Origin of the sequence: Corynebacterium sanguinis (genome assembly GCF_007641235.1) — a bacterium.
GTDB classification, from domain to species: Bacteria; Actinomycetota; Actinomycetes; order Mycobacteriales; family Mycobacteriaceae; genus Corynebacterium; species Corynebacterium sanguinis.
The window spans coordinates 1652569-1767911 of the sequence record NZ_CP038157.1 but is presented as its reverse complement, the minus strand read 5'-3'; the positions used below and the strand labels follow the sequence as shown (position 1 = coordinate 1767911).

Sequence of the window (115343 nt, the reverse complement as noted above, 5' to 3'; positions counted from 1 at the left end):
GTGCCCTCGGCGGACGAGAAGTTGAACAACAGCTCCTTGGTCTCTTCCACCAGCGTGGAATTGGGGATGCGGCTGATGATGACCGCGTAGAAGGCGATGCATTCGCCACCGGGGGTGTCGATGAGTGCGGGTAACATGTGGTGGGTGTGGGCAAGGTCAGCGCGCATGACAGGACCCAGGCGGGTCGTGCCGTCGCTGTCCGCGGGGTAGATCCCGACGATGACGGTAGATTCTTGGGGGTAGAAGCCGAAGATTCCCGGCAAGGCGGCGATGATGTCTTGTGGTCCGTTCAGTGTCCCTGGAGTCAGATCCATATTTACTAAGACTGCTCGCCCGTAGCACAGGTTCCATCGGGTGGATGTGCGCCTGTGGATAAGTCAGTGTTATCTACAGTTATCCACAGGACCCCGCCCCGACGTGGCGCTGGGGCGCCGCATCCGGCACAATGGAATGCTCGATATGGGAATGTTTTCGCCCGCCCCATCGTTGTTCCAAGCAATGAATAGATGGGCGAGAGTCGGCCCAGGGATGCAAAGGAGCACAGATGACGGACCAAGAACGTCACATGTATGAGCTGGAGTACCCCGCCCCCGCAGTTGGGGAAGGGCCAGCCGGACCAACCCTCATTATTGCCATGCAGGGCTACGCTGACGCGGGTCACGCCGTCGAGGGCGCTGCCGACCACCTCAAGGCTGCGTTCGAGTCGCGCACGGTGGCGACGTTTAACAACGACGAGCTGATTGATTACCGCTCGCGGCGGCCCATTGTCACCATGGCGCACAGCGAAATCACCAGCATGGAGGACCTCCAGCTGGACATGCGCGTGCTGCGCGACACCGAGGGCCAGTCATTCCTGCTGCTCTCCGGCCCGGAACCCGACCTGCGCTGGGAGGCGTTTAGTGAGGCCGTGGCGGACCTGGCGGATCGCTTCAACGTGGACAAGACCATCTGCCTCTACGCCGCGCCGATGGGCGCGCCGCACACCCGCCCCCTAGTCGTGTCCGCGCACGGCAACGACCGGGAGCTCGTGGGCACGATGTTCACCTTCGACGGCATGGTCACCGTGCCGGGCTCGGCCGCGATTATGATTGAGCGCGTGCTGCACGGCCGCGGCCGCAAGGTGGCGGGCTACACGGCGCACGTTCCGCACTACGTCTCGGCCTCTCCCTACCCCAGTGCGACGTACCAGCTGCTGCAGTCGGTCTCTGATGCCAGCAACCTGCAGTTCCCGCTGCGCTCGCTGGAGCACGACATGCAGCGCGTCTCGCGCCAGCTCGCCGAGCAGACGGCGTCGTCGCAGGAGATCTCCCAGGTGGTCGCTGCCCTGGAGCAGCACTACGATTCGGAGATGCAGGAGTACCGCGACCGCCACCCGAACGCGATGATGCCGGGTGAGTCGCAGATGCCCAGCGGCGAGGAGATCGGCGAGGCGTTCGAGAACTTCCTCTCGGCCATCGATGACCGCGACTACGACAGCTTCGGTGAGCGCGCCCTGCCCTTCGGCGAGGACGTGGACAGCCGGTTGGCGGACCACTACACCACCGACCTGAGCGAGCCGGACAGCGCCGAGCGTGACGACGATGACGACACCGGCGAGCAGGGCGCTCTGGACGACGACCAGTAGGAGGCCGCGTCGTCGTGTCGGGGCCCTCGGCTACGGTTGAGGGCGTGACTTTAGCCGACATGCTCCCCGACCTCGCCGACGTCCCGGAATCCCTCTTCGATGAGGTGGTGTGGGACGTGTTCAACTCCTGGACCCGCGAGCGTGGAATCACGCTATACCCCGCGCAGGAGGAGGCGTCGCTTGCCCTGCTGACCGGCGAGAACGTTATTCTGGCGACCCCGACCGGGTCGGGCAAGTCGATGGTGGCAAACGCGGCGCACTTCATCGCGCTCGCGCGCGGACAGCGCTCGTTCTACACCGCACCGATCAAGGCACTGGTCAGCGAGAAGTTCTTCGCGTTGTGCGAGATCTTCGGACCTGAGAATGTCGGGATGATGACGGGCGACGCCACCGTGAACGCGCACGCCCCGATCATCGCCGCGACCGCGGAGATCGTCGCCAACATCGCGCTGCGCGAAGGCGAGCGGGCCGCGATCGACCAGGTGGTCATGGACGAGTTCCACTACTACTCCGAGCCGGATCGCGGATGGGCGTGGCAGGTGCCCCTGCTTGAGCTGCCGAAGGCCCAGTTCCTGCTCATGTCGGCGACCCTCGGCAACACCGCGTGGCTCGAGGAGGACCTGACCAAGCGCACGGGCCGCCCCACCACCTATGTCGGTGGTTCGCAGCGGCCCGTGCCGCTGGACTTCCACTACGTGTTCACCCCGGTCCACGAGACGCTCGAAGAGCTTCTCGACGCCGGCAAGGCCCCCATCTACGTCGTCCATTTCTCCCAGCGCGAGGCCACCGAGCGCGCCCAGGCGCTCACGAGCATGAACATCGTCACCGCGGAGGAGAAGAAGCGCATCGCGGAGGAGATCGGCGATTTCCGCTTCACCACCACCTTCGGCAAGACGCTGTCGTCGCTGCTGCGTCGCGGGATCGGCGTGCACCACGCGGGGATGCTGCCGAAGTACCGCAGGCTCGTCGAAAAGCTGTCGCAAACTGGGCTGTTGAAGATCATCTGCGGCACGGACACCCTCGGTGTGGGTATCAACGTGCCGATTCGAACCGTGCTGATGACAGGGTTGGCGAAGTACGACGGCACCCGCCAGCGCGTTTTGAAGTCGCGCGAGTTCCACCAGATCGCGGGCCGGGCGGGGCGCGCGGGGTTTGACACGGAGGGCACCGTCGTCGTCGAGGCCCCGGAGCACGAGATCGAGAACGTCAAGCTGCGCCGCAAGGCGGGCGACGACCCGAAGAAGCTGAAGAAGATTCGCAAGAAATCCGCCCGCGACGGCGAGGTGTCCTGGTCGGAGAAGACGTTCGAGCGGCTCACCACTGCCGAGCCGGAGGAGCTGACGAGCCAGTTCCGGGTGTCCAACTCGATGCTGCTGAACGTCGTGGCTCGCCCCGGCGACGGGTACGCGCACATGATGCGCCTGTTGCGCGACAACCACGACACGCGGGCCAAGCAAAACCGTGACATCCTCACCGCCGTCGAACTTTTCCGCGGGCTCGTCAACGCGCAGGTGGTCGAGCGCACCCCGGATTCGCCCGCGATGCGCCCGTACACGCTCACCCGGGAGTTGGACCGCGATTTCGCGTTGAACCAGCCGCTCTCCCCCTTCGCGCTGGCGTTTTTGACCGTCCTCGACCCGGAGTCGGAGACTTACGCCCTGGATGTCATCTCCACGTTCGAGGCGATCCTGGATGATCCACGCCAGCTTCTCCAGGCGCAGCAATCCGCGGCGCGCGGCGAGGAGATTGCCGCGCTGAAGGCCGATGGCGTGGACTACACCGAGCGCATGGCGCTGATCGAGGACGTGACCTACCCCAAGCCGCTTGAAGAGGAGCTGGAAGCGGCCTACGAGACGTTCACGCAGGGCAACCCTTGGGCCAAGGAGTTCCAGCTCTCGCCCAAGTCGGTCGTGCGCGACATGATCGAGCACGCGATGACGTTTTCGGACCTCATCGCCACCTACGGCCTCGCGCGCTCGGAGGGTGTGATCCTGCGCTACCTCACCGACGCCTGGCGCACTCTATCGCACTCCATCCCCGAGGCCTTCCTCAACGACGAGCTGGGCGATATCATCGCCTGGCTCGGCGAGCTCGTCCGCCAGGTCGACTCCTCGCTCATCGACGAGTGGGCGCACATGGCCGACGAGGATTCCCCGATCTCGCAAGAAGCGCTCGAGCGTGAGCTCGCGTTCGGCGTCGAGGACCCCTCGGCCCTGACGGCCAACCGCCGCGCGTTCCGCGTAATGGTGCGCAACTACTTCTTCCGTCTCGTCGAGCTCTTCGCCTTCGAAAAGGAAGACCAGCTCGCCGAGATGCTCGCCTACCTCGACGACCCCGACGGCGACGCTGAGGCCGCCGGCCCCGCCGCGCCCGACTGGCCCGCGGAGATGGACGACTACTTCGACGAGTACGACGATGTCGTGCTCGACGCCGACGCGCGCGGGCCGGAGTACTTCCGCATCGAGAGCGAGAGCGGCCGGCAGTGGCCGGTTGTGCAGGTGCTCAAGGACCCGGCGGGCGAAAAGTCCTTCCAGCTCCACGGCGTGGTGGACCTGGATGCCTCGGACCAGGCAGGGGAAGTGCGCCTGAGTCAGCTGGTGATGAAAAAAGTTTGATCTAACTAAGCAAACGGGAACTTTCGTACCGTAAACTCATAGGCATGAGCAATAAAGAGTACCGCCCGACCCTCGCTCAGCTGCGGACCTTCGTCACCATCGCCGAGAACAAGCACTTCGGCGCTGCTGCTGCCAAGCTCAACATCTCCCAGCCGTCGCTGTCGCAAGCCCTCGTCGCGTTGGAAACCGGACTGGGTATCCAGCTCATCGAGCGCTCCACGCGGAAGGTGATTGTCTCCCCGGTCGGTGAGGAACTGCTCCCCCTTGCTCGCGCCACCCTCGAGGCGGCGGATGCCTTTGTCACCCGTTCGCGCGGCGCACTCGGTGTGCTCTCGGGCCCGCTCACGCTCGGGATTATCCCGACGCTGACCCCGTATATCCTCCCCGACTTTCTCAAGGAATCGGGCAAGCACTACGCGGACCTGAAACCCCAGATCGTCGAGGAGCAAACTCCCGCGCTTCTTGATCAGCTCCGCGACGGCTCCGTCGACGTCGCCATCTTGGCCGTGCCGGCGGGCCACCCCGGAATGCGCGAGTCCGTGCTGTTCCGCGAGCGCTTCGTCGTTGTCACACCCGAGGGCCACCCGCTCGCGGGCCGCCGCGACCTCACCCTCGACGACCTGCGCGAGCTCGAGTTGCTGCTGCTTGACGACGGCCACTGCCTACGAGACCAGATCATCGACCTATGCCGGATCGCCCAGATGAGCAACCCGGGCAACGGGGAGTACTCCACGCGCGCCTCCTCGCTGACCACCATCATGCAGCTCGTCGTGGCGGGGCTGGGCTGCACGCTGGTTCCGGAATCCGCGGTGGCGACCGAGTGCACGCGGTCGGGTTTGGGGCTCGCCGCTTTCGCCCCGTCGGTTGCGGCGGAGCGCACGATCGGTCTGGTCAGCAGGCCGTCGTCGGCACGCGCGGTCGAGCACCAAGCGCTCGGCGAGCTGATCACGCGGGCCCACGCCAAGGTGATCCAACGAAGCAGGAGCATCATCGACGGCTAGAATCGTTCGACAGATATGAACGATTCCTCCCACCCCTCCCGCGGCGAGCTCCTCTCCCGCCTCGATAGCCTGCCGCTTGCCGAGGTGCGGCGGTTTCGCCGTCGCCTGGACAAGGCCCGCGCGCCGCAGGCGCTTCGCGCCATCGCCGACGACCTCGACGCCGCAGCCGCCACCGTTGCGGCGCGCGATGCCGCGGTGCCCGACATCACCTACCCCGAGCAGTTGCCCGTCTCTGCGCGGCGCGATGACATCATGGAGCTCATGCGCAACCACCAGGTGGTGGTCATCGCGGGTGAGACGGGTTCGGGCAAGACCACCCAGATCCCGAAGATGCTGCTCGAGCTGGGGCGCGGCCGCCGGGGTTTGATCGGCCACACCCAGCCGCGCCGGCTCGCGGCACGCACCGTCGCGGAGCGCATCGCGGACGAGCTCGGCCAGAGCGTCGGCGAGACCGTGGGCTACGCCATCCGCTTCGACGACCGCGTCTCCCCCACCACGGCGGTCAAACTGATGACCGACGGCATCCTGCTCGCCGAAATGCAGCGCGACCGCTTCCTCAACGCCTACGACACGATCATCATCGACGAGGCCCACGAGCGCTCGCTTAACATCGACTTCCTCCTCGGCTATCTCAAGCAGCTCCTGCCCCGGCGCCCTGACCTGAAGGTGATCATCACCTCTGCGACGATCGATCCGCAGCGCTTCGCCGAGCACTTCTGCGACGCCGACGGCACCCCGGCCCCGATCATCGAGGTCTCCGGGCGCACCTACCCCGTCGAGATCCGCTATCGCCCTCTGGTGGAAACCGTTGGCGGCAAAGAGACCGACGTGGACATGATCGACGGCGTCGTCGCGGCCATCGAGGAGCTGATGCGCGAGGGCGAAGGCGACATCTTGTGCTTCTTCGCCTCCGAGCGCGACATCCGAGACTGCATGGAGGCCCTGGAAAAGAAGCACTGGCGCTCCGTGGAGGTCACCCCGCTGTTCGGGCGGCTGTCCAACGCCGAGCAGCACCGCGTGTTCTCCCCGCACTCCGGCCGGCGCATTGTGCTGTCGACCAATATCGCCGAGACGTCGCTGACGGTCCCGGGGATTCACTACGTGGTGGATACCGGCCTGGCGCGCATCTCGCGCTACTCCACACGCACGAAGGTGCAGCGACTGCCCATCGAGGAGATTTCCCAGGCCTCGGCCAACCAGCGCTCCGGGCGCTCGGGCCGCGTTGCCGACGGCATTGCCATCAGGCTCTACTCCGAAGAAAACTTCAACGCCCGGGCCGAGTTCACTGACCCGGAAATCCTGCGCACCAACCTTGCCAGCGTGATTCTGCAGATGATCTCGTTGCGTCTCGGCGACATCAGCGAGTTCCCCTTTCTACAGCCCCCGGACCCGAAGTCGGTGCGCGATGGTCTGGCCGTGCTCCACGAGCTCGGCGCCACCAGCGACAAGGAGCGTAACGGCGCGCCCGTGCTCACCGCGATCGGCCGCGACATCGCCCGCATCCCGGTCGACCCGAAGATGGCCCGCATGCTCGTCGAGGCCAACCGCCTCGGCGTGCTTGACGACGTCACCGTCATCGTCGCCTACATGACCATCCAGGACGTGCGCGAGCGCCCGCTCGAGTTTCAGGCCCAGGCGGATCAGGCGCACGCGCGCTTCAAAGACAAGACCTCCGACTTTCTCTCCGCGCTCAAGCTGTGGGACTACATCGGCGAATCGCGCGACGAGCTGTCCGGCAACGCGTTTCGCAAGCGGATGAAGCGCGAATTTCTGCACTACATGCGCATCCGCGAGTGGTATGACCTGGTGCGCCAGCTGCGCGACGTCGAAAAGCAGCTGGGCTTCTCGCGCGCTGAGAACGTTGCCAACGAGCGCGACTCGGACGCGATCCATAAGTCGCTGCTCACGGGGTTGCTGTCCAACATCGGGGCGCGCGAGGGCAATTCGAAGGAGTTCCAGGGCACCCGTGGCACGAAGTTCATGGTCTTTCCGGGATCGGTGCTGGCGAAGAAGCCGCCGGAGTTTCTCATGGCGGCCGAGCTGGTTGAGACCTCGCGGCTGTGGGCGCGCGACGTCGCGCGCATCCAGCCCGAATGGGTGGAAACGGCCGCGGGTGGGCTGCTGAAGCACAGCTATTCGGAGCCGGTGTGGTCGCGCAAGCGCTCGGCCGCGATGGTGCACCAAACGTCGCTGTTGTACGGCCTGCCGATCGTGCGCGACCGGCTCGTGCCCTACCACCGCGTTGACGCCGAGGGCGCGCGCACGATGTTTATCCGCCACGCGCTGATCGGCGGCGATTGGAACCGACACCACACATTCATCGACCACAACGAAGCGATGCTTGCCGACGCCGCAGCGGTCGAGGACAAGGTCCGCCGCCGCGGCATCGTGGTCGACGAGGACGCTTTGTACGACTTCTACGACTCGCGCCTGCCCGCCGACGTGACCACCGCGCGCCACTTCGACTCGTGGTGGAAGAAGAAGCGCCACGAGGACGCCAGCTACCTCAACTTCAACCCGAACGACCTGGTCAACGACGATGTCGATGCCTCCGACTCCGACTTCCCCACCGCGTGGCGCCAGGGGTCGATCGACTACGCGCTGCGCTACACCTTTGAGCCCGGCGACCCGCTTGACGGTGTGACGGTGGAGGTCCCCGTGCCGCTGTTGGCCGGCTTCGAGGCCACCGGCTTCGATTGGCTCGTCCCCGGTCTGCGCGCAGAGCTGGTTACCGAGCTGATCCGCACACTGCCCAAAGCTTTACGACGTTCCGTCGTCCCCGCCCCGGACTTCGCAGCCATGGCGCTGCCGAAGCTCACGCCGCGGGAGCAGCCGCTGACCGACGACCTCGCCGAAGTCCTGCGCTCTATCGGCGGCGCGGGGATCAACGGCAGCGATTTCCGGCCCGCCGCCCTGCCGCCGCACTTGAAGATCACGTTCGCGGCGATTGACAAGCGCGGGGAAATCATCGACCACGACAAGGACCTCACGGCGCTTAAAAGCCGCCAATCAGGCAAGATCCGCTCCTCGGTGTCCAAGGCGAGCCGCACCGCCGAGACGGCCAGCGCACCCAAGTGGACTGCCCACACGCTTGGCGAGGTCCCCGAGACCGTCACCACCACGATCGACGGCAACCAGGTCGACGCCTACCCTGCGCTGGAGGCAACGGCCAACGGCGTCAAGGTCACGGTTCACCCGACGAAGGCGGCCGCCGACGCGTCCATGCTCACGGCGACGCTGACGCTTCTGCTGCGCGAGATCAACGTCAACGTCTCCCAGATGACCAAGGGGCTGCCGCTGCGCCAGAAGGTTGCGATAGACAACTACCCGCACGGTGGTGCGGCGGGGCTTGTCGACGACGCCCGCGTCGCCACGCTGCGCGACCTGATGGTCGCCGCCGGTGGCCCGGTCCGCTCCCCGGAGGAGTTCGACGCGCTGGTGCGTGAAATCAAGCCGAAGGTCAGCGCCGAGGTGCGGCAGAAGGTGGTTGCGCTCGCGCCCGTGCTTGTGGAGTACTCCGCGATCTCGCAGGAGCTGGAGAAGTGGACCGGCCCGGCGATCGACGACATGCGCGGGCAGCTCGCATTCTTCCTCCCCGCCCACGCGATCACCGTCCACGGGATGGCGTACCTTCGGCACGTCCCGCGCTACATCGACGCGATGCGGATTCGCTTGGAGGACATGGCGATAGACCCCGACCGCGACGCTGACCGCCAGGACGTTGTCGCGGCAACCCACGCCTACCTCAAGGCGAAGCTGCGCACGCTGCCCGCCGGGCGGGAGAAGACGAAGGACGTCAAGGACATTCTGTGGCGCATCCAGGAGCTGCGGGTGAGCTTGTTTGCCCAGCGCCTGGGCACCCCGAAGCCGGTTAGCCAGCGTCGCATCGAAAAGCTTATCGACGCCGTCCGCTAGCGCCCGGGGTGGGTAATCCGAGCAGCCGGAGACATACACAAGCATATTTTCCTGAGAGGCGATGCAATCTGCGGAAACGCGATGATGCGGTGTTCTATCAGTCGATCTGCGGACACGGCGAACACCCGACATCCCCCGGTGCGAGACCTCTAGAAGTCCTCGCGGTCACGGCGGCGCATCAGGCGGATTTCGGATTCGAAGTCGTCGGCGGATTCGAAGGACTTGTACACGGAAGCGAAGCGCAGGTATGCGACCTCGTCGAGGGCGCGCAGTGGCTCGAGCACCGCGAGGCCGACGTCGTTGGCGTCGACCTGGGAGCTGCCGTGGCTGCGCACGGTCTCCTCTACTTGTTGGGCGAGTCGCTTGAGAGCGTCGTCGGACACGTCACGGCCCTGGCACGCGCGCCGCACGCCGCTGATCAACTTGTCGCGGTCAAAGGGCTCGCTGACGCCGTTGCGCTTGACCACCATGAGGATGGCCTTTTCCACGGTGGTGAAGCGCCCTGCGCAGTCCGAGCACTCTCGGCGGCGGCGAATTGCAGATCCGCCGTCGATCACGCGGGAGTCAAGCACCCTGGACTGTTCGTGGTGGCAAAACGGGCAGTGCATGCGCTCGATTCTACCGCGCGCGTCCTCCCCCGCCGCGGCCACTGCAGCGCGGGATCTAGCGCACGGATGCTGCGGTGACCCCCGAGGTCGCGTCTGCAACCTGATCCGAAGAATCGCCGGCGAAGGCACCGCCCGCCGCAGACCCGAGAATCAGGGCAAGACCGAGGGCCGCACCCATGAGCAGGCTAGCCCGATTTTCGTGGCGAGTTTCGAACATGTCGGAATTTTGCGCACCTGCGCGAACAGCGCCGGCGTTCACGCGGTCAGAGTTTCGATGCACCGGGCTAAGCGTTCGAACATGGCGCGCGCCCCTCGAGATACTTTCCGCCTCGGGGAGATCCCACACCGCGGCGGGAAGCGTCGGCGCGGTAGCGGAATTGGACGAAGTATGTGCAGCGTGAGGGCGGTCGATTTGAATGGTCATGGTGTTCTCCTTTGTTGTCTGACTTCAGTGTAATTTCAAGCCGGACATCATCGAACATTTAACCCGCTCGTATGTTCGAGTACGTCTATATGTTCGATTTATAGCACGGGGGTCCGACTTTGTCCACACCATGGCCTAAAATGTCGAACAAATTTGCCACTTCTGGTACTTTTGCAAGCAGGCCACGTTTTTCGCCGACCCACACGAACTCTCAGGAGCAGCCATGCCACGCAAGAAGGACGACCCGAACAACCTCGACATGAGCGTTCTGTCTGATCGCCAACGTCGCATTCTCGAAGTAATCCAGGACGCCGTTGTTCTACGCGGTTACCCGCCAAGCATCCGCGAGATCGGCGATGCCGCCGGCCTGCAATCCACCTCTTCTGTCGCCTACCAGCTCAAAGAGCTGGAGAAGAAGGGCTTTTTGCGCCGCGACCCGAACAAGCCGCGCGCCGTGGACCTGCGCCACCTCCCCGACTCGCAGAAGAATTCGCGCAAGGCCAAGCCGAAGGCCGCCCCGACCCCCGAGGACGCGTCCGCGCCCCGCTACATCCCAGTCGTTGGACAGATCGCCGCTGGCTCCCCGATTCTCGCCGAGGAGAACGTGGACAACTACTTCCCGCTTCCCCAGGAGCTGCTCGGCGACGGCGAGCTCTACATGCTCCGCGTCGTCGGCGAGTCCATGCGTGACGCCGGCATTCTCGACGGCGACTGGGTCGTGGTGCGCTCCCAGCCCGTGGCGGAGGAAGGCGAGTTCGTCGCAGCGCTTCTCGACGGCGAAGCGACCGTGAAGGAGTTCCACAAGGACGCCACCGGCGTCTGGCTCCTCCCCCACAATGACGCGTTCTCCCCGATCAAGGGCGACGAGGCGGAAATCATGGGGCGTGTCGTGTCCGTTTTCCGCACCCTCTAACGCGCGTCTGCGCCCGACTGCTACCCCCACTTGAGGGCTTTCGGGCGCAATCCCACTTAAGCGGGCAGCCTTCTTTTGCAACAATGGCGTGCGTCACTTGTTCACCGCACATCCAACCTGAGGATTGTCCGCCCATGTACGCAGAGGAACGCAGACGACAGATCGCGTCGTTGACCGCCATTGAGGGCCGCGTCAACGTCACCGAGCTGGCAGACAAGTTTGACGTTACTGCGGAAACAATCCGGCGCGACCTAGCCGTCCTCAACCGTGAGGGCCTGATCCACCGCGTTCACGGGGGCGCGGTCGCCAGCCAGACGTTTTCCACCACCGAGTTCTCACTCGACGCGCGCTCGCGGTCGGCATCGACCGCGAAATCCGCCATCGCCCGCAATGCACTGCAGTACTTGCCGGAGCAATCCGAGGGCGGGATCTTCCTCGACTCGGGGACGTCGATTAGCGCCTTTTCCACCCTGCTGGCCTCGGACCCGCGCGCGGCGTCCTGGCCGATTGTGACCAACTCGCTGCCCATCGCGCTCGAGTTGTCCACCGCGGGCCTGCCGCACGTGCAGTTGCTCGGCGGCTCGGTTCGCGCGATTACGCAGGCTGTCGTCGGCGCGATGGCGCTGCGCTCGCTCGCCCTGATGCGCGCCGACGTCGCCTTCATCGGCACCAACGCGCTCAGCGTCGACCACGGACTGTCCACGGCCGATGCCCAGGAGGCCGCGATTAAGACGGCGATGGTCACCAACGCCCGCACCGTTGTTGTGCTGTGCGATTCGACCAAGCTCGGCAACGACTACCTGGTCAGCTTCGCCTCGCTGGACGAGATCGACGTCCTCATCACCGATTCCGGCGCACCGGAGTCGATCGTCAGCGAGCTGTCACAGCACGGCATTGAGGTAGTCCTCGCCGAGGCGTAGCGTCCGTCACAGCCGCCGCGCCCGCATTGACCGTTCGGGTACGCCCGGACATACTTGGAAGTTAAAACTGGGAGGAGCCCGCAGAAGTGATCATCACATTCACGCCCAACCCAAGTATCGATGCCACTCTCGAGCTCGACTCCCTCGAACGCGGCGGCGTCAACCGCACCATCACCGCGCATAGAGAAGCCGGCGGCAAGGGAATCAACGTCTCCCACGCCTGCACCAACGCGGGCCGCGACACCCTCGCCATCGCCCCCTGCGGGCCGAGCGACCCGTTCACCCTCATTTGCCGCAACGCTGGCATCCCGCTGAAGGGCATCCCGATTTCCGGCGCGATCCGCACGAACACCACGCTCACCGAGCGCGACGGCTCCACCACCAAGGTCAACGAAACGGGCCCGCTTTTGCGTGACGACGACGTCACCCGCATCACTGACGTCCTCATCTCCACCGTCGCCGAAACCCGCGCCGACGCCGTCGTCATGGCCGGCTCCCTGCCCCCGGGCGCGCCGCCGTCGTGGTACGCCACGCTCGCCCAGGCCGTGCGCATGGCCTGCCCGGGCGCCGTTGTCGCCATCGACACCTCCGACGCGCCGCTGGCGGAGCTCGGGAAGAATCTGGCAGACGCCAAACCGGATGTGATCAAACCCAACGCGTTCGAGCTCGCCCAGCTCACCGGCGCCGACGGTGACGCCTTGGAGCGCCAGGCCGCGTCGGGCGACTACCGCAGCATCGTCGTCCACGCTCGCAAGCTGATCAGCGACGGCGTGAAAGAGGTGCTGGTCACCCTCGGCTCGGCCGGGGCGTGCCTGGTCACGGCCACGGGCGCGTGGGCGGCCACCGCTCCCCCGATGACGACCCGCTCGACGGTTGGCGCGGGCGATAGTGCGCTGGCCGGCTACATCATGGCCCGCGTCGAGGGCGCCGACCCCTGCGAGTGCCTGCGCCGGGGCGTGGCCTACGGCTCGGCCGCGGCCGCGAAACCGGGCACCGGCATCCCCTCTCCCGACGAGGTGGACACGGTCAATACCCACGTGGTTGCACTTGAGACGGAGCCGAGGTAGCCGGTGGATAGTCCGGACCTCATCAGGCTCGAGCTCGTCGCCCTCGACGTCGACGCCGGCGGGCACCCCCGCGAGGTCATCGCGCACCTCGCGGGCCTGGTCGAATCCGCCGGCCGCACCAACGACTCCGCGCAGCTCATCGCCGACGTCACCGCGCGCGAAGGTAAGGCCCCGACGGGCGTGGCGGGGCGCATCGCCATCCCGCACGCCCGCTCGTCCGCCGTGAGCGTGCCCACGCTCGCCTTCGCGCGGCTTCGCCACCCGGTCGACTTCTCCGGCCCCGACGGCCCCGCCGACCTCGTGTTCCTCATCGCCGCCCCCGCGGACGGTAGCAAGGCGCACCTGTCAATCCTGTCGACGCTCGCCCGGGCGCTGGTGCGTGAGCAGTTCGTCGAGAAGCTGCGCGCGGCCACTGACCCGCAGGCCGCTGTCGAGGCCATTGCCGCGCAGCTCAACCACAAGAAGAAGCGCCGACGCATCGCGGTTGTCACGGCGTGCCCCACCGGTGTGGCGCACACGTACATGGCCGCTGACGCGCTCACCCGCGCCGCCGCATCGCGTGACGACGTCGAGCTGCGCGTCGAGGCCCAGGGCGCCACCGGCACCCAACCGCTCGACCCCGACTTCATACGCGGCGCCGACGCCGTGATCCTCGCCCACGACGTCGCGGTACGCGGCGCCGAGCGATTCGAGGGCAAGCCGCTCGTCGACGTGCCCGTGCGCCGCGCAATCAACGAGCCCGCGCAGCTTATCGACGCCGCCCTCAACGCCACCGAAACCTCCACCGAGCCCAGCACACCCGCGCGCATCTACCGCGCCGTGATGACAGGGGTTTCCTTCATGGTGCCCTTCCTCGCCGCCAGCGGGCTCCTGCTCGCGCTGGGCACGCTGATCGGCGGCACGGACGTCTGGGCCGAGGTCGCCCGCGGCTTCTCCCTCGCTGACCCGCACGGGGGTCTCGATCGCTCCGGCTGGCTGCCCTACCTCGCGGCGGTGCTAATAGTCACCGGGCAAGCAGGAATAAACCTGGCCGTATCCGCCCTTTCCGGCTACATCGGATTCGCGCTCGCCGGCCGCGCGGGCATCGCGCCTGGGTTCATCGGCGGCGCGGTCTCGGTCATGCTCGGCGCGGGTTCTCTCGGCGCGGTGGTCACCGGCATCGTCGCGGGCGGGGTCGCGCTGTGGATCCGCGGGATCAACGCGCGTGCCCTGGAGTCGTTGAAAACCACTGTGGTCAGCCCGCTGGTGGCAACGCTCGCGGTGCTATTCCTGATGGTCGGCGTTATCGGCCGCCCGCTCGCCGCCCTCTCGGCGGCGGTTCAGGGCTGGCTCGGCGAGATGGGAAGCACCTCGGCGATCCTGCTCGGGGTGGTCGTCGGCGCGATGATGTGTGTCGACCTTGGCGGGCCGGTGAACAAGGTCGCTTACGCCTTCGGGGCGGCGGGGCTGACCGCGGGCACCCAGGCCAGCTACGTCATCATGGCCGCGGTCATGGTCTCCGGGATGGTGCCGCCGCTGGCCCTGTCGCTGGCGACGCTGCTGCGCGCCAGCGCGTTTACCCCGGCGGAGCGCGCCGCCGGGCGAACCATCTGGCTGCCCGGCCTGGCGTTTGTCACCGAGGGCGCCATCCCGTTTGCGGCCGCCGATCCCGCGCGCGTCATCACACCACTAATGCTCGGCGGGGCAACCGCGGGAGCGGTGTCCATGGCGCTTGGCACGGGGGTGAGCGCGCCGCACGGCGGGATCTTCGTCATCTTTGCTTTTAGCCCGTGGTGGGGCGTGTGCGTGGCATTAGCTTCGGGCGTTGCGGTGGGTGCGTTGGCTGTGGTCGTCGCTAAGCAGGCAGCTCTCGGGCGCCGGAAAGTTTCCACGTAGAATTGAGACCAACTCAACGAAAGGATTTTCACATGGCTTCTAAGACAGTAAAGGTCGGCTCCACCGTGGGCCTGCACGCACGCCCGGCAACCGTCATCGCGGATGCCGCTGGCGAGTACGACGACGAAATCGTGCTCACCCTGGCGGGCGGCGACGAGGACGACGAGACGGATGCCGCATCCTCTCTCATGATCATGGCCATGGGTGCGGAATTCGGCGACGAGGTGACCGTGACTTCCGACAACGCCGAGGCCGTAGACAAGATCGCGGCGCTTATCCAGCAGAACCTCGACGAAGCTTAGGCGGGGAATAGACGGGCGGCAGCCTAGGTGTTGTACGTGCCTTCGCCCAGCGTGGCGAAGGCCTTTTTCATGATCGGGTAGGCAACGATGATCCCGACTGAGCCCAGTGCAATGCCCTTGAGCTCCACCGGGCCGAGCGTGAGCGAAAGATCGCCGATGCCGACGATGAGGGCCACCGCGGCGGTCATCAGGTTGACTGGGTTGTTAAAGTCCACCCGGTTGTCCTGCCAGATGCGCACGCCGAGCATGCCGATCAACCCGTAGAGCACGAGGGTGGCACCGCCCAGCACCCCGACCGGGAGTGTGCCGACGATCGCGCCGAACTTCGGGATGAACGCCAGCGCAATCGCGACCACCGCAGCCACCCAGTACGCGGCCGTGGAGTACACCTTGGTCGCGGCCATCACCCCGATGTTCTCGGCGTAGGTTGTCGTGCCCGAGCCGCCGAAACCTCCGGCGAGGGTCGTCGATAAGCCGTCGCCGATGAGAGCGCGGCCCTGGTAGGCGTCCAGGTCGCGGCCGGTCATCTCGCCGACTGCTTTGACGTGGCCGACGTTTTCGGCGATGAGGACCACCAGCACCGGCAAGGTCACCAGGACAGCAGAGAGGTGAAACTCAGGCGAGTGGAAACGCGGCACGCCCACCCAATCGGCGGCGGCGACCGCGCCCAGCGCCTCGGGGCTAACCCCCTTGCTCACCCAGGCGGTGAACCACCCCACGATGACGCCGATCAGGATCGACAGGCGCGAGGCCATGTCGCGGGTGGCGACGGCCACAACCAGGATCGTTGCCAGCGTAACCGCGCCGACCAGCGGCTGCTCCTGGAAGTTGCCCACCGCTACCGGAGCCAGGTTGAATCCGATCAGCGCAACGATGGCGCCGGTGACCACGGGCGGCATGACGGCGTCGATAAGCCTCGTTCCCGCCGCCTGCACGAGCGCGCCCACCGCAATCAGCGCGAGGCCCGTGACCACCACACCGCCGAGCTGCGCGCCGACGCCGTACTGCTGCGAGGCCGCCAGCGGCGCGATGAAGGCAAACGACGATCCGAGGTAGCTCGGCAGCTTGTTGCGGGTAATCAGCAGGAAGATGATCGTGCCGAGTCCCGAGAACAGCAACGTCGTATTCACGGGAAAACCCGTGAGGGTTGGGACCAGCAGGGTCGCACCGAACATGGCGACGACGTGCTGCGCGCCGATGGCCGCGGTGCGCGGCCAAGTCAGCCTCTCATCAGGGGCGACGACCTCGCCGGGTTGAATGTGGCGACCGTCGCCGTGAAGGGTCCATCCGAATGTAGAAGTCACGGATGAACATTGTTGTCGCTCGGGCTAGCTCACAACAAACTCCGAGTACTGTTCGGCGATGACGTGGGGCAGGCGGACGTCGATAAGCGTGCCGCCCTCCTCGTAGGACTCGCTGCGCACGGTGCCCTGCTCGTGGACGCGGCTGACCACGTCGCCGCGGGTGAACGGCACGAGCATCTGCACGTGCGCCTCCACGCTGTTGAGGTGCATCTCAATCTTGCCCTCGAGCTCCGCGATGCCCTCGCCCGTGTGCGCGGAGACGAACACCACGTCGTGGCCGGAGTTGTCGAACGCGTGGCGCAGCTCCGCCAACACCACCGGATCGGCCTGATCAATCTTGTTCACCACAACGATCTCAGGGGGAACGGTCTCGCCGGACTCGCGCGTGACGTCAGAGAGCACCTTGTTCACCGCCTCGATCTGCTTCAGCGGAAACGCGTCCGAGCCGTCGACGACGTGCAGCATCAGGTCCGCGCCCGTGACCTCCTCCAGCGTCGACTTGAACGCCTCGACGAGCTGGGTCGGCAGGTGGCGCACGAAACCGACGGTGTCCGTGAGCACGACGTTACGCCCGTCCGCCAGCTGCGCCTTGCGTGTCGACGGATCCAGGGTCGCGAACAGAGCATCCTCCACCAGCACGCCGGCGTTGGTCATCGCGTTGATCAACGAGGACTTGCCGGCGTTGGTGTAGCCGGCGATCGCGATCTTCGGAATCGTCGAACGCTGCCGTCGGGCGCGCTTGACCTCGCGCGCGGTCTTCATCCCGCGCAGCTCGTGGCGCAGCTTCGCCATGTCCGTGCGCAGGCGGCGGCGATCCGCCTCAATCCGCGTTTCACCGGGACCGCGCAGGCCCACGCCGCCGTTGGAGCCGGCGCGACCGCCGGCCTGACGCGACAGGTTGCCACCCCAACCACGGGTGCGCGTGTAGAGGTACTCCATCTGCGCCAGGCTGACCTGCGCCTTACCTTCCTTGCTCTTCGCGTGCTGGGCGAAGATGTCGAGGATGAGCATGGTTCGGTCGATCACCTTGATCTTCAGCGCTTCCTCGAGCGCGACCATCTGGCCCGGGGAGAGCTCGCCGTCGAACACGACGGTGTCGGCGCCGGTGGACTCGACGATGTCGCGCAGCTCCTTGACCTTGCCCGAGCCGATGTAGGTGCCCGGGTCCGGCTTGTCGCGCTTTTGGTACAAAAGCTCCTCGACATCCGCGCCGGCTGTCTCCGCGAGCGCGGCAAGCTCGAGCATGTTGGCTTCCATCTCGGCGGTGGTCCCCTCGATCCACGCACCGACGAGGATGACCTGTTCGAGGCGCAGCTTGCGGTACTCGACCTCGAAGCCCTCGGCCTGGTCCTCGGAGCGCAGCTCCGTCTCGACCGTCACTCGGCGAAACGCGTTTCGTTCTTCCAGGTCCAGCGAACCGACTGTGGGCTCCCCGTTAGCGGTGGGTTGCGGCGCGTTGTGGCGAAACGCGCGGGCGAGAAGTTCATCGTGGTTGAGCTCTAGCGGCTCGGTCATCGTTGGTTTTGTCATTGAGTCCTTAGTTTAACGGGTTCTGCTTGTCAGGTGTGCATTATCTAACGCCGCGCGCCCCGGATTTCTTCCCGGCGCCGGGCCTGTGGTGCTGTCAGCGCACCCCGGTGAGCCCACCGCACAAACCGGAATGAACCCGCGGGGTAGTATGTGCCACTATGAGCGATACGAAGACCCGGGATTTGTCCAGCATCGGCTTGGGATTTGCCCAGTGGCAGGATGCCGTGGAGGCCGCGATCGCATCCGGCCGTTTACAGGTCACGGGCGAGGTCCGGGGTGGTCAGTTGATCCAATACTCCGACGCATCGGGCGCGCAGCTGAACATCCTCGCCGTCGAGCCGTTCGCCACGTTCGCCGGGTTCGCCGCCGACACCCGCACCTTCACGCACGTGACCATGCTCAACGATGTCGTCGCGCTCGCCGACATCGTCGACCCGCACGGCAGCAACATCGCCTCGGTCACTGTCAACTTGGCCCAGGGGCCGCTGCTTGTCGACGCCCCCACCCTGACCTGGCAGGAGCTCGCCGTCACCGCACTGGGGCTCGATTTTGAGGTCTTTGCGGACGTGGACGCCTTCCACGCCGCCAATCCTGGTGACATCGTGGGCGAGATCCTCTCCCCCGGCGCCGAGGCCGTCGCCTCGACAGCCGCGTCCGCCCCGGATGCCGCGGCGCGCCTGGCGGCCCGCGTCCTCGAGGCCGAGTACCGCGTCAGCGAGCTCACCGGTGAGCGCTTCATCCACGTTTCAGTCGACGGCGCCTTCCCGTTTGAGGTGTGCCTGCCCGACGGTGAGCTGCCCCAGCGCAACAACATCATCGCGGGCACCGCGGTGTTGGTGGGCACCATCCCGACCCCGGCCGGCGGAGGCTGCGGCGGGTGCGGCGACTCCTGCGGCTGCGGCGGGCATTAGAGGTTTATCGGGGGGCAACCCATGTCATCAGCGCGACGGGATTTCTGGCAGGCGATCGGGATGGGTCTGCTCATCGCCGCCTTCGCGCTGCTGGTGCTGTGGCTCAAGGTGGCCGGGCTGCTCCTCGCGCTCGCAATCCTCGGGGCACTCATCGTGCTCATGCAGCGCTACGACACCACTCCCGAGGTGGCGTCGCTGCGCGCCTCGCTGGCAATCGCGCGCGACGACATCGCGGAGACGCTCGCGCTATACGACGACCTCCTCACCGGCATGTCCGCCGAGGCGATCGCCGATCGCACCCTGCATGTCCCCGCGCTAGCAGATCGGGGTACGACCAACCCCGTGATCCAGGATTTCCACCTGCGCGCGGACGCGGCACGCCGCTTCCTGCAGCGTGTCGACGGTCTTTTGGCAAGCACCGACCTCGACCGGCCGCAGCTGGAACGGCTCATCGCCGTGGCCGACGAGCGCGCGGAAAACCTCGCCGCCTCCTGGCAGGACGCGCGCCGCGCCGCCCGCGAGATCGGGCCTGGGTAGCGTTACAGAAGCACCGTCCCGCGCGCGACAATCTTCGACGGGCCCGTCATCAGCGCTTCGCCGTCGCTCAGTTCCACTTCGATGGCGCCGCCGGGAACGTTGACGGTGACAGTGCCGTTTTCCACCCCGGCGTCGGCAAGTGCGGCGCGGGCGGCAGCAACAGTTCCTGTGCCGCACGAGCGGGTCTCTCCCACTCCGCGCTCCCACACGCGCATATGGACGTGCCCGTCGTTTAGCTCGGTGAGCACCTCGACATTGACCCCCTCAGGGAAAAAGGAGTGGTCGAAGGCGGGTTGTGCAAACTGCATCGCCTCCAGCTCCGCGGCGGTGAGGCCGGGGATCACCGCCGCCAGGTGCGGGTTGCCCACGTCGACGCCGAGGCCGGCGAAGTCGAAGTTTCCCATGCGGGCAGTCGAGACGCCGGTAACCTCCACGCGGCCCATGCCCACCGTGACCGTCGCGTCCGTCGAGTCTGCCTGCAGCACCTCGATATGTTTGAGACCGGCGCGGGTGTCCACGTCGAATTCGCGCTGGGTGACCAACCCCTCGGCGACGAGCACGTGGGCGAAGACGCGGACCCCGTTTCCGCACATCTCGGCAATGGAGCCGTCCGCGTTGCGGTAGTCCATGAACCAGCGCCCGTCGCGATTGACCACACGTAGCAAACCGTCGCCGCCGATGCCGGCGCGGCGGTCGCACAGCGCGGCAACCTCCGCTTCACTCAACGTCAGGGCGTCTGCCGGGTCCGGAATGACCACGAAGTCGTTCTCAGTGCCGTGTCCTTTGAGAAACTCGATATTCACCCCAGCGAGTCTAGCGCCGCTTCAACCACAGCCTCGTCGGCCGCGTCCAGCCACGTGATGCGGGGGTCACGGTTGAACCAGGAGCGCTGCCGTCGCACGTAGCGCCGCGTCCCGGTGATCGTCTTCTCCAGCGCCTCCGCCTCGTCCATCTCCCCGGCCAGCAGGCCCAGCACCTGCGCATACCCGATGGCGCGGCCCGCGGTGGAGTCTGCGACCAGACCGTCACCGACCAGCCCGCGTACCTCGTCGACAAAGCCGTTGTCGAACATCAGCTGCGCGCGCAGTGCGATGCGGGGATTGAGCCAGTCCGGATCTGTGCGCAGCCCCAGGATGCGGGTGCCCCAGCGCGGCGGGGCGTCCTTCGGCGGCTGGGAGGCGGCGAAGGGTTTGCCCGTGAGCTCGATGACCTCGAGCGCGCGCACGGTGCGCCGCGGGTCCTTGTCCTCGATGGTCGCTGCCGCCGCCGGATCCACCTGGGCAAGCTCTGTGTGCAGTGCGTCGACTCCGATCTCGGCAAGCCGGGCCTCGTACTTCGCGCGGACGGCGGGGTCGGTCGGGGGGAACGCCCAGGCGTCGATAAGCGACTGCACGTAGAGCATCGAGCCGCCGACGAGCACGGGGACCTTGCCGCGCGCCATGATGTCCTCCACCGTGGCGACCGCGAGGGACTGGTACTCGGCGACGGAGGCCGTCTTGGTCACCGGCCAGATATCGAGCAGGTGGTGCGGGATGCCTCCGCGCTCAGCGGGTGGGAGCTTCGCCGTGCCGATGTCCATTCCCCGGTAGAGCTGCATGGAGTCGACGTTGACCACTTCCCCGCCGAGTTCCTGCGCCAGTGCGATACCAAGGGCGGATTTGCCCGAGGCGGTGGGGCCGACGACGGCGATGGGACGGATCACGCGTTCCACTCCGCCACGTACGCGCCCACGCCCAGCGAGTCATCGGAATCCAACAGGCGCTTTTCCGCCTCCAGCACGGCAAGCTCAAGCCACAGCTGCTTCTCGACGACCCCGTCCAACGACCCCGGAAACTCCCCGCCGTCGAGGAACCTCTCGAGCGCCTCGTGCGCCTCGCGCGCTCCCTCCACCAGTGCGAGCGGGGCGCGCTCGGTCAAACCCGCTGGCCCGTCAACGACAACGACCGTCAGCGCATCGGTGTCAATGGGCTGCAGGTGTTCGCGTGAGTCGGCAACGTCCAGATCCTCGAGCGCGTAGCGGGCGACGAGCTCCGGCAGGTAGTTGCCACCCTTGAGCGTGACCTGCGGGGCTCCCCACGCGCGGAAGGATCCGGTGTGCGCGGTGTACCAGCGCTCGTCCCGGCTGCCGACGATGTGGATTGGGCGCGGCGGGTAGCCCGCAACCGTGCGCCGGATGGTTTCCGCAAGGCGGCGCGAAGGGCCGTGCGCTGGGGAAAGCTCGCGCACGAGCGCCGGGGATCCGGGGATGATCAGGAGGTTGGGCGCTGTCACAGGCTCCACCTTAGCCACTGCCCCTCCGCCTAAAGTCACACGCCTGAAACCGCTCCGATTAGCCCCTAGAACCCCCGCAACTCTCACCGTTTTTAGGGGGAGGCGCGCCAAATCTGCCGGCGCGCATACGTCGCGAAATTTTTCGCTCCCGCCTTCTCCAGACTGGAGATGATGTCTTCCACGGTACGTGGCGGGTTAATCATGTCCTCCGCCTGCCCTCGAAGGACGTCCATGACTAGGCTCGCATTCAGGTCCAGCTGATTGAGAAGGAACTCGTCGGGGGTCTGTACCGAGAGTTGAAAACGCTTCAGTTCCCTCTCGGGGAAATCTTTCACGTTCGCAGTAACGATGATGTCAGCACGGCCGAGAATCGCTGCGGCGACAACATGGCGGTCATTTTCATCCGGAAGATCAATGGCTTGAACCAGAGGTTCCCAGCCGCGAACACAGGCATCCACAAATACCTCGTTCATCACGTTCACCCGCCGGCGAGCCGCGCCAGTCTCTTTCATATCCGGGTGGACTTTCTCCAAAGCTCTCCTGGTTTCTTCGAGAATGAGGGAATTCCAGATCGGCCGGTAGAGACCGGATTCCGCTAAGCGCAAGAGAGTGTCGGCCTGAGAAATGGGAACCATCGCGCACGCATCAAGCACCGCACTGAAGCGCGCCACCGCTATAGCTCCTCGTTGACTTTTTTGCGGACCTCCGCGAGAGCATCGCGGTAGGAATCCGCAGTCTCGTCGTATAAGCCCAGGGCCGCTGCCTCGGCGGTAAGGGCTCGCAGCGAGTTTCTACGCTGCACTTGTGTGCGCTCCTGATAGGTGAGCACGTCTGCGAGACGCACTTTGCGGTGTCTGCCTCCTGATGTCCTCTCATAGGGAATCTGTCCGTCTTCGAGAAGCTTGACCAGCGTAGGGCGGCTGATCCCCAGAAAGTTTGCGGCCTCTTGAGTGGTGAGGAGTTGATCAACCGGTGCCACGGTAATGGCTTTACCCGCTTGCATAGCATCAACCACCTCGCTCAGGATGTTAAAAACCTCCTCAGGCAGGGGCACTGTTTGCCCATCCGGTCCGAGCAGTGCTGCATCCTCTCTGATTATCGAGAGAAACTTTCTAAGATCGAGAAGCTCATCGAGCTGCGCAGGGGGCATAACTGTATGCGACTCTCGCCTGCGCGCCGAGCTGGCCATGAGATGGTCTTGTGCTGTAGTCATACACCCACCCTAGCGCGAGAAAACGAAAAATTCGCAAACTCCTCCGCGGAACATTCACCCCGCCCCCTTCCGCCTAAAACCGGACGGCTAACGTTGCACTGACCCAACCCCTGAAACACAGCACTTTTCGGCATCCGGTTTTAGGCGGAAACAACGGTACAACCCGCACACCACCCTTCCGATACCAGTAGACTCATCGGCAGCATCACAGGCAGCCGTGCCGCGCGGCGACACACGAGGCGAAAGGACCTTCCACGATGACGCAGAACTCCACCCCGGCACCGGGCCCCGGCATCCCCACCCCGGGCGTTCTTGCTCGCAAGAAAGTCAACCCCGCCCCGGCAACGCCCACCCCGACACCGTCGAAGGCTGATCCGTCGAAATTCGGCCGCGTGGCTGACGACGGCACCGTCTACCTCACCCGCGGCGGCACCGAGCGCGCCATCGCCAACTGGCAGGCCGGCACCCCCGAGGAGGGCCTCGCCCACTACGGCCAGCGCTTCGACGACCTGGTCACCGAGGTCGCGCTGCTGGAAACCCGCCTGTCGACCCACCCGGAGGACGCCGACTCCCTGAAAACGCAGGCCCAGAGCATCAAGGACACCCTCGACGAGCAGGCCGTGATCGGCGACCTGGATGCCGTGGACAAGCGACTCGACGCCATCATCGACAACTCCACCAAGGCCCGCGAGTCCGCCAACGAGGCGAAGCAGCAGCGCCGCGCCGAGGCGATTGCCCGCAAGGAGGCGCTCGCCGCGGAAGCCGAGGACCTTGCGGAGAACTCCACGGAATGGAAGGCCGCGGGCGACCGCATCCGCGCGATTCTCGATGAGTGGCGCACCATCCGCGGCATCGACCGCAAGACCGACGATGAGCTGTGGAAGCGCTACTCGCGTGCCCGGGACGGGTTCAACCGTCGCCGGGGCGCGCACTTCGCCGAGCTGGACCGCGGCAGGGCTGCAGCGAAGAAGGCAAAGGAGGACCTCGTCGCCCGCGCCGAGGCATTGAAGGATTCCACCGAGTGGAACGACACCGCGCGGGCCTACCGCGACCTGATGGACGAGTGGAAGGCCGCCGGCCGCGCCCCGCGCGATGTGGACGACAAGTTGTGGGCACAGTTCCGCGCCGCCCAGGACCACTTCTTCGGCGCCCGCGACGCCGTCAACGCCGAGCGCGACCGCGAGTTCGAGGCCAATGCCGCGGCGAAGGATGCGCTGATTGCGGAGTACGACTCCCAGATTGATCCGGCCAAGGGGCTCGGCGCGGCGAAGTCGAAGCTGCGCGAGTTGCAGGACAAGTGGGACGAGATCGGTTACGTCCCGCGCGGTAAGGTCCGCGAGTACGAGGACAAGATCGCCGCGATTGAGAAGCGCGTGGCCGATGCCGAGGAGTCGCGCTGGCGCGCCTCCGATCCTGCCGCCCAGGACAAGGTCAACCAGTTCCAGGTAAAGGCGGACGACCTGACCAAGCAGGCCGAGGAGGCCGCGGCGAAGGGCAATGAGAAAAAGGCTGAGCAGCTGCGTGAGCAGGCTGCGCAGTGGCAGGAGTTCGCGGACGTGGCCGCGAAGGCGGTCAGCAGCCAATAGTGCCTACCGCGCTCATCGTCGACTCCGGTGACACCGAGGCCATCAACGCCTACGTCTTCTCCTCCACCCTGGCCGCCCAGGACATCACGGGGTTGTCCACGTCGGGCGTTTCAGCGGCGCACGTGGCCAAACGCCTCGAGGGTTCGGCGGAGTCGCTGTCATACCTTTTCGCACTGACCACCCGCGAGGCCCCGCGCCCGCTTGGAGAACTCGGCTACCCCGCCCTTAGCCCCGACGATCTTCTCGACGTCGAGGCCTGGGTCTTCGCCTCGCTTCCCCGGTTGGAAGACACCCGCGTCCTCGAGGCCCACATCACCCTCGACGCCGCCATCGCGCCCCTGCCCGGCGAGAAAATCCCCGCTGCCCCCTGGGCCCACGCGCTTTCGCTTATCGACGCCCTCTCCAGCGCCCTTCACCGCCCCATCCGCCACGTGTGGGTGACGCACTCCCTAGGCGCCAATGAGCCTCCCGCCCTGCGCGAGCACGGTTACACCCCGGCGTTTTCGGAGGTACAGGCAACGCTGTCCCTGGAGGCAGTGCCCGCACCCGTGCACGCGGTGGATGTCGTCGCCGACATGGATTTCGCACCTGAGGACATCGACTCGTTCCTGCGCCTGCTCGCCTCCGCATCGGCGAATTTCCCGCGCGGCGAGCTCATCCTCGACACCGTTGACTGGACGCATCAACGCCTTATCGACGCCGGCGCACGCCTGCGCGACCGCGGCGGCACTCAGCTCACCGCGCTTGCCCGCTCCGAGTCCGGGGACGTCGTCGGCCTTGCTGAGGCCGTCACCTTCGACCACGACGTCGAATCCGTCTGTGAGCTCGGCCTGGTCTACGTTCTGCCCGAGCACCGTGGTCGGGGTCTCGGGTGCGATCTGGTAGCGGCGGTGCTGTGTGCTGCGCGCGAGCGGTGGGAGGACGCGGAGACGGCGTTCGCTTCCTACCCTGCGGGTGAGGTGGCCGCGGAGGCGCTCGGGCGGCGCTTCGGTGCGGAGGCGGTGTCGGCGACGACGGTGTGGCAGAAGGCTAAAGAATTGCTCCGTCTCGCTGTGCCCTAATAAGTGCCTCACGTAGTTCCGCATCCACTGCGTAAATGCCCATCCCCCTAACTCCTCGGGTCATAAGCACGTTGAGCTGATTTCGCAGCAGACTTTCGCTGACGTCCATCATGACTTTCTTACCGTTTACGACTTCGCCGCGCCGATTCCTTACATTCGGGTTCATGCTTGCTTCGGGGTCGAATTGAACTCGGCCGTTCCGATAAATCACGGAAGGGCCGAGAATTACCCCAGCAAAATTCAAATCGAAGCCCTGAATCGTAAAGATCGATCCAACTTCGTCTATCGAGTGCTCGCGTTCCGCCCACGATAGGCTACTGTTCTTCCTCCCCTTTTGCTGGTTATTCCAAGGGAGCCTGAAATCTCCAATGACAACATCCCAGGTCGCCCCGTCCTTTGGTTTCGTTTTTCCGTTTGAGAATTTCCAGTCGTAGGTGGCGATGAGACGAGACAGTCCTTTCTCGATCTGAGAATCACCCTCAGTTTTCGAACGAGCCTTAACTGCCTCATGCAATTCTTCTGGGGTTCCGAACACCTGAATTTGATACTTGTCGTTGGTTGGGATGGGGAGAACCTCATTGCCGTGGACGAAACGATGGATCCACTCTTCAGCCGGGCCTTCCGAGTCAATTCTCATTTGCTGGTCCAGTTGAAGACAATTTTCTTCTCCAGCGCGTTCCCGCAACGCTCGAAGGTCATCTTCATTCCAATACTGATTTCCCGCCAGAACCTGGTTCGGGTCGAAAACTGCGACAACGACGCGGGCTAGTTCCAGGATGTCTTTGAGTTGATTCTCTCCGCGGTAGGACTGTTTGCCTTGGGTCCAAAGGAGATGCGCCTCGTCGACAAGCACCACGTCAGCAATCTGATCACCCGCTTGGTGCGAATTGATAAATCTGGTGGGCTTCATCACCCTCGGATTTTTGATGGCGCTGAGCCCCAGGCGTTCGGCGATCTGCGTATAAACCGTGATCTGCTCGTCATGGTTGACCAACATATAGACATCCAAGGTTGACTCTTGAGTTGGGGAATCAGGGTCAACGGGCAGATGAGCGAGATCGTAGAAAACGCTGCTCAATAAGACTGTTTTTCCTGTACCAGCACCACCTTGGACAAGGATGAGTTGAGACTGGTCGGACTTCGGCCCCTCGGCATCCTTGATCGCAGCTTCAACCGAATCTAAGATCGCGAGTTTTGCGCCGACTTGTTGTGCGTTCAACTGATGGAACGGAGATGCTTTGAACAGCGCCGAATCGCGTACGAGCTGTTCGATCGGGAATAGTTCAGGCTCGCGTTCTCTTAGGCGCATCCAGATGTTGGTGAAAGCGTCGTCGACATAGTCGCGAGTGAAGTACTCAGTTTGAACATTTCGGCGCGCATTGTTGAGAAATACGCGACGCTTCTCCGCAGATACCACATCATCGATCGCCGCCAAGTAGAGCATCAGTCGGTCCTCCACCTCCAAAGTCATTGACTTGTTGAAGAGGGAGTGGCCAATTACCAGAATCTTTGAATCCCTATCTCTAAACAATCGCCACGTCTGGGAGCGCCTGACAGAGTTGCTAACCCCGTTCACGCCCGGGTCGTCAGAAATTAGCCCTGCTAACTCACTATCAGCTAAGCGGGGATCGTTGGATAAGTGTGTTGTGGTTCGCTGCGCAATGTCATTGGTTTCTCCGACGTACACATGGAAACCCTGCTTCGTTCTCGTGTAAACGATGTATACAGTGGGGAAATTCAAGAGCAGCCGCTGAGATACGGAATCGCCCTTATCACGAATGTAAGCCAGAAAATTTCTGAGACTCTCTGCGGAATAGTCAAAGGAACGCACCTCAGTGCGGAACTTGCCGCGGATAACTAACTCGTTCGTCATTGGAACCGCTTTCAACGCCGGTAGGTACGCGAATGCACTACATAATCAATAATTTAGCTGCCTCACTTTACCTCCCCGGGACGTTGAAATCCGAGAGTGGTTCAGCGACCCCTCCGGAAAAACCTGCCATCATTGACTTTCACCGTGAGCATTACAACCACAATGCCTATAGCACGCCATGGGGTGGCAGCTGACCGCCCGAAATCCCCTACCCCTCCTCCAGCAACTCCCGCACCCGCGGGATGACTTGCTCGCCCATTAGCCGGATCGATTCGAGAGAATACTCGTGTGGCAGGGTCCCGTTGGAGTATTTGAACACTAGGCGATCCAGGCCGAGCTCACGGATCGTGCGCGCCGTCTTTTGCGCCACCGTCTCGGGTGAGCCGAGGTGCAGCGCGCCGTGGCGGATCTCGTTGTAAAACTGCTCCGGCGTCGGATCCGGCCAGCCGCGATCACGCCCTATAAGCGTGCGGGAGCGGTGCCAGTGCGGGTACATACGCTCGGCCGCTTCCTCATCGGTTTTGGCGACAAAGCCGTGTACATGCGCGCCAACTGAGTTGCGAGGCTGACCCAGCTGCTCGTTGGCCTGGTGAAACAGGTCCACAAACGGCTTGAACCGCACGGGCGCTCCACCGGTGATGGCCAGCATCAGCTTCATCCGCTGGCGCGCCGCACGCACCACGGACTCCGGCGAGCCACCTACCGCCACCCAGGTCAGCAGGGGTTGATCGGTGCGCGGGTAGACGGAGGCGAGCTCAAGCGACGCTCTCGTGGTGCCGGACCAGCTGAACGGCTCGCGGGAGGCGTCGGCGTCGAGAAGCGTGCGCACAAGATCGAGTTTCTCCTCGAAAAGCGCCTCGTAATCTCGCAGGTCGTAGCCGAACAGCGGGAGGGACTCGGTAAACGAGCCTCGGCCGAGCTGCATCTCGGCAAGGCCGTTCGAAATGGCCTGGAGCGTGGAGAAACGCTGGAAGATGCGCACCGGGTCGTCGGAGGAGAGCGCGATCACGATGGTGGTGAGGTGGTTGTTATCAGTGCGCGAGGCGATGGCGGCGAGCAGCATGTCGGGCGCGGACACGGCGTAGTCCTCGCGGTGATGCTCTCCAATGCCGAAGACGTCGAAGCCGACTTCGTCGGCAAGCACAGCCTCCTCGACGACGTTGTGGATGGCCTGGGCATGGGTGAGCACGTTTCTGTCGGTGTCGGCCTGTAGGTCGCCGGAGGTGACGAGTCCGACTTCGACCATTTTGAAGAGCTCCTCGCAATGGTCAAGTTGTGGTTACAACAACTACAACGCGTCGAGGGGTGGGCTAAATTCCGTCGCCTATGCGCGCTCGGGCGATGGCCTGCGGAATCCATTGCTAAAAGTCGTGCCCCGATCGCAGGTTTCTACCTGCCCAACCCTCTCACCAGGTCAGTTTGCTCCATCCAGACAAGGACGTCGAAAACCCGGATCGAGGAAATGCTTGCGGGCAAACCCACAGACCGGCGCAGTTCCTCCAGGGTCTGCTCGACGCCTGGGTTTTCCACCAGCGTCACATGGAGCGGGCGCATATACTGATCACGCGCGCCGGTAAGGGCTGTGACGCGCTCGTCGTAGATCGGGTAGATGCGTGGCAGTTTTCGGGCGATCAACTTCGATGCCTTCACCGCACCAATGCCATCCAGCTCGCGCAGCTTCTTCTCCAACAGAAATGGCGCCCAGGCTGTGTCAGGAAGAAACTTGACTATTCCGGTATAGGAAGTCTTTTCCAACGGCACCTCGCTCAGCGACGCGTACCCCTCGCACTCACCCACCGCGGCCGCCAGGCAATCGTTGATTTCCTCACGTCGCCGGTGCAAAATTTCAGCCGCCGCTCGCCCGGAAATAGATACGCTCAGGTAGGAAACCGCAAGGAGGTCCTCAGCCGTAAACGCTGTCGGATTCTTGGGACTGGTGCTTTCTCCCCATTCGTCGTAGTACGCGCCCGAGTACCATCCCTCTTTGTCCAGAGCGCTTTTGCTGCCTTCGAGCCTGGAACCGTAGTAGCGCCGCAGCAATGACTCCGCATTAGCGAAGTCACCCGCCATGGCCTCCCTCAGGCACGTGGGCAGGGTGAACTGCTGTGAATCGCTCATATCGTCTCCTTCAACGTGGGCCGTAAGCGCATTTCAGAGTGAATCGCCCCGAGTCTTGTTGCCAGGAGGTTACCTAATGTTCCAATGTTTTGGAAGTCACCCCCAGAATCAGAATTGGTGCCTCAACCACACGCCAGAGCAGGCCAAAGATGATCGGGTAACACAAGTGTCTCCCCCGCTGCTAGTTGGATACGTCCTCCCGCGGCTTCGAGCCTGACGCGTGGCATTGAATTGGCCTCTGCCCAGCCAGGGCTGCCCGCCGACCGAGCTGCCCGCCAAACTAAGAAACCGAATCAATCGCCCTTTTCGCCGTCAAAAGGTCCGCCCCGGTGCGTTCCCGGTATTTCTTGATCGCCTCGACCGGTCGCCCGTCGGCCACCGCCTGCTTCTCCTCATCGGACACACCGTATATATCGGTGTTTGCTGCGGAGTCACCAAGCCGGATCTTCAGCTGCTCAGCCAGGCTAAGCAACCGCTGATTCTCGCTGCGCAGGCGATCAATTTCACGCGCCTGATCAAACCACTTAGCCACGACTGCCCCTTCACTTTCCACCGATCGATTCAGCCGCAGACAGCATACCCACTTTCAGAAGGATTGCCGCGGGCTCCAAAACCATCGCGCGGATGTACTGCAGCCAGCGCCCAGGCCTCGGTTCTGCCCAGGTCAGTGCGGTCAACCCTGAAAGGGAAACATATCGCTCGGGAGGCTGGTACCGCAACGCAGCACGTCAGCGACGAGCCCGTCCCCTTGGGCAGCCACCAGAGCGCTCCCTAGCCCTCCCGGTACTTTTCGTGCCTCTCGGCGGCGCGGGCGCGGCGGTCGTCGACAAGCAGCGGGTTGTTTTCCCCCGCGGCCTCGCGGCTGGCGGCCTGCTGCGCCAGGGCGACCTCGTCTCGGCCCTCCAGCGCACCGCGGCGCTCGGCGATCTCGGACTGGGTCTCGCTGCGCCGCAGCACGACCGGGATGTAGGCGAACACGGCGATCCCGACGGCAACAATCGCCAGGTAAATCCCCGGACCGTGGTAGAAACCTTCGTCGAACGCGGAACTGGTCCGGCGCAGCCAGATCGCGAGGATGGAGATGAAAAACGACACTGTGGTAAACATCCACCCCGCGGCGGCGAGGGGGAATCGCCTGGTGGCAAGCACCAGCGACGTCAGCACCACGAGGCCGATAAACGACAGAACCGTAAACGCGTATTCCGTCAGCTTCGCCTGCACCGCGTCCGCCGCGTCGGTGAAGGTGAGGATCTGCCAGCCGGCCACGTTGCCGGCGAACGGCAGGAATAGCGCGATGACGTAAAGCACCACCGCCGCGATGAGCGCCCAACGCGTCGCGACGAGGTCCACGCGGGACGCGGCGGCGCGCTCCTCGCGCGCGAGATGGTCTGACTGATCCTGCACGTGCCCTCCTCAATCGAACTTTCGATTGACTCTAGCAGCAGCCGCTGCTTGCCGGGGCCGCACCGGGCTTGCCAATCGAAGGCAACCCCAGCCCGACCCCGATCGGTGCGGTCGTGGGAACATCGCCCGCCGCGGAATTGTCCCCGGCCTTTGTGCGACGATGCTTGACGACGCCCGAATCAGCAATCAGGTAGTGCGGCTTCGCATCCGTCACGGCGACGTACACAACATCACCCGGGCGCACCTCCTGGTCAATCTCACCCCGCGGGGTGAAGTGCACCAGGCGCCCGTCCCGCGCCCGGCCCGACATGCGCTGGGTGGAGTCGTTCTTCTTGCCTCCGCCCGCCTGGACCAGCAGCTCCACCTCGGTGCCGATGAGCTTGGCGTTTTCCTCCGCGCTGATGCGCTCCTGCAGCGCCACGAGGCGCTCGAATCGCTTCTGGACAACGTCCTTCGGCAGCTGGTCGGCCATCTCCGCGGCCGGGGTGCCGGGACGTGGCGAGTATTGGAAGGTAAACGCCGAGGTAAACCGGGCCTTTTCCACCACGTCGAGGGTGGCCTGGAAGTCCTCTTCAGTCTCGCCGGGGAAGCCGACGATGATGTCGGTGGTGATCGCCGCGTGGGGCAGCTTGTCGCGCACCTCATCCAAGATGGCGAGGAACTTCTTCGATCGGTACGACCTGCGCATCTCCTTGAGCACTTTGTCCGAGCCGGACTGCAGCGGCATGTGCAGCTGCGGGCACACGTTGGGAGTCTCCGCCATTGCATCAATCACGTCTGAGGTGAACTCCGCCGGATGCGGCGAGGTAAAACGCACCCTTTCGAGCCCCTCGATGTCCCCGCAGGCACGCAGCAGCTTGGAAAACGCGGAACGATCCCGCTCAAGGGATGCGTCGACAAAGTTGACCCCGTAGGCGTTAACGTTCTGGCCGAGCAGGGTCACCTCGGAGACCCCCTGATCCACGAGGGCCTTGACCTCGGCGAGGATGTCTCCGGGGCGACGGTCGAGCTCCTTGCCGCGCAGCGAGGGAACGATACAAAACGTGCAGGTGTTGTTGCAGCCCACCGAGATGGACACCCAGCCCGCGTAAGAGCTTTCCCGCTTCGCCGGCAGCACCGAGGGGAAGACCTCGAGTGCTTCCACCACCTCGACCTGGGCTTCCTCGCTGACGCGCGCGCGGTCGAGCAGCGCTGGGAGCGCCGACATGTTGTGGGTGCCGAAGACGGCGTCCACCCACGGCGCCTTCTCTATCACCGTGTCGCGGTCTTTCTGCGCCAGGCACCCGCCGACGGCGATCTGCATCCCCGGGTGGTTGTCCTTGGTCTTCTTCAGCTGACCGAGCGAGCCGTAGAGGCGCTGGTCCGCGTTGTCACGCACGGCGCAGGTGTTGAAAACCACCAGGTCGGGCTCGGCCCCCTCGTCGGCCGCGGTGTATCCCGCGTCCTCGAGCATCCCGGAGATGCGCTCGGAGTCGTGCACGTTCATCTGGCAGCCGAAGGTGCGCACCTCGTAGGTGCGTGCGGCATCGGGGTTCAGCGAAGTTGTCACGGCTAGCGAGTCTATCGCCGCTGAACCGGCAGACATAACCGCCGAGGATCTCAGCGGGTTTCATGAGCGATTCTCGCCATCCGCGCGCTCAGGTCGTCCCTCACTCCCGCGACACCGGCGGTCTTTTGGTGGATGGCACCATGCCCCCGATTGACTGTGGCCAGTCACCCTCAGCCGTTAGAGGTGCAGTGCCATTGGCTGGCCTGCGCAGCTGGGTCACTCGCACTCGGCAATCCGTGCGTCGAGCACGTCGCGGCCCAGCCGCAGGCTCAGCGCCGAGCTGTAGCCGCGACGCGCCATCACCCCAACAATCCGGCGCAGGTGCTTGTCGTACTCCGCGCGATCGGATGGCGCTGCCTTGACTTCGCGGGCCTTCTTCTCCGCGACAGCTCGGGCGGCGGCTTCCTCTTCCTCGGCGGTGATCTGGGACAGCGCCTCCTGGCGTACCGGCTCAGCAACCCCCTTGTCCAGCAGCTCCATGTCGAGCGCACGAACCGACTTTCCCCTTCGCTGGGAGCGCTGGCGGACCCACTCGCTGGCAAAAACCGCGTCATTGATCAGCCCCGAGTTCTCCAGTGAGTCGAGGACCCGCTCGACGAGCTTTGGGTCGAACTCCGCGGAGATGAGGCGCGAGCGCAGCTCGGATTTTGACCGGGCTCGCTGGTCGAGCAAACGCAAAGCTCGCGTGCGCACAGGCGCCAAAGCCTGCTCCTCTTCGCGGTCGAACAGCGTGCCCGGCTGGAAGTGTTCGAGGGCGGCCTTGAGCTGGGCGACCTTGTGCGGATCAGGGTCGGCCATTGTGCTTAACCCTCGTTAGGCACCAGGTTGCTATCGGAGGCGCCCAGCGGCTCGTTGGCATCGTCGTCGTCGAAGTCGATGTTGGGGACCATGTCGACCGGGTCGTCGGTGAGCTCGTCGCCGTTGCCCGCGTAGGCGCCGACGCCGAGCTTCTGGAAGATCTTGTCCTCGATCTCGTTCGCCAAATCGACGTTGTCCTTGAGGAACAATCGGGCCTTCTCCTTGCCCTGGCCCAGCTGGTCGCCCTCGTAGGTGAACCAGGAACCGGACTTTTTCACGATGCCGTTGTCGACGCCCATGTCGATGATGGAGGATTCGCGCGAAATGCCCTCGCCGTACATGATGTCGAATTCGGCGATCTTGAACGGCGGCGACACCTTGTTCTTGACCACCTTGAGCCTGGTGCGGTTGCCGATGGAATCCTGGCCGTCCTTGAGGGTTTGGATGCGACGGACGTCGCAACGCACGGAGGCGTAGAACTTCAGGGCCTTGCCGCCGGTGGTGGTCTCGGGTGATCCGAACATCACGCCGATCTTCTCGCGCAGCTGGTTAATAAAGATCGCGGTGGTTCCGGAGTTGTAGAGCGCGCCGGTCATTTTGCGCAGCGCCTGAGACATCAGGCGGGCCTGGAGGCCGACGTGGGAGTCGCCCATTTCGCCTTCGATTTCGGCCTTCGGCGTCAGCGCGGCGACCGAGTCAATGACGATGATGTCGATAGCGCCCGACCGCACCAGCATGTCAGCGATTTCCAGCGCCTGCTCGCCCGTGTCGGGCTGGGAGACTAAGAGGTTGTCGGTATCCACGCCGAGTTTGCGGGCGTAGTCGGGGTCCAGGGCGTGTTCGGCGTCAATAAACGCGGCGATTCCGCCGGCGCGCTGGGCGGAGGCAATCGCGTGCAGCGCAACGGTGGTCTTACCGGAGGACTCGGGCCCGTAAATCTCCACGACTCGCCCCCGCGGGAACCCGCCGATGCCGAGCGCAACGTCGATCGCGGTGTTGCCGGAGGAAATGACCTGGATCGGGGGGCGATTTTCATCCCCGAGGCGCATGACCGCGCCCTTGCCGAAGTCCTTCTCAATCATCGCCAGCGCAGCGTCGAGCGCGTTTTGGCGATCCCCGCCCGCTGCCGCGGTAGTCTTCTTTTTCGCTGCCATGTCAGTCACTCCCTTTAACCAAGAATTTTTTAAGTAATCCGCGCCGCGTGAGTACGGGTGGTGTCATCCTCTTAGACTCCCGCAGGCGGCCATCTGGTTCCCTTCGGTCCCAGATGAGACTGGCCCTAACGTAGCGCAGCGCCTCGACACGTCGAAGCCTACACGCAAGCATGTTCGAACGCGAGCGACGCGCCGCGAAACGCGTGTCAGAATCCCGGGCGGTCTCTTCCCAGTTGCCGGTCTTCCGGCACGTCGTAGGCGCGGCACAACCCCTCCCACGCTAAACGGGGGTCGATTCCACTTTCGATCATCTCGTTCGCGGTCTGGTTGTACGGCGACAGGACTTGCGAGTCCATCACCCACCCCGCGTTCGCGGGGCCGAACTCGTCTTCCACCAGCTGCTGGAATTCGGTCAAGCGCATGGGCCCAATCTACACTCCGGCGCTTTTCGGACCCCGAAACGCACCGCACTGAACGGTGTTCAAGTAAGGTTTCTGCCATGTCGAAAACATCACCAACTCCCCCGGCTTCAGCCGAGGCCACACAGGCATCGAACACCACCGCCGACGTAGCCTTCGTCGCGGTGTTCACCGCGCTCGTGATCGTGCTGGGGTTCGTCGCCATCCCCGCTGGCGCCCTGGGGGTGCCCATCGTGATCCAGAACACCGCGCTCGTTCTCGCGGCGCTGGTCCTCGGGGCCAGGCGCGGGTTTTTCGTCGCCGGTTTGTTCCTCCTGATCGGTTTTCTCCTGCCGGTCCTCGCCGGTGGGCGCACCACCTACTATGCCCTGAGTTCAGCCACGGTTGGCTACGTCATCAGCTACCTCATTGCGGTTCCCGTCGCCGGCGCCATCGCAGAGCGCGTCATCGGCCGCTCCCGACCCGTCAAGGTGGCGCTGTTTATCCTCGCCGGCTACCTCGGTCTGGGCCTTCAGTACCTGTTCGGCTCCATCGGCATGGTGGTGCGCGCGGGGCTCGAACTCCCCGCCGCACTGGCAGCGCAGCTGCCTTTCATCCCCACCGACGTGCTTGAGATGGCCGTCATGGTCGCCATCGCCATCGGCGTGCACACCGCGTTTCCGCAGCTTTTGCGCGGTAGCGCGAGCCCAGCGCGTTAACCCATGCCTGTTATCCGCTTTGAAGGCGCCAGCGTGAGCTACGAGGGCACCGTCGTCCTGCATCCGACCACCCTCGAGCTCACCGAACACCGCATCGGCATCATCGGCTCCAACGGCTCGGGCAAGTCCACCCTCGTGCGGCTGATCAACGGCCTGATTACCCCCTCCACCGGCACCGTGTATGTCGACGCCCTCAACCCCGTCACCGATGGCAAGCTCGTGCGCCGCCGGGTCGGATTCGTCTTCTCGGACGCCGAGTCGCAGATCGTCATGCCGCGCGTCGCCGAAGACGTCGCGTTTTCCCTGCGCCGCTTCAAGCTCCCGCGCGACGAGGTGTCGCGCCGCGTCGATCAGGCACTCATGCGCTTTGGTCTCGGCGACAAGCGCGACAATTCACCGCACACCCTCTCCGGGGGCGAAAAGCAGCTGCTCGCGCTGACCGCCGTGCTGGTGATCGAGCCGGAGCTCGTCATCGCCGACGAGCCAACCACCCTGCTTGACGCGCGCAACCGCCGCCGCATTATCGGTGAGATAGCGGCGCTGGAGCAGCAGGTCATCGTGGTCACCCACGATCTTGACATGCTCGCGGGCTTCGATCGCGTCCTCTGCCTCGACGAGGGGCGCGTGCTTTTCGACGGCCCCCCGCACGACACCGTCTCCTTCTACAACGAACTTCTCGGGGAGTAAGCGATGCTCACGTACGTCCCGTTGAGCGTCTACATCAGCGGAAATTCGCTTCTCCATCGCACCCCACCAACGGCCAAACTGGTAGCCCTGCTCATCTTCGTGGTGTCGGTCACGGCGCTGCCGAGCCAGCCGTGGCACACCGTCGCCGTCCTGGCCGGCGTCACCGTGCTGTACGTTATCGCACGGATCCCCTTTGGCACGGCGTTGCGGCAGCTAGCCCCCGTCGTGCCGGTGATTGCCCTGCTCGGGTTGTACCTGTGGTGGCAAAACGGCCCCACCCAGGCGCTCACGACGGCGTTCGGGCTCGTCGCCACGCTCGCGGCCGCGAACCTGCTCACCCTCACAACAACGCTCGAGGAGCTCATGAACGGGCTCGAGCGCAGCCTCGCGCCCCTGCGTCGTTTCGGTGTGCCGGTGGACACCATAAGCCTTGCCGTCTCCGTCACGATCCGGCTGATCCCGCTGATGGCCAACACGGTCAATGAGGTCTTGGACGCGCGAAAGGCCCGCGGAGCGGGCCTTTCGTTGACGGCGTTTGGTACACCAGTGGTGATTCGCAGCATCCGCCGCGCTCAAAGCATCGGCGAGGCGCTCATGGCGCGCGGTGCTGGGGATTAACCGAACGCTTTAGTGCTCGCCGCGCAGCTCACGCATGCGGGCCTGCACGGCGTCGTTGGACACGTCGCTGCCTGCATCTGCTGCCTGCGGTGCGGAGTTCACTTCGCTAGACTCGATCGCCGGCTTCTGGCTGTTGGTCAGTTCACCGGCCATTTGCGCGCGGATCTGCTCGAGGCGGCCGTGGCCGGCCATCTGGATGCCGGCCTGCTCGACCTCGGCCATGCGGCCCTGGATGGAGTTCTGCGCCAACTCGGCCTGGCCCAAGGCGTTGGCGTAGCGGCGTTCAATCTTGTCGCGCACCTGATCCAAGTTCGGGGTGCCGGTGGTGATCGCGTTCATCGAGGACATGGTCTCGGCGACCTTCTCCTGCATCTTCGCCTGCTCGAGCTGGGACAGAAGCTTGGAGCGCTCTGCGACCTGCTGCTGCAGCTGCGCGGAGTTGCGCTCAACGGCCTGCTTCGCCTGCGCCGCCTGCTGCAGGGCCTGGTCGTGGAGCTGCTTGGTGTCTTCGATGCTCTGCTCGGCCGTGACCAGCTGGGCGGCGAACGCCTCGGCGGCGTTTTCGTATTCCTGCGCCTTCTGCGCGTCGCCTTCGCCACGGGCCTTGTCCGCCAGCTGGAGTGCCTGGCGGGTGTTGGCCTGGAGCTTCTCCACCTCTTCGAGGCGGCGGTTGAGCTGCATCTCCAGCTGGCGCTGGTTGCCGATGACGGCTGCGGCCTGCTGGGACAGGGCCTGGTGCTGGCGCTGCGCCTGGCTAATTGCTTGCTCGATCTGGATCTTCGGGTCTGCGTTCTCCTCGATCTTGTTGTCGAACAGAGCCATCAGGTAGTTCCAGAACTTGGAAAACGGGTTAGCCATCGCGGCGCCTTACCTTTCGTTGAAGTTTAATAGTGTCTTTGTTCTGCAGTGCTGCGTAACCGTTGAACCATCGTAGTCGGAAACGCAGCCGCGCGAAGGCTCAACTAGATTTCAGCGGCCGCGGGCGCGCTCGCCTCAAGCTCGTCGGTAATCGACTTCAGCGACAGGTTCGCCACCGCCTCGAGCAGCACCTCGGCCACCGTCGTATCGAGGGCCTCGCATATCGACGCCAGGAGCTCCGACGACACCTCCTTGCGGCCGCGCTCAAGCTCGGAAATGTAGCCCGACGACACGCGTGCCTTTGCGGCGAGTGTGCGCAGCGAGACGTTCTTGTCCGCGCGGAAGGCGCGCAGGGACATGCCCAGTGCCTCGCGTAACAGAGGCTCGCGCACCGCTTCGCGCTCAACGGGTCGCTCGAGGGGGCGCTTGAGCTGCGCGACCTCGAAGTTATCGAGAAGAAGAGTTGTCGTTGCCATCGAATGTACTAACGGTTAACCAATCAGTTTTGTTCCCGCACGCCCGCAAGGGCTCCACTAAGCGCCGCCTGCACCGCGGCTTGGCGGATTTCCTCGCGCCCGCCCGCCAGCACCCGCACCGGCTCCGTCGCTGACGGCAGCAGCGCGTAGCGCCCGGCCGCGGAGTCGACGAGCTGCGCCGCGGGCGAGGACGCCGTCCACCGAGGGCCAGACAGCCCGACCCACACCTCGCCGACGGGGTGGCCGTCTTGAGTATCGGGCCCGGCTACGCCGGTGACCGCAACGGCCCAGTCGGACTGGCACACCCGCCGCGTTCCGCGGGCCATCTCACGGGCGGTAACGGGTGAGACCGCGCCGTGGGTGGAAAGGACCTCCTCGGGCACGCCGGCGAGCGAGCGCTTCAGGTCGGTGGCGTAGACGACGAGTCCGCCGCGCAGCACGGCCGAGGCGCCTGGAACGGTCGCGAGCGTTGCGGCGACCAGGCCTGCGGTCAGGGACTCGCAGAAGCTGATGGTCTGGTTGCGGGTGCGCAGAGCGTCGATAAGCTCGCGCGCGAGAATTGTGGAGCTATCCACGGTTGACCTTCCTCGAATCCACGATGTACTGGATGCCCGTGATCACGGTGACGGCCGTGGCGACCAGCATGACGATGAACGTCGGGACGTCCATCCAGCTCGGCAGCGGGCACAGGTACAGCGCCACGCCGAGGGTCTGAAGAACGGTCTTGAGCTTGCCGCCTTTCGACGCCGGGACGACGTTGCCACGGCGCAGCATGAACATCCGCCACACCGTGATGCCGAGCTCGCGGAGCACGATGAGCACCGTGATCCACACCGGCAAGGTGGATGCGATGTTGAGTGTGACCAGCGCGGTGATCATCAGCGCTTTATCGGCAATCGGGTCGGCGATCTTGCCGAAGTCGGTGACAAGGCCGCGGGACCGCGCGATGTCACCGTCGAGCTTGTCCGTGGCCATTAGCACCACGAACAAGCCGAACGCCCACCACCAGCGCTCCGAGAGAACGAGCCACGCGAACACGGGCACAAACACGATGCGTGCCGACGTCAACACGTTGGGCAGGTTCCAATTGGATTGCTGTGGCTGGGTCACGACAACCGCCCTTTCTATTTCTCGCCCCCGCGCGAGACGTCGAGGTGATCCGTCTCGCGCGAACCGGTTGCTGTGTGATCGCCGCGGCCAGAGGTGGCGGGATCGTCAATCCACTCGAGGTGGTTGCCATGGTTGTCCACCTTGCGGCGGTTGCCGTGGTCGTCGTAGTCAATGTGCCACTTCGGCCCGTCCGGGTCAACGCGGCCAGCGGCAATGTCCATGCGGTTCTTCACCAGGGACGCCACGACGGTCACAGTAAGCACGCCGATGATCACGGACAGGGAGGTAAAGGTCCCGATCTCCGGCACCATCACGTTCTCGCCGCCGTTGACAAACGGCAGGTTGTTCTCGTGCAAGGCGTGCAGCAGCAGCTTGACACCGATAAAGCCAAGGATGATGGCCAGGCCGTACGACAGGTAGACAAGGCGGTCCAGAAGACCGTCGAGCAAGAAGTACATCTGACGCAGGCCAAGCAATGCGAACGCGTTGGTCGTGAACACGATGAACGGCTCAGAGGTGATGCCGTAGATCGCGGGGATGGAGTCAAGCGCGAACATGATGTCGACGAAACCAATCGCCAGAAGCGCCACGAACAGCGGCGTCAGTGCCTTCTTGCCTGCCTGGGTGACGGAGACAAGCTTGTCGCCGTGGTACGACTTGGTCACCGGGAAAACGCGGCGCAGCGTCTTCACAATGAACATGTCGTTCGGGTCGGTTTCTTCCTGGTCGGTCGCCTCGTCGTACGCCAGCTTGATCGCGGTCCAGATGAGGAAGATCGCAAACAGGTAGAACACGTCCGACCACGCGGCAATCACGGCCGCGCCAAGCAGGATGAAGATCAGGCGCATGACCAGCGCGATCGCGATGCCCAGCAGCAACACCTTCTGCTGGTACTTGCGCGGGATTTTGAACGCGCCCATGATCAGCGCGAAGACGAACAGGTTGTCAACGCTCAACGCCTTTTCCGTGACGTAGCCGGTGTAGTACTGCGCGGCGTGCTCGCCGTCCCACAGCCACCAGATCACGCCGCCGAAAAGCAGAGCGATGGTGACGTAGAACGCGGTCCAGAATCCCGATTCTTTCAGTGAAGGTTCGTGCGCATCTTTGACGTGTCCAAAAAAGTCAAAAATGAAGAAGCCCACGATGACGGCCGAGGTGATCAGCCATATTGATGTGGGCACACCCATGTGTTCCATAAATACCTCCGGTCAGAAAATCCTTACAAAAGTGACCGGAGGTCTCCCCCACCCACGGTGGGCCGCCCCGACCGGGGCCTTCCTGAAGAAGCAAGGCGCCGTGTTGACGATCGAAGGCGATTGCGGGGTACTCCCCTCCAATGCCCCTATGAGCTTACACCAAGCAATAAAACGGCTAGAACGCTCCGCCCGTTGGGTTGTAGGTGGCGTTGACCACACGGGTCTCGCCGGGGGTGGTGGCGTCGGAGGGGGCGTCGCCAAGCGAAGGCTCGTCGGTGGGCGCCTCCGCAGGATCGGCCCCCTTGATCATCCACAGGATCGTCTCCAGCTCCTCCGGCTTGACCAGCACCTCACGCGCCTTCGAGCCTTCGGACGGGCCCACCACGCCGCGGGTTTCCATCAAGTCCATCAGGCGCCCCGCCTTGGCGAAGCCGATGCGCAGCTTGCGCTGCAGCATCGAGGTCGAGCCGAGCTGGGAGGTGACCACGAGCTCGACGGCCTCGAGCAGGTCGTCGAGGTCCTTGCCGATGTCGTCGTCGATCACCTTCGCCTCGGCCTGCTTGTCCTCGGTCACGCCCTCGACGTACGACGGTGAGTCCTGCGACTTCGCGGCCTCGACGACGGCCTGGATCTCCTCGTCCGTGACGTAGGCGCCCTGCAGGCGCTGCGGCTTGCCCGCGCCCTGCGGGATGAACAACCCGTCACCCATGCCGATGAGCTTCTCCGCACCCGCCTGGTCCAAGATCACGCGCGAGTCCGTCAGCGACGACGTTGCGAAGGCCAGACGCGACGGCACGTTGGTCTTGATCAGGCCAGTGACCACGTCCACGGACGGGCGCTGGGTGGCCAGCACCAGGTGGATGCCGGCCGCACGCGCCTTCTGGGTGATGCGCACGATCGACTCCTCGATCTCCTTCGGGGCCGTCATCATCAGATCCGCCAGCTCGTCGACCACGCAGATGATGAACGGGTACGGGCGCATCTCGCGCTCCGAACCGGGAGGAGCGGTCAGCTCGCCCGAGCGCACCTTCCTGTTGAAGTCCTTAATGTGGCGCACGCGCGAGGACTTCATGTCCATGTAGCGCTGCTCCATCTCCTCCACCAGCCACTGCAGCGCGGCGGCCGCCTTCTTCGGCTGGGTGATAATCGGCGTGATCAGGTGCGGGATGCCCTCGTACGGGGTCAGCTCCACCATCTTCGGGTCCACCAGGATTAGCCGCACCTCGTCAGGCGTGGCGCGGGTCAACAGCGAGATCAGCAGCGAGTTGACGAACGCCGACTTACCCGAGCCGGTGGAACCGGCGACGAGCAGGTGCGGCATCTTCTGCACGCTGGAGGCGATGAAGTCACCCTCGATGTCCTTGCCGAGGCCGATGAGCATGGGGTCGCGGTCGGCGGTGACCTTCGGCGCGTCGAGCACGTCGCGCAGCCTGACCATCTCGCGGTCGAGATTGGGCACCTCGATGCCGACGAGCGACTTGCCGGGGATCGGGGTGAGTAGACGCACGTTGTCCGTCGCGGCGGCGTAGGCGAGGTTGGACTGCAGGTTGGTGATCTTGGACACCTTCACGCCGGGGCCGAGCTCGACCTCGTAGCGCGTCACTGTCGGCCCGCGGGAGAACCCCGTGACCTGCGCGTCAACGCGGAACTCCTCGAAGACATCCGTGATCGCTTCGATCATCCGGTCGTTGGCTTCCGTGCGCGTCTTCGGCGCCGTGCCCGCGATCAGCAGGTCCGTCGAGGGCAGCACGTAGTCCGACTCGTCGAAAGGCACGCGCGGAGTCGGCGCCGGCGCGGCCGGCGCTTCGGCCTTCTCCACCTCGGACTTCGGCGTCGAGGCGGGCACGGCGGCGGCGTCAATGCCGGAGCGCGCAACGATCGCAGCGCGCATCGCCTCGCGGGACTGCGAGATCGCATCCGCTGCGCTGTCGTCCTCGGGCTCCGGCTCAGGCTGGGTGCGCGGCAGCACGCGGGTGGAGGTCGACCCGGCTTCATCCGCGGGCTCCGGCGCGGGTGCGATGTCCTCGGCGTCGGCGCTCGGCTTAATCGGCTCGCTCGGCTCGTCGAAGAGGTTCTCGTCCAACCGGACGCGGCGCGGCATGACTCGCGTGGACTCGTCCGCCGGGTAGTTATCCAGCGGGGTGCGACGACGCGGCCGCTTCACCACCTCGGTGGGTGCGGCTGCGCGGGCGCGCCTGCGCTCGCGGCCCTCGGCGATGTCCTCGAGGTCCTCATCAACGTGGCTGTAGGGGTCCTTGTCGTCAGCGCCATCGTTGTCACCGGACGAGGAGAGCCCGCCCTTCGCCGAGGAAATGGTCTCCTTCAGCAGGTCAACCGCCTGGCGCACGGTCACGCCGGTGGTCTTGAGCGCGCCGTAGACGATCACCAGGATCAGCAGGGGCACGGCGACGAAGGAGGAAAACCCCGCCGAGAGTGTCCCGCCGAGGAGCGCGCCCACTGCCCCGCCGGCGACGCGGCGGCCCTCCCAATCCTGTGGGTTGCCGGCAAAGACGTGCACGAGGCCGAGCATGGCCAGCGTGATGATGCCGATGCCGAGGCTGACCCGAGCGCGAACCGCCGAGTCGGAGCGCGTGTCCAGCATCAGCGCGACCGCGACGGCTACCAGCGCCACGGGCAGGATCAGCGCGCCCGCGCCGATTACCCAGTGCACACCCTGGGCGATGAGGCGCCCGACCGGGCCCGCGATGTCGAACCATACGGAAGCGCCAATGACGGCAGACAGCCCGATGAGCACGAGCCCCCACGCGTCGGCGTGGTTGCCGCCCCGTGTGTTCTGCACCGTGTCGTGCTCGCCTTTCTCCTCGTCGCGTTCGGTTTTCTTCGGTTTACGACGCCGCGTCACCGGCTCGTCAGCCGCCTCCTCGTCGAAAAAAGGATCGGTCGAATCGTCGTTATCCTCGCTGCGGCGCAGGCCCGTCGTCAGCTTCCCAAACACCGAACCAACACCACGCGCCGCCGCCCCCAGCGAGCTGCCGACAACCTTGTACGCAGAGCCGACCCGCTCATCGGTGGTTTCCGCCGCGAGCATCGTCGAGGTCGAGGGGTGGGTCAGCGACGCGGCATAGCTTGTCGACGTCCGCGTGCTGCGCTCCCGTCCCCGAGGGCCGGTCTGCGAGCGCGCGGAGGTGCGAGGCGAGTTCCTGACAGACATGTAAGTAACAGTAGTACCGTTTGTCACTCTTTCCACATTTGCCACACCGGCCGCGGCCGAGAAAAATGCGCCAGAGGAGGTAAAGTTTTAGGACTTTACTTGCAGCGCGGCGATCTTCTCCTCATCGCCCTCGAAGTCGATCTCGACCACGTCGCGCCCCATGATCCACAGCAGCAATTCACCCGGTTCGCCCTTGGCGCGGATCACATCGTCACCACGCTCGGCGACCTTGCGCCCGCCTCCGACGGTCACCGGCGGCAGCGTCGGGGGCGTCAAGATGATCGGGGTATCCGACGAGCGCATCGTCAGCTTCGCGAACCGCTGCGCCAGCCCCATCAGCGTGCGGTCGACCCCCGCGCTAAAGTCGCGCGGCCTAGCCACCCCGTCGCCGCGGCGCACGTCCTCGTGGTGGACGAAGTTCTCCGCAGTGTTCATCATCCCATCGATCGGGGCGAGCAACTTTGGCGGGCCCGCAGCCCAGTCGCGCACAACGTCCTCGTAGGGACGCTGTTCCTGCTGCTTGGTCTCCTTCTCCAAGACCGGCTTCAGCGCTCCGATGAAGTTGCCACCGGCCTTATGCAGCTTGTTCTCTCGGATGTAGAGGTGGATGGCGAGGTCGCGGGTGTTCCAGCCCTCGCACAGCGTGGGGGCATCGGGGCCGAGGTCGAGGAAAAGGTTCGCGAGACGGTCGCGTTCTTGCTTCGCAAATGACATAGGCCCCAGCATAGCGCTGGGGCCTACCTTGTGTTTTGCGCCTGTGGCGGCGCGCTAGCGTTTCGCCTTAAAGCGACTCGCGCGCGGCGTCGACATCGGCGTCGTCAAAGGGGACGTTGTCGGCCGCCATCGGCACGACCGTCGGCAGGATGACAGGCTCGCGCTTGTACTTCTGCTCGATCGCCTTCGACACGTGGCGACGCAGCTGCTGCACCATGCGGTACGGGTCATTCTCACCCTGCGCAGCCAGGTCGTTCATGACCGTTTCGACACCCTCGGCGACCTTCTTGTTGAAGTCGCGGTCATCGTCGGAGAAGCCGGTCGTCGACACGCGAGGCGTCTCCAAGAGACGGCCCGTGCGGTCGTCGATGACGCAGGTGATCGACACAACGCCGCCGGAGGCGAGGCTGGTGCGATCGGCCAGCACGTCCGGGTCCACATCGCCCATGGTCTCGCCGTCGACGTAGAGCTGGCCGACCTGGTACTGTCCGACGACGTTGATCTTGCCGCCGACCATGTCCACCACGACACCGTTCTGTGCAAGGGCCGTGTTCTCCGGCTTCACGCCGGTGGAGATTGCCAGCTCCTTGTTGGCGCGCATGTGGCGCCACTCGCCGTGCACCGGCATCGCACCCTTCGGGCGCGCCGCATTGTACAGGAACAAAAGCTCGCCGGCATAGCCGTGGCCCGAGGCGTGGACGTGCGCGTCGTCGTTGGTGATCACCGTCGCGCCGATCTGCGCGAGGTTGTTGATCACCGCAAAGACGGCTTCCTCGTTGCCCGGGATGAGCGAGGACGACAGGATGATCAGGTCGCCGTCGCGCACCGTGATCTGGCGGTGCTCGCGTCGCGACATACGCGACAGCGCCGCCATGGGCTCGCCCTGGGTACCGGTGGTGATGAGCACGACCTTGTGCGGGGCCATCTTTGCGGCCTCCTCGATCGGGATGATCGTGCCGCGCGGGGCGCGCAGCAGGCTCATCTTCTCCGCGATCTCCATGTTGCGAATCATCGAGCGGCCGTTGAAGGCCACCTTGCGGCCGTTCGCGACCGCGGCGTTGACCGCCATCTGCACGCGCGCCACATTGGAGGCGAATGAGGAGATGATCACGCGCTGCTTCGCGCCCTGAACCAGGCGGGTGAGGTTTTCCTCAATGCCCTTCTCCGAGGAGGAAATTCCCGGCACCGTGGCGTTTGTGGAATCGCACATAAACAGGTCGATGCCCTCGTCGCCAAAGCGCGACAGCGCGGGCAGGTCGGTGGGCTGACCGTCGTACGGGGTCTGATCGAGCTTGATGTCGCCCGTCATCACCACGTGGCCCGCGCCCGTCTTGATGGACACGCCCAGGCACTCCGGAATGGAGTGGCCGACGTGCCAGAAGCGGATGCGGAACGGGCCAAGGTTGAGTTCGGAATCCTTGGTCACCTCGTTGAGCTTCGGACGCTGGCGGTGCTCCTTCGTCTTCGCCGCGATCAGCGCGTTGGTGAAGCGCGAGGAGTAGATCGGAATGTCGGGGCGCAGCTTGAGCAGCCACGGGATCGCACCGATGTGGTCTTCGTGACCGTGGGTGACAATCAGTGCCTCGATCTTGTCCAGCTTATTCTCGATGGGACCGAAGTCCGGCAGGACCAGGTCGACGCCCGGTTCACCGGAGTTCGGAAACAGCACGCCGCAGTCGACGACGAGCAGGCGGCCGTTGTACTCGAACACGGTCATGTTGCGCCCGATCTCGGAGATGCCACCGAGAGCGTAGATGCGCAGACCGTTGCTCGGTGCCTGCGGCGGGGTGGGAAGGCGCTTAGTCAGATCCGCGCCCTGCATGCCCTTCATCGGGTTGCGACGGTTTTGGCCACCCTCATTTCCGCCGTTGCCACCGCGGTTGTTGCCGCCGTTGGAACCACGTCCACGGCCGCGGCGGCGGTTGCGGCCGCCATTGTTGTTGCCGTTGTTGCCGTTGTTGCCGTTGTCACCGTGGTTGTTGTTGCCGCCACGGTTATTGTTACCGTTGCCGCCGCGGTTGTTGCCGTTGTTGTTATTGCCGTTGCCGGAATCCTTCGAGCGGTCACGGTTGTCGTTGCCGTCCTGCTGTGCGGAAGCCTCGGGTGCTGCAGGGGCCTGCTCCGGCGCCTGGAACACCGGCTGCTGATCGGCCGGCTCTGGGGGCCCAGCCTTGCGGGTCACCTTGCGGGCGCGATTGCGGGGTTCGTTCATACTTAGAGGACTCCAGCCTTTTCCATATCTTCGCGGAGAGCCTCCATCTGCGCCTCGGTCGCTGCGACCACGGGCAGACGGGGTTCCCCGACGTTAATGCCCTGAAGTTGCAGGGCTGCCTTTGCAAATGTCACACCACCGAGAATTGCCTGCTGGCGAGCCAGCACGTCGATGGTATTGGCGTTGATTTCCCGCGTACGGGCGAGGTCGCCTTCCTCGAAGCTTGTAATTAGTTCGCGCAACAACTGCGGAGCGGCATGTCCCACCACCGAGATAACGCCGGTGGCTCCAACGGACAGCCAGGGCACGTTGAGCGGATCGTCGCCAGAATACCAGGCTAGGCCGGTCTCCTGAATTAACGGGGCCGCCTGGAAGAAATCGCCCTTCGCGTCCTTGAGGCCCTTAATCGTCGGCAGCTTGGCCAACTCGCGGATCGTCTCCCCCTCGATCGGGATGCCGGAGCGGCCCGGGATGTCGTACAGGCAGATCGGCAGGTCGGTCGCCTCGGCGACAGCGGTGAAGTGCGCGATCAGTCCAGCCTGCGACGGCTTGGAGTAGTACGGCGTGACCACCAGCAGAGCATCCGCACCGGCCTGCGCCGAGAGCGTCGCCAGCTGAATGGACTTGCGCGTGTTGTAGGAACCCGCGCCGGCGATCAGTCGGGCGCGGTCGCCGACCTCCTCCTTCACTGCCTTGAGCAGCGCGATCTTCTCCTCCGGGGTGGTCGTCGGCGACTCCCCCGTCGTTCCTGCGAGTACTAGTGAATCGATTCCATTGTCTACGAGGTGGGCAGCCAACTTTCGTCCCGCGTCCAAGTCGAGCTCACCGCTGGAATCAAACGGCGTGACCATGGCGACGCTGACGGTGCCGAAAATGTCCGCACCGGTATTAGCTTTGTTTGTAATGCCCATGGCAATACAGGTTACCCGTTGAGCTCGCACACCGTGTTAACAGCACGCGTCAACAGCACGCGTCAACATAACCGCGGCGCCGGACCCTAGGATACGTACGGGCTAGTGGCCATCTTCGTCCCATCGGTCAGTTCGCTGACCATGAAGTCGTCGAAGAGCGTGGGCGCATGCTCGCGCAGAATCTCCAGGCAGGTCACGGCGAGCATCCTGATCTCGCCGTCGGCGTGTTCGGAGGCGCGCGCCGAGATGAACTGGCGCCACGCCCGGTAGTTGCCGGTGACCACGAAGCGGGTCTCCGTCGCGTTCGGCAAAATCGCGCGGGCGGTCTGGCGCGCCTTCTTGCGTCGCAGCAGCGAGTTCGGCTCCCCCTCCAGGTTCTCCTCGAGCGATTTCAGCAGCTCGTCGTAAATAAAGCGCGTCTCGTCGGCGGCGCGGACGAACATCCGGTGCAACTCTTCGTCCTGCGCGATCAGGGCGGGAACGACGACCTCGCTTTCGTCCTCATGCACGAAACGCTGGCTGAGCTGCGAGAAGGAGAAGTTGCGGTGGCGCAACAGCTCGTTGCCCGCCGCGCGTGAGAGCCCGCGGATGTACATCGTCGCGGTGGCGTGCTCGAGCAGCGCGTCGTGGCCCACGTCGATGATGTGGTGTAGGTATGCACTGTTGGTCGCGGTGTGGGGGTTGGGGCGGTCGAAGGTTTCGTAACAGGCGCGGCCCGCGAACTCCACGATCGCCTCAGCGTCGCTTACACCCTCATCGGGAACCCAGTCCACCCCATCGGGCACGGCGAAGCGGCTCGCGGCGATGAGCTGGACGTCCAGATCTTTCTCTAACGCCATGGGGTTACAGCCCCAGGTACTTGTCCAGCCCCACGGTCAGACCCGGGTGCTCGGCGACCTGGCGCACGCCCGTGAGCACGCCCGGGACGAAGGAGTCGCGGCCGTAGGAGTCCTGGCGGATGATCAGTGACTGGTCCTGGGTGCCGAAGATGACCTCCTCGTGCGCAACCATGCCGGTCATGCGCACGGCGTGGACCTTCACGCCGTCGATGCCGGCCCCGCGTGCGCCGTCGAGGCTCTGTTCGGTGGCGTCCGGCACGGGGTCCATGCCTGCTTCTCGACGAGCCTGGGCAATGCCTTGGGCCGTCTTAATCGCGGTGCCGGAAGGGGCGTCCAGCTTGTGCGGGTGGTGGTACTCCACCACCTCGGCCGACTCGAAGAACGGCGCTGCCTGGCGGGCGAACGCCATGGTCAGCACAGCCGAGATAGCGAAGTTGGGGGCGATGAGAACGCCCACGTTCTCGTTTGCTTGCAGCCATTGGCGCACCTGCTCGTAGCGCTCGTCGTCAAAGCCCGTGGTGCCGACGACGCAGTGGATGCCGTGCTTGATGCAGAACTCCAGGTTGCCCATGACTGCGGACGGGGTGGTGAAATCGACGATGACCTCCGCGCCCTTCTCCGTCAGCAGCGACAGGCTGTCGTCCTGATCAATCTCCGCGACGAGCTCAATGTCCTCGGTGGCCTTGACACCCGCGATGACCGCCGAGCCGACGCGCCCCTTCGCTCCAAGAACTCCAACTTTGATGGCCATGTGCGACTCCTTATATCTCTTTACAACTCAGTTCTGCGTTTGGGTGCCACTTTATCCCCACGGCGTGGAGCGCGGTGAGAGGTGGTTGCGATCCGGGCGCTCAGGGTCACGATTCGTTCACGATCCCGCCCAGATGTCTCACCAGCTCCTGTGAACAAGTTATGTTTGAGTTATGAAACTCACGTCGCGCTACTTTGCTCCTGTCACTCTCGTAACAGCTTTAGCGCTCGGGTCCTGCACGGGGGCACCTGAGAACAACGCCGCCGACCAGGCCCCGAGCGCCACGACAACGGCGGCGACGACAGCCACCACAACGATGACCTCAGTCTCCCCCACCACGACCACCAGCACGGTCATCCCCACTGCCCAGGCACTGTCGGCCGTGGAGGAGACCACGTCGATGGGCCCGTTCGGCACCGACCGCGTCCAGGCCTACCCCGCCCCCGGGACCGAGCTAGTCATCTCCGACGTCCGCGTCGGCTCCCACGACGACTTCGACCGCGTCGTCTTCGAGTTCTCCGGCACCGGCACCCCGGGCTACGTTGCCGGGTACACGCCCGAGCCTCTGCAGCAGGCCTCCGGCTACCCCATCGAGGTCAACGGCCAGGCCTACCTCGAGGTGATGATCCAGGGAACCCCGATGGCGATGCTGAGCCCCAACGACGCCCTGATCGAGACCGGGCCGATGGATCTGGCCGCCGGCAACATCCAGGGTGTCACCCACGGCGGCGTTTTCGAGGCCGACACCCAGTACATCGTGGGCCTGGACAAGCAGCGCCCCTTCAACCTCTACGTGCTGGAGAACCCGGCACGCGTGGTCGTCGACTTCCAGAAGTAAAAACACATCCGCCCTGGCCTTTTGTAAGTGCCGGGGCGGATCTGTGTTTAGGAGGTGACGACGCGCTGGAGGTGGGCGTCGTCAAGCGTGCTAGTCGTCTTCGCCGACGGGGACCAGCGAGATCTTGCCGCGGTTGTCGATGTCGGCGATCTCCACCTCGATCTTCTCGCCGACGTTGACCACGTCCTCGACCTTCTCGATGCGTTGCGAGCCGCCGAGCTTAGAGATGTGCACCAGCCCGTCGGTGCCCGGCAGGATGGAGACGAACGCGCCGAACGCGACCGTCTTGACCACGGTGCCTAGGTAACGCTCGCCGACCTTCGGCATCTGCGGGTTGGCGATGCCGTTGATCTTGTCAATCGCCGCGTCCGCCGATTCGCCGGTCGCCGCGGAGACGTAGATGGTGCCGTCGTCCTCGATCGAGATCTCCGCGCCGGTTTCCTCGGTGATCGAGTTGATCATCTTGCCCTTGGGTCCGATGACCTCGCCGATCTTGGACACAGGCACGCTGATCGCCGTGATTTTCGGCGCGAGCGGGTTCATCTCGTCGGGGCCGTCAATGACCTCCCCCATGGTGTCCAGGATTGCCTCGCGCGCGTCGCGGGCCTGCTCCAGAGCGGACACCAGCACCTCAGAGGGGATGCCGTCGAGCTTGGTGTCGAGCTGCAGCGCGGTGATAAAGTCGGGGGTTCCCGCGACCTTGAAGTCCATGTCGCCGAACGCGTCCTCCGCGCCCAAGATGTCGGTCAGGGCGACGTACTTGGTAGCGCCGTTGACCTCACCGGAGACGAGACCCATCGCAATACCGGCAACCGGGGCCGCCAGCGGCACGCCCGCGTTGTACAGCGACAACGTGGAGGCGCACACGGAGCCCATCGAGGTCGAGCCGTTGGAGCCGAGGGCCTCGGAGACCTGGCGGATGGTGTACGGGAACTCCTCGCGAGTCGGGATCACCGGCACGAGCGCGCGCTCGGCAAGGGCCCCGTGGCCGATCTCGCGGCGCTTCGGCGAACCGACGCGGCCCGTCTCGCCGGTGGAGTACGGCGGGAAGCTGTAGTGGTGGATGTAGCGCTTCGCGGTCTCCGGGTGCAGCGAATCCAGCGTCTGTTCCATCTTGAGCATGTCGAGGGTCGTCACGCCGAGAATCTGGGTCTCGCCGCGCTCGAACAGGGCGGAGCCGTGGGCGCGCGGGATGAGCTCGACCTCGACCTCGAGGTCGCGGATGTCGCTGACCCCGCGGCCGTCGATACGGAAGCCCTCGGTGAGGATCTTCTCGCGCACGATCTTCCTCATCAATGCGTTATAGGCCGCGCGGATTTCCTTGACTGCCTGTGTGTACTCGTCCTCATCGTCGATGTCGAACTTGTCCAGCAGCGCCTCCTCGATCTCTTCCATGTAGGCGTTGGTCGCGTCGTCGCGGTCCTTCTTGCCCTTGATGGCGAGCAGGGTGGCCAACTTCTTCGCGGCCTTCTTCTCCACCGCGGAGTAGACCTTGTCGGAGTATGCAGGAAACAGCGGGAACTCCTGGGTTTCCTTCGCCGTCTCCTCGGCGAGAGCAGCCTGGGCCTCGCACAGCGTCTTAATAAACGGCTTCGCGGCCTCCAGGCCCTCGGCGACGGTGGCCTCGGTCGGCGCGGGAGCACCGTCAGCAACAAGCTTGACGACGCTCGCCCCAGCGCCAGCCTCCACCATCATGATCGCGACGTCACCGTCGACCACGCGACCGGCGACGACCATCTCGAACACGGAGTGGTCGTGCTGCTCGTGGTTGGGAAACGCCACCCACTGTCCCTCGGGGTGCTTGTCGTCGGCGATGAGCGCCATCCGCACCCCGCCGACCGCGCCGGAGACGGGCAGGCCCGAAAGCTGGGTCGCGGCGGACGCGCCGTTAATCGCGACGACGTCGTAGTACTCCTCGGGGTTCATGCTGAGCACTGTGATGACAACCTGGACCTCGTTGCGCAGCCCCTTGACAAAGGTCGGGCGCAGCGGGCGATCGATGAGACGGCAGGCCAGGATCGCCTCGGTGGAGGGGCGGCCCTCGCGGCGGAAGAACGAGCCCGGGATCTTGCCCGCGGCGTACATGCGCTCCTCAACGTCGACGGTCAGCGGGAAGAAGTCGATGTTGTCGCGCGGGTTCTTCGACGCGGTGGTCGTGGCCAGCAGCATCGTGTCCTCGTCGAGGTAGGTCGTGACAGACCCGCCCGCCTGGCGCGCGAGCTGCCCCGTTTCAAAACGGATGGTGCGCGAACCAAAGTCGCCGTTGTCGAGTACCGCGACAGCCTCGGTGATGCCGAAGTCCTCGTCGACGTGGATGTCGAAGCTGTTATTGGGGGTATGCGTGCTCAAAAGATCCCTTTCCTTGGGTGTCTTACGGCGATCGTCGGTGCCGCCGTCCTGCTGGTTCTTCTGTAACCTTTTCTGCAACGCTGCCCGATTCTACCAGGTGGCGCGACATTTACCACCTCTGCGGCGAGCCTGCCCGGGACGCGCCCGCGGGATCAAAAAAAATCGCCCTCCCCCGCGTTCAACAGCGGGAGGGGCGATTGGCGTTAAAAGCCGGTGGGCTTTAGCGGCGCAGGCCGAGGCGAGCGATGAGCTCGCGGTAGCGCTCGACGTTGTTCTCGCGCAGGTACTTCAGCAGGCCACGACGACGGCCGACGAGCAGCAGCAGGCCGCGGCGGGAGTGGTGGTCGTGCTTGTGAAACTTCAAGTGCTCCGTCAGGGAGTTGATGCGCTCGGTCAGCAGCGCGACCTGAGCCTCGGGGGAGCCGGTGTCGGTCTCGTGGACACCGTAGTTCTTCAGAATTTCGCTCTTCTTCTCGGCAGTCAATGCCATGGGTGTACTCCTTTGAGAGTAGATAGATGGTTGTTTCAGTCCGCACGAGCTCGACTACATCGAGCGCTTCAAGCCGATTGCTGGTGCACATGACTGCCGCGGACCGCAGTCGCCCACCGTGCTTAAAGCTTTGACGAGTCTATCCGAGCCGAAGCTGAGAGCCCAAATCACGCTCTAGCTGGAGCTCGGCTCGGTTGCCGCAGCGAGCTTGGTCAGCCGCGACATGAACTGCTCCAGGAAGCGGGCGGTATCGACCCCGACTGCGACGTGCGCCGTCTTCACGGGGTCGTTCAGGCGGGTCTCGTCGCCGATGGTGCGGCCGCGCGTCGGGCCCTCAGTGTCGGTCTTCATGTTGATGTCCACGAGCTGAACCAGCGAGGGGTCGACCGCGACGCCCACCGCCAGCGGGTCGTGCAGCCCGCAACCGCCCAGGTGAGGGGCGGTGGTGTCGTAGGCCTTGATGTAGTAGTCCGTCGCCTCGGCGAGGAAGTCGCCGCCGCGGGTGCCCAGCTCGCGCCACTTCTTCGTCTCCGCGTAGGTCAGCAGCGTCTGCAAGGTGACGTCGAGGCCGATCATGGTCACGTCCTGGGCGCGGCGGAACAGAAGGTCCGTCGCCTCCGGGTCCTGGTTCACGTTCGCCTCGGCCCACGGCGAGACGTTGCCCGGGACGGTCAGCGCCCCACCCATCATGACGATGTGCGCGCGTTTCGCGAAGCTTTCCGACGCCTCAATCGCCGCAGCGATGGTGGTCGACGGTCCCGTGGGCACAACGACCAGGTCGTCGCCGTAACGCTCGACGGACTCCACGAGGAAATCGACGGCGCTTTTCTCCTGCACCGTCGCGACAGGCTCCGGCAGCACCGCGCCACCGACGCCGTTGTCGCCGTGGATGAACGCGGAGATCTCCAGCACCTCAAACGAATCGCGGGCGCGCGCGTGATCCGGGCCGGCGAACACGGGGATGTCCGCGCGGCCGAACAGCTCCAGGATGGCCGCCGAGTTGCGCACCCCGGTCTCTACCAGCACGTTGCCGTAGGTTCCTGTCACGCCGATGAGCTCGAGCTCCGGCGAGCCCAGTGCGTAGGCAAGAGCGAGTGCGTCGTCGATGCCGGTGTCGAGGTCCAGGATGATCTTTCGTGCCATGTGGGTTTCTTACCTTTCGGGGTTTTTCGGATCCGCCGCGAGAATCTGGCGGGTTGTCTCTACGTCGCGGGCCATGCTGTCCAGCAGGTCATAGACAGAGTCGAACTTGACCATGTCGCGGACCTTGCCCACGAACTCGACGCGCGCGAGCCGGCCGTACAGGTCGGCTTCGCGGTCGAGGATGAAGGATTCAACACTGCGGCGGGCATCGCCGAACGTGGGGTTCGTGCCCACCGAGATCGCCGCCGGGTAGCGCACGCCCGGCTCCATGTCGCCCTCGATCGGGCCCTTCTCTTCGCCGTCGACGACGGTGAGCCAGCCTGCGTAGACGCCGTCGGCGGGCAAGGCGGAGATATCGGCGACGTACTGGTTCGCCGTGGGGTAGCCCAGCTCGCGGCCACCGCGGCCCGCGCCGCGCTCGATCTCGGCGGTGACCGCGAAATCGCGGCCCAGGAAGTCCGCTGCCACGCGCACGTCGCCGCGATCCAGTTCCTCGCGCACGGCCGTGGAGCAGACGCGCACGCCGGCGTCGTTAAGCAACGCGACGGTGACCACCTCGATGCCGAACACTTTGCCCAGCTCGCGCATGGTTTCGGCCGTGCCGGCGGCGTCTTTGCCGAAGGTGAAGTTCTCCCCCACCACCACCATGCGCGCACCGAGCGTGCCGGCGAGGACGTCGCGGACGTAGACCTCCGGGCTATCGCCGGCGAGCTCCTCGCGGAAATCGATGACCACGAGGTGGTCGACCCCGAGCTTCTCGATCAGCCGGGCGCGCTCGCTAAACGGAATCAGGGCCTTCGGCGCGCGCTCAGGGGCGAAGATCGCGACCGGGTGCGGCTCGAACGTCATCACCACGCACGGCAGGCCGAGCTCGCGGGCGCGTACCACGGCCTCGCTGATGAGTAGCTGGTGACCGCGGTGGACCCCGTCAAAGACTCCGATGGTGACAACCGTCGCGCCGAGAGTATCCGGCACCTGCCGCAGACCGCGCAAAATATCCACGGGGGATAGACTACGGCATACTGTTTCACTATGAGTTTTGCCCCTGACCCGCTTGCCAGCTCCGGAATCGTTGTGGTGGACAAGCCCGCCGGGATGACAAGCCACGACGTCGTCGCCCGCCTGCGCCGCTTCTTCCACACCCGCAAGGTGGGCCACGCGGGCACCCTCGACCCGATGGCGACCGGCGTGCTTGTCGCCGGCATCGAGCGCGGCACCAAACTGCTCGCCCACCTAGTCGCCGAGGACAAGGTCTACACCGCAACGATCCGGCTCGGGGCCGCGACCACCACCGACGACGCTGAGGGCGAGGTCACCTCCACCGCCGACGCGTCCCACATCACGGACGCAGACATCGCGGCCGGGATCGGCGAGCTGACCGGCGACACCATGCAGGTGCCGTCGAGCGTCTCGGCGATCAAGATCGGGGGCCGGCGCGCCCACGAGCTGGTGCGCTCGGGCGAAACCGTCGACATTCCGCCACGGGCGGTCACCGTGTTTAGCTTCGACGTGTTGGGGGTGCGTCGAGAAGCAAGCGTTGTCGACGTCGACGTGCGCGTGCACTGCTCGAAGGGCACCTACATCCGCTCGCTGGCCCGCGACCTCGGAGCCGCACTCGGCGTGGGCGGGCACCTCACCGCGCTGCGCCGCGAAGCCGTCGGCGCGTTCACGCTCGCCGATTCCCGCAGCCTCACCGAGCTCGAGAACGCCCCCACCCTGTCGCTGAGCCTAGACGAGGCGCTGACCCGCGCCTGGCCGGTGATCGACGTCACGGCCGCGGAGTACGAGGCCCTGGCCATGGGCAAGTGGCTGGAGCCGCGGGGCACACGCGGTGTACACGCCGCCGTCGGCCCCCACGGGCGCGCCGTCGCGCTAGTCAAGGAGCAGGGCAAGCGCCTCTCGACGGTGTTCGTCGCCCGGCCGTCCACCCTGTAGCGTTTAGGCCTCCACGAAGGCCGAGGCGATGACGAAGTTGCCGCGCACCGCCCAGCGCCCCTCAAAAAACGGCACCGGGGTGGGCCTGACCAGGATATAAGCGATGAACGTTCCGTCGGAGCGGATGTCGATCTCGGCGTCCTCGAACCCGAGCCAGCGCCGCGTCATCGGGAACCAGCACTTGTACGTCGCCTCCTTCGCGCAGAACAGCAGCCTGCCCGCCCACTCTTGGCCGTCCGACTTCATCAGGTCGAAGCGGTGGCGCTCCGGCGCGCGCGCGATCTGGTCAATGACGCCCTCCGGCAGCGGCTCCGCGGGCTCGACGTCGAGGCCCATCGACCGCACGTGCGTGCGCGGCGCCGCCACAGCCGCGCGCAGGCCCTCGGTGTGCGTCAGCGAGCCCGTGTACCCGCGCGGCCACAGCGGCATCCCGCTGTCACCCTTCAAAATCGCCTCGCCGGGAGGGACCCCCAGCTCCCGCAGCACCTGGTGCGCGCACCAGCGGGCGTCGCCAAACTCGCCCTTTCGCTTGTCGACGGCCTGACTGACCAACCCCTGTTCCTCCGGGTGTAGCTCCAGGTAGTTGGTCAGGTTGTCGGCCTCGTCGGTGCGCAGGTACACGTAGCGTGCTGCCGAGGGGAACAGTTCGAGATCTTGCATCACTGCCTCAGCTCCATCACCGGGTAGGGCCAGGTGGTGTCCCCGCTGCGCTCGGGCGTGCCCTGCCACTCTCTGGGGTAGCCGAGGGAGACCTCGATGTGGTCTACCCCGTCGACACGCGTGATGCCCGGCATGTGGAGGTGGCCGTAGACCACCGCGCGAGCGTTGTAGCGCTTCGCCCAGGAGCGGGTGTGGCGGGTGCCGCACCACAGCGCGATCTCGGGAAAGTGCAGCCGCGCCACCGGTTCCTGCACCAAGGGCCAGTGGTTGACCAGGATGGTGGGGCCGTCGATACGCGATAGGCGCCTCGTGGTGTAGGCGAGCCGGTCCCAGCACCAGGCGCGGATGTCGACGAAGGGGGCGATCGCGAACTCGTCGGTGAGCACTATGCTCTTTTCCTGCGCGGCGGCCAGCGCTTGCTCCACGGTGAGATTGGGCCCGCGGAAGGAGTAGTCGTAGAGCGTAAACAGCGGCGCGATGGTGACCCCGCCGAACGTTGGGTAGACGTCTTCCGGGGTGATCACCCCGATGTCCCGCAGGGCGTGGACTAAAGCCGCGTACTTCTCCCGACCGCGGTAGCGGTCCGCCGAGCGGGAGAACAGCTCGTGGTTGCCGGGGGCCCATATCACCGTGTCGAAGCGGTTGGCGAGCTTTTCCAGCACCATCACCACCAGGTCGAGGCGCTCGGCGACGTCGCCGGCCACGATCAGCCAGTCCGACGGGTGGGTCGGCCGGATCCGATCAATGTGCGGCCCGTTCGCTTTCACTGCGGCGTGCAGGTCGGACACCGCCCACAGGGTTGTCGTGGTGGTCGCCATGTCAACTTGTTCTATCACACGGCCTCACCCGCGATGGCCCATTTCATCGAACGGAACCGAACGACAACACCCGCAAGCCGGATGACCACGGACGCCAGCAGCCCGGCCCACACACCGGGCAGGCCCCACCCGAAGGCGAGGGCGGCGAGTGTGACGGGGAAGAAGACGCCGAGCACGGAGGCGATAGTAAGCGTGCGCAGGAACGCCACGTCACCCGCCCCGAGCAGCGCGCCGTCGAGTGCGAAGACCACGCCGCCGACGACGATCATGACCACGAGCATCCACCACGGCACGACGAGCTGGTTCACAACGTCCGGGTCCCGGGTAAACAGCGCCCAGATACCGCGACCTGCCAGGGCGAAGACGAGCGCGAGGACGGACGCGAAGACCATGGAATAACGCGTCGCGAACTCACCGACGCGGCGCGCTTGCGTGACCTCGCCGCGGCCCAGCGCCGAGCCCGTGAGTGTCTGCGCCGCGATCGCGAGCGAATCCAGCACGAGGGTAAGGAAGTTCCACAGCTGCAGCAGGATCTGGTGCGCCGCCAGCGCGGCGACGCCGAAACGACCCGCCACCGCCGCGGCGGCAAGCATGGAGATCTGAAACGACATCGACCGCAGGATTAGGTCGCGCCCCATGACGAGCTGGCTGCGGATCACGCCCCAGCGCGGCGCCCACGACCCCTGGTGCGCGGCGTACTCGCGCACCAGGGTGGCCAGGAACAGCGCCGAGGTTATCCCGATGCCCAAGACGTTCGCCCAGGCGGAGCCGACGAGGCCGAAGCGGTCGACGAAAAATGGCAACAGGGCTGCCCCGGGGACGATCCCGCACAGCGTGAGGATGAAGGGCAGCCGCGTGTTTTGCACCCCGCGCAGCCAGCCGTTTCCGGCCATGATGATCAGCGTCAGCGGGATGGCGAGGGCAGCGACGTGCATCCAGCTTGCTGAGGCCGCGGCGGTGGCAGGGTCGTTGGTGAGAAACAGCGCGATGGGCTGGGCGAAGCCCCAGATCAACGTGGCGAGCGCCATGCCGACTGCGACGGCGACCCAGGTGGCTTGCACCCCTTCCGCCACCGCGTCGGCGCGGCGGCCAGCGCCGAAGAGCCGCGACGCTCGCGCGGTGGTGCCGTAGGACAGGAAGGTCAGCTGCACCGTCACGGTGGACTGCACGGCGGTGCCGGCGGCTAGAGCGGCGAGCTCCGCCGTACCCAGCCGGCCCACCACGGCGGTGTCGAGCAGCAGGTAGAGCGGGTTCGCGGCCAGGACACCGAGCGCGGGAAGTGCGAGGCCCAGCACTCTCCGCGGGGTGACCGTCACATCCGCTGTCATGGCAACGCGCCAAGCAGGCTTTCGATCACCTGATCCCGCGTGCCGCGGGCAGAGTACCCGGCCGCGGGCCGGTGGCCTCCCCCGCCGAGCAACCCGGCGACCCGGGCGACGTCGATAGTGACCGAGCGCAGTGAGACGTTCCAATACTGCACGCCCTGCTGTTTGAGCACCACGCCGACGTCGCTGCCCTGGACGCTACGCGCGTAGTCGATGATGCACTCCACCGCCGTCTGGCTCATCAGGTCGATCGCCGCGGCGTCGATCGTGAACACCGACACGGTGTGTCCCCGCACCTCGTAGGCCTCGAGCGAGGCCAGCACCGCGCCGACGTGGCGCATGTCCGCGGGCGTGAGCGCATCCATGAGGTCCATCGCAATCTTGCGGGTGTTAAGACCAAAGTCCATCAGCTCCGCGGCGAGGTGGTGCATCCGCGGCGTCCCCCAGCGGAAGTTGCCCGTATCCGTGACCAACCCCGCGTACAGGCAGTACGCGATGTCGGCGTCGAGTGCCACGTTCATGTGGTAGAACAGCTCCCGCACGATCGCGGTGGTCGACTCCGCGGCCACCACGAGGTTGCGCGCACCGAACAGCGGGTTCGACGCGTGGTGGTCGACCACCAGCACCCGCGCAGGGTCGGCCTCGACCGCCGCACAAAACGCGCCAGTGCGGTCGGCCGAGGCGCAGTCGACGGTGACGATGAGGTCCTCGGTCGGCGGCTCGCAGGTGTAGGTAATCTCGTCGACGAACGGCACCGTCGCCAGGTTGCCCGGGTGTGGGGCGCGCTGGCCGATGTACGCGTTCGCCGTGATCCCGAGTTGGCGCAGCCCCGCCATCAGCGCGCAGGCCGAGCCCACCGCGTCGGCGTCGGGCTTGATGTGCGTGACGACGGCGACCGAGGGGGCGTCGACAAGCACGCGCGCGGCGGCGGCGAACTCGGACTCGAGGCCGGGGAACATCTGCGCCATGAACCTACTCTTCGACGTTTCTGTAGGGGTTGCCCTCACCCGCCGGCTTCGCACCCTCGCGCAGGCGCGCGAGCTCGGCGTCGCGGGCGCGTGCGCGGTTGAGCAGCTCCTCCATCCGCGCGGAGGCCTCCGGCACCGTGTCCATCTCAAACGAGATCGTCGGCGTGAAGCGCACGTTGAGCTGGTCGCCCACGATCTTGCGGATCTGCCCGCGGGCGCGGTGCAGCGCCTCGGCGGCTTGGTCGTAGTCCGGCTCGTCGTTGATGTTGCGCCCGCGGACGGTGTAGTACACCGTCGCGTCGTGCAGGTCGCCTGTGACCCGAGCGTCAGTGACCGTGACCAGCTCCAAGCGCGGATCCTTCACCTCGCGCTCGATGGAGGACGCAACGATTGTCTGAATCTGCTTCGCCAAACGCTGCGCGCGTGAGTTGTCAGCCATGTCATCTCCTTAAGTCTTACTCGGGTCCGATAACGTACCCACTCATTCTAACCATGTGGAAAAACCCCACCCCCTAGTGAACTGCTCCCCATTAGTTGGACTGAGAAATCAGTTACCAACTAGTGAGGAGCAGTTTCCATTGAGAGCACGAAGTTCGCTGAGCGAACATCAGCGTGAGCAGCTGGTGGAGTGTTTCGAGCAAGGCATGAGCTACGGAACCGCTGCCAAGACTCTTGGTGTCTCCAAATACGCCGTCCGTACGCTGCGTCGTCGGTTTCAGCTGCATGGCAGGCTATGTCTTGTGGAGAAACCGACAAAGCAGCAGCACTCGTTCGACATCAAGAAGGAAGTTGTCCAACGCCACCTTGCCGGCGAGACAAAGATGGATCTTGCACGCGAGTTTGGCCTGTCGTCAGACCAACTCGTCAAAGATTGGTCCCGGAAATGGCGTAAAGGTGGCGATGACGCGTTAAAACCGAAGCCGAAGGGCAGGCCCAAAGGCTCGTCCGCGCCGAAGAGGCTCACGGAAGAGGAGAAGCTGCGCCGCCAGATCGAGCGGTTGGAAGCGGAAAACGCCTACCTAAAAAAATTGCGGGACTTGAGGAACCAGGGACACGTCTGAAAGTCCAGGCGATCGTCATCCTCAAGTCGCACCACCGCCTGGAGTACCTGCTAGAGGCAGCAGGTATCCCGCGGTCGACGTTCTTCTACCACCAGAAACGACGCGGTGAGCCGGATAGGCATGCTGTGCTCAAAGACGCGATCCGGGAGAGCTTCGAACGCAACAAGCATCGCTACGGCTACCGGCGAGTACTACTGGACCTGCGTAATCAGGGGTGGGTGGTCAACCACAAACTCGTCTACAAACTCATGCATGAGATGGGTCTTCGAGCCAAGGTCCGCCAGCACAGGCCTTACATCTCCTACTCCGGAACCGTCAGCCGCATCGCTGACAACAAGCTCGAGCGCAAATTCACCCCGGATAAGCCAAACACCGTCTTTGTCAGCGATGTCACCGAGTTCAGAATCGCAGGCCGCAAGGTGTATTTGTCGCCGGTGATGGACTTGTTCGACCGCTCAATCGTCGCTCACACCGTGGCTACATCGCCGTCGACAGCATTTACCACCGATTCTTTATCCAAGGCGATCGCAGCGTGTGCACCTGAAACCGGGTGGATGATGCACACCGATCAAGGTTTCCAGTACCAGCACTCGACTTGGCGCAAACTCATTGACGAACACGGTGGTGTTCAGTCGATGTCGCGTAAAGCCAACTGTTACGACAACGCGGTCATGGAGAACTTCTTTGGACACTTGAAAACCGAGATGTACCACGGTGAAGTTTTCGACACGGTCGCAGAGTTCAACCAAGCGATCGACGAGTACATCGGGTGGTACAACACCGAACGCGTCCAACAACGACTAAAGGGTCTGACTCCGATGCAATATCGGAATCAGACCCTTCAACCCCTAACCGCCTAGAATTAAACCAGTCCAACTTTCGGGGGCTAGTTCACTAGCGAAGGAGATGGGGCTTTTGCTTATCGGCGCCGCGTTGCCACGTGCGTCGATAAGCGTGGCGCGGCTCTTAGTCGCGCGGAACCTCAACCATCTCGTAGACCTGGACCACGTCGTCGACCTGGATGTCCGGGTAGGACAGGACCATGCCGCACTCGTAACCCTTGTCCACCTCCGTGACGTCATCCTTCTCGCGGCGCAGCGACTGGATCGTCGCGTCCGTGGTGATTACGTTGCCGTCGCGCACCAGGCGGCACTTCGCGTTGCGACGCACCTTGCCCTCGGTGACCATGCAACCAGCGATGAGGCCGACTGCGGAGGCCTTGAAGATCTGGCGGATCTCCGCCGCGCCGATCTCGCGCTCCTCGTAGACAGGCTTGAGCATGCCCTTGAGAGCGGCCTCGACATCGTCGATGGCCTGGTAGATCACCGAGTAGTAGCGGATCTCCACGCCCTCGTTGCCGGCTTCCTCGGTCGCCTTACCCTCAGCGCGAACGTTGAAGGCGACGATCACCGCGTCGGAAGCGGCAGCCAGGACCACGTTGGTCTGGGTGACCGCACCGACGCCGCGGTCGATGATGTTGACCTCGACCTCGTCGTCGATCTCGATCTTGAGCAGCGCCTCCTCCAGGGCTTCCACCGAACCAGCGTTGTCGCCCTTAAGGATGAGGTTGAGCTGGCTGGTCTCCTTGAGAGCCGCATCCAGGTTCTCCAGGGAGACGCGCTTCCTGCGGCGCGCCTGCATCGCGGAACGCTTGCGGGCGTCACGCTGCGCGGCGATCTGGCGAGCGATGCGGTCGTCCTCGACCACGAGCAGGTTGTCGCCCGGGCCGGGAACGCCGTTGAGGCCCTGGACCTGGACGGGGCGGGACGGGCCCGCCTCCTCGACGTCGTTGCCCCACTCGTCGACCATGCGCCGCACGCGGCCGAAGTTGCCACCGACGACGATGGAATCGCCGACGCGCAGGGTACCGCGCTGCACGATCACCGTGGACACCGGGCCGCGGCCGCGGTCCAGGTAGGACTCGATGGCCAGACCCTGGGCGTCCATGTCCTCATTCGCGCGCAGATCCAGCGCCGCGTCCGCGGTCAAAAGGACGGCCTCGAGCAGCTCGTCGATACCGGTGTTGTTGCGCGCCGAGATGTCAACGAACATCGTGTCGCCGCCGTACTCCTCCGGCACGAGGCCGTACTCGGTGAGCTGGCCGCGGATCTTGTCCGGCTGCGCCTCGGGCTTATCAATCTTGTTCACAGCAACCACGATCGGCAGATCCGCTGCCTTGGCGTGGTTGATCGCCTCAACGGTCTGGGGCATCACGCCGTCGTCGGCGGCGACGACGAGGATGGCCAGGTCCGTCGACTGCGCACCACGGGCACGCATTGCGGTAAACGCCTCGTGGCCCGGGGTATCCAGGAACGTGATGGTGCGCGGCTCATCCTCCAGGGTGACGGTGGTCTGGTACGCACCGATGCCCTGGGTGATGCCGCCGGCCTCGCCGGAGCCGACGTTTGCCTTGCGGATCGTGTCCAGCAGGCGGGTCTTACCGTGGTCGACGTGGCCCATGACGGACACCACCGGCGGGCGTTGCGCCAGGTCTTCCTCGTCGCCCTCGTCCTCACCGAACTGCAGGTCGAAGGACTCGAGCAGCTCGCGGTCCTCGTCCTCCGGCGAAACAACCTCAACCTCGTAGTTGATCTCGGCGCCGAGCAGCTGCAGGGTTTCCTGTGGCACGGACTGGGTAGCCGTCACCATCTCACCGAGGTTGAACAGGGCCTGAACCAGGTTTGATGCCTCGGTGCCGATCTTCTCCGCGAAGTCAGCCAGCGACGCGCCCTGGCGCAGGCGGACGGTCTTGCCGCCGCCGTCGGGCAGGCGAACGCCACCGATGACGTTCGGTGCGTGCATCTCCTCGTACTCGCTGCGCTTCTGACGCTTCGACTTGCGACCACGCCCAGGGGCGCCGCCGGGACGGCCGAACGCGCCAGCGGTACCGCCGCGGCGACCGCCGCGACCGCGGAAACCGCCGCCTGCGGGACCACCGGGGCCACCCTGGCCACCGCGGCCACGGCCGCCACCAGGTCCACCCTGGCCACCACGACCACGGCCGCCGGCAGCGGACTTCGTCGGCATCTGGGTCGGCGACGGGTGTGCCGCCATATCGGCCGGCGACGGGCGCTTGCCGCCCGGGCGCGGGCCGGGACGGCCTTGACCCTGGCCAGCGCGCTCTTGGCCCTGGCCACCACGGCCACGACCTGCTGCCCCACCGGGGCCACCGGCCGCACCGCGGCCACCGCCTGGGCGAGGTGCCGGGCGCGGGCCACCCTGGTTCGAAGAGAACGGGTTGTTGGCCACGCGCGGGCGCCCGCCCGGCTTCGGCATCGGACGAGGCATCGCGCCCGGGGTCGGCCCACCCTCGCCGGAGCCCGGTTTGGGCGCTGCCGGCGACTGTGGCTTCGGTGCGCCCGGCCTCGGGGCAGACGCGGCCGACTTGGCGGGCTGCGCAGGAGTCGGTGCGCTGGGCTTTGCGGCAGCCGGCTTCGGTGCGCCGGGCTTAGCTGCAGCCGGCTTCGCGGCGGCAGGCTTGGGCGCCCCAGGCTTTGCAGCCCCGGGCTTCGCGGCGCCAGCGGCGCCAGGCTTCGGCGCAGCAGGCTTATCACCGCCCGGCTTGGGCGCGCCCGACTTCTGGCCCTTGTCGGCGTCCGCTCCGTAGAACGCCTTCATCTTCTTCACCACCGGCGGTTCGATGGTCGACGATGCGGTTTTCACAAACTCGCCCTGGTCTTTCAGGGTTGCGAGCAGTTCTTTACTTGTTACGCCGAGCTGTTTCGCCAGTTCGTGTACACGTAGCTTTCCGGACACTTGTCTCCTCTGTGTTATTTCTAGGAGCCAGTGCCGGTGCGCCATCGAAATGGCGGCTACTGACCCCTAGAGGTTGTCATCGACTTTCATCGCTGATGCTGCTTCATGGTTGCGTACTCATCAGTGTTCGGTCTTCCTATCCTTATGTGGGTCGTTCGCGCGATCCGCGAGGTACGTCCTTACATGACCTAAATCCACGGGTGTGGACACGCGCAGGGCTCGGGCGAATGCCTTTCGCCTCTCCGCGAGCTCGAATGCATCCAGTGTTGGGGTGATCCACGCTCCCCTTCCGGGGAGCGTCGCGGTCGGATCCGCCAGGATCCGGCCGGACCCGTTCGGGTCGGCCACCACGCGGAGCAGTTCGGTGCGGGGACGTGCCCCGCGCGTTGCGATGCAGGTGCGGATGGGCGTCGTGCGCTGCTTCTCGCGTGCGCCTTGCATCATCCTCGCCTTGTCCTCACTTCCGGTGTGCCCGCAACTGGTGTGCGGTTTTAAGCCGTAGTCAACTTTACGCCACAGCGGGCGAAAATAGTACTTACACCCGCTACGCAGGTTTTCGCGCGTGAAGCGAACTAGGCCTGCGAGGCGTCGGCCGCGTCGGAGTGGATGTCGATCTTCCACCCGGTCAGGCGCGCGGCCAGGCGCGCGTTTTGGCCTTCCTTGCCGATCGCCAGCGAGAGCTGGTAGTCCGGCACCGTCACCCGCGCGGCCTGGCCCTCGAGGTCGAGCACCTCGACGCGCACGACCTTCGACGGCGCGAGAGAGTTGCCGACGTATTTCGCCGGGTCCGCGGAGTAGTCGATGATGTCGATCTTCTCCCCGCCGAGCTGCTGCATGATGTTGGTCACGCGCGCGCCGCGCGGCCCGATGCAGGCGCCCTTGGCGTTAACGCCCTTGACCTTGGCCTGGACGGCCACCTTGGAGCGGTGCCCCGCCTCGCGGGCAATCGCGACGATCTCGACGGTGCCATCGGCGACCTCAGGAACCTCGAGCGCGAATAGGCCGCGCACGAGTTCCGGGTGGGTCCGAGACAGGTTGACCTGGACCTTCTGCTCACCCTTGTTCACACCCACGACGAACGCCTTGATGCGGTCGCCGTGCTTGAGCTTCTCGCCCGGAATCTGCTCCGCCGGCAGCAGGATGCCGTCCTGCGGGTCGGCCTCCGTGCCGAGCTCGACGACGATCAGGCCGCGCGCCTCAGCGTTCGCATCGCGCTGGACGACGCCCGAGACAACCTGTCCCTCAAACTCGGAGTACTCGGTGAAGGCGCGGCCCGCCTCCGCCTCGCGCACGCGCTTTTTAATGGCGTCGAGCACCGTGGGCGCGCCGATGCGCGAGAAGTTCACGGGGGTGTCGTCGTACTCGGAGATCACCGCGCCTTCATCGTCTACCTCGCTGACCAGCACGGAGACGTCACCGGTGTCGGCGTCGATCTCGACTCGGGCCTTCTGCCCCTCGGCCGGCGGGGTCTCGCGGTAGTCGCGGTACGCCCATAGCAGGGCCCTGGCGATGGTTTCGAGCAAGTCGTCACGGTCGATGCCGTGCTCGACGGAAATTACCTTCAGGGCGTTGAGGTCAATATTCACTTGTTACCTTTCAGTTGGCCGCGCGTTCAGCGGCCTGGTCGAACGAGAGCTCCGCCAGCTCGTTCTGCGCGGCGGGCGGTGTGTTGAATTCAATTTCTACCACCGCAGGTGCCAATCCCGAAACCGGGCGCACCTCGGGCCGCGGCTGTTTCTGCGCGGTGGGAATGAGCACGACGTTCTCTTCCGCCGCGTCGAGCGCACCGATTCGGAACTTCTCCTCGCCGACGGCGACGAGGCGGCCGCGGTTGCGGCGCCAGTGGCGCGGCTCGGTCAGCGGCAGGTCGACACCGGGGGTGGTCACCTCGAGGGTGTAGCCAGCGCCGAAGTTGATCTCCCCTGCGTTCTCGCGGGCGTCGAAAAGCTCGCTGAGCTCGTTGCTGACTACCTCAAGCTCGTCGAGGGTGGGGTGCGCGTCCGAGTCAAGCGCGATAACAACCTGTGACTTCTTCCCGGCGGCGACTGTGCGCACCTTCTCCACGTCCATCCCGTACGCCGCGGCGATGGGCTCAATCATCCTGGTCAGTTCGTCGACTCCTGGAAATGCCATGCGCTCTAGCCTATCGTGTAGCGTTTTCGGGGTGAAAAGACTGCTCGTGATACTGCCGGCCGCCGTGCTGCTGACGTCGTGCACCGTCATGGACATCGTCGGACCGCGCGCGAACGGCGAGATCATGACGCTGGCACGGCAGGCGAGCGCGGATCAGTTTTCGCTCGACGACGCCGCCGCGGCCGAACTGCGCGCAACTCAGTCTTCCCAGCTAGTCGCCGAAGCGCAGCGGCTGTGCGGCACCGATGACGCTGGCAACCCGCCGTCGTCCTGCGACGTGAGCTTCGGGGACACCGATCTTCCCGCCGGCGCCGCGGACGTCGAAGCGATGATTGATCAGGTCCGCGCCGCGACCGTGACGGCGGCGGGAAAGGTCCCGGAGGATTCGGTTGACCTGGTTGTTTCCCAGGCCATCGACACCGTCGCCATCGCGCCCGTCGAGCTCGAGGGCATCGCGCTTGACGACGCCCCAGCGGCCGACCTCGACTCCGCCCGCGACATGCTGCGCCGTGAGTACGCGCTCGAGTACGGCATTGGGCTCGCCACCGCCTGGGCCGACGACGCGCTCCTCGCGCGTATCGACGCTCTGCGCAGCGCCTCCGACGCCCGCCGCGAAGCCCTGACCGCCGCCCTGGAGCCCACCGGCGACGTGCCGCAGCCGCTCGCGGGCTACGAATTCGCCGAAGGCGGCACCCCCACCGACCCCGCATCCGCTGCTGAGCTGGTGCAACGCCTCAACGCGGACTTGGTCACGCAGTGGCACCACGCGGCGGCGGGAGCGGACGACGCACAGTGGCGCGACGCCGCGATCAGGCTCGCGGCGCACGCCCAGCGCGCCTGAGGTGTCGTGACGATGTCGTAAAATACCGCAGGTGACACAACAACGTATAAAACACTTGCGATGGGTATCTCTCGCGATCATCGCCGTCGCGGCCTTCCTGATCAGCCTCGGGCCGATCGATTCGCCCAACTCGCCCACGGCCATGCTGCCGGACGGCTTCGACTCCACCGAGGTTGCCGCGCAACGCGCCGCAACTGAGGGCGAGGGCTCGGCGGCGGTCGTGCTGTTCACGGGCTTGAGCCCGGAGACTCTCCCGCAGCTTCAGGGCAAGGCTGAGGAAATCGGCGGGCCGTTAATCCCGAACGAATCCGTCGACGCGGCGATCGTCCCCGTCGAGGTCACCTCGGAGTCGCTCACCGACAACGTCGACGTGGTCGAATCCTTGCGGGCCACGGCCGCCGACGGCCTGCCCGAGGGCGTGGAGTCGCAGGTCACCGGCCCCGCTGCAATCGAGGCGGACCTGTCCGGCGTGTTCTCCGGCGCCAACGTCACCCTGCTCGCGGTTACCGCGATCATCGTCGCGGTGCTGCTGGTGTTTACCTACCGCTCCCCCATCTTGTGGATCATCCCGTTGCTCGTCATCGGCATCGCCGACCGCCTTGTCGCCACGACCTACCCCCGCGTCCTGGACGCCGTGGGCATGCAGTGGAACGAATCCACCGGCGGCATCCTCTCGGTGCTCGTCTTCGGCGCCGGAACCAACTACGCGCTGCTGCTGATCTCGCGCTACCGCGACGAGCTCACCCGCACCGAGAACCGGTTTGAGGCGATGTTCCGCGCCTGGAAGCCGACGGTAAGCACGATCGTCGCCTCGGCGGCCACAGTGGCCCTCGGCGTGCTGTGCCTGCTCCTTTCGCACACCCCCACCAACCGCGCGCTCGGCCTCTCCGCAGCGTTCGGCGTGGGCGTTGCGCTGTTCTTCGGGGCGTTCGTCCTACCCGGCATCCTCATCCTGTTCGGCAGGTGGATCTTCTGGCCGAAGACGCCGAAGGTCGGTGACACCACCGAGCACCGCGTGTTCGATGCGGTGGGGCGCCTCGTCTCGGCCCGGCCCGCCGCCGTGCTCGGGTCTTCGCTGGTCATCCTGGGCATCATGTGCGCTGGCGCACTGCGGATCAGTACCGGGCTAACGCAGTCCGACCAGTTCATCGACACCCCCGAATCGATCACCGCGGCCGACGACCTCAGCGAGGCCTTCCCGAACATGTCGGCCACTCCCGCCATCGCGCTCACGTCTGACCCGGAGGCCGCGACGGCATCGCTCGAAGGCGCGGGTCTTAGCGTGATGGACTCGGGCAACGGGTCGCTGCAGGTCTCGGGCGGCGACACCGCGGAGATCCGCGATGCTCTCGCCGGCACCGACGCCAAGGTGGGCGGGCTCGACGCCGAACTCTACGATACCGAGCAGGCCGCTGCCGAGGACCGGATGATCATCTTCCCAGTCGTGTTGCTGCTGATCTTCGTCTCACTCATCCTTCTACTGCGCTCGGTCGTCGCCCCCGTGGTCATGACCGCCTCAGTACTGCTGACCAACGTCGCAGCCCTGGGCATCGGCTGGTGGGTTTCCCACTACATCGTCGGATTCGAGCGCTTCGATTCCACGACCCCGCTCTACGCGTTCGTGTTCCTCGTGGCCCTCGGCATCGACTACACCATCTTCCTGGTGACCCGAGCGCGCGAGGACTCCGCCGAGCTGGGCACGCGCCGCGGCATCCTCACCGCGCTGTCTACCACGGGCGGCGTGATCACCTCGGCCGGTATCTTGCTCGCGGCAGTCTTCGCCGCCCTCGGCGTGCTCCCCCTGGTCGCGCTCGCGCAGATCGGCATCGTGATCTGCCTGGGCGTGCTGCTCGATACCCTGATCGTGCGCAGCCTAATCGTGCCTTCGGTCGTCGAGCTGCTTGGCGACAAGTTCTGGTGGCCCGCGAAACCCGGGGCGCTCGCCGAGCGCTAGCCCGCGGCGACGAGCTCGCGGACCTTGGCCACGATGTCCGCGCTCGCCACCTCGAGGGTTTCGCCGCCGCGGATACGCAGCTCCACGATCCCGTCCGCAAACGAGCGCCCGAGGATGACGATGAACGGCATTCCGAGCAGCTCAGCGTCTTTGAACTTGACTCCCGGTGACATCTTGGGACGGTCGTCGAAAAGCACCTCGAGCCCAGCGGAATCGAGCTCGGCGGCGATGTCCTCGCCGGCCTGAAGGGCTGCGGCATCCTTGTTCGCCACCACCACGTGCACCTGGTACGGCGCGATGGCGACCGGCCAGACGAGGCCCTTGTCGTCGTGGCGCTGCTCGGCCACGACCGCCATCATGCGGGAAACGCCGATGCCGTAGGAGCCCATGGTGGGCACGGCGCGCTTACCGCCCTCGTCGAGGATCTGCACGTCCATCGCCTCGGTGTACTTGCGCCCGAGCTGGAAGATGTGCCCCAGCTCGATACCGCGCGCGAGCTTGACGGTGCCGTTGCCGGAGGGGGAAGGATCGCCCTCGCGCACCTCGGCGGCCTCCACGAAGCCGTCGACGACGAAGTCGCGGCCGGCAACCAGGCCGACGACGTGGCGCTCGTGCGCATCCGCACCGGCGATCCACGACGTGCCGTCGACCACGCGCGGGTCGGCGTAGACGGTGACCCCGTTGGCCGCCAGCGCGCGCGGGCCGACGTAGCCCTTGACCAGAAAGTCCGTGCGGGCGAAGTCTTCCTCGCTCGCCAGCTCGAAGGTCGCCGGGGCCAGGGAGGCCTCGAGGCGCTTCTCGTCAAGTTCGCGGTCTCCGGGGATCAGGATGCCGGTCAGGCGCGGGCCGACGGGGGCGCCATCGTCGTCAGTGAGGCGCGGGTCGTCGACCTTGAGCACCATGCACTTGAGCGTGTCGGCGGCGCTGACCTGCCTGCCCTCAACGGTCACGCCCTGGGCGTTGGCCCACGCGACGAGCGCGTCGATCGTTTCGGCCCGCGGGGTGTCGTGCTCGACCGCGTCCGGCAGCCCCTCGATCGGCTGCGGCTCGGGCGCGACGGTCACCACGGCTTCGACGTTCGCGGCGTAGTCGCCGGCCGACGAGATGACGAACGTGTCCTCACCGTTGTCGGAGTACGCCAGGAACTCCTCGGAGGCGGAGCCGCCCATCGCGCCGGAGGTCGCCTTGCAGATCTCGTAGCGGATCCCGACGCGGTCGAAGACGCGCTGGTAGGTGGCGCGGTGCTTGGCGTAGGACTCTTCAAGCCCCGCGTCGGTCATGTCGAAGGAGTAGGAGTCCTTCATCACGAACTCGCGTCCACGCAGGATGCCGGCGCGCGGGCGTGCCTCGTCGCGGTACTTCGTCTGGATTTGGTACAGCGTGACCGGGAAGTCCTTGTAGGAGGAGAACATGGATTTCACCGCGGAGGTGAACATCTCTTCGTGCGTCGGGCCGAGCAGCATGTCCGCGCCTTTGCGGTCTTTGAGGCGGAACAGGTCGTCGCCGTATTCGGTCCAGCGGTTGGTCAGCTCGTAGGGCTCGCGCGGCAAAAGCGCGGGAAATAGCAGCTCCTGGGCGCCCATTGCGTCCATTTCCTCGCGCACGACGGTCTCAATCTTGCGCAGCGTGCGCAACCCCAGCGGCAGCCAGGAGTACACGCCTGGCGCGGCTCGGCGGACGTAACCGGCGCGCACCAGCAGCTTGTGGCTGGGCACCTCGGCATCAGCCGGGTCTTCGCGCAGGGTGCGCAGGAAAAGCGAGCTTAGGCGTGTGATCATGCGCAACATCTTATCCCCTAGTCTGTTCTGCATGCTGATCGTGTTGCCCCCTTCCGAAACCAAGGCCCCCGGCGGCTCCCCATCACCCATGAGCCTGTCGTTCCCCGCCCTCGATCCCGTGCGCAGCTCGCTTCTCGACGACCTTTCCACGCTGCCCCTGCCAGCAATGATGTCGGCCCTGAAACTGCCCGAGTCCAAAGCCGACGAGGCCGCGGACAACCAGCGGTTGCGCACCGCGCCCGTCATGCCCGCGCTGCTGCGCTACACGGGCGTGCTTTACGACGCCCTCGACCCCGCCACCCTGCCTAAAGAGGCGTGGTCGCGCCTCGCTATCGCCTCCGCCCTGTTCGGCCTGGTGCGCGCCGACGACCTGATCCCGCGCTACCGCCTCTCGGGAGGCTCCAAACTGCCGGCTGCCGACGGCACCGTGCCGACGATGAAGGCGCGCTGGGGGGCGTCGATAAGCGACGTGCTCTCGGGGCTGGGCTTCATCGTGGACATGCGCTCCGGGGCGTACCTGTCGCTCGGGCCCGTGCCCTTTGCGGTGACGGTGCGTGTGGAAACGGAGGTCGACGGGCAGCGCAAGGTGGTCAGCCACTTCAACAAGCGTTACAAGGGCGAGCTGGCGCGCGTGCTTGCGCTGGGGCCGGACGTCTCCTCCGCCGATGGGGTTGCGGAGGTGGCGCGTGACGCGGGGTGGACCGTGGAGGTCAACGGTGAGCAAGTGACGCTGGTGGTTGACTGAGCCCGCACGCCAGCTTGACCTCGGCCACGAACTGGTCGCCGTGACGGATGAGGGCCGTGGGGCTGTAGCGGCGCATGTGGTAGCCGCTGTTGAGCAGATCCTTCTCGCGCTCCCGCTCCTTTCTCAGCATGTCATCCGTGCGACCGTACGTTGTCCCGTCGTACTTGACCTCGCCGTCGATCTCCACGACGACCCTTTGCCCGATGAGCAGGTCGACCTCGTAGTGGCTGAGCTTCACGTTGACGCGGATCGGCCCGATCCCCGCATCGATGAGCAGCGCGCGGGCGTAGCTTTCGTACGGCGAGCGCACGTTGTCGATTGCGTGGGCAAACGCGCGCCGCACCACGCCGATCCCCTTGCGCCTGCCGAGCTTGCGGATCTCGAACGCAATATTGGCCCGCGGATGCCTGCCCAGCAGCCAATCCATGGCCACGAGACCCTCGCGGAACCCGTGGCGCAGCGCGATATCGATACCCGTGCGGATCTCCGACGTCACCCGCACCCCGTCGACCTGCGTGAGCTCGTCGCCCCGGTACGCCCCGCTAAGGTAGGTGCACCCGCGCGGCCAGTTGCTATTCGACGGCCGCCTCCCCGTCGCCGGCACCAACTCGATCGCCTCGGGCGTCGTCGCGATCACGGGCATCCCGTGGATACGCGCTGCGGACCGCCCACCCAGTGCCGCCTTTCTCACCGTCTTGCCGACGGCCCACGCACGCAGCCACTCCTTCTCGTACCGTTTCAGCTCGCCGAGGATGGAACGGTGGCACACGAACCGCGCCGAGACCGGGACCAGCTCCTCTGCAGCGAGGGCTCGGAGGAACTCGTGGTCGTTATTCTAGGCGCCGCAGGTGTCGACGAGGCATTTCACCAGGCGGAGCTTGCGCTGTATGTCCATGCGGGCAGCATTACCCAGATTTCTGGCCCCCGCTTTGGGGTGTTGTTTGGCTGTGGATAACCCGGGACTTCTCCACAGATTCGCGGCGTTGTCGGGGTCTGGGGGAACCCTGCCGTTAGTTGGGCTCGGTTGGTCTAGTGCACTGCTTGGTTTGGACTGCGCGTTTTTGGCGTCTGGGGGGGCGACGGCAGGCTTGCGGGGGCTGCTGCGCAGTTTGGACTACGCGTTTTGGGGCTGTGGCCGACTTGCGACCTGGGCTTTTGTTCTCGGGTTCTGCGAAACTGCGCAGTCCCGGTAGCGGGCCGCCGGGAGGCGTGCCGGGGCTACCGCACAATTTGGACTGCGCAATATAGCGCCCCAGCCAACCAGCAACCACCCCAACCACCCCCGAATTTATCAATTTATCAACAACGGCCAATTATCAATTTATCAATCATGTAGGATTGCACCCATGCCAAACCCCTTCCGCCCCACATTCGGCGCGAGCCCGCGCGTCTGGGCTGGTCGCGAAGCCGTGATCGACGAGTTCGGCCGCGCGCTAAAGAACGGCCCCGGCGACCCGCACCGCAGTGTCATCATCTCCGGTTCCAGGGGAATCGGCAAGACGGTGCTGCTCACGGAGCTCGAGGACGTCGCGAAGGAGCAAGGCTGGATCGTCGTGCGCGCCTCGGGCCGCGAGGGCATGGCGGAAACTCTGACCAATTCCGCGATCCCGGAGAACATTGAGCAGCTCGAGCCCCAGGGCGACCGCAAGCTCACCGGGTTCAACATCGCCGGCGTCGGCGGCGTGCGCAGCGAACTGTTGGAGAACGACACCACCCCGCGCCTGGTCACCCGGCTGCACGAGCTGCTTAGCAAGCTGCGCGGAACAGGTGTGCTCATCACCATCGACGAAGTCCAGGACGCCAACCCGGCGGAACTGACCCAGATCGCGGTTGCTTACCAGGACCTCGTGCGCGACGACGCGGAGATCGCCCTCGCCATGGCCGGGCTCACCCAGGGCGTCAACCGGCTACTCGACCTGCCCGGCGCGACATTCCTTCGCCGCGCGCGCCACTACGAGCTCGGCCCGCTCACGCTTGACGACGCCACCACCACCCTCCTCGACACCGCCCGCCACGCCGGGCGCGAGTTCAACATCGACGCCGCCCACACCGCAAGCCGGATCACGCAGGGCTACCCCTACCTCGTTCAGCTCGTCGGCTACCTCGCGTGGGAGGCACAACCGACCGGGCCGATCAGCCTGGACGCCGTCGAGGCGGTGCGCGAGGAGGCCATCGGCCGGCTTGGCACGCAGGTGCACCAGCCGTCGCTTCGCGACGTCCCCCCGCGGCAGCGTGAGTACCTCGACGCCATGGCGCACATTGAAGCCCAGACAGGCCGGTCGGAGATTTCTGCGAAGGATTTGGCGGTGGCGTTGGACAAGCCGTCGACAAGCTTGTCCGATACTCGCGGGAAGCTCATCGAGCGAGACCTGATTCTGCCCGCGGGGTGGGGCGAGGTGACATTCGCGCAGCCGTATTTGGGCGACTACCTGCGCAACCAGAACAAGCCACGGCGGATCAGCTAACGGGAGACTCCGCGCGACGCACCGCAGGCAGGTCAACTAACCCGAAATTGCTATGGAACCTCAACGCTTGGACCGCATTTCTGTGAAGTTGGGCGATTGATGTTCCGGAAATGCTGACGCTTTCGCTCTTGGGCACGCTGTTTGGGACGAACACGGTCCTCAATGGCTACGGGCCATATGTGCTCGTGGGACTCGGTCTCGTGGTTTTCATCGAGTCCGGAGTGCTCTTTCCATTCCTCCCCTGCGACTCACTGCTGGTTGCGGTCGCAGCTCTCAAAGACAGCTTGGGGCTGTACGCGTGGGAGATTATCGCGACGGCAATCGTCGCGGCGATCCTCGGCGACCAAGTGGGGTTCTATCTGGGCAGGCGGTTCGGCAGGAAGTTGTTCTCTGACAACGCGCGCATCCTGCGCACCGACCGCCTCCAAGCTGCGGAAGACTTCTTCCGTCGACGAGGCCCCTTCGCTTTGGTCCTGGGCCGCTTTGTTCCTATCGTTCGTACTTTCGTGCCGTTCGCGGCGGGCACTGCTCGCCTGTCGTATCCGCGGTTTGTGGGCTGGAACGTCGCGGGAGCCGTCTTCTGGGTTGTTCTCATGGTGTCCGTGGGCGTTTTCTTCGGCGACATTTCCGGGCTCGCGCACTCCATCGACTTCGTGATTATCGCCGTATCGGCCATCTCCATCCTGCCCGTACTCGTTGGAGTGGCCAAGAAATGGCGCCGGGAAAAGGCTTATCAGCCTTCGCGCGTGAGCTAGGCCCCCGCCCGCAGCACCGTGTACCGCGCGTCCCGAGCCACCTGCTCGACGAAACCGAAGCGCCGCTCCACCTCGCCGCGGTAGCGCAGGTGGGAGTTATGCACGAGGTAGAGCGACCCGCCGGGTGCGAGAAGCCGTACAGAGGCGTCGAGCAGGTGGTTGACCAGCGTGGCATCCACGGTGGTGCCGTCGTGAAACGGCGGGTTGAGCGCGATGGTGTCGAAGCTGGCGTCGTCAAACCCCGAGCCTGCATCGTCCCACGTGGCGTTGAGCCCGTTCGCGCGGGCGGACAGCACGGCGTCGGCGTCCGAATCGGTGCCCATCACCGCGCCGGACAGGCCCCGCGAAACGGACCCGTTGCCGCAGCCGAGGTCGAGGTATCGGCCCAGGTCCGCCGGCAGCGACGACCGCAGCAGCTCACCGCCGGGGTCGGGTTTCGCCCCAGAGAAGACGCCGCCAATGGCGACTAGGCCGTCGCCACGCACGGGCTCGTAGCCCACCGGCTTCGGTCCCGAGGCGACAAGGCAGCGGAACTTCCCGCGCCCGCGGGAGGCGGCGACGTCGTCGAAGGACTCGGCCAGCACGCTGTTCATCGAGCGCGCCAAGTGCTTGTTGTTGGCCCCGAGCACCATCTGAACTTGAGAGAACTCCGCGCCGGCGATGGAGCGCGCGAGATAGTCGAGCCGCCCGAGGGATTTGGGCATCTCACCGACAGCCACAGCGCTGCCGGTAGACCCCGCGAGGTAGGAATCGAGGCGCTGCTCCCCCGCCACATCCGCCCCGGCGTCGGCGGCCGCGCGGCACCGCGAAAAGTCCGAGTCCACAAACACCACGCGCTTGCCGGTGCCCACGGCTGCCGCGAGCAGGTCACCGGTGGGGTCGTTGCAGATCAGGATCGTGTCCGCGTCGCCGACCGTCGCGAGCGACCAGATCAGGCTATCAAGGCTGCGCAAGGCCCGCGACCTCCCCGATGATGTAGACGGCCGGCGCCGCCACCGCGTTGGAGGCCATCACGCTGGCCAGCTCGGAGAGCTCGCAGTAGAACGCGCGCTGGGAGGCGGTTTCGCCCTCCTGGATTACGGCGGCGGGCGTGGTGGGCGCAAGGCCCGCGTCTACCAGAGCCGAGCAGATCTCCGGCGCGTGGCGCACCCCCATGATGACCACGATCGTGCCGCCGACGCGCGCCAGCGCCTCCCAGTCCACCAGCGACTTCGGGTTCGAGGGCGCGAGGTGGCCGGACACGACGGTAAACGCGTGGGTCATTCCCCGCTGCGTCACGGGGATCCCCGCGGCCGCGGGCACGGAGATTGCACTCGTGACCCCCGGCACGACCGTGCAGCTCACGCCCGCCGCAGCGCAGGCTGCGAGCTCCTCGAAGCCGCGGCCGAAGACGTAGGGGTCGCCGCCTTTGAGGCGGACCACACGGCGCCCCGCCAGCGCGTGGTGGACGATCAGTTCGTTGATGCGCTCTTGGGCGACTTGTTTGCCGTAGGGCAGCTTGGAGACGTCGATAAGCTCCTTGCTCGAAATGTTCAGAAAATCGCCGAGCTGGGAGGCGGGGCCGAGATGATCGGTGAGGATGACGTCGGCCGCTTCCAGCGCGCGCAGCCCGCGCACCGTCAGCAGGTCCCAGTCGCCCGGCCCCCCGCCGACGAGGGTGACTTCTCCGTAACTCATGGCCTCCAAGTCTAGGGTGGGGTCATGTCCGCTCCCACTCTCGCCCACACCTTCGCCGAATCTTTGCCCGAGATGGCGGTGCCCGCCCGCGCCGCCGACTTCCCCGATCCGCAGGTGGTGGTGCTCAACGACCCGCTCGCCCGCGAGCTTGGGCTCGACCCCGAGTGGCTGCGCGCGCCGGAAGGCACCGCCTGGCTCGCGGGATCCGCCGGCGGCCACGCGACCGCGTACGCGGGCCACCAGTTCGGCCAGTTCGTGGGCCTGCTTGGCGACGGCCGCGCCCTGCTACTCGGCGACATCGATCGCCGCGAGATCCAGCTCAAGGGCTCCGGCCTCACCCCGTTTAGCCGACCGGGCTCCGACGGCGTCGGCGCGATTGGGCCCATGCTGCGCGAGTACGCGGTCAGTGAGTTCATGCACGCGGTCGGGGTGCCGTCGACACGCTCGCTCGCAGTTCTAAGCACCGGCGAGCGCGTGCTGCGCCAGCAGGGCTACGTCCCGGGCGGCATCGTCGTGCGCGTCGCCAACTCGCACTTGCGGGTCGGTTCCGTGCAGTACGCAGCCACCCAGTCCGAGGAGCTCACCGCGAAAGTCGTCGCAGCCGCGGGCTTTTCGACGCCCACCCAACTGCTCCGGGAGGTCATGGACCGCCAGCTCGAGCTGGTAGTGAAATGGATGCGCATCGGCTTCGTGCACGGGGTGATGAACACCGACAACACCGCCCTGTCCGGCGAAACGATCGACTACGGCCCGTGCGCATTCACCGAGCGCTTCGACGCGTCCGCCAAGTTTTCCTCTATTGATGCAACCGGCCGCTACGCCTTTGGTAACCAGCCGAACATCATCGCCTGGAACCTCACCCGGCTCGCGGAAGCGCTATTGCCACTGATGGGCGAGGACGCCGCCCGCGAGATTTTGGGCAGCATCCAGCAGCGCTGGGACCACTTCTGGCAGCTCCACTTCGCGGGCGCCGAGGAAGGGATTGCCGCGGCGGAGGACATTACGCAGTTCAACCTCGAGCACGGGCTCGCGCACGGTCGCGCGCCGATTTTCATCCCGCGCAACCTGATGCTGCAGCGCGCCATCACCAGCGCCGAGCGCGACGGCGACTGTGGAGCGTATTTCGAGCTCCTGCGCGCAGTAACAGACCCCTTCAACCCTGCGGCTGGGCCGGAGTGGATGAAGGGGCCGGAAGGCGAGGAGCGTTTTGTGACCTACTGCGGGACTTAAACCGTCTGAGACTCGTCCAGCTTGAGGGCCTTCTGCGTCATCTCCCACTGGGAGGCGTAGGCCTGCTCGTCGCGCTTCAGCGAGGTGCCGTAGGTCGGGAACATCTCGTGCAGCTGATCCGACCAGTCGATCATGCGCTCGCCGAAGCAGCGCTCAAGCAGCTCGAGCATTGCCGCCGGGGTGATCGACGCGCCCGGGGAGGCGCCGAGGATGCCGGCGATGGTGCCATCCTGGTCGTTGACCAGTGCGGTACCGAACTCCAGCGAGCCGAAGCTCGGGGCTGGGGCGGGCTTGATCACCTGCACGCGCTGGCCAGCGACCACGGTGTCCCAGTCCTTGCCGTCGGCGGCCGGGACGTACTCGCGCAGCACCTCGATCCGGCCGTCGAAGTCCTTGAACACCTCCTCAACCAGGTATTTAACCAGGCCGAAGTTGGTAGCCGCGACACCCAGGTAGGAGGGGATGTTGTCGGCACGGATCGACTTGAACAGGTCGAAGTAGGTGCCTTCCTTCAAGAACTTCGGGCTCCAGCCGCCGTAGGGGCCGAAGAGCAGGGACTGCTCGCCGTCGATCACGCGCAGGTCCAGGTGGGGCACGGACATCGGCGGGGCGCCGACCTTAGCCTGGCCGTACACCTTGGCCTGGTGCTGCGCAACGAGCTCGGGGTTGGTGGTGCGCAGCCACATGCCGGAGATGGGGAAGCCCGCGTAGCCCCGAACCTCGGGCACGCCAGCCTTACGCAGCAGGTCAAGCGCGTAGCCACCCGCGCCGACGAAGACGAAGCGTGCGCGCACGACCTGCTTGTCGCCGGTGTGCACGTTGCGCACGGAAACTTCCCAGAACTTGTCGACGCGCTTGAGGTTGAGCACCTCGTGGCCATAGCGGATCGCGGTGCCCTGCTTCTCAGCGTCGTCGAGGAACTGCTTGGTCAGCGCACCATAATTGATGTCGGTGCCAGCATCGGTCCAGGAGATGGCGACGGGCTCGGCGTCGAAGTCACGGCCCTGAGCCATCAGCGGAAGTTTCTCGGCGAACTTTGCAGCGTCATCGGTGAACTGCATCTCCGGGAACATGTGGTTCGCCGACAAAATTTCGTAGCGGCGGCGCAGGTAGTCAAGCTGGCTCTCACCCTGGCCGAAGGACACATGCGGCACCGGGTTGATGAAGTCGCTCGGGTCGGTCAACACACCCTCGCCGAGCTGGTGGGACCAGAACTGGCGCGAGAGCTGGAACTTCTCGTTGATCGCCATCGCCTTGGAGACGTCAATCTTGCCCTTTTTCTCGGGCGTGTAGTTCAACTCGCACAGGGCCGAGTGGCCGGTGCCAGCGTTGTTCAGCGCGTACGAGGACTCCTGCGCGGGCCCGTCGAGACGCTCGTAGACAACCTGGGACCAGCTCGGCTCGAGTTGGCGGAGCAGGGCTCCAAGGGTCGCACTCATAATTCCAGCACCGATGAGCAGGACATCAGTCTCATCGCTAAACCTTTTGTTGCCTTGTTCAGACATCCGTTCATCCTCTTCGATTGTGTCAGTGGGGCGGACTCGACGCGCTCTCACAATAATGCCCCGGGATTTCGGCAGCGCCCCGCGCCCAAGTAAACGAAATTCCGGCTTAAACCACTACCTTACGCTTATCGACACTTCGACCGGTAATGTGGCTCACCCCTTAATCCAACTCTCCCACATCGTGAGACACCAATGGCCCAAGCGCTGCAGCTCGCCCGAAAAACTGCGGCGAATATGCCTAGTATGAGTGACATGCGCGACAATCCCGGGAAGTTTGACCAACTCGAGTGGGCCGAGGATATTCTCGGCGACGGCTACGAATCCACCACCCTCAACGTAGGCAAGGACCCCGGTGACACGGGGGAGGAAGAAGCAGTGCTCGTGCGCGCGCTTCCCGACGCCCCCACCGGCAAACCCGCCCTTTTGTGGGTGCACGGCATGTCCGACTACTTCTTCCAAGAGCACGTGGCCGAGCATTACGTCGCCCAGGGCTACCCCTTCTACGCGCTCGACCTGCGCGGGTGCGGCCGCGCCCACCCGGGCAAAGGCCCCTGGCACTACATCACCGATCTGCGCTTCTACTTCCCGGAACTCACCCTCGCCGCGGAGCTGATCACGTCCCGCCACGGCGAGATCATCCCGTTCGCGCACTCCACCGGCGGGCTGATCGTGCCGCTGTGGGCTGACGACGTGCGCCGCAACGATCCCAGCGCCCACAAGACAATCCGCGGGATCATCCTCAACAGCCCCTGGCTGGACATGCAGTTTTCCCGCCCGGCGGTGGCGATCATGCGCCCGGTTGTCAACGCGCTGGGCAAACGCCTGCCGTCTATTCCACTGCCGGCCGCCGGCGTTGGCACCTACGGCCAGTCGATCTCGGCCACCGCGCACGGTGAGTGGACGTTCAACACCACGTTCAAGCCGGTCGAGGGCCACCGCAAATACCTCGGGTGGCTGCGCGCGATCTTCCAGGGCCAGAAACTGATTCACGACGGCATCGACACCGGGGTGCCCACGCTGACACTGTGCTCGTCGCACTCGTACTTGAACAAGCCCTACTCCCCCGCCGCCGACACGGCCGACACCGTGCTCGACGTCGCCCAGATTCAGAAGTGGGCGCCCACGCTGAGCGACGACACCGAGGTCGAGGTCATCGACGGCGCTCGCCACGACGTATTCCTCTCCGAACGTCACGCGCGGGAGGCCGCCGTCGCCGCCGCCGACGCCTGGCTGGGTAACCTTACCGATTCAGGTTCCGAGACCGAGGAGAACGCGTAATGAACCACTCAGCAGACGTCGATACCCACTACGACCTGATCATCATCGGGGCCGGCTCCGGAAATTCCATCCCCACGCCGGACTTCGACGACTGGTCAATCGCCATCATTGAGGAGGGCAAATTCGGCGGCACCTGCATGAACGCGGGCTGTATTCCGACGAAGATGTTCGTCCTCGCCGCCGACACCGCCTTCGACGCCGCCCACGCCTCCCGCCTCGGCGTCGATGCCTCCTTCAACGGCGCCGACTGGAAAGCGATCACCGAGCGCATCTTCACCAACCGCATCGACCTCATTGCCGCTGGCGGGGAGGAATTTCGCCGCAGCGAGGCCAGCGCCAACGTTGACGTTTACGACCGGAGGGCGTCGTTTAGCGGGCCCAAAACCATCGTGACTGGCCAGGGCGAGGAAGAAAAAGTCATCAGCGGCGACACCATTATCATCGCCGCCGGGGCGCGCCCCTTCGTCCCCGAGTGGGCCGAGGGTGTGCCCTTCCACACCAGCGACGACGTGATGCGCCTCGAGCGCCAGCCAGAAAGCCTCACCATTGTCGGCGGCGGTTTCATCGCGATGGAGTTCGCCCACATCTTCCAATCGCTGGGCACCCACGTGCGCATTGTCAACCGCTCCCCCTTCCTCCGCACGCTCGACGCCGACATCACCGAGGCGTTCAACGACATCGCGGACGAAACCTACGAGGTGCACAAGGGCCGCACGGTGGTCAGCGCCACCGGCGACGACAGCCAAGTCACGCTCACGCTTGACGACGGCTCCACCGTGACGTCCGAGAAACTCCTTATCGCGATGGGGCGCGTGCCCAACGGCGACCGGCTCAACCTCGAGGCGGGCGGCATTGAGGCCAACGGCACCCAGGTCGCCGTTGACGAGTACGGGCGCGCCTCGGTGGAGGGCGTGTGGGCGCTCGGCGACATTTCCTCGCCGTTCCAGCTCAAGCACGTCGCCAACGCCGAGACGCGGGCGGTGCGCCACAACATCCTCCACCCCGATGCCATGGTGCCGATGCCGCACGACCACGTGCCCTTCGCCGTGTTCACCCACCCGCAGATCGCGACCGTCGGGCTGACGGAGCGCGAGGCTATCGACGATGGGTTTGACGTGACCGTCAAGGTGCAGAACTACGGCGACGTCGCCTACGGCTGGGCGCTCGAAGACACCACGGGAGTGGTCAAGCTCGTGGCTGATCGCGCGAGCGGGAAGCTCCTCGGCGCTCACTACATGGGCCCGCAGGCCTCGACGCTAATCCAGCAGATGATCACGATCATCGCCTACGGCATCGACCTGCGCACCGCGGCCTACGGGCAGTACTGGATCCACCCCGCACTACCGGAGGTCACGGAGAACGCGATCTTGGGGTTGGACCTGGATTTCCCCGAGGTGTAGGGCCCCGGCTACGCGGCCGAGCTCGGCAGCGTGAGGATCTCGTTGCCGTCCTCGGTGATCAGGATCGTGTGCTCGAACTGAGCCGTGTACTTGCCGTCGTTGTTCTGCACGGTCCACCCGTCATCCCAGATGGTGTAGGGCAGCTCGCCGAGGTTGATCATCGGCTCGATGGTCAGCGTCATTCCTGGCTGGAGCACGTCGCGGTAGGCGTCGGAGTCGTAGTGCAACACGACGAGCCCGTTGTGGAAGGTCGTACCAATTCCGTGCCCGGTGAAGTCGGTGACCACGTTGTAGCCGAAGCGCTTGGCATAGGACTCGATCACGCGGCCGATGACGTTGATTTCGCGGCCCGGCTTCGCCGCCTTGATGCCGCGCATCATGGCTTCCTCGGTGCGCTCGACCAACAGCCGGTGTTCCTCGCTCACCTCGCCCGCCAGGAAGGTCGCGTTGGTGTCGCCGTGGACCCCGTTTTTATAGGCGGTGACGTCGATGTTGACGATGTCGCCGTCCTCAATGACCGTCGTGTCGGGGATGCCGTGGCAGACGATCTCGTTGAGCGATACGCAGCAGGACTTTGTGTACCCGCGGTAGCCCAGCGTGGAGGGGTAGGCACCGTGGTCGAGCATGTACTCGTGGGCGACCCGGTCGATCTCGTCGGTGGTCACGCCCGGGGCGACGGCGGCGCCCGCGGCCTGCAGGGCGTCGGCGGCGATGATGCTCGCCTCGCGCATCTTCTCAATGGTCTCGGCGGTCTGCACCAGCGGCTCGCCCACGTTCTCCTGCACCGAGTCGCGCCACGCGTACTCCGGGCGCTCGATGAAATCGGGCACCGTGCGAATCGGGGTGGGTGTACCGGGGCGGATCATTGCGCGTTGACTCATGTGAGCCATGGTAGTCCCCGCGTTTTCGCGCGCCCTAAGCGCCGCCCGCGCGAGCCTGGTCGATGTTGATGAACATGCGGTCCGTTGCGGCCACGGCCGATTCCGAGCCGCCGCCGAGCACAATCAGCGTGGCAAAGGCGATGTCGTCGTCGGCCCGGTAGCCGGTGAACCACGCGTGCGAGCCCTGGTTGATCTCAGCCTCGCCGGTCTTGCCGCGGATATCGCCGCCCGCGCTCATCCCCGCCGCGGTACCGCCCGGTGAGGTTACGGCCGCCATCATCTGCTGCAGCTGGGCGATCGTCTCCGGCGCCGGCGCCTGGGTGGGCGCGGCCTCGGTGGTTTCCCCGTCGACGAGGTACGGCACCGGCATCGAGCCGTGCGCCGCCGTCGCCGCCACCAGCGCCATGCCGAAGGGGCTGGCGAGGTCGTGGCCCTGCCCGTAGCCAGCCTCGGTGCGATCCAGCGGCTCCTCGCCCACTGGGATCGAGCCGGTGACGGTGTCCAGGCCCGGGATCTTCAGATCCACCCCAAGGCCGAACTGCTTGCCGACGTCCGCGAGCTGCCCCGGCTCAAGCTTGGTCGAGATGTCAGCGAACGTGGTGTTGCAGGAGCGAGCGAACGCTTTCTCCAGCGGCACGTCTCCTAGCGCGAAGCCCGCGTAGTTGGTCACGACCCTGCCGTAAATGTTCATCGTGCCCGGGCACGGGACCGTGGACGCAGGGGTAAGGCCTTCGTTTTCCAATCCCGCGGCGGCGGTGATGATCTTGAACGTCGAGCCCGGCGGGTACTGGCCCATCGTCGCGATGTTGCCGTCGCGGTCGGCGGCCGGGGTCTGCGCCACGGCGAGCACGCCGCCTGTCGACGGGCGGATCGCCACGATCATCGCCTGCTGCCCCGCCAACGGCTCAAGCGCCTTCTCGGCGGCGCGCTGCACCGTGTGGTCGAGGCTCACCTTCACCGCCGGGGCTGGCTCCGGTGCCTGGCTGGTGACCTCCTCCAGCGCGGCGCCGTGCTCGTTGACAACGCTGATGTTCCAACCCGCCTTGCCCTCGAGGTCGTCGCGCACGAGCTCGCCGACGCGCGCCATGATGTCGGGTGCGAACGTCGGGTCCGCGTTGACCATCGCCGCTTCCTCGTTGAGGCGCACACCGTCAACGTCGCCGAGCGCCCCCGCCACGCTGGGTTGCGCGGCCGCCGGTACGACAGCCACCGAGTAGGTGCCCGTGGCCGCGCTCAGTTCGCTTTCCAGCTGTGCGACGTCGCGCGTCGGCACGGTCTCGTCCGCCTCGTGCGCCTGGGCCAGCGCCGCCGAGATGCGGCTCGCCGCCTCGCGTGACGACGCCATCGCCGACGTATCCACCAGCACGCGGTACGCCACGCCGGGAGAAAGCAGCTGCGCGTCATCGGAGGAGACCACACTCGCCTGCTGCGCGGGCACCGCGCGCAGCTCGAGGTGCTGGAGCGCCCCAAGGCGCGGGTGCAGCGCGGAGGGCTGCCAGCGCACGGTCCACTGCCCGCCCGTCTGGGTCAGGGTCATCTGCGCGTCGTAGGTAAACCTGCGCTCCCTCGGCAGGGCCCAGTCGACCGTGTACGTGGCCGTCGCGAGGTTGTCCTGCTGGGTGACTTCCCGCAGGGTGATGTCGGCCCCTTCGGCCTGAAGGCCCTGCCACGTGGAGCTGATGGAGTCGGACGCGGCGGTGGGGTCGTCGACAAGCTCGCTGAGCGCCTCGTAATCTTGCTCGGCGATCGCCTCAACGAACGAGGCGGCGGTGGGCTCGGCGGCGGTGGGCCGCGGGGTGCACGCCGCGAGCGCGCCGCAGCACAGTGGCACCGTGGCGAGCAGCGAGGCGAGGCGTTTCATGGTTCAAAAAGCTACAGCGCCGGACATCTCGTCCGGCGCTGCCACGCGTGAGGCACTGCGGGTCTAGCGGGTAACCTTGACCTCCGCCTTCGCACCGGCGATCTCCTCGAGGCCCTCCTCCTCGGCGATGCGCATGGCGTGGGCGATGAGCGTTTCCACGATCTTCGACTCCGGGACGGTCTCCACGACCTCGCCCTTGACAAAGATCTGGCCCTTGCCGTTGCCGGAGGCTACACCGAGGTCCGCGTCGCGCGCCTCGCCGGGGCCGTTGACAACGCAGCCCATCACGGCGACGCGCAGCGGGAACTCCATGCCCTCCAAGCCAGCGGTGACCTCCTCGGCGAGCGTATAGACGTCCACCTGGGCGCGGCCACAGGACGGGCAGGACACGATCTCGAGCTTGCGCGGGCGTAGGTTCAGCGACTGCAGGATCTGGTCACCGACCTTGATCTCCTCGACTGGATCCGCCGACAGGGACACGCGGATCGTGTCGCCGATGCCCTGCGACAACAGGGCGCCGAAGGCGACGGAGGACTTGATCGTGCCCATCATCAGCGGGCCGGCCTCGGTCACGCCAAGGTGCAGTGGGTAGTCCGTGACCTCCGCGAGCTGGTGGTAGGCCTCGACCATGAGCACCGGGTCGGAGTGCTTCACCGAGATCGCGATGTCGCCGTAGCCGTACTCCTCGAACAACCCGGCCTCGTAGACGGCGGATTCCACCAACGCCTCCGGGGTGGCCTTGCCGTACTTTTCCAGTAGGCGCTTGTCCAGCGAGCCTCCGTTAACGCCGATGCGGATCGGGATGCCGGCGTCCCCGGCGGCCTTGGCCACCTCCTTGACGCGGCCGTCAAACTCTTTGATGTTGCCCGGGTTGACGCGCACGGCGGCGCAGCCCGCGTCGATGGCGGCGAAGATGTACTTCGGCTGGAAGTGAATGTCCGCGATGACCGGGATCGGGGACTTCGCCGCGATCGCCGGCAGCGCCTCCGCGTCCACCGTCTTCGGGCAGGCAACGCGCACGATGTCGCAGCCCGAGGTAGCCAGCTGCGCGATCTGCTGCAGGGTGGCGTTGATGTCATGGGTCTTGGTGGTGGTCATCGACTGCACCGTGATCGGGTAATCGGAGCCCACCCCGACCTTGCCCACCATCAGCTGGCGCGTTTTGCGGCGCGGCGCGAGGGTGGGGGGCGGACCTTCAGGGAGACCAAGACCAATAGGCATGTTCATAACCGCCTACTCTAGCACCGCTACCCGAAAAGCTTGACGGGGTTGACCACGTCCGCGACCATGACGAACACGCCGACGACAAGCAGCAGGCTGGCCATGAAATAGGTCACCGGCATCAGCTTTTCGTAATTCGCCGGGCCGCCCGGCTTTAAACCGCGCAGGCGGCGGAGAACGTCGCGGAGTTTCTCCCAGAAGATCACGGCGATGTGCCCGCCGTCGAGAGGCGGCAGCGGGATCAGGTTGAACAGGGCGAGGAAGAGATTCAGGGAAGCGAGCATCATCCAGAACACTTCCCACATGCTGCGCTCGACCAGCTCGCCACCAGCGCGCGACGCGCCAATCACACTGACCGGGCCGGTGACGTCGCGCTCGGCGCCGAAGATGGACGCAACCACGCCCGGGATCTTTGACGGGAACGCGATGAGACCCTCGACGGTGGCGCGCATCATCTGGCCGGTAAACGTCAGCGTCGCCGGCACCGCCTCCAGCGGCCCGAAGGACGCCATGGCGTTTTCTACCGGGGCGTTGGCGAGCCCGATCGCGCCCGCGACGTACGTTTGGCCGGTCGTCGGGTTGAGCCTTTCCACGGCGTCGAGCTCGACGGGGATGGAGAGCTGCTCCTCACCCCGGCGCAGCTCGAGGGTGACGGTGTCGCCCGGGCGCTGGATCACGTAATCGCGCAGCTCGGCGAACGTGTCCACCGAGCGCCCGTCGACGCCGACCAGCTCATCGCCGACGCGCACCCCGGCGCGCGCCGCTGGCCCCTCGCCCGTGCACTGCGCGAGAGTTTGGGCGTCGACCTGGTCCGCGGTGCACGTCAGTTCGCCGACGCGCGGGGTGCGGTCCGCGTACGGGTTGGGGATCGCCGCGAAGACGGCGACGAAATAGGTGATCACCACCGCGATGAGAATGTTGGCTATCACCCCGCCCGACATCACGGCCACTCGCTGCCACCAGGGCTTGGCGTACATGGCCAAGGGACGCTCCTCGGGGGTGAGCGGCTCGGCGGCCGTCATCCCGGCAATGTCGCAGAACCCGCCGAAGGGCAGGGCGGCGATGCCGTACTCGGTGTGCCCGCGCTTGACCGACCACAGCGTCGGGCCGAAGCCGATGAAGTAGCGTCGCACGCGCATCCCGAAGGCGCGGGCCGTGAACATGTGGCCCGCCTCGTGCAGCGCGATGGACACCGCGATGCCGAGGGCAAAAATGATGATGCCGATGATGCCCACTAGCGTCGGCTTCCCTCGCTCAGCGCAGCGACCCGGGCGGTTGCGCGGCGGCGCGCCTCGGACTCGATGGCGATCACATCATCGAAGGTCGCCTCCCGGTCCGACGGGTAGTTGGCAAACTCAGTAGCGCCATCGAGCACGTCGGTGATGACGTCGACGATCTGCGGGAAGCGGATGCGCCCGTCCAGAAACGCCGCCGCTGCCTCCTCGTTCGCCGCGTTGTACACCGCCGGGTAGCCCTGGCCCGCCTCCGCGACGTCGCGCGCGAGGCGAACGGCCGGGAACGCGGTGTCGTCGAGGGGCTCGAACGTCCACTCCATCGCGTCGGCGAAGTCGAGGGCAGGCTGCGCCCCCGCGACGCGCTCCGGCCATGCCAGCGCGTGGGAGATCGGCAGCTTCATCGACGGCGGCGAGGCCTGGGCGATTGTCGCCCCGTCGGCGAAGGTGATCATGGAGTGGATAATGGACTGCGGGTGCACGGTGACGTCGATAAGCGAAGGCGCGATGTCGAACAGCAAGGAGGCCTCAATGAGCTCGAGACCCTTGTTCACCAGCGTCGCGGAGTTCAGCGTGTTCATCTGCCCCATCGACCACGTCGGGTGCGCCGCCGCCTGCTCCGGCGTGACGTCCCACATCTGCTCGCGGGTGCGGCCGCGAAACGGCCCGCCCGAGGCGGTGAGCACGAAGCGCGCGACCTCGCCACGGTCCCCGGAGCGCAGGCACTGGGCCATGGCCGAGTGCTCGGAGTCCACGGGCACGATCTGTCCGGGCTCTGCGCGGCGGGTGACGATTCCCCCGCCCGCAACCAGCGATTCTTTGTTCGCCAGCGCCAACCGCGCCCCCGTCTCCAGCACCGCGAGCGTCGACGCGAGCCCTTGCGAGCCGACCAGCGCGTTGAGCACGGTATCCGCGGGCTGCGAGCGCACGAGCTCCTCGGCGTCCGCCACCACCTCGCCGCCCAAAGCCGCAGAGACTTCGCGCGCGGCCTCAGGCTTTGCGACGGCCACCTGCGACGGTGTCAGCCCCAGCTCGCGCGCCTGCTTGACGACGGCCTCGGGAACGCTACCTCCCGCCGCAATGCCAACGACCCGGAACTTGTCGGGGTTGTCCGCGATCACCTCGAGGGCTTGCGTGCCAATGGAGCCGGTCGAGCCCAAGATGACGACCTGTTTTATCGAACCCATAATGAGACATTGTGGCAAACAACGCACGTTTTAGGGTATTCAATCGCCAACTCCAACCTCCTTATGACATGATTAGGAGCAATACCAGCAACGTGTAAGGAGAAAGCTGTGGCCACCCACGCGAAGGAAAAGGCACCCCAGGTTTACAACGGCGTATCCGAGGCAGACGTGCCTTCCGCCAAGTTCGGTTGGAGCGAGCTCTCCTCCGGTGCTATCCAGATCGCCGGTTGGATTTCCGTCGCCTTCCTCGTCGGCTTCAACTTCGGCAACCACCAGGGCCACGTCGAGACCATCTGGCTGGTCTCCCTCGCCGTGCTCATCGCCATCGGGCTGATCCTGTTCGCGGTACGCCCGCGCCTGGCCCAGGTCCGCACGGTCACCGCCCGCAACAAGCCGATCGGCTACCAGGAGCGCGACTGGGCCTACGACCAGCGCACCCTCTCCGGCGCCTACGCCGACCTGGAGGACAACGACCTGCGCGCGCTCAACATCGATCCCTCCCGCGTGAGCCACCTGCGCACCCTGGATATGCCGAAGGCGGAAGCCTCGGAGCAGAAGGTTGTGGAGCAGCGCATCGTGGCGAAGGACACCACCCGCTAAGCCACGCTCTCACACGAAGTAAGCGCCACCGGTTTACGGTGGCGCTTATTTTTTGTCTGGGGGTTAGCCCGTCTTCTCTTCCGCGGCGAGCTGCCCGCAGGCCGCCGCGATCTCCTGGCCCTTGGTGTCGCGCACCGTGCAGGTGACGCCCTGGGCGATGACGCGGCGGACGAACTCATCCTGGCGCGCCCGCGGGGAAGCGTCCCACTTCGACCCCGGCGTGGGGTTGAGCGGGATTAAGTTGACATGGACTTTGGAGCCGAGGGCGTCGTGAAGCTTCTTGCCCAGCATGTCCGCGCGGAAGTCGTGGTCGTTGATGTCGCGGATCAGCGCGTACTCGATGGACACGCGGCGGCCCGACTGCTCCGCGTAGTAGCTCGCGGCGTCGAGCACGTCGGCGACCGAGAAGCGGTTGTTCATGGGCACCAGCTCGTCGCGGAGCTCGTCGTCAGGCGTGTGCAGCGATACAGCGAGCGTGCAGGATAGGCCCTCGTCGGCAAGCTTGCGGATCTGCGGGGCGAGGCCCACCGTGGACACGGTGACGTTGCGCTGCGAAATGCCGAAGCCGTCGGGCGCTGCCTGCGTGATCTGGCGCACCGCGGAGACGACGCGGTTGTAGTTCGCCAGCGGCTCCCCCATCCCCATGAAGACAATGTTGGACAGCCGCGAGCCCTCTGCCTGCATCCGGGCCGCCGCCGCGCGCACCTGGTCGACAATCTCGGCGGTGGACAGGTTACGGTCAAGACCGCCCTGGCCGGTAGCGCAGAACGGGCACGCCATGCCGCAACCCGCCTGCGAGGAGATGCACAGGGTAGCGCGGTCGGGGTAGCGCATCAGCACCGATTCCAGCAGAATCCCGTCGTGCAGCCGCCACAGGGTTTTCGTGGTGTCGCCGTCGTCGGTTTCGAGCGTGCGGATCTCCGTCAGCAGCGTCGGAAACAGCGCGTCCTTGACCAGCTGTCGCTGGCTTTCGGGCAGATCCGTCATGGTCAGCGGGTCGGCCTCGAACTTGCCGTAGTAATGGCGCGCGATTTGGTCTGCGCGGAACTTGGGCAGGCCTAGCTCCTTGAGGGCGTCGATACGCTCGTCCTTGCTCAAATCGGCAAAGTGCTTCGGCGGCATCCCCCGCTTGGGTGCCAGCAACTGGATCTTCGGAAAATCGCTCATAACGGCCACCAGTGTCCCACGTTAGAGCGCAGTTTACTAATTGTTGGCGACTACGCCGCGCTGAGGAATGCAGCGGCGTTGAGCAAGATGTAGGTGGCGGACGCCGCGGGAAGCATGCCGTCGAGACGGTCCATGATGCCACCGTGGCCAGGAAGCAGATTCGACATATCCTTGATGCCCAGCTCGCGCTTGAACTGACTTTCCACCAAGTCGCCCATCGTCGCGCAGACGACCAGAGCGGCGCCGAGCGCGATGCCGACCCACCAGGGGCCGTGGATCAAAAACTCCACCGCGAGCACGCCCGTGATCACGCCGAAAACAAGGGACCCAGCGAAGCCCTCCCAGGACTTGTTGGGGCTCACCGCCGGCGCCATGGGGTGTGCGCCGAACATCACACCGGCGACATACCCACCGACATCCGACGCCACAACACAGAGCATGAAGGTGAGGATGAACATGCTCCCCGACAGCGCGTTTTCGTCGATGATGGAGATCATCGCGGCGAATGAGCCGAACAGTGGGATCCATACAAGCACGAAAATGCCTACCGCGGTATCACGCAGGTAGTTATCTGGCTTCAGGTTCGGACCCCGGTGGAACAGCCTGTGGTACATGAGCACGAGCACCGCGAAGGCGAAACCGCCCAGCGCGCCGCCAGAAGCGAACGGGTACGACGACCACAAGATCACCTGGCCCAAGATGAGCATCAGGGTGCGCGGCTGCGCGAAACCGGCCTCGCGTAGCCGAGTGAGCACCTCCCACATTGCGAAGCCGACCGCGATTGCGACCAGCGGGTACCACCCCAGCGGGCCGATAACCAGCGCAGCGACGACGAGCGCGCCGAGGACTAACCCGGTGATGATCGCGTCGCTCAGATCGCGCCCGGCGCTGTTCTTCGGCTTCGGCGCCTTGAATTTTCGGGACAACCCACCCTTGCGAGGGGTCTGACCGGCAGAGGAGGTCACGACGGCGGCTTTCTGTTCGGCGGGTAAGGGAAGACGGGCGAGGTCTTAGACCTCCAGTAGCTCCGCCTCCTTCTTGGAGACGATCTCGTCGACCTGGGCGACGTATTGCGACGTGGTCTTGTCCAGGGTCTGCTCGGCGGTCTTGACCTCGTCCTCGCCCGCGTCGCCGTCCTTCTGGATCTTCTTCAGCGCTTCCATGCCCTGGCGGCGCACGTTGCGGATGGCGACCTTGCCTTCCTCGCCCTTCTGCTTGGCCTGCTTGACCAGCTCGCGGCGGCGCTCCTCGGTGAGCTGCGGGACGGTGACGCGGATGACCTGGCCGTCGTCGGTGGGGTTGACACCCAGGTCCGAGTTGCGGATAGCGTTGAGGATTTCGTTGAGCGTCGACATGTCGAACGGCTTGATCAGCAGCATGCGCGGCTCCGGAACGGAGATTGTTGCCATCTGGTTGATCGGCGTCGGCGCTCCGTAGAAGTCGGCGATGACGCCGTTGAACATCGCCGGGTTGGCGCGGCCGGTGCGGATGGACACGAGCTCATCACGCGTGTGCTCCACAGCCTTGGACATGCGATCTTCCGCGTCAAGCAATACGTCATCAATCATTTTGTTCATCCTTGAGTTCGTCGTCGTTAAAAAGGGGCGTTGCCCCACTAACCTACCAGCGCGTACGGGCCTTCTAGGCCACTACTTCACCAGCGTGCCGATCCGCTCGCCGGCGACCGCCCGGGCGATGTTGCCCTCCTTGAGCAGGTTGAACACCAAAATCGGCATGTCGTTGTCCATGCACAGCGAAAACGCGGTGGCGTCGGCGACCTTGAGGCCCTTCTCAATGACCTCGCGGGGGGTGACTTCGCTGTACAGGGTGGCATTGGGGTTGGTGCGCGGGTCGTCGTCGTAGACGCCGTCAACGCCCTTGGCCATCAGCAGCACGTCGCAACCGATTTCCAGCGCGCGCTGCGCGGCCGTGGTGTCGGTGGAGAAGTACGGCATGCCCATGCCGGCGCCGAAGATGACCACGCGGCCCTTCTCCAGGTGCCGGGCGGCGCGCAGCGGCAGGTAGGGCTCCGCGATCTGCGCCATGTTGATCGCCGTCTGCACGCGGCAATCAACGCCCTTTTGTTGCAGGAAGTCCTGCAGCGCCAGGCAGTTCATCACCGTGCCGAGCATGCCCATGTAGTCGGAGCGCGCGCGGTCCATGCCGCGCTGCTGCAGCTGGGCGCCGCGGAAGAAGTTTCCGCCGCCAATCACCACCGCCACTTGGGTGCCGGAGCGGGCCACTTCCGCAATTTGCGTAGCGACGCTCTCCACCACGTCCGGGTCGATCCCGACGTTACCTCCACCGAACATCTCACCGCCCAGCTTGAGCATCACGCGCTTGTAACCGCCGGAGTTTGCGTTGGTTGGGTTTGCGTCAGTCACCGTCGAGGCTCCTTAAAAACGTGGTTGGTTACCAAGGAATAGGCCACCGCCGATCATAGTCGGCCCCGCTTTCCTCGGCGCCCACCGGTGCGCACATGCGAAAACCCCGCCGTAGCGGGGTTTGTCACGTGGGGTAAATCCGGCGCCTTGGGGAGGGCGTCGATAAGCAGGCGTTAAGCCTGGCCGACCTCGAAGCGAACGAAGTCGGTGATCTCGATGCCGGCCTCGTCAGCGAACTGCTTGACGGACTTCTTGGAGTCGGACAGCGACGGCTGGTCGAGCAGGACGACGTCCTTGAAGAAGCCACCCATGCGGCCCTCGACAATCTTGGCGATCGCAGCCTCGGGCTTGCCCTCGTTCCGGGTGATCTCCTCCTGGACCGCGCGCTCCTTCTCGATGACGTCGGCCGGCACGTCCTCCTGCTTGAGGAAGCGAGCCTTCATCGCAGCGATCTGGAGAGCGACCTGGTGAGCTGCCTCAGCGTTGTCACCGGTGTAAGCGACGAGCACGCCGACGGCCGGCGGCAGGTCAGCGGAGCGCTGGTGCAGGTAAACCTCGACGTTGTCACCCTCGAGGGTGCGAGCGCGGCGCAGCTCGAGCTTCTCGCCGATCTTCGCGGAGAGGCGCTCGAGGACGTCGTGTGCGGTCTCGCCGGAGACGTCAGCGTTGGCGAGCTCCTCCTGGGAGTTAGCCTTCGACGCGGATGCAGCCTTCGCAATCTCCTGAGCGACGTCCTTGAACTCAGCGTTCTTAGCGACGAAGTCGGTCTCGGAGTTGATCTCCACGATGGTGTTCTCGTGAACAGCGACGAGGCCCTCGAGAGCGTTGCGCTCGGCGCGCTTGCCGACGTCCTTCGCACCCTTAATGCGCAGCACCTCGACTGCCTTTTCGTAGTCGCCGTTGGACTCCTCAAGAGCCTTCTTGCAGTCAAGCATGCCGGAGCCGGTGGCTTCGCGGAGCCTCTTGACATCTGCAGCGGTGTAGTTCGCCATAGCGGGGCGATCCTCCTCGTAGTGGAACGATTGTTGTACCAGCACCCTAACGCGCGCAGGTACGTGATGAACGGTTTTACAGACTAGCCGACTTGCGTGAGCACGGCATGTCGGCTTCGCGGTGCGCTGGTGACAAAACCCCGCGCCCGTAACGCGCCCGACATGGGCGCTGGCGTGGGCTGCGGGGTTTTACGTCATGGAAGTCGCGTCTGCGACGGCACCGCCGGGGCCGTGTTACGCCTGGGTGGCGCTTTCGGTGCCGGAGATCTGGGAGGGCTGCTCCGCGTCGGCCTGCTCGGCGGCGCGCACTGCGTGCGGCTGCTCGACCGGAGCAACGACCTGCTCCTTGGAAGCCTCGGCTGCGGCAGCTGCGGCGGCAGCGTCGGCTGCGGAAACGTCGTCGCTGGAAGCGGCGGTGGCTGCTGCCTCAGCGGCCTCTGCCTGGCGCTTCGCGTCGGTGTCGCCTGCTGCCTCACGAGCGGCTGCGAGCTGGCGCTCCTCGCGCTGCTGCTTGCCCTGCACCACTGCCTCGCCCACGATGTGGGTGAGCAGCTTGACAGCGCGGATGGCGTCGTCGTTGCCCGGGATCGGGAAGTTGACAACGTCCGGGTCGCAGTTGGTGTCCAGCACGGCGACGACCGGGATGCGCAGCTTCTGCGCCTCGGAGATCGCGATGTGCTCCTTGTTGGTGTCCACGATCCAGAGTGCGGAGGGAGCCTTGGTCATATCGGCAATGCCACCGAGAACACGCTCGAGCTTGATGCGCTCGCGGTTAAGCATGAGGACTTCCTTCTTGCCGCGGCCTGCGTAGCCCTCTTCAGCAGCGTCCATAGCCTGGAGCTCCTTCATGCGGGCGATACGCTTGGACACGGTCTGGAAGTTGGTGAGCATGCCACCGAGCCAGCGGTGGGTGACATACGGCATGCCGACGCGCTCGGCCTCTTCCTGGATGGGCTCCTGAGCCTGCTTCTTCGTACCGACGAACAGGATCGTGCCGCCGTGAGCGACGGTCTCCTTGACAAACTCGAACGCCTCGTCGATGTAAGTCAGGGTCTGCTGAAGGTCGATGATGTAGATGCCGTTGCGGTCGGTGAAGATGAAGCGACGCATCTTCGGGTTCCAGCGACGCGTCTGGTGGCCAAAGTGCACACCCGCGTCGAGGAGTTCGCGCATGGTTACAACTGCCATGGGAAGTTCTCCTTCGGAGAGAAATAGTTCGGTTACTGGTCGTACTGCGCGGGTTTTTATCCCGCGCCCTGGCACCGTGCCCGCCCGGCACCCTCGTACTGTGGGACCGTTGCTGAGCTGGCATTTTCCGGCGCGCGAAGTCAATCTGCTGCAGGCTTGGTCAGACTGCGACAAACTGCGTCGACAAATATACGGCAATTGTCAGTAAAATCATAATTGAGCTGCGGGTCTGGTGCTGTAGGGTTTTGTGTTTTTTGCTGGGGTCTGTTGCTGGGGTCTTCGGTGCGAAGATGCCAACGTTGCAGACGTGCTTCAGAGCGCGCAGAGAATCGCTGAGCTCTTCTCCCCGAAGATGTCAGCGTTGAAGATGCGCACCTGGCCGCCAGAAAACTCGCCGAGATCTTCACTGCGAAGATGTCAGCGCTGAAAACGTGCACTTGAATGCGCTAAAACACACTGAGCTCTTCATGCCGAAGATGTCAGCGTCAAAATCGCTCACCCAGACGCCCCGAAGCACGCCGAGATCATCACCACGAAGATTTCAGCGTAGAAAATGCGCTTCAGGGCGCTCTGAACTTCTCTGAGATCTTCACTATGAAGATGTCAGCGTCAAAAGCGCACCCACAGACACGCAGAAACACCCTGAGCTCTTCGCCCCAAAAACCTCAGCACCAACAACGCACACCAGAGCACCCAAAATCGCGCTGAGCTCTTCACCCAGCCCCAGCCGGCACGAACGTTATCCCCAACAGACAAGTTATCCACAGCATTTCGCTGAGCTGAAACACGACGATCCGCGAGAGTGCTAGATAAAAGCATGCGCCGTCTTCTGCTCTTGGTACTCACTGCTGTACTTCTGACCACGCCCGCACCCGCCCACGCTTATGTTGACCCCACAACCGGAAAGCCCTACGCCACGCGTATCACCCGGTCCGCTGATATCCCGGAGAAGAACTGGCTCCCGGGCCACCGCGGTGTTGACCTCGCGCTCAACGTCGGAGACAACGTTCTCGCATCCGGTGGCGGCACCGTCGCGTTTGAGGGCGTCGTCGCCGGCACACCAGTCGTCTCGATCGACCACCCGGATGGGATCCGCACCACCTATCAACCCGTGTACGCCCAGGTCAAAGCCGGCGAGCGGGTCGCGGAGGGAGACGTGATCGGCCGCCTCGCCCCAGCACCACGAGCCGAGCACGACGGGTTGCACTGGGGCGCGCGCACAGGCGAGGACACCTACCTCAATCCGCTGACGCTTCTCGAAGCCCCGGCGATCAGGCTCAAGCCCGTGGATGGGCCTGGTTATAGACGTTCTTGAGTCGTTGCGCGGAAACGTGGGTATAAATTTGCGTCGTCTGCAGGCTGGAGTGCCCGAGCAACTCCTGCACGACGCGCAGGTCAGCCCCGCCTTCGATCATGTGGGTCGCCGCGCTATGGCGCAGCGAGTGCGGGCTGACCTCCCCCGCCCCGGTGCGCACGGCAGCGCGCTCAACGATACGGCGCACCTGGCGCTGGTCAATGCGCTTGCCACGCGAGCCGACAAACAGCGCACCAGTGTCGCCTGCCAACTCACCGCGTCCGGCAGTAAGCCAGCGCTGAACAGCATGCGACGCAGCATCGCCGAAGGGCACGATCCTCTGCTTATTGCCCTTGCCAGTGACCTTAACTGCTCCCCTCCCCAGATCAATGTCACCGACGTCAAGTGTGCTCAGCTCGGCGACGCGCATGCCTGTGGCGTAGAGCAGCTCGAGCATCGCGCGGTCGCGCAACGCCTCGGCGTGGTGGTCATCGTCGTTAATTTCTGCCTCGACCAACGCCCCCGCCGCTTTAGCTTCGACGACGGTCGGCAGGTGCCGGTTGACCTTCGGCGACATCAGGCGCGCCGCACAGTCGGTGTCCAGGTAGCCCTGGTTGTGTGCCCACGAGGAAAACGCCCGCACTGCCGCCGTGCGCCGCGCGAGCGTGGAGCGCGCAAGGCCTCGGGACACGGCGTCGGCAAGCCAAGCCCTCAGGGTGGGCAGGGTGAACTCGCCAAATGAGCTGGCGAAGGGCAACATTGTGGCCAGGTCGGAGCGGTACGCCTTGACCGTCGCCGGGGAGCGGCCGAGGACGAGCTCGGCGTGCTCGGCGAAGTCTTCGATCGCCTCGCTGAGCTGCCCACTGCCGCCGTTACCCATGTGGCATAAGTTTACTCCTGTGGCGCCGGGGGCGCGTCGCCACGCCGCCAGTGCCGTCCCGCGCGGACAACGAGCCCGCGGGCTTCGAGCTCCACTAGGATGTGCACGCTCAAGGCGACGGTGAGCCCGGCGCGCGACGCGATGTCCTCGGCCGCGGCTCCGCGTGAGGTCAGAGGCAGGGCGTCGTAAATCCGCAGCTCGTTGCGGCTGAGGCGCTGAACATCATCCGCCACGAAAGCGAGCTCAAGCTGCGCGTCGGGGTCGATCTCGCCGACGCTGCTGAACAGCGCGTGGATCTGCTCCGCGCTGAGCACCATGTCCGCGCGCCCCTCCTGGATAGCCAAGTTGGTCCCCAACGAGCCGGGCCCGAGGATTGGCCCGGGCACCGCCATCACCCTGCGGTTGAAGTAGTGCGCCCACGTCAAGGTATTCAGCGCCCCGGAGCGAAACGCCGCCTCGACGATGACGCTGCCTTGGCTCAAGCCCGCGACCAGCCGGTTGCGGGTGAGGAAGCGGTGTCGGTCCGGGGTGACCGCAGGCGGGTACTCCGTGATCACCGAAGTGACACGATCAAACAGCTCAGTGTTACGACGCGGATACGTCACCCCAGGCCCGCACGCAGCGACGACGACGGTAGGAGCCCCGGCCGACAGCGCCGACTCGTGCGCCACCGTGTCAATCCCCAGCGCCCCGCCGGAAACGACGGTATAGCCGAATCCCGCCAGGCCCGTGACCAAATCCGCGGTGGCGTGGTGCCCATACGCTGTCGACGCCCGCGTGCCGACGATCGCCACCGACCGCGCGAACAACTGGTCCAGGTTGGTCTCCCCCTTCACCCACAACGCGTGGGGTGCCACGCCGTCTGGTTTCGCCTCGGCGAGGTTCGCCTGGCTGATGGCGACTCCGGTGACAAACGCCTCGGTGATTACCTCTCCCGGCCAGCCCTCGGTGTCGGGTGTGACAAGGCGAAACCCCGCAACATGCGCCGCCTCGAGGTCGCGCTGCGGCTGGTCCCAGGCGTGGCGCGACTCCGTCTCCCTTGCTAAGCCGCCGAGCCAGCTGGCCCGGGCTCGAACCCCGGCGGCGACTTCATCAGCGTCGCGCCCCGCAGCCAGCAGCGCCTGCAGGTGTCGTGAGGGCCCTTCGATGACGCGGCTGAGGTAGGCCCACGATTCCGGCGAGCTCACGCGACCACCTCGAAGGCAGCGGGCGCACGCAGCTGCGTGGCCGCCGCGATATGGCCAAGATCGGGGCGCGCGGCGTTCTCCAGGTCGGCGAGCGTCCAGGCGAGCTTGAGCACCCGGTCGACGCCACGCTGCGTCAGCTCGCCGCGCGCCAGATAGGCGGCAAGCAGTGCCATGGCGGAATCCTCCGCTGGGTACTCCCGGCGAATCACAGTGGCGTTAACCCGCGCGTTCAAACTCTCCCCCACCGCCGCCCAGCGGTGGGCGGAGCGCAGCCGTGCCTCACCGACGCGTTCGGCGATCGCGGCAGAAGGCTCCGCGTCCCCGCGCCCAATCACGGCCCCGCGTGTGGTCGTGGCCAGGGAAATGTCGATCCGATCCCGCAGCGGCCCGGAGACGTTGCGTAGGTGGTGCGCCCGCTGCGTTGCGGTGCACCGGCAGTCCGTGGTGTGCTCCGCGCCGCACGGGCAGGGGTTGGCGGCGAGGATGAGCTGGAAGTTCGCCGGGTACACGACTTCACGCCGCGCCCGTGTGAGCCTGACCTGCCCCTTTTCCAAGGGGGTGCGCAGCGCGTCCAAGGTGGCCGCGGGGATCTCGCTGGCCTCGTCGAGGAAGAGCACGCCGTGGTGCGCATGGCTCACCGCCCCAGGGCGCGGGTGCCCCGAGCCGCCGCCAATGAGAGCTGATTTGCTTAACGACGCATGCGGGGCGACAAACGGGCGCTGCTCAACGACCGCCCCCGACGGCAGCCCGGAAACCGAGTGGATCGCGGTGGCCTCGATCTTCTCGTCCAACGTCAGCTCCGGCAGGATCGACGCCACGCGCTCGGCCAACATGGATTTTCCGGACCCGGGCGGGCCAACCATGAACAGGTGGTGCCCGCCGGCGGCCGCGACCTCGAGCGCGAACTTCGCATCGGCCTGGCCGGCGACGTCGCGAAAGTCTGGGCGCGGCGGTGGCTCCGCGGGCGCGGCGGCAGCGGCCACGTCGAGGGTGTTCCTCCCGAGCGCCCAGTGGTAGACGTCGAGGAGCGAATCAGCGACGAGGATGTGCCCGCGGTTGACCAAAGCGGCCTCGGCGCTGTTGGCGCGCGGGACGATGATGGTGTCAAAGTGTGCGGCGGTGAGCATGGGCACGATCCCCTCGACGCGGCGCAGCGTCCCGCCCAGGCCGAGCTCGCCGAGGACGAGCACGTCGGCGAGCTTGTCGCGCAGCAGCGGATCCAGGCTGGCGAGCACGGCCAGCGCTATCGGTAGGTCGAAGTGAGAGCCGGATTTCGGCAGGTGCGCCGGCGAGAGCGACACCATGATCTTCGTGCGCGGCCACGGCAGGATCGAGTTGGCCACCGCGGTGCGGATGCGCTCGCGCGATTCTTTGACGGCGGCGTCGCCTAGGCCCACCACGTACATCCCCGGCAGGCCGGGCCCGACGTTGGCTTCGACCTTGACCACGTGCGCCGCGACGCCCTCGACGGTGGCCGCGCAGGTGCTAGCAAGCGCCATGGTCCACGTCCTCGAAAAGGCGGATGTCCATACTCTCGTCGGTGGCGATGACTTCGGCGACGTCGAAACGCACGGGCGAGTAGGGCTTGTCCTCCAGCCATTCCGCGGCGCAGCGACGCATGGTGCGCAGCTTCTTCGCGGTAACCGCCTCTGCCGCCCCGAAACCGCGCCCGCGGCGGGTTTTCACCTCCACGAACACGACGTTGCCCGTCGCATCGCGCACAATCAGGTCGATCTCGCCGACCTTGGTGCGCACCCGGGCAGCGATGATGGAGTATCCCATGTCGGCGTAAACGGACGCGGCGAGTTCCTCGCCCGCCAGCGCCAGCGCGTAGTTTTCGGCGTAGTTTGGTTGCGCCATTGTTGTGTTGTCCCCCCAAGAGATGCAGCGAATGTCGTTGCACTCATTGGACTGGAAAAACCCCCGCGTGGTTCCCGCCGGGGGTCAAAAAGGGTTAAAACGCTAGCGCTCCGGGAAGGTCAGATCGGGCTTGTCCAGCTCTTCGATGTTGACGTCCTTGAAGGTGATCACGCGCACGTAGCGCACGAATCGCACCGCCCGGTACATGTCCCACACCCAGCAGTCCGACATGCGCACCTCGTAGTACACGTCGCTGCCCTCGGTGTGCGGGATCAGCTCGACGGCGTTGGCCAGGTAGAAGCGGCGATCCGTTTCCACCACGTAGGAGAACTGGCTGACCACGTCGCGGTACTCGCGGTACAGGGAGAGTTCGACCTCTGCCTCGTAGTTGTCCAGTTCCTCTGCGCTCATTGTGACCTCATAAAGTACTCGTGGGCTTGTCTCACGTTGGCATAACTATAACGATGCTCCGGGCTCGCACCGTGGCGACGCACCGCAGCCATGTGCGCTTGCGTGCCGTAGCCCTTGTGCCCGGCGATGCCGTAGTCGGCGTAGCGCTGCGCCATCTCGGTGACCAGCCTGTCGCGCGAGACTTTCGCCAGCACGCTCGCCGCGGCGATACAGCGCGCGGTGTAGTCGCCGCCGATGATCGGCAGCTGCGGGGCGGTTAGCCCGGACACGCGCAGGGCGTCGACAAGCACGTAGCCAGGGCGCGCATCAAGCTTTGCGACGGCCCGACGAGCGCCATCCACATTCGCCACCTGTATGCCCCGCCTGTCGATCTCGGCGGCGGAGATGTGCACCACCGCGAAGCTATCGGCGACGTCGCAGATGGCGTCGTAAAGCGAGGCACGCGTGGAGGGGGCTAGCTGCTTGGAGTCCGTCAAGCGATCGAGCTGGGCGATCGGGCGCGGCGGCAGCACGCAGGCGGCGATGGTGACGGGGCCGAAGCAGGCGCCGCGGCCGGCCTCGTCGACACCCGCGACCGGGCCGAGGCCGGCCTTGTCCAGCGCGACCTCGTAGGTCCGCAGCTGTTTCAGCCGGCGCACTTAGCCCTGGATGTCGGGCGACGCGACGCCGCCGAAGCGGTTCAGCGGGAACACCACGGCGGCGACCTTGCCGCGCAGGTTCTCGCGCGGGATCGTGCCCTGGAGTTCATCGACCATGTGCGCGCGGGAGTCGAGCGAGTTGGTGCGGTTGTCGCCCATCATGAAGTAGTGCCCCTCCGGCACGGTGACCGGGCCAAAGTAATCACCGCCGCACTCCCGCGAGCCGGTCGCCGGGTTGATCGGGTTCTCCGGCGGCTGCAGAATGTACGACTGGTCGATCGGGGCGCCATCGACCATCACGGCGGGGTCGCCCGCCTGGCACGACACGGTCTGCCCGCCCTCGGCGATGATGCGCTTGACCAGGTTGTTCTCGTCCGGGGGCACGAGACCAACCCAGGAACCGACGGTCTGCAGACCCGCCACGAGCGGGTTGTCCGAGCGGGTGGAAACGTAGCTGGAGTTCCACGCGTCCGTGCCCTCGAACACGACGACGTCGCCCGGTGCCGGGTCGCGGAAGTAGTAGCTGACTTTCTCCACCGCCACGCGGTCGCCAGTGCCGTTGAAGCCGTGCAGCGTGGGCTCCATCGAGGCCGAGGGGATGACGTACATGCGGCCGATGAACGTCTGGATGATGAAGATGAACGCCAAGGTCAGCGCGATGACCACCGGGATCTCGATGTACCACGGCATCTGCTTTTCGGCCTCGGGCTGATTCCTGTTACTCACCCGCAACACCTTAGCAGCGCGACCTTGGGCGGCGGTGGGAGGCAGCGCGGTTTGGACTGCGTAATTTGGCGCGGGTTGTTGGAAAAATCCCAGGTCGCGTAATGGCGGTATACGTAAATTGCGCAGTCCACAGTGCGCGGGGAATCCCGGCCACGGGCTTGGACACCGGCAAAGGTCTGCGTGGTTTGGACTGCGCAATTTGCCGCGCCCTGTCGGCAAAACCCCAGGTCGCGTTCTGGCGGGACGCGTAAATTACGCAGTCCATAGTGCGCGAGAGAGTCTTGGCCACGCGCTTGGATGCCGGCCGCGGTCTGCGCAGTTTAGACTGCGCAATTAGCCACGAACCGTAAGCAAAACCCCAGGTCGCGAAACGGCGAACCACTTAAATTGCGCAGTCCAAACCGCGCACAAACCCACCCGCACGGACAGGATCAGCAGCGAACCCCGCAACAGCAGCGGAAACCCCCACACACGCGCAGACAGGACCACCGCCTACACACAAAAACCCCGCCCACAAACGTGGACGGGGTCAGGCGCGAGCCAGTGAAAACTAGCGGCGCTCCTTGATGCGGGCTGCCTTGCCGCGCAGATCGCGCATGTAGTACAGCTTCGCGCGGCGCACGTCACCCTTGCGCAGCACCTCGATCTTCTCGATGTTCGGGGAGTGCACCGGGAAGGTACGCTCAACGCCGATGCCGAAGGAGATCTTGCGCACCGTGAAGGTCTCGCGGATGCCGCCGCCCTGGCGGCGCACAACGAAGCCCTCGAAGAGCTGGGTACGGGTCACGGAACCCTCGATAACCTTGACGTGCACGCCGAGGGTGTCGCCCGGGCGGAAGTTCGGGATATCCTCGCGCAGCTGACCTGCGTCGACGAGGTCAATAATGCCATTGCTCATGGAAGCAATCCTTTTCGTTTACGGACAGAGGACCCTAGCGGCGCCCGAATTACGAGCGCTCGACCGGTTCGTGTCGCCTACAACAACCTGAGTGAGTTTACAGAGCCTCAGCGGCCTTTACCAAATCCCGCCTGCTTAAGGGCCTCGGCCATCGACCCCGACGCGGGCTTCGCTTGTCGACGCCCACCCGAACGCCGCCCCGCCTTCGCGGGCGGGGTTGCGTTGCCGGGGTCGTCGTCAAGCCGTAGCGACAGCCCGATGCGCTGGCGTTCGACGTCGACCTCCATCACTTTGACCGTGACCACCTGTCCCGAGCGGACCACCTCGTGCGGGTCGGAAACGAATTTCCGGCTCATCGCCGAGACGTGGACCAGACCGTCCTGGTGCACCCCGACATCGACGAAGGCACCGAAGGCGGCGACGTTGGTGACGGTGCCCTCCAGGATCATGCCCGGAGTGAGGTCCGAGACCTTGTGCACCCCCTCCTTGAACGCGGCCGTGACGAACTCCGGACGCGGGTCGCGGCCCGGCTTCTCCAACTCGGAAATGATGTCGGTGACGGTGGGAACGCCGAAGGTGTCGTCGGCGAAGTCCGCGGCGCTCAATCGCGTAAGAACTGCGGTGTTGCCGATCAGCGCCTGGGTGTCCAGGCCCGTCGACGCGGCGATGCGCTCGACCACCGGGTAGGCCTCCGGGTGCACAGCCGAAGCATCGAGCGGATCGCCCCCTCCCCGGATGCGCATGAACCCCGCCGCCTGCTCGAAAGCCTTCGGCCCGAGGCGGGGCACCTGGGTCAGCTCCTTGCGCGTGTGAAACGCCCCGTGCTCGTCGCGGTAGTCAACGATGTTTTTCGCCAGCGTCGCGCTAATCCCGGCGACCCGCTCGAGCAGCGGCACCGAGGCGGTGTTGAGATCCACGCCCACGGCGTTGACCGCATCCTCGACCACGGCATCGAGCGCGTGGGCGAGCGCGGCCTGGTTCACGTCGTGCTGGTACTGCCCCACCCCGATCGACTTCGGATCGACCTTGACCAGTTCCGCCAAAGGGTCCTGCAAGCGCCGCGCGATGGAGACCGCAGAGCGCAACGAGACGTCCATGTCCGGGAACTCGGCCGCAGCGATCTCGGAGGCGGAGTAGACCGACGCGCCCGACTCGGACACCATCACCGGCGTCGGCCGCGTACCGCCGGCGCGGGCGATGAGATCCGCCACCTCGCCGGCGAGCTTTTCCGATTCGCGGCTCGCGGTGCCGTTGCCCACCGCGATGAGCTCCGCGCGGTGGGCCGCCGCCATGGTGGACAGCTTCTCGACGGCCTCCGCCCAGCGGTTCTGGGGCTGGTGCGGGTAGACAATGGCCGTCTCGAGCACCTTTCCGGTGCCGTCGACCACGGCGCACTTGACCCCGTTGCGGTAACCGGGATCGAGCGCGAGTGTGACGCGCTGGCCCGCTGGGGCGGCGAGCAACACATCGCGCAGGTTTGTGGAGAACACTTCCAGCGCGCCGAGCTCGGCCTTTTCCTTCAGGCGCATCCGCGCGTCCACCGTGGCGGAAACCTGCAGCTTGGTGCGCCACGCCCACCCGACGCTCTTGGCCAGCCACGACGACTCTTTTACCGCGAGGTCCGCGTGGCGGGCAATCATGCCGGTAAAGACCTCCTCCTCGCCCGGATCGAGCAACAGGGTGAGCACCCCCTCATTTTCGGCGCGGAACAGGGCGAGGATGCGGTGGCTGGGCAGGGTGTCGAGAGGCTCGGCGAAGTCGAAGTAGTCCTTGAACTTCGCCCCGTCGCTCTCCTTGCCCGCGATGACGCTGGCGCGCATCGTCGCGGTGTTGAAGAAGCGCTCGCGCAGCGCCCCCACCAGGTCGGCGTCGAGCGCGAGACGCTCCGCGAGGATCACGCGGGCGCCGTCGAGCGCGCTTTTCGCGTCCGGGAAGCCCTCGGTGACAAAGCCCGCGGCCGTGACCTCCGGGTCGGACGAGGGGGCGTCGATAAGTGTGCTCAGCAGGTTGTCCAGGCCCGCCTCGCGCGCGATGTCCGCCTTCGTGGCGCGGCGCTTCTTGTACGGCAGGTAGAGGTCCTCCAGGCGCGCTTTAGTGTCGGCGGCGAGGACCTGGGCGCGTAGCTCGTCGGTGAGTTTGCCCTGCTCTTCGATAGCGGCGAGCACGGTGGCGCGGCGATCCTCCAGCTCGGCGAGGTAGGCGTGGCGTTGTTCGATGTGGCGCAGTTGAGCGTCGTCAAGCCCGCCGGTGGCTTCCTTGCGGTAGCGGGAAATGAACGGCACGGTGTTGCCCTCGGCCAAAAGGGCCAGGGCGGTGTCTACCTGCGCCTGCGTGGCGCCGAGTTCTGTCGCGATGGTGGCTGCGATGGTGGTCATTCGTGTGAGTGTATCGCAGCCGCCTTTTACAGCACTCGCCGCGCCTTATCGACGACCTTTTTCACGTCCCCCTCGCTCAACGCCGTGCGCCCCCGCACGATCACGCGCGCGCCGGCCACCTCGACCGAGTCGACCTCGACGCCCGATCGGCGCAGCGCCTTGCGCACAGCGCGCTCTGCATCCGCGATCTCGGCGTCGATAACGAGCTCCACCTCGCGGGCGTGAAGCGTAAACTCATCCGCCGCGTCAAGCTCGGCATGCTCCAGCAGCTCGGGTCGCACCCGCTGGGTGCGCAGCAGGGCCTGGTCGCGGCGCCACCTGCGCACCTTGGCGTGATCGCCGGAGAGCAGCACCTCCGGGGCGTCGATGCCGCGCCACTGCCTGGGCTTGGTGTACGCGGGGCCTTCGAGCAGGCCGTCGGAAAAGGAGTCCTCCTCGTGGCTCTCCGTGTTTCCCAGCACGCCCGGGATCAACCGGGTGACGGCCTCGGCGATGACGAGCGCGGCCACCTCGCCGCCGATGAGCACGTAGTCGCCGATGGAGACCTCGCGCACCCTGTAGCGCTTCCGCGCGTCCTCGAACACGCGCTGGTCGATGCCCTCGTAGCGGCCGCACGCGATCACAATATGCTCCTCGCGCGAGAACGCCTGCGCGTCCGCCTGCGTAAACGGCGTGCCGGCCGGGGTGGGCACGAGCAGCAGCGGCAGGGAGCGGTCCTGATCCTGCGCCTCGTACGGGCGGGGCGCGACTCTTGCCACGTCGTCGTGACGCGCCTTGTCGTTGCGGTGCGCCGCAGCCGAGTCGATCTCGAACCCCTCGCGCCCGGCAGCAACGGCGTCGAGGGCGGGCCCCCACACCTCGGGCTTCATCACCATCCCGGGCCCACCACCCAACGGCGGCGCGTCGACGGACTTGTGCCGGCCCGTCGCCCAATCGCGCAGGTTGTGGATGGCGACGGTGAGGATCCCCTGCTCAATCGCCCTGCCCAGCAGAGCGTGGCGCAGCGGCTCGAGGTACTCGGGGAAGATGGTGATGATGTCCAGGCGCAGCTTAGACATCCAGCAGGCCCTCCGGCGGGGTGATCGTCAGCGTCTGCTCGCCCAGATCAATCTCCGGAACGAAGTCGATCACGAACGGGACTAACACCTCGCGGCCGTCGTAGTCGATCTCCAGGATCTTCCGGTTCGGCGTGTCCATCACGCCGGTGACCTCACCGACTTCGCGGCCCTCGTGGATCACCTTGAGCCCGATGAGCTCGTGGTCGTAGAACTCCTCCGAGTCCTCCTCGCGCTCGAGCGGCGGGGCGAAGAACTGCATCCCGCGCAGCGAGTCCGCCTGCGTGCGGTCGGGCACCTCTTCAAAGCTCATCAGCAGGCGGTTTTGGTGCGGTCGCAGCGTCTTGATGGTCAGCTCGCGCTCCTTGCCCGGCTGCCGGCCAGTCAGCACCTCCCCGACGACGAAGCGCTCGCCGGGGTCATCGGTAAGCACCTCGACGGCGACCTCTCCCTTGATGCCGTGGGATTTAACGACCTTGCCGATGAGCAGCTCCATGAGCGCGTATTCTAGCAGGGCCTTTTTGCTTATCGACGCCCCACCCACACCCCGAAAACAAAGGAAGACTGCAACGCACAATGTGCATTGCAGTCACCTAGTGACGGATACTAGTTCTCCTCAGCGGCATCTTCCTCAGCCGGAGCTTCCTCGGAAGACTCTGCTGCGGACTCTGCGGCAGCCTCTGCCTCAGCCTTCGCAGCAGCCTCAGCCTCGGCGGCAGCCTTAGCCTCTGCCTCATCCTTGGCCTTCTTGCGCTTCTCGGTGATGGCCTCGGCGGTCGGGCCGTTGTTGGCCTCCTCGAGAGCCTGGTTGAACAGCTCGAGCTTGGACGGCTTCTCCGGAGCAACCTTCAGGGTGCCCTCGGCGCCGTCGAGGCCCTTGTGCTTCTGCCAATCGCCGGTCACCTTGAGCAGCGCGAGAACCGGCTCGGTCGGCTGGGCGCCGACGCCGAGCCAGTACTGTGCACGCTCGGAATTGATGCGGATCAGCGACGGCTCCTCCTTCGGGTGGTAGATGCCGATGTTCTCGATCACCTTGCCGTCGCGGCGGGCACGTGCGTCGGCGATGACGACGCGGTACTGGGCGTTGCGGATCTTGCCGAGACGCTGCAGCTTAATCTTGACAGCCATGAAAAGTCCTTCGTGGTCACTGGGCAGTTCAGACACCCGCAGCTTGTCTGCGGGCCGGTTCAACCCTTTGGATTTACTTGCGTGTGACGGGCCGGTCGAGCGTACTCGGGTCCGGCGCTAACGCAGGGTGTGCGCACGCAGAGCGCTGCGCAACCTGCATTACCTTACAACCGGTCGGTTTCAGAGTCCAAAACGGGCCGGAGTAGACTACCCGTTGCTTACCTGCGCGGGAAGGAGGACGGCGATGGACAGTGGGAGGGCAGCCAGTAGCACCCCCCAATTCCGCAACGACCTCGAAGGTTTGCGCGGCATCGCCATCGCCCTCGTCGTGGTGTTCCATATTTTCGTGGGGCGCGTATCCGGCGGTGTGGACGTGTTCCTTTTCCTCTCGGGGTACTTCTTCGTCGGGTCACAGGTGCGCTACGCGCTACGCGAGAACCCCCGCGTAAATCCGTGGTGGCCCATGTGGCGCACCGCCCGCCGTCTCATACCCTCGCTGGTGGTGGTACTGGCGGCGACCGTCATCCTCGTGTTCGCGCTCGTTCCGGGACTGGTGAGCGGAGAACTCCTGCGGCAGTTCACCGCCACCATCTTCTTCGCCCAGAACCGCGAGCTCGCCGCCCAGGGCTCTGATTACGCCGCTGTGAGCCCGGAAGCATCGCCGCTGCAGCACTTGTGGTCCATCAGCATTCAGGGGCAGTTCTATCTCGCCGCCATCCTGCTCGGAACGGTCATTGCAGTGCTTGTCACTCGGACGGGCATATCCCGAACCTGGGTGCGACGCGGGACCATCGCGTTGCTCGTGGTGGTGACCGTGGCATCGTTGAGCTGGGCATCGCGCTTCGGCCTTTTCGGCACGGAACCGAACTATTACTCCTTCTTTTCCCGCGCCTGGGAGCTGACGCTGGGAGGATTGCTCGCCCTGGCCGCACAGGTGCAGATTCCGAGGCGGTTCAGCGCCCTCACCGCCGGCAGCGGTCTCACACTGATAGCGTTGACCGGTGTTGTCATTCCCACAACCCTGGCATATCCCGGACCGCTCACCCTGATGCCGATTGGCGGGGCTGCACTGATTGTGCTGAGCAACCCAGCCAATCCCGTGTCATCGATTCTTTCGTCGCGGCCGATTACCTGGCTCGGTTCCGTCGCCTATCCCCTCTATCTATGGCACTGGCCACTGTTGATCATCGCCGTCACCATAGGCTCGCATACCATTCCACCCCTGTCCGTCGGCCTGGGAGTTATCGCGCTTTCCATTGTCCTTGCCCAGGCAACGCACACGGCGGTCGAGGAGCCCTTGCGCATGCACGGCAAGCGCCCGACGAAACAAGACGCACCCGTCACGGCAGCGCTGGGTTCTCTGCGGCGGCCCGCGGGTGCCGCGCGGGCGGCGGGCGGTGTCCTCATCGCCACCAGCACGGCAGCGATCCTGTCGCTGTCACCGATGTGGGAGCGACACGTCACCATCGCCGATTCCCCCTCCAGTGCGGAGCAGCATCCGGGGGCAATGGCTCTGCGCGGCGCCTCAGTTCCGGATGTGCCTGCTCAGCCGGCACCCATGCTGGCCTCCAGCATCACCACCCACATCTTCCGCGACGGCTGCGTGATTTCCCAGGATGAGCCGGGGGATGCCGCGCCGGAAGCAGATTGCGTCTACGGAGACCCCGAGGCCGAAACAACCGTGGCCTTGGTCGGCGGCTCCCACGCCGAAACATACGGTGTGGCACTCGACGAGCTGGGCAAGAAACACGGGTTTAAGGTCATCACTTTCATCCGCCAGACGTGCCCGATGGTGTTTACCCCCGGAGACCTGGTCAGCCACCGGTGCGCGAAGTGGTCGCTCAACACATTCAACGAGCTCGCATCCCTCGACCCGGCCGTGGTGGTCTCTACCTCGACACGCCCGGCCGGCTCAGCCGGAGAAGCGAGCCCATCCACGGATTCCGTTCCCCCGGAGTACGTGGAGGTGTGGGATGCCTTCGCCGAGGCCGAGATCCCGTTTCTCGGGCTCAGAGACAACCCGTGGATTTTCGATGCCGACGGGACCCCCTTGAACCCCAACGGCTGTGTAGTCAACGGCGGCTCGGTCGCCGAATGCAGCATGCCCGCCACGACGATGTACTCGCCCGAAGACCCGGCCGCCGACTACTCCGATGCGGACGCCATGCGCCACATGGTGGACACCTCCGGCTGGTACTGTCCCGACGGGCTGTGCCCGCCCGTGATCGGAAACGTCACCGTCTACCGGGACCAGAACCACATCTCCAACGCTTACTCTCTCACTCTGGCACCGCTTATCTGGCACCACCTCGGCCCCCTCTTGGAGGAGACGGCCGGGAGTTGACGCGCTGACTTCCAGAGCGCGCGTAGACCTACTTCCCTTTCTTCCCCAGATTCTTCATCGCCTGGGAGAAGTCGAGGTTATTCAGGTCGAGGCCCTCCATGCCCGGCGGCATCTTCCCTGCTCCGGGCATACCGGGCATACCCCCGCCCAGCTGCTCCTGCATTTTTTGCAGGTCCGCCATGCTCGGCATGCCACCGGGCATTCCCGGCTTCGCGCCGCCACGGTTCTTCACCGGCTTGCGCTTGCCGTTCTTGCCCTTGCGTCCCTTCGGCTTCTTCTTCGTGGCGCTGCGCCCCCCGCCCATTCCAGGCATGCCGGGCAGGCCGAACTGGCTGGCCATCTGCCCCATCATCTTCTTCGCCTCGAAGAAGCGCTCCACGAGCTGGTTGACGTCGGAGACGGACACGCCGGAACCGTTGGCGATGCGCTTGCGGCGCGAGGCGTTGAGGATCTTCGGGTCCTCGCGCTCGGCGGGAGTCATGCCGCGGATGATCGCCTGGATGCGGTCGAGCTGCTTCTCGTCGACCATGTCGGCCATCTCGTTCATCTGCTTGCCACCGGGCATCATCTTCAGCAGGTTGCCGATCGGCCCCATGCGGCGGACCATGAGCAGCTGGTCGAGGAAGTCCTCCAAAGTGAGCTCGCCGGAGCCGAGGCGCGCGGCGGCCTTTTCGGCCTCCTGCTGGTCGAACATGGTCTCGGCCTGCTCGATGAGCGAGAGCACATCGCCCATGCCGAGGATGCGGCTGGACATGCGGTCGGGGTGGAAGATGTCGAAGTCGTCGAGCTTCTCACCCGTGGAGGCGAACAAGATCGGTTTGCCCGTGACCTCGCGGATCGACAGCGCTGCGCCGCCGCGGGCGTCGCCGTCAAGCTTGGTCAGCACCACACCGGTGAAGTCGACGCCGTCGGCGAACGCCTGCGCGGTGGCGACGGCGTCCTGGCCGATCATCGCGTCGATGACGAAGAGGACTTCATCGGGGTTGACGGCATCGCGGATGTTGCGCGCCTGCGTCATCAGGGTTTCGTCGATGCCGAGGCGACCGGCGGTATCGATGATGACCACGTCGTTCTTGGCGCGAACGGCGTGCTCAATACCCGCCGTGGCCACGGCGACGGGGTCACCGTGGGAGGTGCCCATCTCGTGATCTAGCGAATCCAGCGACGTGCCGGGGTCCGGCGCGAACGTCGGGACGCCAGCGCGCTCGCCGACGATTTGCAGCTGCTGCACCGCCCCGGGGCGCTGCAGGTCGCAGGCCACCAGCATCGGGGTGTGGCCCTGCTTGGTCAGGTGGTTCGCCAGCTTGCCGGCGAGCGTGGTCTTACCGGCGCCCTGCAGCCCGGCGAGCATGATCACGGTCGGCGGGGTTTTCGCCAGGTTCAGCCGGCGGGTCTCGCCGCCGAGGATGTTGGTGAGCTCCTCGTCGACGATTTTGATGACTTGCTGCGCCGGGTTGAGCGCCTCGGAGACATCGGCGCCGAGGGAGCGCTCCTTGACTCGTTTAATAAAGGCGCGCACCACGGTGAGGGAAACATCGGCCTCGAGCAGCGCGAGGCGGATCTCACGGGCGGTGTTGTTGATGTCTGCCTCGGTCAGCTTGCCCTTACCGCGCAGGCCGCCGAGGGCAGTTTGTAGGCGGTCGGACAGCGACTCAAACACTGAGGTGCACGCTCCTTTAAAGGTGAGATACGGCGATTGGCTCGTTACAGCCTAGCGCGTATCCCCGTGATGCAGAACTTTCCGCCCACCCTTAGATGGCTTGATCGTCCTTCTCACCAGTGCGCACGCGCACGACGTTGTCGATCGAGGTGACCCACACCTTGCCGTCGCCGACCTCGCCGGTATAAGCGCTTTTCACGAGCGTATCGACGGCCACGTCAACCTGCTCGTCTGTCACGAGCACTTCAACCTTGGCCTTGGCCACGAACGGCGAGGAGTACTTCGCGCCGCGGTAGTACTCCACGTTGCCGCCCTGGCGGCCGCGGCCCTGCGCATCCGTGACGGTGATACCGCACACGCCGATTTCTTCAAGCGCCTCCATGATGTAGATCACGGTGAAAGGCTTGACCACTGCAGTGATTAGTTTCATGACTTCTCCTTAGACCTTCGGCTCAATTTTGCGCGAAGCGGCCGCGTCAGCGTCGCCGCGGGGGTGCTGGGTGTTGTGGTGGTCTCCGCGGGCCTCGTTGAGGCCGAGTTCTGCCGCGGACTTGTTGCCTGCCGGAAGGCCACCCGGGCGCATGCCGGGGCCGCCGAAGTCGTAGCCGGTCTCGCGGTGCACGGAGTAGTCGACGCCTTCGAACTCTTCCTCGCGGGTGACCCTCCAACCCATCGTGTACTTGATCGCCAGCGCGATCACCAGAGTGATCACGCCCGCGAAGACCATGGACACCAGCGCGATGATGATCTGGATACCGAGGAGCTTGAAGCCCTCGGTGACATCACCGGTGAAGATACCGCGCTCGCCGGCAAAGAACGCGAGTCCGACGGTGCCCCACAGGCCAGCGACGAGGTGCACGCCGACCACGTCGAGGGAGTCGTCGTAGTTGAGCACGTATTTGAGGCCGACGCCGAAGCATGCGAGCACGCCGCCGATGAAGCCGAGGATCAGGGATGAGACGGGAGCGAGATCGCCTGCAGCCGGGGTGATTGTGACCAGGCCTGCGACGAGGCCGGAGGATGCGCCGAGGGAGGTGGCGTAGCCGTCGCGAAGCTTCTCAATGAGCAACCAGCCCATCATGGCTGCGGCCGCTGCGGCGGTGGTGTTGATCCACGCCATGCCGGCGAGGCCGTCGGCCGCGAACGCGGAGCCGCCGTTGAAACCGAACCAGCCGAACCACAGCAGGGCCGCGCCGATCATGACGAGCGGGAGGTTGTGGGGGCGTGAGTTGGACGTCGGGAAGCCCTGGCGGCGCCCGATGACCAGCGCGAGCACGAGCGCTGCGGTGCCGGCGGAGATGTGAACGACGGTGCCGCCGGCGAAGTCAATCGGGGAGACTGCCGCTTCGCCGTCGACGACGCCGAACAGGCGCGCCGCGATGGAGCCTTCCGCATGGCCGAGCAGGCCGCCACCCCACACCATGTGAGCGAGCGGGAAGTAGACCAGGGTCGACCACAGGGCGGCGAAGACCACCCAGGAGCCGATCTTGACACGGCTTGCAACCGCGCCGGAGATGATCGCGGTGGAGATCACGGCGAAGGTGAGCTGGAAGCCAATGTCAATGACGTTGGCGTAACCGGCGGCACCTTCGATGTAGTTACCCTCGGCGTCGACGATGGCGTTGGCCAGGCCGAAGAACTCGAAGGGGTTGGCGAACACCCCGCCAATGGATTGCGTGCCGTACGACATGGACCAGCCCCACAGCACGTACACGATCGTGACAATGCCGAGGCTGGTGAAAGACATCATCATCATGTTGAGCACGCTTCGGCGCGAGGACATTCCGCCGTAGAACAGCGCCAGCGCGGGGGTCATGAGCAGAACTAGTGACGCCGATATCAGCATCCAGCTCGAATTGCCTGCGACGACGGCCATTTGGTCAGCTTCCACAGTTTTCACCTCTCAGTAAATCTATCGGTCGACAGTTTGGACCCTGTTTACTGTAGAGCGACAGATATCCCGTGTGAAAGCCAGACACCCGTAATGCGACGGACATCACAAAACCCGCCACCCGAGCTGGGAGGCGGGTTCGGTTTAGCTGGGAGGAGTTAGCCGAGCAGCGCGTCGACGAAGCTTTCCACCTCGAACGGCGCGAGGTCGTCGGCGCCCTCTCCCAGTCCGACGAGCTTGACCGGCACGCCGAGCTCTTCCTGGACCTGGAAAACGATTCCGCCCTTGGCCGTCCCGTCGAGCTTGGTCAGCACCACGCCGGTGATGTTGACGACCTCGCGGAACACGCGCGCCTGGGTGATGCCGTTTTGCCCCACCGTGGCGTCGAGGACCAGCAGCACCTCGTCGACATGCGACTTCTTCTCCACCACGCGCCTGACCTTGCCCAGCTGATCCATCAGGCCGGTCGCCGTGTGCAGGCGCCCCGCGGTATCGACGAGAACCACGTCAGCACCCTGGTCCACACCCGTAGCCACCGCATCGAAGGCGACCGATGCCGGGTCCGCGCCCTCCTTGCCGCGCACGGTGGAGGCACCCACGCGGCGCCCCCACGTTTCCAGCTGATCCGCCGCCGCGGCGCGGAATGTATCGGCCGCCCCGAGCACCACCGAGTGGCCCATGGACACCAGCACGCGGGCGAGCTTGCCGGTGGTGGTCGTCTTGCCCGTACCGTTGACACCCACGACCAGGATCACGGCGGGCTTTCCCTCGTTGGGCATCGCCTTGATCGAACGATCCATCTCGGGGTGAGCGGCCTCGATCAGCGCTTCGCGCAGCATGGCGCGGGCCTCGGCTTCGCTGCTCACACCCCGCTCGGCGATCTTGGCGCGCAGCGACTCGGTCACCTTCAGCGTGAGCTGGGTGCCCAGATCGGCCATGATCAGCGTGTCTTCGATCTCCTCCCAAGCGTCCTCGTCGAGGTCGCCCGCGGTCAGGATGCCCAGCAGGCCCTGGCCGATGGCGTTCTGCGAGCGCGACAGGCGCCCGCGCAGCTTGCCAATGCGGCCCGCGGCCGGGGCGATCTCGTCGATCGGCTCGCTCGCCGCGGGCGTATCGACGATCGCCTCCTCCGAAACTTCAGCCCCCTCCTGGCGCGCGGCGTCAGCCACCTCGGCGGTGACCGCAGCGATGTTGGCGGCCTCCTCCGCCTCCGGATCCTCCTCGGGATCCTGCTCAGCCTCGAACGCCTCCTCCACGATGTCGCGGCCATCCTCAGACAGGCCATCGACAGCAGGCTTCTCGACGCCCTCCTCGACCACGTCGTCGTTGAGCTCTTCCACTGCGTCGGCCGCATCATCGCTCAGTTCAATCTCAGGCTCCGGAGCGGCGACTGGTTCTTGAGCGAGCTGCTCGTTGAGCTGCGACATCGCGGTCGAGCCGCCCGGCGCGGGTTCGGCGGGCTCAACGGGATTGTCCACGCGCACCGGCTCGGGGACCTCCGCCGGTGCGAAGGCGAATCCGCCCTTGGCCTGGTAGTTACCTGATTTCTCCTGCTGCGTCAGTTCTTTCGGGGCCTGATCTGCGGGTTTGTCGAAGGAGATGGTCTTCGACTTCTTGCGGCTGTTACCGATCACCACGATTCCGACGATGATCAGGGCGATCACCACAATGGCGATCAGGATCCAAATGAGAGTCGTGTTCATGCCCTCCATAGTGCCAGCCAATTGGATACTTTTGTGTATAGCGCTCGCACGGCCGGCGGTGGTTGCGTAAAAGGCATGACCAATCGACACAACGTGTTCAAGCTCATCGGCGCCGGCTCTGTCGCGTTCCTCGCGGCCTGCGCTCCCCTGACCAACGCGTCCGCACACTCGTCCACCCCGACTACACCCGACACATACGTGACTACCGACTATTCTGCTGTCCCCGAGATCGTTGACCTGCC

Annotated in this window: 105 protein-coding genes (1 of these 105 running past the window's edge); 30 read left to right on the top strand and 75 right to left on the bottom strand. The window is 65.4% G+C overall.

The annotated features are described in order from the left end of the window. On the bottom strand, window positions 1–314 hold the beginning of the coding sequence (locus E3227_RS08515; RefSeq protein WP_144318181.1) for a DUF4192 domain-containing protein. Its footprint begins 805 nt before the window's first position; 314 of the gene's 1119 nt are visible here — the first part of the coding sequence; its start codon is at window positions 312–314; the stop codon falls past the left edge of the window. 230 nt (window positions 315–544) lie between these two features. Here E3227_RS08515 and E3227_RS08510 point away from each other — a divergent pair, with 230 nt between their 5' ends. From E3227_RS08510 to hrpA, 4 genes are read left to right on the top strand one after another with little or no spacing between them, the layout of a single operon-like run. Next, window positions 545–1624 carry a PAC2 family protein gene (locus tag E3227_RS08510; protein ID WP_144318180.1) on the top strand — a complete coding sequence of 360 codons (1080 nt, stop codon included), beginning with the start codon at window positions 545–547 and terminating at the stop codon, window positions 1622–1624. A gap of 59 nt (window positions 1625–1683) precedes the next feature. Beyond that, entirely contained in the window at window positions 1684–4239 is a 2556-nt protein-coding gene (locus E3227_RS08505; RefSeq protein ID WP_144318639.1) for a DEAD/DEAH box helicase, read from the top strand. A 44-nt stretch (window positions 4240–4283) separates the two neighbouring features. Then, window positions 4284–5240, top strand: coding sequence for a hydrogen peroxide-inducible genes activator (locus tag E3227_RS08500; RefSeq protein ID WP_144318179.1), 957 nt, complete (start codon window positions 4284–4286; stop codon window positions 5238–5240). 15 nt (window positions 5241–5255) lie between these two features. Then, window positions 5256–9155: an ATP-dependent RNA helicase HrpA gene (gene hrpA, locus E3227_RS08495; RefSeq protein WP_144318178.1), complete on the top strand. Its 3900-nt coding sequence runs from the start codon at window positions 5256–5258 to the stop codon at window positions 9153–9155. A gap of 149 nt (window positions 9156–9304) precedes the next feature. Here hrpA and nrdR read toward each other — a convergent pair whose 3' ends face one another. Together nrdR and E3227_RS11475 are read right to left on the bottom strand one after the other, a co-directional pair. Continuing rightward, window positions 9305–9763 (bottom strand): transcriptional regulator NrdR, encoded by a 459-nt coding sequence (gene nrdR / locus E3227_RS08490; RefSeq protein WP_136651137.1) that lies wholly within the window; start codon window positions 9761–9763, stop codon window positions 9305–9307. A 55-nt stretch (window positions 9764–9818) separates the two neighbouring features. Then, window positions 9819–9980: a hypothetical protein gene (locus E3227_RS11475; RefSeq protein ID WP_153257540.1), complete on the bottom strand. Its 162-nt coding sequence runs from the start codon at window positions 9978–9980 to the stop codon at window positions 9819–9821. Window positions 9981–10410: 430 nt separating this feature from the next. Here E3227_RS11475 and lexA point away from each other — a divergent pair, with 430 nt between their 5' ends. The 5 genes from lexA (at window position 10411) to E3227_RS08465 (ending at window position 15264) form a co-directional block, all read left to right on the top strand. Beyond that, the gene (gene lexA / locus E3227_RS08485; RefSeq protein WP_136651135.1) at window positions 10411–11100 is read left to right on the top strand and encodes a transcriptional repressor LexA; all 690 of its coding nucleotides are present in this window, start codon (window positions 10411–10413) and stop codon (window positions 11098–11100) included. Window positions 11101–11234: 134 nt separating this feature from the next. After that, window positions 11235–12020, top strand: a complete 786-nt coding sequence (locus E3227_RS08480) for a DeoR/GlpR family DNA-binding transcription regulator (RefSeq protein WP_136651134.1) — start codon at window positions 11235–11237, stop codon at window positions 12018–12020. 86 nt (window positions 12021–12106) lie between these two features. Beyond that, window positions 12107–13087 carry a 1-phosphofructokinase family hexose kinase gene (locus tag E3227_RS08475; RefSeq protein ID WP_136651133.1) on the top strand — a complete coding sequence of 327 codons (981 nt, stop codon included), beginning with the start codon at window positions 12107–12109 and terminating at the stop codon, window positions 13085–13087. Window positions 13088–13090: 3 nt separating this feature from the next. After that, a complete protein-coding gene (locus E3227_RS08470) occupies window positions 13091–14962 on the top strand; it encodes a PTS fructose transporter subunit IIABC (protein WP_144318177.1) in 1872 nt (623 codons plus the stop codon). A gap of 32 nt (window positions 14963–14994) precedes the next feature. After that, window positions 14995–15264: an HPr family phosphocarrier protein gene (locus E3227_RS08465; protein ID WP_136651131.1), complete on the top strand. Its 270-nt coding sequence runs from the start codon at window positions 14995–14997 to the stop codon at window positions 15262–15264. A 23-nt stretch (window positions 15265–15287) separates the two neighbouring features. Here the strand turns inward: E3227_RS08465 and E3227_RS08460 are convergent, their stop codons facing one another. Continuing rightward, the gene (locus tag E3227_RS08460; protein ID WP_144318176.1) at window positions 15288–16568 is read right to left on the bottom strand and encodes a uracil-xanthine permease family protein; all 1281 of its coding nucleotides are present in this window, start codon (window positions 16566–16568) and stop codon (window positions 15288–15290) included. A 24-nt stretch (window positions 16569–16592) separates the two neighbouring features. Beyond that, window positions 16593–18083, bottom strand: a complete 1491-nt coding sequence (gene hflX / locus E3227_RS08455; RefSeq protein WP_144318638.1) for a GTPase HflX — start codon at window positions 18081–18083, stop codon at window positions 16593–16595. A gap of 173 nt (window positions 18084–18256) precedes the next feature. Here hflX and E3227_RS08450 point away from each other — a divergent pair, with 173 nt between their 5' ends. Further along, entirely contained in the window at window positions 18257–19009 is a 753-nt protein-coding gene (locus E3227_RS08450) for a hypothetical protein (protein WP_144318175.1), read from the top strand. 21 nt (window positions 19010–19030) lie between these two features. Next, window positions 19031–19546 carry a hypothetical protein gene (locus E3227_RS08445; protein ID WP_144318174.1) on the top strand — a complete coding sequence of 172 codons (516 nt, stop codon included), beginning with the start codon at window positions 19031–19033 and terminating at the stop codon, window positions 19544–19546. A gap of 2 nt (window positions 19547–19548) precedes the next feature. Here E3227_RS08445 and dapF read toward each other — a convergent pair whose 3' ends face one another. The 5 genes from dapF to E3227_RS08420 all read right to left on the bottom strand — a co-directional run bounded on the left by dapF (window position 19549) and on the right by E3227_RS08420 (window position 23030). Further along, window positions 19549–20349, bottom strand: a complete 801-nt coding sequence (gene dapF, locus E3227_RS08440) for a diaminopimelate epimerase (protein WP_144318173.1) — start codon at window positions 20347–20349, stop codon at window positions 19549–19551. Further along, window positions 20346–21245, bottom strand: a complete 900-nt coding sequence (gene miaA, locus E3227_RS08435) for a tRNA (adenosine(37)-N6)-dimethylallyltransferase MiaA (RefSeq protein WP_144318637.1) — start codon at window positions 21243–21245, stop codon at window positions 20346–20348. The genes dapF and miaA overlap by 4 nt, the downstream gene beginning before the upstream one ends. After that, entirely contained in the window at window positions 21245–21817 is a 573-nt protein-coding gene (locus E3227_RS08430) for a hypothetical protein (RefSeq protein ID WP_144318172.1), read from the bottom strand. The genes miaA and E3227_RS08430 overlap by 1 nt, the downstream gene beginning before the upstream one ends. 92 nt (window positions 21818–21909) lie before the next feature. Next, on the bottom strand, window positions 21910–22488 hold the full coding sequence (locus tag E3227_RS08425; RefSeq protein ID WP_144318171.1) for a PIN domain-containing protein: 579 nt from the start codon (window positions 22486–22488) through the stop codon (window positions 21910–21912). A 2-nt stretch (window positions 22489–22490) separates the two neighbouring features. Then, window positions 22491–23030: a helix-turn-helix domain-containing protein gene (locus E3227_RS08420; RefSeq protein WP_246062666.1), complete on the bottom strand. Its 540-nt coding sequence runs from the start codon at window positions 23028–23030 to the stop codon at window positions 22491–22493. Between the two features lie 257 nt (window positions 23031–23287). Here E3227_RS08420 and E3227_RS08415 point away from each other — a divergent pair, with 257 nt between their 5' ends. After that, window positions 23288–24616, top strand: a complete 1329-nt coding sequence (locus E3227_RS08415) for a DUF349 domain-containing protein (RefSeq protein ID WP_144318170.1) — start codon at window positions 23288–23290, stop codon at window positions 24614–24616. Continuing rightward, on the top strand, window positions 24616–25677 hold the full coding sequence (locus E3227_RS08410) for a GNAT family N-acetyltransferase (protein WP_144318169.1): 1062 nt from the start codon (window positions 24616–24618) through the stop codon (window positions 25675–25677). The genes E3227_RS08415 and E3227_RS08410 overlap by 1 nt, the downstream gene beginning before the upstream one ends. On the opposite strand, the gene E3227_RS08405 is transcribed toward E3227_RS08410, so the two are convergent. The 9 genes from E3227_RS08405 to E3227_RS08365 all read right to left on the bottom strand — a co-directional run bounded on the left by E3227_RS08405 (window position 25646) and on the right by E3227_RS08365 (window position 34995). Further along, window positions 25646–27550, bottom strand: a complete 1905-nt coding sequence (locus E3227_RS08405) for a DNA/RNA helicase domain-containing protein (RefSeq protein WP_144318168.1) — start codon at window positions 27548–27550, stop codon at window positions 25646–25648. The genes E3227_RS08410 and E3227_RS08405 overlap by 32 nt on opposite strands. Before the next feature lie 208 nt (window positions 27551–27758). After that, window positions 27759–28796: an LLM class flavin-dependent oxidoreductase gene (locus E3227_RS08400; protein ID WP_144318167.1), complete on the bottom strand. Its 1038-nt coding sequence runs from the start codon at window positions 28794–28796 to the stop codon at window positions 27759–27761. A 143-nt stretch (window positions 28797–28939) separates the two neighbouring features. Further along, window positions 28940–29668 carry a DUF6308 family protein gene (locus E3227_RS08395; RefSeq protein WP_246062665.1) on the bottom strand — a complete coding sequence of 243 codons (729 nt, stop codon included), beginning with the start codon at window positions 29666–29668 and terminating at the stop codon, window positions 28940–28942. A 280-nt stretch (window positions 29669–29948) separates the two neighbouring features. Further along, window positions 29949–30200 (bottom strand): hypothetical protein, encoded by a 252-nt coding sequence (locus E3227_RS08390; RefSeq protein WP_144318166.1) that lies wholly within the window; start codon window positions 30198–30200, stop codon window positions 29949–29951. Between the two features lie 239 nt (window positions 30201–30439). Beyond that, a complete protein-coding gene (locus tag E3227_RS08385) occupies window positions 30440–31072 on the bottom strand; it encodes an Rv2732c family membrane protein (protein WP_144318165.1) in 633 nt (210 codons plus the stop codon). Between the two features lie 31 nt (window positions 31073–31103). After that, a complete protein-coding gene (gene miaB / locus E3227_RS08380; RefSeq protein WP_246062931.1) occupies window positions 31104–32558 on the bottom strand; it encodes a tRNA (N6-isopentenyl adenosine(37)-C2)-methylthiotransferase MiaB in 1455 nt (484 codons plus the stop codon). A 279-nt stretch (window positions 32559–32837) separates the two neighbouring features. Continuing rightward, a complete protein-coding gene (gene recX / locus E3227_RS08375; protein WP_144318164.1) occupies window positions 32838–33419 on the bottom strand; it encodes a recombination regulator RecX in 582 nt (193 codons plus the stop codon). Window positions 33420–33424: 5 nt separating this feature from the next. After that, window positions 33425–34573, bottom strand: a complete 1149-nt coding sequence (gene recA, locus E3227_RS08370; RefSeq protein WP_006840119.1) for a recombinase RecA — start codon at window positions 34571–34573, stop codon at window positions 33425–33427. A gap of 206 nt (window positions 34574–34779) precedes the next feature. Further along, complete coding sequence (locus E3227_RS08365; protein ID WP_006840118.1) at window positions 34780–34995, bottom strand: DUF3046 domain-containing protein; 216 nt, start codon at window positions 34993–34995, stop codon at window positions 34780–34782. Window positions 34996–35072: 77 nt separating this feature from the next. Between E3227_RS08365 and E3227_RS08360 the strand changes: the two genes are divergently transcribed. From E3227_RS08360 to E3227_RS08350, 3 genes are read left to right on the top strand one after another with little or no spacing between them, the layout of a single operon-like run. Further along, window positions 35073–35690, top strand: coding sequence for a biotin transporter BioY (locus E3227_RS08360; protein ID WP_144318163.1), 618 nt, complete (start codon window positions 35073–35075; stop codon window positions 35688–35690). A 3-nt stretch (window positions 35691–35693) separates the two neighbouring features. Then, entirely contained in the window at window positions 35694–36377 is a 684-nt protein-coding gene (locus tag E3227_RS08355) for an energy-coupling factor ABC transporter ATP-binding protein (RefSeq protein WP_144318162.1), read from the top strand. 3 nt (window positions 36378–36380) lie between these two features. After that, window positions 36381–36995: an energy-coupling factor transporter transmembrane component T family protein gene (locus E3227_RS08350; protein ID WP_144318161.1), complete on the top strand. Its 615-nt coding sequence runs from the start codon at window positions 36381–36383 to the stop codon at window positions 36993–36995. Window positions 36996–37004: 9 nt separating this feature from the next. Here E3227_RS08350 and E3227_RS08345 read toward each other — a convergent pair whose 3' ends face one another. From E3227_RS08345 to dapB, 11 genes are all read right to left on the bottom strand, one after another. Beyond that, a complete protein-coding gene (locus tag E3227_RS08345; RefSeq protein ID WP_136651642.1) occupies window positions 37005–37853 on the bottom strand; it encodes a PspA/IM30 family protein in 849 nt (282 codons plus the stop codon). Between the two features lie 104 nt (window positions 37854–37957). Continuing rightward, entirely contained in the window at window positions 37958–38329 is a 372-nt protein-coding gene (locus tag E3227_RS08340) for a helix-turn-helix domain-containing protein (protein ID WP_136651641.1), read from the bottom strand. A 23-nt stretch (window positions 38330–38352) separates the two neighbouring features. Then, a complete protein-coding gene (locus tag E3227_RS08335) occupies window positions 38353–38904 on the bottom strand; it encodes a CinA family protein (RefSeq protein WP_144318160.1) in 552 nt (183 codons plus the stop codon). Then, complete coding sequence (pgsA, locus tag E3227_RS08330) at window positions 38897–39439, bottom strand: CDP-diacylglycerol--glycerol-3-phosphate 3-phosphatidyltransferase (RefSeq protein ID WP_144318159.1); 543 nt, start codon at window positions 39437–39439, stop codon at window positions 38897–38899. The genes E3227_RS08335 and pgsA overlap by 8 nt, the downstream gene beginning before the upstream one ends. A gap of 14 nt (window positions 39440–39453) precedes the next feature. Next, window positions 39454–40626: a TerC family protein gene (locus E3227_RS08325; RefSeq protein ID WP_144318158.1), complete on the bottom strand. Its 1173-nt coding sequence runs from the start codon at window positions 40624–40626 to the stop codon at window positions 39454–39456. Between the two features lie 184 nt (window positions 40627–40810). After that, window positions 40811–43807, bottom strand: coding sequence for a DNA translocase FtsK (locus tag E3227_RS08320; RefSeq protein WP_170228660.1), 2997 nt, complete (start codon window positions 43805–43807; stop codon window positions 40811–40813). Between the two features lie 87 nt (window positions 43808–43894). Continuing rightward, the gene (locus E3227_RS08315; protein ID WP_246062664.1) at window positions 43895–44521 is read right to left on the bottom strand and encodes a TIGR03085 family metal-binding protein; all 627 of its coding nucleotides are present in this window, start codon (window positions 44519–44521) and stop codon (window positions 43895–43897) included. 67 nt (window positions 44522–44588) lie between these two features. Next, window positions 44589–46733: a ribonuclease J gene (locus E3227_RS08310; protein ID WP_144318157.1), complete on the bottom strand. Its 2145-nt coding sequence runs from the start codon at window positions 46731–46733 to the stop codon at window positions 44589–44591. Window positions 46734–46735: 2 nt separating this feature from the next. Beyond that, window positions 46736–47644: a 4-hydroxy-tetrahydrodipicolinate synthase gene (gene dapA / locus E3227_RS08305; protein ID WP_220184831.1), complete on the bottom strand. Its 909-nt coding sequence runs from the start codon at window positions 47642–47644 to the stop codon at window positions 46736–46738. Between the two features lie 86 nt (window positions 47645–47730). Then, window positions 47731–48483 carry an FAD-dependent thymidylate synthase gene (gene thyX, locus E3227_RS08300; RefSeq protein ID WP_144318156.1) on the bottom strand — a complete coding sequence of 251 codons (753 nt, stop codon included), beginning with the start codon at window positions 48481–48483 and terminating at the stop codon, window positions 47731–47733. Between the two features lie 4 nt (window positions 48484–48487). Further along, complete coding sequence (gene dapB / locus E3227_RS08295; RefSeq protein ID WP_144318155.1) at window positions 48488–49234, bottom strand: 4-hydroxy-tetrahydrodipicolinate reductase; 747 nt, start codon at window positions 49232–49234, stop codon at window positions 48488–48490. Between the two features lie 172 nt (window positions 49235–49406). Between dapB and E3227_RS08290 the strand changes: the two genes are divergently transcribed. Next, on the top strand, window positions 49407–50072 hold the full coding sequence (locus tag E3227_RS08290) for an AMIN-like domain-containing (lipo)protein (RefSeq protein ID WP_144318154.1): 666 nt from the start codon (window positions 49407–49409) through the stop codon (window positions 50070–50072). Window positions 50073–50162: 90 nt separating this feature from the next. On the opposite strand, the gene E3227_RS08285 is transcribed toward E3227_RS08290, so the two are convergent. The 4 genes from E3227_RS08285 to E3227_RS08270 form a co-directional block, all read right to left on the bottom strand. Next, window positions 50163–52421, bottom strand: a complete 2259-nt coding sequence (locus tag E3227_RS08285; protein WP_144318632.1) for a polyribonucleotide nucleotidyltransferase — start codon at window positions 52419–52421, stop codon at window positions 50163–50165. A gap of 220 nt (window positions 52422–52641) precedes the next feature. Beyond that, window positions 52642–52911, bottom strand: a complete 270-nt coding sequence (rpsO, locus tag E3227_RS08280; RefSeq protein WP_136651631.1) for a 30S ribosomal protein S15 — start codon at window positions 52909–52911, stop codon at window positions 52642–52644. Window positions 52912–53085: 174 nt separating this feature from the next. Next, window positions 53086–54054 (bottom strand): nucleoside hydrolase, encoded by a 969-nt coding sequence (locus E3227_RS08275; RefSeq protein WP_144318153.1) that lies wholly within the window; start codon window positions 54052–54054, stop codon window positions 53086–53088. Between the two features lie 9 nt (window positions 54055–54063). Next, a complete protein-coding gene (locus tag E3227_RS08270; RefSeq protein WP_144318152.1) occupies window positions 54064–55056 on the bottom strand; it encodes a bifunctional riboflavin kinase/FAD synthetase in 993 nt (330 codons plus the stop codon). 30 nt (window positions 55057–55086) lie between these two features. On the opposite strand from E3227_RS08270, the gene truB reads away from it, so the two are divergent. Then, entirely contained in the window at window positions 55087–55989 is a 903-nt protein-coding gene (gene truB, locus E3227_RS08265) for a tRNA pseudouridine(55) synthase TruB (RefSeq protein ID WP_136651628.1), read from the top strand. A gap of 3 nt (window positions 55990–55992) precedes the next feature. Here the strand turns inward: truB and E3227_RS08260 are convergent, their stop codons facing one another. The 5 genes from E3227_RS08260 to rbfA are packed head-to-tail and all read right to left on the bottom strand — an operon-like array spanning window position 55993 to window position 60199. Then, window positions 55993–56649 (bottom strand): 4'-phosphopantetheinyl transferase family protein, encoded by a 657-nt coding sequence (locus E3227_RS08260; protein ID WP_136651627.1) that lies wholly within the window; start codon window positions 56647–56649, stop codon window positions 55993–55995. Beyond that, window positions 56649–57467: a metallophosphoesterase family protein gene (locus E3227_RS08255; RefSeq protein ID WP_136651626.1), complete on the bottom strand. Its 819-nt coding sequence runs from the start codon at window positions 57465–57467 to the stop codon at window positions 56649–56651. Before E3227_RS08255 ends, E3227_RS08260 begins: the two co-directional genes overlap by 1 nt. Window positions 57468–57481: 14 nt before the next feature. After that, complete coding sequence (locus E3227_RS08250; RefSeq protein ID WP_136651625.1) at window positions 57482–58795, bottom strand: MATE family efflux transporter; 1314 nt, start codon at window positions 58793–58795, stop codon at window positions 57482–57484. Beyond that, window positions 58792–59760 (bottom strand): DHH family phosphoesterase, encoded by a 969-nt coding sequence (locus E3227_RS08245; RefSeq protein ID WP_136651624.1) that lies wholly within the window; start codon window positions 59758–59760, stop codon window positions 58792–58794. Before E3227_RS08245 ends, E3227_RS08250 begins: the two co-directional genes overlap by 4 nt. Window positions 59761–59764: 4 nt before the next feature. Next, window positions 59765–60199, bottom strand: coding sequence for a 30S ribosome-binding factor RbfA (gene rbfA, locus E3227_RS08240; RefSeq protein ID WP_136651623.1), 435 nt, complete (start codon window positions 60197–60199; stop codon window positions 59765–59767). Window positions 60200–60338: 139 nt separating this feature from the next. Between rbfA and E3227_RS08235 the strand changes: the two genes are divergently transcribed. Continuing rightward, a protein-coding gene (locus tag E3227_RS08235) for an IS3 family transposase (RefSeq protein ID WP_246062663.1) occupies window positions 60339–61681 on the top strand; the annotation gives its coding sequence in 2 pieces (ribosomal slippage) (window positions 60339–60780 and window positions 60780–61681; 1344 coding nt in all). Window positions 61682–61787: 106 nt separating this feature from the next. Here E3227_RS08235 and infB read toward each other — a convergent pair. From infB to rimP, 4 genes are all read right to left on the bottom strand, one after another. Beyond that, entirely contained in the window at window positions 61788–64577 is a 2790-nt protein-coding gene (infB, locus tag E3227_RS08230; protein WP_136651622.1) for a translation initiation factor IF-2, read from the bottom strand. Window positions 64578–64697: 120 nt separating this feature from the next. Continuing rightward, entirely contained in the window at window positions 64698–65021 is a 324-nt protein-coding gene (locus E3227_RS08225) for a YlxR family protein (protein ID WP_170228659.1), read from the bottom strand. Window positions 65022–65149: 128 nt separating this feature from the next. After that, window positions 65150–66163, bottom strand: a complete 1014-nt coding sequence (gene nusA, locus E3227_RS08220; RefSeq protein WP_136651621.1) for a transcription termination factor NusA — start codon at window positions 66161–66163, stop codon at window positions 65150–65152. A 10-nt stretch (window positions 66164–66173) separates the two neighbouring features. Continuing rightward, window positions 66174–66710: a ribosome maturation factor RimP gene (gene rimP / locus E3227_RS08215; RefSeq protein WP_136651620.1), complete on the bottom strand. Its 537-nt coding sequence runs from the start codon at window positions 66708–66710 to the stop codon at window positions 66174–66176. Window positions 66711–66741: 31 nt separating this feature from the next. Between rimP and E3227_RS08210 the strand changes: the two genes are divergently transcribed. After that, complete coding sequence (locus tag E3227_RS08210; RefSeq protein WP_246062662.1) at window positions 66742–67551, top strand: DUF4439 domain-containing protein; 810 nt, start codon at window positions 66742–66744, stop codon at window positions 67549–67551. Between the two features lie 55 nt (window positions 67552–67606). Then, on the top strand, window positions 67607–69505 hold the full coding sequence (locus E3227_RS08205) for an MMPL family transporter (RefSeq protein WP_144318151.1): 1899 nt from the start codon (window positions 67607–67609) through the stop codon (window positions 69503–69505). Here E3227_RS08205 and E3227_RS08200 read toward each other — a convergent pair. Then, on the bottom strand, window positions 69502–71283 hold the full coding sequence (locus E3227_RS08200) for a proline--tRNA ligase (protein ID WP_144318150.1): 1782 nt from the start codon (window positions 71281–71283) through the stop codon (window positions 69502–69504). The two genes, E3227_RS08205 and E3227_RS08200, sit on opposite strands and share 4 nt — an antisense overlap. A gap of 31 nt (window positions 71284–71314) precedes the next feature. Here E3227_RS08200 and E3227_RS08195 point away from each other — a divergent pair, with 31 nt between their 5' ends. Next, window positions 71315–72028, top strand: a complete 714-nt coding sequence (locus E3227_RS08195) for a YaaA family protein (protein WP_136651617.1) — start codon at window positions 71315–71317, stop codon at window positions 72026–72028. Here E3227_RS08195 and E3227_RS08190 read toward each other — a convergent pair. After that, window positions 71994–72797 (bottom strand): hypothetical protein, encoded by an 804-nt coding sequence (locus tag E3227_RS08190; RefSeq protein ID WP_144318149.1) that lies wholly within the window; start codon window positions 72795–72797, stop codon window positions 71994–71996. The genes E3227_RS08195 and E3227_RS08190 overlap by 35 nt on opposite strands. A gap of 577 nt (window positions 72798–73374) precedes the next feature. Here E3227_RS08190 and E3227_RS08185 point away from each other — a divergent pair. Together E3227_RS08185 and E3227_RS08180 are read left to right on the top strand one after the other, a co-directional pair. Then, on the top strand, window positions 73375–74493 hold the full coding sequence (locus tag E3227_RS08185) for an ATP-binding protein (protein WP_144318148.1): 1119 nt from the start codon (window positions 73375–73377) through the stop codon (window positions 74491–74493). A gap of 110 nt (window positions 74494–74603) precedes the next feature. Next, the gene (locus E3227_RS08180) at window positions 74604–75248 is read left to right on the top strand and encodes a DedA family protein (RefSeq protein ID WP_136651614.1); all 645 of its coding nucleotides are present in this window, start codon (window positions 74604–74606) and stop codon (window positions 75246–75248) included. Here the strand turns inward: E3227_RS08180 and E3227_RS08175 are convergent. Beyond that, window positions 75245–76201 carry a class I SAM-dependent methyltransferase gene (locus E3227_RS08175; RefSeq protein ID WP_136651613.1) on the bottom strand — a complete coding sequence of 319 codons (957 nt, stop codon included), beginning with the start codon at window positions 76199–76201 and terminating at the stop codon, window positions 75245–75247. The genes E3227_RS08180 and E3227_RS08175 overlap by 4 nt on opposite strands. Then, window positions 76188–76925 (bottom strand): uroporphyrinogen-III C-methyltransferase, encoded by a 738-nt coding sequence (gene cobA, locus E3227_RS08170; protein WP_144318147.1) that lies wholly within the window; start codon window positions 76923–76925, stop codon window positions 76188–76190. Before cobA ends, E3227_RS08175 begins: the two co-directional genes overlap by 14 nt. 24 nt (window positions 76926–76949) lie before the next feature. On the opposite strand from cobA, the gene E3227_RS08165 reads away from it, so the two are divergent. Further along, the gene (locus tag E3227_RS08165) at window positions 76950–78155 is read left to right on the top strand and encodes a protein adenylyltransferase SelO family protein (RefSeq protein WP_144318146.1); all 1206 of its coding nucleotides are present in this window, start codon (window positions 76950–76952) and stop codon (window positions 78153–78155) included. On the opposite strand, the gene mqo is transcribed toward E3227_RS08165, so the two are convergent. Next, window positions 78152–79660: a malate dehydrogenase (quinone) gene (gene mqo / locus E3227_RS08160; protein WP_144318145.1), complete on the bottom strand. Its 1509-nt coding sequence runs from the start codon at window positions 79658–79660 to the stop codon at window positions 78152–78154. The genes E3227_RS08165 and mqo overlap by 4 nt on opposite strands. 252 nt (window positions 79661–79912) lie before the next feature. Here mqo and E3227_RS08155 point away from each other — a divergent pair, with 252 nt between their 5' ends. Together E3227_RS08155 and mtr are read left to right on the top strand one after the other, a co-directional pair. Next, window positions 79913–80938 carry an alpha/beta hydrolase gene (locus E3227_RS08155; RefSeq protein WP_170228658.1) on the top strand — a complete coding sequence of 342 codons (1026 nt, stop codon included), beginning with the start codon at window positions 79913–79915 and terminating at the stop codon, window positions 80936–80938. Next, window positions 80938–82338 (top strand): mycothione reductase, encoded by a 1401-nt coding sequence (gene mtr / locus E3227_RS08150; protein WP_144318143.1) that lies wholly within the window; start codon window positions 80938–80940, stop codon window positions 82336–82338. Before E3227_RS08155 ends, mtr begins: the two co-directional genes overlap by 1 nt. Before the next feature lie 8 nt (window positions 82339–82346). Here mtr and map read toward each other — a convergent pair whose 3' ends face one another. The 5 genes from map to dxr all read right to left on the bottom strand — a co-directional run bounded on the left by map (window position 82347) and on the right by dxr (window position 88720). Beyond that, complete coding sequence (gene map, locus E3227_RS08145; RefSeq protein ID WP_375542955.1) at window positions 82347–83228, bottom strand: type I methionyl aminopeptidase; 882 nt, start codon at window positions 83226–83228, stop codon at window positions 82347–82349. A gap of 25 nt (window positions 83229–83253) precedes the next feature. Further along, on the bottom strand, window positions 83254–85080 hold the full coding sequence (locus E3227_RS08140) for a penicillin-binding transpeptidase domain-containing protein (RefSeq protein WP_144318141.1): 1827 nt from the start codon (window positions 85078–85080) through the stop codon (window positions 83254–83256). Between the two features lie 63 nt (window positions 85081–85143). Next, complete coding sequence (ispG, locus tag E3227_RS08135) at window positions 85144–86307, bottom strand: flavodoxin-dependent (E)-4-hydroxy-3-methylbut-2-enyl-diphosphate synthase (RefSeq protein ID WP_211346222.1); 1164 nt, start codon at window positions 86305–86307, stop codon at window positions 85144–85146. A 20-nt stretch (window positions 86308–86327) separates the two neighbouring features. Beyond that, window positions 86328–87536, bottom strand: a complete 1209-nt coding sequence (locus tag E3227_RS08130; RefSeq protein WP_144318140.1) for a M50 family metallopeptidase — start codon at window positions 87534–87536, stop codon at window positions 86328–86330. After that, window positions 87536–88720 (bottom strand): 1-deoxy-D-xylulose-5-phosphate reductoisomerase, encoded by a 1185-nt coding sequence (gene dxr, locus E3227_RS08125; RefSeq protein WP_144318139.1) that lies wholly within the window; start codon window positions 88718–88720, stop codon window positions 87536–87538. The genes E3227_RS08130 and dxr overlap by 1 nt, the downstream gene beginning before the upstream one ends. Before the next feature lie 108 nt (window positions 88721–88828). On the opposite strand from dxr, the gene E3227_RS08120 reads away from it, so the two are divergent. Then, on the top strand, window positions 88829–89320 hold the full coding sequence (locus tag E3227_RS08120) for a DUF2631 domain-containing protein (protein ID WP_246062661.1): 492 nt from the start codon (window positions 88829–88831) through the stop codon (window positions 89318–89320). A gap of 63 nt (window positions 89321–89383) precedes the next feature. Here the strand turns inward: E3227_RS08120 and rlmN are convergent, their stop codons facing one another. From rlmN to rpsB, 6 genes are all read right to left on the bottom strand, one after another. Continuing rightward, the gene (gene rlmN, locus E3227_RS08115) at window positions 89384–90487 is read right to left on the bottom strand and encodes a dual-specificity RNA methyltransferase RlmN (RefSeq protein ID WP_136651604.1); all 1104 of its coding nucleotides are present in this window, start codon (window positions 90485–90487) and stop codon (window positions 89384–89386) included. A 50-nt stretch (window positions 90488–90537) separates the two neighbouring features. Then, complete coding sequence (locus E3227_RS08110; protein ID WP_170228657.1) at window positions 90538–91413, bottom strand: phosphatidate cytidylyltransferase; 876 nt, start codon at window positions 91411–91413, stop codon at window positions 90538–90540. A gap of 84 nt (window positions 91414–91497) precedes the next feature. After that, complete coding sequence (gene frr, locus E3227_RS08105) at window positions 91498–92055, bottom strand: ribosome recycling factor (protein ID WP_136651602.1); 558 nt, start codon at window positions 92053–92055, stop codon at window positions 91498–91500. Window positions 92056–92136: 81 nt separating this feature from the next. Further along, window positions 92137–92820: a UMP kinase gene (pyrH, locus tag E3227_RS08100; RefSeq protein ID WP_220184751.1), complete on the bottom strand. Its 684-nt coding sequence runs from the start codon at window positions 92818–92820 to the stop codon at window positions 92137–92139. 224 nt (window positions 92821–93044) lie between these two features. Further along, window positions 93045–93863, bottom strand: coding sequence for a translation elongation factor Ts (gene tsf / locus E3227_RS08095; protein WP_144318138.1), 819 nt, complete (start codon window positions 93861–93863; stop codon window positions 93045–93047). Window positions 93864–94097: 234 nt separating this feature from the next. Next, window positions 94098–95051, bottom strand: a complete 954-nt coding sequence (gene rpsB / locus E3227_RS08090) for a 30S ribosomal protein S2 (protein ID WP_144318137.1) — start codon at window positions 95049–95051, stop codon at window positions 94098–94100. Between the two features lie 817 nt (window positions 95052–95868). Here rpsB and E3227_RS08085 point away from each other — a divergent pair. After that, window positions 95869–96366, top strand: coding sequence for a M23 family metallopeptidase (locus tag E3227_RS08085; protein WP_144318136.1), 498 nt, complete (start codon window positions 95869–95871; stop codon window positions 96364–96366). Here the strand turns inward: E3227_RS08085 and E3227_RS08080 are convergent. From E3227_RS08080 to rpsP, 12 genes are all read right to left on the bottom strand, one after another. Further along, the gene (locus E3227_RS08080) at window positions 96329–97225 is read right to left on the bottom strand and encodes a tyrosine recombinase XerC (RefSeq protein ID WP_144318135.1); all 897 of its coding nucleotides are present in this window, start codon (window positions 97223–97225) and stop codon (window positions 96329–96331) included. The two genes, E3227_RS08085 and E3227_RS08080, sit on opposite strands and share 38 nt — an antisense overlap. 11 nt (window positions 97226–97236) lie before the next feature. Further along, window positions 97237–98412: a DNA-processing protein DprA gene (locus tag E3227_RS08075; protein ID WP_144318134.1), complete on the bottom strand. Its 1176-nt coding sequence runs from the start codon at window positions 98410–98412 to the stop codon at window positions 97237–97239. After that, the gene (locus E3227_RS08070; protein ID WP_144318133.1) at window positions 98409–99911 is read right to left on the bottom strand and encodes a YifB family Mg chelatase-like AAA ATPase; all 1503 of its coding nucleotides are present in this window, start codon (window positions 99909–99911) and stop codon (window positions 98409–98411) included. Before E3227_RS08070 ends, E3227_RS08075 begins: the two co-directional genes overlap by 4 nt. Continuing rightward, a complete protein-coding gene (locus tag E3227_RS08065; protein WP_136651594.1) occupies window positions 99898–100272 on the bottom strand; it encodes a YraN family protein in 375 nt (124 codons plus the stop codon). The genes E3227_RS08070 and E3227_RS08065 overlap by 14 nt, the downstream gene beginning before the upstream one ends. 102 nt (window positions 100273–100374) lie before the next feature. Then, the gene (locus tag E3227_RS08060; RefSeq protein WP_136651593.1) at window positions 100375–100683 is read right to left on the bottom strand and encodes a DUF2469 domain-containing protein; all 309 of its coding nucleotides are present in this window, start codon (window positions 100681–100683) and stop codon (window positions 100375–100377) included. Continuing rightward, a complete protein-coding gene (locus E3227_RS08055; RefSeq protein WP_144318132.1) occupies window positions 100680–101321 on the bottom strand; it encodes a ribonuclease HII in 642 nt (213 codons plus the stop codon). Before E3227_RS08055 ends, E3227_RS08060 begins: the two co-directional genes overlap by 4 nt. Beyond that, window positions 101322–102011: a signal peptidase I gene (gene lepB, locus E3227_RS08050; RefSeq protein ID WP_246062919.1), complete on the bottom strand. Its 690-nt coding sequence runs from the start codon at window positions 102009–102011 to the stop codon at window positions 101322–101324. It lies immediately after the preceding gene. 586 nt (window positions 102012–102597) lie between these two features. Further along, window positions 102598–102945, bottom strand: coding sequence for a 50S ribosomal protein L19 (gene rplS, locus E3227_RS08045; protein WP_144318131.1), 348 nt, complete (start codon window positions 102943–102945; stop codon window positions 102598–102600). Between the two features lie 107 nt (window positions 102946–103052). Then, window positions 103053–105320 carry a Tex family protein gene (locus tag E3227_RS08040; RefSeq protein ID WP_144318130.1) on the bottom strand — a complete coding sequence of 756 codons (2268 nt, stop codon included), beginning with the start codon at window positions 105318–105320 and terminating at the stop codon, window positions 103053–103055. A 26-nt stretch (window positions 105321–105346) separates the two neighbouring features. Beyond that, window positions 105347–106378, bottom strand: coding sequence for a tRNA (guanosine(37)-N1)-methyltransferase TrmD (gene trmD / locus E3227_RS08035; RefSeq protein ID WP_144318129.1), 1032 nt, complete (start codon window positions 106376–106378; stop codon window positions 105347–105349). Next, entirely contained in the window at window positions 106371–106871 is a 501-nt protein-coding gene (gene rimM / locus E3227_RS08030) for a ribosome maturation factor RimM (protein WP_144318128.1), read from the bottom strand. The genes trmD and rimM overlap by 8 nt, the downstream gene beginning before the upstream one ends. 110 nt (window positions 106872–106981) lie before the next feature. Beyond that, window positions 106982–107503 carry a 30S ribosomal protein S16 gene (gene rpsP / locus E3227_RS08025; RefSeq protein ID WP_144318127.1) on the bottom strand — a complete coding sequence of 174 codons (522 nt, stop codon included), beginning with the start codon at window positions 107501–107503 and terminating at the stop codon, window positions 106982–106984. Between the two features lie 244 nt (window positions 107504–107747). On the opposite strand from rpsP, the gene E3227_RS08020 reads away from it, so the two are divergent. Then, a complete protein-coding gene (locus E3227_RS08020) occupies window positions 107748–109847 on the top strand; it encodes an acyltransferase family protein (RefSeq protein WP_144318126.1) in 2100 nt (699 codons plus the stop codon). A gap of 28 nt (window positions 109848–109875) precedes the next feature. Here E3227_RS08020 and ffh read toward each other — a convergent pair whose 3' ends face one another. The 4 genes from ffh to ftsY form a co-directional block, all read right to left on the bottom strand. Beyond that, the gene (gene ffh, locus E3227_RS08015) at window positions 109876–111507 is read right to left on the bottom strand and encodes a signal recognition particle protein (protein WP_136651586.1); all 1632 of its coding nucleotides are present in this window, start codon (window positions 111505–111507) and stop codon (window positions 109876–109878) included. 91 nt (window positions 111508–111598) lie between these two features. Continuing rightward, window positions 111599–111937, bottom strand: coding sequence for a P-II family nitrogen regulator (locus E3227_RS08010; protein WP_136651585.1), 339 nt, complete (start codon window positions 111935–111937; stop codon window positions 111599–111601). A gap of 9 nt (window positions 111938–111946) precedes the next feature. Then, on the bottom strand, window positions 111947–113398 hold the full coding sequence (locus E3227_RS08005) for an ammonium transporter (protein WP_246062660.1): 1452 nt from the start codon (window positions 113396–113398) through the stop codon (window positions 111947–111949). 158 nt (window positions 113399–113556) lie between these two features. Then, window positions 113557–115101: a signal recognition particle-docking protein FtsY gene (gene ftsY, locus E3227_RS08000; protein WP_170228656.1), complete on the bottom strand. Its 1545-nt coding sequence runs from the start codon at window positions 115099–115101 to the stop codon at window positions 113557–113559. Between the last annotated feature and the right edge of the window lie 242 nt (window positions 115102–115343).

Excerpts from the sequence above, each read along its gene's own strand:
- E3227_RS08245 (WP_136651624.1), bottom strand. The coding sequence starts at position 59,760 with ATGGCGCAGATGTTCCCCGGCCTCGAGTCCGAGTTCGCCGCCGCCGCG.
- E3227_RS08310 (WP_144318157.1), bottom strand. The coding sequence starts at position 46,733 with ATGAACGAACCCCGCAATCGCGCCCGCAAGGTGACCCGCAAGGCTGGG.
- E3227_RS08400 (WP_144318167.1), bottom strand. The coding sequence starts at position 28,796 with ATGGTCGAAGTCGGACTCGTCACCTCCGGCGACCTACAGGCCGACACC.
- E3227_RS08465 (WP_136651131.1), top strand. The coding sequence starts at position 14,995 with ATGGCTTCTAAGACAGTAAAGGTCGGCTCCACCGTGGGCCTGCACGCA.
- E3227_RS08065 (WP_136651594.1), bottom strand. The coding sequence starts at position 100,272 with ATGGCGCAACCAAACTACGCCGAAAACTACGCGCTGGCGCTGGCGGGC.
- E3227_RS08040 (WP_144318130.1), bottom strand. The coding sequence starts at position 105,320 with ATGACCACCATCGCAGCCACCATCGCGACAGAACTCGGCGCCACGCAG.
- E3227_RS08185 (WP_144318148.1), top strand. The coding sequence starts at position 73,375 with ATGCCAAACCCCTTCCGCCCCACATTCGGCGCGAGCCCGCGCGTCTGG.
- rbfA (WP_136651623.1), bottom strand. The coding sequence starts at position 60,199 with ATGGCTGACAACTCACGCGCGCAGCGTTTGGCGAAGCAGATTCAGACA.
- E3227_RS08195 (WP_136651617.1), top strand. The coding sequence starts at position 71,315 with ATGCTGATCGTGTTGCCCCCTTCCGAAACCAAGGCCCCCGGCGGCTCC.
- miaB (WP_246062931.1), bottom strand. The coding sequence starts at position 32,558 with ATGAACGTGCACGACTCCGAGCGCATCTCCGGGATGCTCGAGGACGCG.
- E3227_RS08020 (WP_144318126.1), top strand. The coding sequence starts at position 107,748 with ATGGACAGTGGGAGGGCAGCCAGTAGCACCCCCCAATTCCGCAACGAC.
- dxr (WP_144318139.1), bottom strand. The coding sequence starts at position 88,720 with ATGGGTTCGATAAAACAGGTCGTCATCTTGGGCTCGACCGGCTCCATT.
- recX (WP_144318164.1), bottom strand. The coding sequence starts at position 33,419 with ATGGCCGACCCTGATCCGCACAAGGTCGCCCAGCTCAAGGCCGCCCTC.
- E3227_RS08250 (WP_136651625.1), bottom strand. The coding sequence starts at position 58,795 with ATGACAGCGGATGTGACGGTCACCCCGCGGAGAGTGCTGGGCCTCGCA.
- mtr (WP_144318143.1), top strand. The coding sequence starts at position 80,938 with ATGAACCACTCAGCAGACGTCGATACCCACTACGACCTGATCATCATC.
- E3227_RS08070 (WP_144318133.1), bottom strand. The coding sequence starts at position 99,911 with ATGGCGCTTGCTAGCACCTGCGCGGCCACCGTCGAGGGCGTCGCGGCG.
- truB (WP_136651628.1), top strand. The coding sequence starts at position 55,087 with ATGAGTTTTGCCCCTGACCCGCTTGCCAGCTCCGGAATCGTTGTGGTG.
- E3227_RS08355 (WP_144318162.1), top strand. The coding sequence starts at position 35,694 with ATGCCTGTTATCCGCTTTGAAGGCGCCAGCGTGAGCTACGAGGGCACC.
- E3227_RS08340 (WP_136651641.1), bottom strand. The coding sequence starts at position 38,329 with ATGGCAACGACAACTCTTCTTCTCGATAACTTCGAGGTCGCGCAGCTC.
- map (WP_375542955.1), bottom strand. The coding sequence starts at position 83,228 with ATGGCTCACATGAGTCAACGCGCAATGATCCGCCCCGGTACACCCACC.
- E3227_RS08505 (WP_144318639.1), top strand. The coding sequence starts at position 1,684 with ATGCTCCCCGACCTCGCCGACGTCCCGGAATCCCTCTTCGATGAGGTG.
- E3227_RS08405 (WP_144318168.1), bottom strand. The coding sequence starts at position 27,550 with ATGACGAACGAGTTAGTTATCCGCGGCAAGTTCCGCACTGAGGTGCGT.
- E3227_RS08315 (WP_246062664.1), bottom strand. The coding sequence starts at position 44,521 with ATGTCATTTGCGAAGCAAGAACGCGACCGTCTCGCGAACCTTTTCCTC.
- thyX (WP_144318156.1), bottom strand. The coding sequence starts at position 48,483 with ATGGCGTTAGAGAAAGATCTGGACGTCCAGCTCATCGCCGCGAGCCGC.
- E3227_RS08200 (WP_144318150.1), bottom strand. The coding sequence starts at position 71,283 with ATGATCACACGCCTAAGCTCGCTTTTCCTGCGCACCCTGCGCGAAGAC.
- E3227_RS08365 (WP_006840118.1), bottom strand. The coding sequence starts at position 34,995 with ATGCGCTTGACCGAATTCCAGCAGCTGGTGGAAGACGAGTTCGGCCCC.
- cobA (WP_144318147.1), bottom strand. The coding sequence starts at position 76,925 with ATGAGTTACGGAGAAGTCACCCTCGTCGGCGGGGGGCCGGGCGACTGG.
- E3227_RS08450 (WP_144318175.1), top strand. The coding sequence starts at position 18,257 with ATGAGCGATACGAAGACCCGGGATTTGTCCAGCATCGGCTTGGGATTT.
- E3227_RS08080 (WP_144318135.1), bottom strand. The coding sequence starts at position 97,225 with ATGGGTAACGGCGGCAGTGGGCAGCTCAGCGAGGCGATCGAAGACTTC.
- E3227_RS11475 (WP_153257540.1), bottom strand. The coding sequence starts at position 9,980 with ATGTTCGAAACTCGCCACGAAAATCGGGCTAGCCTGCTCATGGGTGCG.
- rpsO (WP_136651631.1), bottom strand. The coding sequence starts at position 52,911 with ATGGCATTGACTGCCGAGAAGAAGAGCGAAATTCTGAAGAACTACGGT.
- E3227_RS08275 (WP_144318153.1), bottom strand. The coding sequence starts at position 54,054 with ATGGCACGAAAGATCATCCTGGACCTCGACACCGGCATCGACGACGCA.
- rpsP (WP_144318127.1), bottom strand. The coding sequence starts at position 107,503 with ATGGCTGTCAAGATTAAGCTGCAGCGTCTCGGCAAGATCCGCAACGCC.
- E3227_RS08010 (WP_136651585.1), bottom strand. The coding sequence starts at position 111,937 with ATGAAACTAATCACTGCAGTGGTCAAGCCTTTCACCGTGATCTACATC.
- E3227_RS08165 (WP_144318146.1), top strand. The coding sequence starts at position 76,950 with ATGTCCGCTCCCACTCTCGCCCACACCTTCGCCGAATCTTTGCCCGAG.
- rimM (WP_144318128.1), bottom strand. The coding sequence starts at position 106,871 with ATGGAGCTGCTCATCGGCAAGGTCGTTAAATCCCACGGCATCAAGGGA.
- trmD (WP_144318129.1), bottom strand. The coding sequence starts at position 106,378 with ATGTCTAAGCTGCGCCTGGACATCATCACCATCTTCCCCGAGTACCTC.
- ftsY (WP_170228656.1), bottom strand. The coding sequence starts at position 115,101 with ATGAACACGACTCTCATTTGGATCCTGATCGCCATTGTGGTGATCGCC.
- E3227_RS08060 (WP_136651593.1), bottom strand. The coding sequence starts at position 100,683 with ATGAGCGCAGAGGAACTGGACAACTACGAGGCAGAGGTCGAACTCTCC.
- mqo (WP_144318145.1), bottom strand. The coding sequence starts at position 79,660 with ATGTCTGAACAAGGCAACAAAAGGTTTAGCGATGAGACTGATGTCCTG.
- E3227_RS08420 (WP_246062666.1), bottom strand. The coding sequence starts at position 23,030 with ATGACTACAGCACAAGACCATCTCATGGCCAGCTCGGCGCGCAGGCGA.
- E3227_RS08155 (WP_170228658.1), top strand. The coding sequence starts at position 79,913 with ATGCGCGACAATCCCGGGAAGTTTGACCAACTCGAGTGGGCCGAGGAT.
- lexA (WP_136651135.1), top strand. The coding sequence starts at position 10,411 with ATGCCACGCAAGAAGGACGACCCGAACAACCTCGACATGAGCGTTCTG.
- dapB (WP_144318155.1), bottom strand. The coding sequence starts at position 49,234 with ATGGCCATCAAAGTTGGAGTTCTTGGAGCGAAGGGGCGCGTCGGCTCG.
- E3227_RS08500 (WP_144318179.1), top strand. The coding sequence starts at position 4,284 with ATGAGCAATAAAGAGTACCGCCCGACCCTCGCTCAGCTGCGGACCTTC.
- E3227_RS08445 (WP_144318174.1), top strand. The coding sequence starts at position 19,031 with ATGTCATCAGCGCGACGGGATTTCTGGCAGGCGATCGGGATGGGTCTG.
- E3227_RS08415 (WP_144318170.1), top strand. The coding sequence starts at position 23,288 with ATGACGCAGAACTCCACCCCGGCACCGGGCCCCGGCATCCCCACCCCG.
- hrpA (WP_144318178.1), top strand. The coding sequence starts at position 5,256 with ATGAACGATTCCTCCCACCCCTCCCGCGGCGAGCTCCTCTCCCGCCTC.
- recA (WP_006840119.1), bottom strand. The coding sequence starts at position 34,573 with ATGGCAGCGAAAAAGAAGACTACCGCGGCAGCGGGCGGGGATCGCCAA.
- frr (WP_136651602.1), bottom strand. The coding sequence starts at position 92,055 with ATGATTGATGACGTATTGCTTGACGCGGAAGATCGCATGTCCAAGGCT.
- ispG (WP_211346222.1), bottom strand. The coding sequence starts at position 86,307 with ATGAACATGCCTATTGGTCTTGGTCTCCCTGAAGGTCCGCCCCCCACC.
- nrdR (WP_136651137.1), bottom strand. The coding sequence starts at position 9,763 with ATGCACTGCCCGTTTTGCCACCACGAACAGTCCAGGGTGCTTGACTCC.
- tsf (WP_144318138.1), bottom strand. The coding sequence starts at position 93,863 with ATGGCGAACTACACCGCTGCAGATGTCAAGAGGCTCCGCGAAGCCACC.
- E3227_RS08480 (WP_136651134.1), top strand. The coding sequence starts at position 11,235 with ATGTACGCAGAGGAACGCAGACGACAGATCGCGTCGTTGACCGCCATT.
- dapA (WP_220184831.1), bottom strand. The coding sequence starts at position 47,644 with ATGGGCATTACAAACAAAGCTAATACCGGTGCGGACATTTTCGGCACC.
- E3227_RS08325 (WP_144318158.1), bottom strand. The coding sequence starts at position 40,626 with ATGGGTGTGCCCACATCAATATGGCTGATCACCTCGGCCGTCATCGTG.
- rplS (WP_144318131.1), bottom strand. The coding sequence starts at position 102,945 with ATGAGCAATGGCATTATTGACCTCGTCGACGCAGGTCAGCTGCGCGAG.
- E3227_RS08225 (WP_170228659.1), bottom strand. The coding sequence starts at position 65,021 with ATGATGCAAGGCGCACGCGAGAAGCAGCGCACGACGCCCATCCGCACC.
- E3227_RS08510 (WP_144318180.1), top strand. The coding sequence starts at position 545 with ATGACGGACCAAGAACGTCACATGTATGAGCTGGAGTACCCCGCCCCC.
- E3227_RS08180 (WP_136651614.1), top strand. The coding sequence starts at position 74,604 with ATGCTGACGCTTTCGCTCTTGGGCACGCTGTTTGGGACGAACACGGTC.
- pyrH (WP_220184751.1), bottom strand. The coding sequence starts at position 92,820 with ATGCTCAAGCTGGGCGGTGAGATGTTCGGTGGAGGTAACGTCGGGATC.
- E3227_RS08320 (WP_170228660.1), bottom strand. The coding sequence starts at position 43,807 with ATGTCTGTCAGGAACTCGCCTCGCACCTCCGCGCGCTCGCAGACCGGC.
- rlmN (WP_136651604.1), bottom strand. The coding sequence starts at position 90,487 with ATGAGCGATTTTCCGAAGATCCAGTTGCTGGCACCCAAGCGGGGGATG.
- rimP (WP_136651620.1), bottom strand. The coding sequence starts at position 66,710 with ATGGCATTTCCAGGAGTCGACGAACTGACCAGGATGATTGAGCCCATC.
- E3227_RS08345 (WP_136651642.1), bottom strand. The coding sequence starts at position 37,853 with ATGGCTAACCCGTTTTCCAAGTTCTGGAACTACCTGATGGCTCTGTTC.
- E3227_RS08395 (WP_246062665.1), bottom strand. The coding sequence starts at position 29,668 with ATGAGCGATTCACAGCAGTTCACCCTGCCCACGTGCCTGAGGGAGGCC.
- E3227_RS08255 (WP_136651626.1), bottom strand. The coding sequence starts at position 57,467 with ATGGCGACCACCACGACAACCCTGTGGGCGGTGTCCGACCTGCACGCC.
- E3227_RS08290 (WP_144318154.1), top strand. The coding sequence starts at position 49,407 with ATGAAACTCACGTCGCGCTACTTTGCTCCTGTCACTCTCGTAACAGCT.
- E3227_RS08260 (WP_136651627.1), bottom strand. The coding sequence starts at position 56,649 with ATGCAAGATCTCGAACTGTTCCCCTCGGCAGCACGCTACGTGTACCTG.
- rpsB (WP_144318137.1), bottom strand. The coding sequence starts at position 95,051 with ATGGCAGTTGTAACCATGCGCGAACTCCTCGACGCGGGTGTGCACTTT.
- E3227_RS08085 (WP_144318136.1), top strand. The coding sequence starts at position 95,869 with ATGCGCCGTCTTCTGCTCTTGGTACTCACTGCTGTACTTCTGACCACG.
- E3227_RS08360 (WP_144318163.1), top strand. The coding sequence starts at position 35,073 with ATGTCGAAAACATCACCAACTCCCCCGGCTTCAGCCGAGGCCACACAG.
- hflX (WP_144318638.1), bottom strand. The coding sequence starts at position 18,083 with ATGACCGAGCCGCTAGAGCTCAACCACGATGAACTTCTCGCCCGCGCG.
- E3227_RS08350 (WP_144318161.1), top strand. The coding sequence starts at position 36,381 with ATGCTCACGTACGTCCCGTTGAGCGTCTACATCAGCGGAAATTCGCTT.
- E3227_RS08140 (WP_144318141.1), bottom strand. The coding sequence starts at position 85,080 with ATGAAACGCCTCGCCTCGCTGCTCGCCACGGTGCCACTGTGCTGCGGC.
- lepB (WP_246062919.1), bottom strand. The coding sequence starts at position 102,011 with ATGCCGTGGTACATCGAGATCCCGGTGGTCATCGCGCTGACCTTGGCG.